The 110,378-nt window shown below is 63.5% G+C and carries 125 protein-coding genes (1 of these 125 running past the window's edge); 48 read left to right on the top strand and 77 right to left on the bottom strand.

The features are described from left to right. The 9 genes from E1B25_RS12170 to E1B25_RS12130 all read right to left on the bottom strand — a co-directional run. Nucleotides 1-621, bottom strand: the 5' portion of a protein-coding gene (locus E1B25_RS12170) for an ornithine cyclodeaminase family protein (RefSeq protein WP_132829617.1). The gene continues 303 nt to the left of window position 1, outside the view; only the first 621 of its 924 coding nucleotides appear in the window; its start codon is at nt 619-621; its stop codon lies beyond the left edge, outside the window. Next, on the bottom strand, nt 618-1,241 hold the full coding sequence (locus E1B25_RS12165; RefSeq protein WP_132829616.1) for an HAD family hydrolase: 624 nt from the start codon (nt 1,239-1,241) through the stop codon (nt 618-620). Before E1B25_RS12165 ends, E1B25_RS12170 begins: the two co-directional genes overlap by 4 nt. Nucleotides 1,242-1,307: 66 nt before the next feature. Beyond that, the gene (locus tag E1B25_RS12160) at nt 1,308-1,766 is read right to left on the bottom strand and encodes a YaiI/YqxD family protein (RefSeq protein WP_132829797.1); all 459 of its coding nucleotides are present in this window, start codon (nt 1,764-1,766) and stop codon (nt 1,308-1,310) included. A gap of 4 nt (nt 1,767-1,770) precedes the next feature. Then, nucleotides 1,771-2,601, bottom strand: a complete 831-nt coding sequence (gene fghA, locus E1B25_RS12155) for an S-formylglutathione hydrolase (protein ID WP_132829614.1) — start codon at nt 2,599-2,601, stop codon at nt 1,771-1,773. A gap of 177 nt (nt 2,602-2,778) precedes the next feature. Next, nucleotides 2,779-3,708, bottom strand: a complete 930-nt coding sequence (locus tag E1B25_RS12150) for an AEC family transporter (RefSeq protein ID WP_132829612.1) — start codon at nt 3,706-3,708, stop codon at nt 2,779-2,781. Nucleotides 3,709-3,751: 43 nt separating this feature from the next. Then, the gene (gene mbfA / locus E1B25_RS12145; RefSeq protein ID WP_132829611.1) at nt 3,752-4,723 is read right to left on the bottom strand and encodes an iron exporter MbfA; all 972 of its coding nucleotides are present in this window, start codon (nt 4,721-4,723) and stop codon (nt 3,752-3,754) included. 97 nt (nt 4,724-4,820) lie between these two features. Next, nucleotides 4,821-5,582 (bottom strand): NYN domain-containing protein, encoded by a 762-nt coding sequence (locus E1B25_RS12140; RefSeq protein WP_132829609.1) that lies wholly within the window; start codon nt 5,580-5,582, stop codon nt 4,821-4,823. A 60-nt stretch (nt 5,583-5,642) separates the two neighbouring features. Next, a complete protein-coding gene (locus tag E1B25_RS12135) occupies nt 5,643-6,134 on the bottom strand; it encodes a GNAT family N-acetyltransferase (protein WP_132829607.1) in 492 nt (163 codons plus the stop codon). Nucleotides 6,135-6,183: 49 nt separating this feature from the next. Next, entirely contained in the window at nt 6,184-7,320 is a 1,137-nt protein-coding gene (locus tag E1B25_RS12130; RefSeq protein WP_132829605.1) for an S-(hydroxymethyl)glutathione dehydrogenase/class III alcohol dehydrogenase, read from the bottom strand. 246 nt (nt 7,321-7,566) lie between these two features. Between E1B25_RS12130 and E1B25_RS12125 the strand changes: the two genes are divergently transcribed. Then, complete coding sequence (locus tag E1B25_RS12125; RefSeq protein ID WP_132829603.1) at nt 7,567-7,911, top strand: DUF2794 domain-containing protein; 345 nt, start codon at nt 7,567-7,569, stop codon at nt 7,909-7,911. A gap of 21 nt (nt 7,912-7,932) precedes the next feature. On the opposite strand, the gene E1B25_RS12120 is transcribed toward E1B25_RS12125, so the two are convergent. From E1B25_RS12120 to E1B25_RS12110, 3 genes are all read right to left on the bottom strand, one after another. Further along, nucleotides 7,933-8,790 (bottom strand): C40 family peptidase, encoded by an 858-nt coding sequence (locus tag E1B25_RS12120; protein ID WP_132829601.1) that lies wholly within the window; start codon nt 8,788-8,790, stop codon nt 7,933-7,935. Next, nucleotides 8,787-10,169, bottom strand: coding sequence for a leucyl aminopeptidase family protein (locus E1B25_RS12115; RefSeq protein WP_132829795.1), 1,383 nt, complete (start codon nt 10,167-10,169; stop codon nt 8,787-8,789). Before E1B25_RS12115 ends, E1B25_RS12120 begins: the two co-directional genes overlap by 4 nt. A gap of 82 nt (nt 10,170-10,251) precedes the next feature. Then, nucleotides 10,252-10,632, bottom strand: a complete 381-nt coding sequence (locus E1B25_RS12110; protein WP_206338545.1) for a hypothetical protein — start codon at nt 10,630-10,632, stop codon at nt 10,252-10,254. Between the two features lie 171 nt (nt 10,633-10,803). On the opposite strand from E1B25_RS12110, the gene E1B25_RS12105 reads away from it, so the two are divergent. Beyond that, nucleotides 10,804-11,454: a carbonic anhydrase gene (locus E1B25_RS12105; RefSeq protein ID WP_132829599.1), complete on the top strand. Its 651-nt coding sequence runs from the start codon at nt 10,804-10,806 to the stop codon at nt 11,452-11,454. Between the two features lie 13 nt (nt 11,455-11,467). On the opposite strand, the gene E1B25_RS12100 is transcribed toward E1B25_RS12105, so the two are convergent. From E1B25_RS12100 to E1B25_RS12090, 3 genes are all read right to left on the bottom strand, one after another. After that, complete coding sequence (locus E1B25_RS12100) at nt 11,468-13,093, bottom strand: DUF4139 domain-containing protein (RefSeq protein WP_132829597.1); 1,626 nt, start codon at nt 13,091-13,093, stop codon at nt 11,468-11,470. A 117-nt stretch (nt 13,094-13,210) separates the two neighbouring features. Next, nucleotides 13,211-14,233: an aspartate-semialdehyde dehydrogenase gene (locus tag E1B25_RS12095; RefSeq protein WP_132829791.1), complete on the bottom strand. Its 1,023-nt coding sequence runs from the start codon at nt 14,231-14,233 to the stop codon at nt 13,211-13,213. Between the two features lie 78 nt (nt 14,234-14,311). Beyond that, nucleotides 14,312-15,481 carry an MFS transporter gene (locus E1B25_RS12090; protein ID WP_132829596.1) on the bottom strand — a complete coding sequence of 390 codons (1,170 nt, stop codon included), beginning with the start codon at nt 15,479-15,481 and terminating at the stop codon, nt 14,312-14,314. A 129-nt stretch (nt 15,482-15,610) separates the two neighbouring features. Here E1B25_RS12090 and E1B25_RS12085 point away from each other — a divergent pair, with 129 nt between their 5' ends. Continuing rightward, a complete protein-coding gene (locus E1B25_RS12085) occupies nt 15,611-16,807 on the top strand; it encodes a DUF3095 domain-containing protein (RefSeq protein WP_245510702.1) in 1,197 nt (398 codons plus the stop codon). Between the two features lie 6 nt (nt 16,808-16,813). Here E1B25_RS12085 and E1B25_RS12080 read toward each other — a convergent pair whose 3' ends face one another. From E1B25_RS12080 to E1B25_RS12025, 12 genes are all read right to left on the bottom strand, one after another. Then, nucleotides 16,814-17,884: a branched-chain amino acid ABC transporter permease gene (locus E1B25_RS12080; protein ID WP_132829594.1), complete on the bottom strand. Its 1,071-nt coding sequence runs from the start codon at nt 17,882-17,884 to the stop codon at nt 16,814-16,816. A gap of 2 nt (nt 17,885-17,886) precedes the next feature. Beyond that, nucleotides 17,887-18,918, bottom strand: coding sequence for a branched-chain amino acid ABC transporter permease (locus tag E1B25_RS12075; protein WP_132829592.1), 1,032 nt, complete (start codon nt 18,916-18,918; stop codon nt 17,887-17,889). 148 nt (nt 18,919-19,066) lie between these two features. Further along, a complete protein-coding gene (locus E1B25_RS12070) occupies nt 19,067-19,789 on the bottom strand; it encodes an ABC transporter ATP-binding protein (protein WP_132829591.1) in 723 nt (240 codons plus the stop codon). Beyond that, entirely contained in the window at nt 19,782-20,546 is a 765-nt protein-coding gene (locus E1B25_RS12065) for an ABC transporter ATP-binding protein (RefSeq protein WP_132829589.1), read from the bottom strand. Before E1B25_RS12065 ends, E1B25_RS12070 begins: the two co-directional genes overlap by 8 nt. Nucleotides 20,547-20,700: 154 nt before the next feature. Next, nucleotides 20,701-21,876, bottom strand: coding sequence for a substrate-binding domain-containing protein (locus E1B25_RS12060; RefSeq protein WP_132829587.1), 1,176 nt, complete (start codon nt 21,874-21,876; stop codon nt 20,701-20,703). 135 nt (nt 21,877-22,011) lie between these two features. Further along, nucleotides 22,012-22,782 carry an aldolase/citrate lyase family protein gene (locus tag E1B25_RS12055; RefSeq protein ID WP_132829585.1) on the bottom strand — a complete coding sequence of 257 codons (771 nt, stop codon included), beginning with the start codon at nt 22,780-22,782 and terminating at the stop codon, nt 22,012-22,014. Between the two features lie 9 nt (nt 22,783-22,791). Next, on the bottom strand, nt 22,792-23,592 hold the full coding sequence (gene hpaH / locus E1B25_RS12050) for a 2-oxo-hept-4-ene-1,7-dioate hydratase (RefSeq protein ID WP_132829584.1): 801 nt from the start codon (nt 23,590-23,592) through the stop codon (nt 22,792-22,794). Next, nucleotides 23,589-24,446 carry a fumarylacetoacetate hydrolase family protein gene (locus E1B25_RS12045; RefSeq protein WP_132829582.1) on the bottom strand — a complete coding sequence of 286 codons (858 nt, stop codon included), beginning with the start codon at nt 24,444-24,446 and terminating at the stop codon, nt 23,589-23,591. Before E1B25_RS12045 ends, hpaH begins: the two co-directional genes overlap by 4 nt. Next, on the bottom strand, nt 24,443-25,858 hold the full coding sequence (locus E1B25_RS12040) for a pyridoxal phosphate-dependent decarboxylase family protein (RefSeq protein ID WP_132829580.1): 1,416 nt from the start codon (nt 25,856-25,858) through the stop codon (nt 24,443-24,445). The genes E1B25_RS12045 and E1B25_RS12040 overlap by 4 nt, the downstream gene beginning before the upstream one ends. Before the next feature lie 109 nt (nt 25,859-25,967). Beyond that, the gene (gene hpaD, locus E1B25_RS12035; protein ID WP_132829578.1) at nt 25,968-26,948 is read right to left on the bottom strand and encodes a 3,4-dihydroxyphenylacetate 2,3-dioxygenase; all 981 of its coding nucleotides are present in this window, start codon (nt 26,946-26,948) and stop codon (nt 25,968-25,970) included. A 51-nt stretch (nt 26,949-26,999) separates the two neighbouring features. After that, entirely contained in the window at nt 27,000-28,511 is a 1,512-nt protein-coding gene (gene hpaE, locus E1B25_RS12030; protein ID WP_132829576.1) for a 5-carboxymethyl-2-hydroxymuconate semialdehyde dehydrogenase, read from the bottom strand. After that, the gene (locus E1B25_RS12025) at nt 28,508-28,903 is read right to left on the bottom strand and encodes a 5-carboxymethyl-2-hydroxymuconate Delta-isomerase (RefSeq protein WP_132829574.1); all 396 of its coding nucleotides are present in this window, start codon (nt 28,901-28,903) and stop codon (nt 28,508-28,510) included. The genes hpaE and E1B25_RS12025 overlap by 4 nt, the downstream gene beginning before the upstream one ends. 109 nt (nt 28,904-29,012) lie before the next feature. Between E1B25_RS12025 and hpaR the strand changes: the two genes are divergently transcribed. Beyond that, a complete protein-coding gene (gene hpaR / locus E1B25_RS12020; RefSeq protein WP_132829572.1) occupies nt 29,013-29,462 on the top strand; it encodes a homoprotocatechuate degradation operon regulator HpaR in 450 nt (149 codons plus the stop codon). Nucleotides 29,463-29,492: 30 nt separating this feature from the next. Here the strand turns inward: hpaR and maiA are convergent, their stop codons facing one another. The 5 genes from maiA to E1B25_RS11995 all read right to left on the bottom strand — a co-directional run bounded on the left by maiA (nt 29,493) and on the right by E1B25_RS11995 (nt 33,813). Next, the gene (gene maiA, locus E1B25_RS12015) at nt 29,493-30,131 is read right to left on the bottom strand and encodes a maleylacetoacetate isomerase (protein ID WP_132829570.1); all 639 of its coding nucleotides are present in this window, start codon (nt 30,129-30,131) and stop codon (nt 29,493-29,495) included. Nucleotides 30,132-30,291: 160 nt separating this feature from the next. Beyond that, complete coding sequence (locus tag E1B25_RS12010; RefSeq protein ID WP_132829568.1) at nt 30,292-30,834, bottom strand: VOC family protein; 543 nt, start codon at nt 30,832-30,834, stop codon at nt 30,292-30,294. 3 nt (nt 30,835-30,837) lie between these two features. Continuing rightward, a complete protein-coding gene (locus E1B25_RS12005) occupies nt 30,838-31,041 on the bottom strand; it encodes a DUF2783 domain-containing protein (RefSeq protein WP_132829566.1) in 204 nt (67 codons plus the stop codon). A 5-nt stretch (nt 31,042-31,046) separates the two neighbouring features. Next, nucleotides 31,047-32,657, bottom strand: coding sequence for an FAD-dependent oxidoreductase (locus E1B25_RS12000; protein ID WP_132829564.1), 1,611 nt, complete (start codon nt 32,655-32,657; stop codon nt 31,047-31,049). A gap of 205 nt (nt 32,658-32,862) precedes the next feature. Further along, nucleotides 32,863-33,813 (bottom strand): MBL fold metallo-hydrolase, encoded by a 951-nt coding sequence (locus E1B25_RS11995; protein ID WP_132829563.1) that lies wholly within the window; start codon nt 33,811-33,813, stop codon nt 32,863-32,865. Nucleotides 33,814-33,870: 57 nt separating this feature from the next. On the opposite strand from E1B25_RS11995, the gene E1B25_RS11990 reads away from it, so the two are divergent. Next, a complete protein-coding gene (locus E1B25_RS11990; protein WP_132829561.1) occupies nt 33,871-34,437 on the top strand; it encodes a DUF2585 family protein in 567 nt (188 codons plus the stop codon). A gap of 29 nt (nt 34,438-34,466) precedes the next feature. Here the strand turns inward: E1B25_RS11990 and fahA are convergent, their stop codons facing one another. Further along, nucleotides 34,467-35,729 (bottom strand): fumarylacetoacetase, encoded by a 1,263-nt coding sequence (fahA, locus tag E1B25_RS11985; protein WP_132829559.1) that lies wholly within the window; start codon nt 35,727-35,729, stop codon nt 34,467-34,469. A gap of 79 nt (nt 35,730-35,808) precedes the next feature. Continuing rightward, the gene (hmgA, locus tag E1B25_RS11980) at nt 35,809-37,164 is read right to left on the bottom strand and encodes a homogentisate 1,2-dioxygenase (protein ID WP_132829557.1); all 1,356 of its coding nucleotides are present in this window, start codon (nt 37,162-37,164) and stop codon (nt 35,809-35,811) included. A 61-nt stretch (nt 37,165-37,225) separates the two neighbouring features. Here hmgA and E1B25_RS11975 point away from each other — a divergent pair, with 61 nt between their 5' ends. Together E1B25_RS11975 and E1B25_RS11970 are read left to right on the top strand one after the other, a co-directional pair. Then, nucleotides 37,226-37,687 carry a MarR family winged helix-turn-helix transcriptional regulator gene (locus tag E1B25_RS11975; RefSeq protein WP_132829555.1) on the top strand — a complete coding sequence of 154 codons (462 nt, stop codon included), beginning with the start codon at nt 37,226-37,228 and terminating at the stop codon, nt 37,685-37,687. A gap of 80 nt (nt 37,688-37,767) precedes the next feature. Further along, complete coding sequence (locus tag E1B25_RS11970) at nt 37,768-39,006, top strand: adenylate/guanylate cyclase domain-containing protein (protein WP_132829553.1); 1,239 nt, start codon at nt 37,768-37,770, stop codon at nt 39,004-39,006. 6 nt (nt 39,007-39,012) lie between these two features. Here E1B25_RS11970 and E1B25_RS11965 read toward each other — a convergent pair whose 3' ends face one another. The 16 genes from E1B25_RS11965 to E1B25_RS11890 all read right to left on the bottom strand — a co-directional run bounded on the left by E1B25_RS11965 (nt 39,013) and on the right by E1B25_RS11890 (nt 50,003). Continuing rightward, nucleotides 39,013-39,822 carry a division plane positioning ATPase MipZ gene (locus E1B25_RS11965; RefSeq protein ID WP_132829551.1) on the bottom strand — a complete coding sequence of 270 codons (810 nt, stop codon included), beginning with the start codon at nt 39,820-39,822 and terminating at the stop codon, nt 39,013-39,015. A 248-nt stretch (nt 39,823-40,070) separates the two neighbouring features. Next, nucleotides 40,071-40,292, bottom strand: a complete 222-nt coding sequence (rpmE, locus tag E1B25_RS11960; RefSeq protein WP_132829550.1) for a 50S ribosomal protein L31 — start codon at nt 40,290-40,292, stop codon at nt 40,071-40,073. A gap of 11 nt (nt 40,293-40,303) precedes the next feature. Further along, nucleotides 40,304-40,690 carry a 50S ribosomal protein L19 gene (rplS, locus tag E1B25_RS11955; RefSeq protein WP_132829548.1) on the bottom strand — a complete coding sequence of 129 codons (387 nt, stop codon included), beginning with the start codon at nt 40,688-40,690 and terminating at the stop codon, nt 40,304-40,306. Nucleotides 40,691-41,053: 363 nt separating this feature from the next. After that, complete coding sequence (locus E1B25_RS11950) at nt 41,054-41,392, bottom strand: YegP family protein (RefSeq protein ID WP_132829546.1); 339 nt, start codon at nt 41,390-41,392, stop codon at nt 41,054-41,056. Between the two features lie 85 nt (nt 41,393-41,477). Beyond that, nucleotides 41,478-42,290: a tRNA (guanosine(37)-N1)-methyltransferase TrmD gene (gene trmD, locus E1B25_RS11945; RefSeq protein ID WP_245510701.1), complete on the bottom strand. Its 813-nt coding sequence runs from the start codon at nt 42,288-42,290 to the stop codon at nt 41,478-41,480. Next, complete coding sequence (locus E1B25_RS11940) at nt 42,283-43,080, bottom strand: hypothetical protein (protein ID WP_132829543.1); 798 nt, start codon at nt 43,078-43,080, stop codon at nt 42,283-42,285. Before E1B25_RS11940 ends, trmD begins: the two co-directional genes overlap by 8 nt. Then, on the bottom strand, nt 43,080-43,859 hold the full coding sequence (locus E1B25_RS11935; protein WP_165937608.1) for a hypothetical protein: 780 nt from the start codon (nt 43,857-43,859) through the stop codon (nt 43,080-43,082). Before E1B25_RS11935 ends, E1B25_RS11940 begins: the two co-directional genes overlap by 1 nt. 52 nt (nt 43,860-43,911) lie before the next feature. Beyond that, nucleotides 43,912-44,430, bottom strand: a complete 519-nt coding sequence (gene rimM / locus E1B25_RS11930; RefSeq protein WP_132829539.1) for a ribosome maturation factor RimM — start codon at nt 44,428-44,430, stop codon at nt 43,912-43,914. A 6-nt stretch (nt 44,431-44,436) separates the two neighbouring features. Beyond that, the gene (gene bluB, locus E1B25_RS11925; RefSeq protein ID WP_425358935.1) at nt 44,437-45,072 is read right to left on the bottom strand and encodes a 5,6-dimethylbenzimidazole synthase; all 636 of its coding nucleotides are present in this window, start codon (nt 45,070-45,072) and stop codon (nt 44,437-44,439) included. A 9-nt stretch (nt 45,073-45,081) separates the two neighbouring features. Then, nucleotides 45,082-45,447, bottom strand: a complete 366-nt coding sequence (gene rpsP, locus E1B25_RS11920) for a 30S ribosomal protein S16 (RefSeq protein ID WP_132829535.1) — start codon at nt 45,445-45,447, stop codon at nt 45,082-45,084. Nucleotides 45,448-45,546: 99 nt separating this feature from the next. After that, entirely contained in the window at nt 45,547-45,843 is a 297-nt protein-coding gene (locus E1B25_RS11915; RefSeq protein WP_132829534.1) for a chorismate mutase, read from the bottom strand. 31 nt (nt 45,844-45,874) lie between these two features. After that, a complete protein-coding gene (locus E1B25_RS11910) occupies nt 45,875-46,486 on the bottom strand; it encodes a GNAT family N-acetyltransferase (RefSeq protein WP_132829532.1) in 612 nt (203 codons plus the stop codon). Continuing rightward, nucleotides 46,483-47,034 (bottom strand): GNAT family N-acetyltransferase, encoded by a 552-nt coding sequence (locus E1B25_RS11905; RefSeq protein ID WP_132829530.1) that lies wholly within the window; start codon nt 47,032-47,034, stop codon nt 46,483-46,485. The genes E1B25_RS11910 and E1B25_RS11905 overlap by 4 nt, the downstream gene beginning before the upstream one ends. Further along, on the bottom strand, nt 47,031-47,579 hold the full coding sequence (locus tag E1B25_RS11900) for a GNAT family N-acetyltransferase (RefSeq protein ID WP_132829528.1): 549 nt from the start codon (nt 47,577-47,579) through the stop codon (nt 47,031-47,033). Before E1B25_RS11900 ends, E1B25_RS11905 begins: the two co-directional genes overlap by 4 nt. Next, the gene (ffh, locus tag E1B25_RS11895) at nt 47,579-49,078 is read right to left on the bottom strand and encodes a signal recognition particle protein (RefSeq protein ID WP_132829526.1); all 1,500 of its coding nucleotides are present in this window, start codon (nt 49,076-49,078) and stop codon (nt 47,579-47,581) included. The genes E1B25_RS11900 and ffh overlap by 1 nt, the downstream gene beginning before the upstream one ends. 334 nt (nt 49,079-49,412) lie before the next feature. After that, nucleotides 49,413-50,003, bottom strand: a complete 591-nt coding sequence (locus tag E1B25_RS11890) for an FMN-dependent NADH-azoreductase (RefSeq protein ID WP_132829525.1) — start codon at nt 50,001-50,003, stop codon at nt 49,413-49,415. A gap of 136 nt (nt 50,004-50,139) precedes the next feature. Here E1B25_RS11890 and E1B25_RS11885 point away from each other — a divergent pair, with 136 nt between their 5' ends. From E1B25_RS11885 to E1B25_RS11875, 3 genes are read left to right on the top strand one after another with little or no spacing between them, the layout of a single operon-like run. Continuing rightward, nucleotides 50,140-51,018, top strand: a complete 879-nt coding sequence (locus E1B25_RS11885; protein WP_132829523.1) for a LysR family transcriptional regulator — start codon at nt 50,140-50,142, stop codon at nt 51,016-51,018. Continuing rightward, on the top strand, nt 51,015-51,932 hold the full coding sequence (locus tag E1B25_RS11880) for a DMT family transporter (protein ID WP_132829521.1): 918 nt from the start codon (nt 51,015-51,017) through the stop codon (nt 51,930-51,932). The genes E1B25_RS11885 and E1B25_RS11880 overlap by 4 nt, the downstream gene beginning before the upstream one ends. Nucleotides 51,933-51,968: 36 nt before the next feature. Then, nucleotides 51,969-52,805: a transglutaminase-like domain-containing protein gene (locus tag E1B25_RS11875; RefSeq protein WP_132829519.1), complete on the top strand. Its 837-nt coding sequence runs from the start codon at nt 51,969-51,971 to the stop codon at nt 52,803-52,805. On the opposite strand, the gene E1B25_RS11870 is transcribed toward E1B25_RS11875, so the two are convergent. Continuing rightward, a complete protein-coding gene (locus tag E1B25_RS11870; RefSeq protein WP_132829517.1) occupies nt 52,750-53,118 on the bottom strand; it encodes an ArsR/SmtB family transcription factor in 369 nt (122 codons plus the stop codon). The genes E1B25_RS11875 and E1B25_RS11870 overlap by 56 nt on opposite strands. 233 nt (nt 53,119-53,351) lie before the next feature. Here E1B25_RS11870 and E1B25_RS11865 point away from each other — a divergent pair, with 233 nt between their 5' ends. The 5 genes from E1B25_RS11865 (at nt 53,352) to E1B25_RS11845 (ending at nt 55,947) form a co-directional block, all read left to right on the top strand. Then, nucleotides 53,352-53,684 (top strand): AtpZ/AtpI family protein, encoded by a 333-nt coding sequence (locus tag E1B25_RS11865; RefSeq protein ID WP_132829516.1) that lies wholly within the window; start codon nt 53,352-53,354, stop codon nt 53,682-53,684. A gap of 2 nt (nt 53,685-53,686) precedes the next feature. Beyond that, nucleotides 53,687-54,457, top strand: a complete 771-nt coding sequence (locus E1B25_RS11860; protein ID WP_206338544.1) for a F0F1 ATP synthase subunit A — start codon at nt 53,687-53,689, stop codon at nt 54,455-54,457. Between the two features lie 52 nt (nt 54,458-54,509). Beyond that, nucleotides 54,510-54,734, top strand: a complete 225-nt coding sequence (locus E1B25_RS11855) for a F0F1 ATP synthase subunit C (RefSeq protein ID WP_084351458.1) — start codon at nt 54,510-54,512, stop codon at nt 54,732-54,734. Between the two features lie 89 nt (nt 54,735-54,823). Next, the gene (locus tag E1B25_RS11850; protein WP_132829514.1) at nt 54,824-55,381 is read left to right on the top strand and encodes a F0F1 ATP synthase subunit B'; all 558 of its coding nucleotides are present in this window, start codon (nt 54,824-54,826) and stop codon (nt 55,379-55,381) included. Nucleotides 55,382-55,386: 5 nt separating this feature from the next. After that, on the top strand, nt 55,387-55,947 hold the full coding sequence (locus tag E1B25_RS11845) for a F0F1 ATP synthase subunit B (RefSeq protein WP_132829512.1): 561 nt from the start codon (nt 55,387-55,389) through the stop codon (nt 55,945-55,947). Nucleotides 55,948-56,085: 138 nt separating this feature from the next. Here E1B25_RS11845 and E1B25_RS11840 read toward each other — a convergent pair whose 3' ends face one another. Beyond that, nucleotides 56,086-56,871: a FadR/GntR family transcriptional regulator gene (locus tag E1B25_RS11840; RefSeq protein ID WP_132829510.1), complete on the bottom strand. Its 786-nt coding sequence runs from the start codon at nt 56,869-56,871 to the stop codon at nt 56,086-56,088. Between the two features lie 101 nt (nt 56,872-56,972). On the opposite strand from E1B25_RS11840, the gene E1B25_RS22545 reads away from it, so the two are divergent. From E1B25_RS22545 to E1B25_RS11825, 3 genes are all read left to right on the top strand, one after another. Next, the gene (locus E1B25_RS22545; protein WP_245510700.1) at nt 56,973-57,425 is read left to right on the top strand and encodes a hypothetical protein; all 453 of its coding nucleotides are present in this window, start codon (nt 56,973-56,975) and stop codon (nt 57,423-57,425) included. Nucleotides 57,426-57,550: 125 nt separating this feature from the next. Beyond that, nucleotides 57,551-61,006 carry a chromosome segregation protein SMC gene (gene smc, locus E1B25_RS11830; protein ID WP_132829508.1) on the top strand — a complete coding sequence of 1,152 codons (3,456 nt, stop codon included), beginning with the start codon at nt 57,551-57,553 and terminating at the stop codon, nt 61,004-61,006. A 54-nt stretch (nt 61,007-61,060) separates the two neighbouring features. Then, complete coding sequence (locus E1B25_RS11825) at nt 61,061-61,417, top strand: hypothetical protein (RefSeq protein WP_132829506.1); 357 nt, start codon at nt 61,061-61,063, stop codon at nt 61,415-61,417. A 61-nt stretch (nt 61,418-61,478) separates the two neighbouring features. Here E1B25_RS11825 and E1B25_RS11820 read toward each other — a convergent pair whose 3' ends face one another. From E1B25_RS11820 to E1B25_RS11810, 3 genes are read right to left on the bottom strand one after another with little or no spacing between them, the layout of a single operon-like run. Continuing rightward, nucleotides 61,479-62,648 (bottom strand): lytic murein transglycosylase, encoded by a 1,170-nt coding sequence (locus E1B25_RS11820; RefSeq protein WP_132829505.1) that lies wholly within the window; start codon nt 62,646-62,648, stop codon nt 61,479-61,481. 28 nt (nt 62,649-62,676) lie between these two features. Next, nucleotides 62,677-63,597, bottom strand: coding sequence for an adenosylcobinamide-phosphate synthase CbiB (cbiB, locus tag E1B25_RS11815; protein ID WP_132829503.1), 921 nt, complete (start codon nt 63,595-63,597; stop codon nt 62,677-62,679). Further along, entirely contained in the window at nt 63,594-64,592 is a 999-nt protein-coding gene (locus E1B25_RS11810; RefSeq protein ID WP_132829501.1) for a threonine-phosphate decarboxylase, read from the bottom strand. Before E1B25_RS11810 ends, cbiB begins: the two co-directional genes overlap by 4 nt. A gap of 173 nt (nt 64,593-64,765) precedes the next feature. Between E1B25_RS11810 and E1B25_RS11805 the strand changes: the two genes are divergently transcribed. Then, entirely contained in the window at nt 64,766-65,128 is a 363-nt protein-coding gene (locus tag E1B25_RS11805; RefSeq protein WP_132829499.1) for a response regulator transcription factor, read from the top strand. A gap of 85 nt (nt 65,129-65,213) precedes the next feature. Continuing rightward, nucleotides 65,214-66,764, top strand: coding sequence for a caspase family protein (locus tag E1B25_RS11800; protein WP_132829498.1), 1,551 nt, complete (start codon nt 65,214-65,216; stop codon nt 66,762-66,764). Here the strand turns inward: E1B25_RS11800 and rnhA are convergent. The 5 genes from rnhA to E1B25_RS11775 form a co-directional block, all read right to left on the bottom strand. Further along, the gene (rnhA, locus tag E1B25_RS11795; protein ID WP_132829496.1) at nt 66,761-67,219 is read right to left on the bottom strand and encodes a ribonuclease HI; all 459 of its coding nucleotides are present in this window, start codon (nt 67,217-67,219) and stop codon (nt 66,761-66,763) included. The genes E1B25_RS11800 and rnhA overlap by 4 nt on opposite strands. Next, the gene (locus tag E1B25_RS11790; RefSeq protein ID WP_132829494.1) at nt 67,212-67,805 is read right to left on the bottom strand and encodes a class I SAM-dependent methyltransferase; all 594 of its coding nucleotides are present in this window, start codon (nt 67,803-67,805) and stop codon (nt 67,212-67,214) included. The genes rnhA and E1B25_RS11790 overlap by 8 nt, the downstream gene beginning before the upstream one ends. Beyond that, entirely contained in the window at nt 67,802-68,254 is a 453-nt protein-coding gene (locus E1B25_RS11785) for a DUF3429 domain-containing protein (RefSeq protein ID WP_132829492.1), read from the bottom strand. Before E1B25_RS11785 ends, E1B25_RS11790 begins: the two co-directional genes overlap by 4 nt. A 12-nt stretch (nt 68,255-68,266) precedes the next feature. Beyond that, entirely contained in the window at nt 68,267-69,217 is a 951-nt protein-coding gene (gene ispH / locus E1B25_RS11780) for a 4-hydroxy-3-methylbut-2-enyl diphosphate reductase (protein WP_132829490.1), read from the bottom strand. Between the two features lie 282 nt (nt 69,218-69,499). After that, a complete protein-coding gene (locus E1B25_RS11775) occupies nt 69,500-70,072 on the bottom strand; it encodes a LabA-like NYN domain-containing protein (protein ID WP_132829489.1) in 573 nt (190 codons plus the stop codon). Nucleotides 70,073-70,207: 135 nt separating this feature from the next. Here E1B25_RS11775 and folK point away from each other — a divergent pair, with 135 nt between their 5' ends. From folK to rnc, 8 genes are all read left to right on the top strand, one after another. Next, nucleotides 70,208-70,777 (top strand): 2-amino-4-hydroxy-6-hydroxymethyldihydropteridine diphosphokinase, encoded by a 570-nt coding sequence (folK, locus tag E1B25_RS11770; RefSeq protein WP_132829487.1) that lies wholly within the window; start codon nt 70,208-70,210, stop codon nt 70,775-70,777. A 103-nt stretch (nt 70,778-70,880) separates the two neighbouring features. After that, entirely contained in the window at nt 70,881-71,234 is a 354-nt protein-coding gene (gene rpoZ, locus E1B25_RS11765) for a DNA-directed RNA polymerase subunit omega (protein ID WP_132829485.1), read from the top strand. Between the two features lie 25 nt (nt 71,235-71,259). After that, on the top strand, nt 71,260-73,392 hold the full coding sequence (locus E1B25_RS11760; protein ID WP_132829483.1) for a RelA/SpoT family protein: 2,133 nt from the start codon (nt 71,260-71,262) through the stop codon (nt 73,390-73,392). A gap of 30 nt (nt 73,393-73,422) precedes the next feature. Then, complete coding sequence (locus E1B25_RS11755) at nt 73,423-74,079, top strand: DUF2062 domain-containing protein (protein ID WP_132829482.1); 657 nt, start codon at nt 73,423-73,425, stop codon at nt 74,077-74,079. Between the two features lie 34 nt (nt 74,080-74,113). Further along, a complete protein-coding gene (locus tag E1B25_RS11750) occupies nt 74,114-74,860 on the top strand; it encodes a pyridoxine 5'-phosphate synthase (protein ID WP_132829480.1) in 747 nt (248 codons plus the stop codon). A 10-nt stretch (nt 74,861-74,870) separates the two neighbouring features. Beyond that, a complete protein-coding gene (gene acpS / locus E1B25_RS11745; RefSeq protein WP_132829478.1) occupies nt 74,871-75,302 on the top strand; it encodes a holo-ACP synthase in 432 nt (143 codons plus the stop codon). A 56-nt stretch (nt 75,303-75,358) separates the two neighbouring features. Continuing rightward, nucleotides 75,359-76,195 (top strand): signal peptidase I, encoded by an 837-nt coding sequence (gene lepB / locus E1B25_RS11740; protein ID WP_132829476.1) that lies wholly within the window; start codon nt 75,359-75,361, stop codon nt 76,193-76,195. Then, the gene (rnc, locus tag E1B25_RS11735) at nt 76,192-76,875 is read left to right on the top strand and encodes a ribonuclease III (RefSeq protein ID WP_132829474.1); all 684 of its coding nucleotides are present in this window, start codon (nt 76,192-76,194) and stop codon (nt 76,873-76,875) included. Before lepB ends, rnc begins: the two co-directional genes overlap by 4 nt. A gap of 32 nt (nt 76,876-76,907) precedes the next feature. Here the strand turns inward: rnc and E1B25_RS11730 are convergent, their stop codons facing one another. From E1B25_RS11730 to def (E1B25_RS11700), 7 genes are all read right to left on the bottom strand, one after another. Next, nucleotides 76,908-77,261, bottom strand: coding sequence for a hypothetical protein (locus E1B25_RS11730; protein WP_132829473.1), 354 nt, complete (start codon nt 77,259-77,261; stop codon nt 76,908-76,910). Between the two features lie 169 nt (nt 77,262-77,430). Beyond that, nucleotides 77,431-77,667: a GlsB/YeaQ/YmgE family stress response membrane protein gene (locus tag E1B25_RS11725; RefSeq protein ID WP_132829785.1), complete on the bottom strand. Its 237-nt coding sequence runs from the start codon at nt 77,665-77,667 to the stop codon at nt 77,431-77,433. A 10-nt stretch (nt 77,668-77,677) separates the two neighbouring features. Continuing rightward, nucleotides 77,678-77,914 carry a hypothetical protein gene (locus E1B25_RS11720; RefSeq protein WP_132829471.1) on the bottom strand — a complete coding sequence of 79 codons (237 nt, stop codon included), beginning with the start codon at nt 77,912-77,914 and terminating at the stop codon, nt 77,678-77,680. A 25-nt stretch (nt 77,915-77,939) separates the two neighbouring features. Next, entirely contained in the window at nt 77,940-78,845 is a 906-nt protein-coding gene (gene fmt / locus E1B25_RS11715) for a methionyl-tRNA formyltransferase (RefSeq protein ID WP_132829469.1), read from the bottom strand. 125 nt (nt 78,846-78,970) lie between these two features. After that, nucleotides 78,971-79,441: a MaoC family dehydratase gene (locus E1B25_RS11710; RefSeq protein ID WP_132829467.1), complete on the bottom strand. Its 471-nt coding sequence runs from the start codon at nt 79,439-79,441 to the stop codon at nt 78,971-78,973. Nucleotides 79,442-79,559: 118 nt separating this feature from the next. Beyond that, on the bottom strand, nt 79,560-80,057 hold the full coding sequence (def, locus tag E1B25_RS11705) for a peptide deformylase (protein WP_132829465.1): 498 nt from the start codon (nt 80,055-80,057) through the stop codon (nt 79,560-79,562). A gap of 1 nt (nt 80,058) precedes the next feature. After that, on the bottom strand, nt 80,059-80,577 hold the full coding sequence (gene def / locus E1B25_RS11700) for a peptide deformylase (protein ID WP_132829463.1): 519 nt from the start codon (nt 80,575-80,577) through the stop codon (nt 80,059-80,061). Nucleotides 80,578-80,674: 97 nt separating this feature from the next. Here def (E1B25_RS11700) and E1B25_RS11695 point away from each other — a divergent pair, with 97 nt between their 5' ends. The 4 genes from E1B25_RS11695 (at nt 80,675) to recO (ending at nt 84,074) form a co-directional block, all read left to right on the top strand. After that, on the top strand, nt 80,675-81,847 hold the full coding sequence (locus tag E1B25_RS11695) for a MalY/PatB family protein (RefSeq protein WP_132829462.1): 1,173 nt from the start codon (nt 80,675-80,677) through the stop codon (nt 81,845-81,847). Nucleotides 81,848-81,977: 130 nt separating this feature from the next. Further along, nucleotides 81,978-82,886 carry a GTPase Era gene (era, locus tag E1B25_RS11690; RefSeq protein WP_132829460.1) on the top strand — a complete coding sequence of 303 codons (909 nt, stop codon included), beginning with the start codon at nt 81,978-81,980 and terminating at the stop codon, nt 82,884-82,886. Further along, nucleotides 82,883-83,215 (top strand): DUF1491 family protein, encoded by a 333-nt coding sequence (locus E1B25_RS11685; protein WP_245510699.1) that lies wholly within the window; start codon nt 82,883-82,885, stop codon nt 83,213-83,215. The genes era and E1B25_RS11685 overlap by 4 nt, the downstream gene beginning before the upstream one ends. A gap of 133 nt (nt 83,216-83,348) precedes the next feature. After that, on the top strand, nt 83,349-84,074 hold the full coding sequence (gene recO / locus E1B25_RS11680) for a DNA repair protein RecO (RefSeq protein ID WP_132829458.1): 726 nt from the start codon (nt 83,349-83,351) through the stop codon (nt 84,072-84,074). Here recO and E1B25_RS11675 read toward each other — a convergent pair. After that, entirely contained in the window at nt 84,058-84,447 is a 390-nt protein-coding gene (locus tag E1B25_RS11675; protein WP_132829456.1) for an META domain-containing protein, read from the bottom strand. The genes recO and E1B25_RS11675 overlap by 17 nt on opposite strands. Nucleotides 84,448-84,535: 88 nt before the next feature. Here E1B25_RS11675 and E1B25_RS11670 point away from each other — a divergent pair, with 88 nt between their 5' ends. Then, a complete protein-coding gene (locus E1B25_RS11670; RefSeq protein ID WP_132829455.1) occupies nt 84,536-85,024 on the top strand; it encodes a TrmO family methyltransferase domain-containing protein in 489 nt (162 codons plus the stop codon). Nucleotides 85,025-85,157: 133 nt separating this feature from the next. Further along, entirely contained in the window at nt 85,158-85,685 is a 528-nt protein-coding gene (locus tag E1B25_RS11665; protein ID WP_245510698.1) for a hypothetical protein, read from the top strand. A 122-nt stretch (nt 85,686-85,807) separates the two neighbouring features. Here E1B25_RS11665 and E1B25_RS11660 read toward each other — a convergent pair whose 3' ends face one another. Continuing rightward, nucleotides 85,808-87,499 (bottom strand): acyl-CoA dehydrogenase family protein, encoded by a 1,692-nt coding sequence (locus tag E1B25_RS11660; RefSeq protein WP_132829453.1) that lies wholly within the window; start codon nt 87,497-87,499, stop codon nt 85,808-85,810. A 146-nt stretch (nt 87,500-87,645) separates the two neighbouring features. On the opposite strand from E1B25_RS11660, the gene E1B25_RS11655 reads away from it, so the two are divergent. Further along, entirely contained in the window at nt 87,646-88,413 is a 768-nt protein-coding gene (locus E1B25_RS11655; protein ID WP_132829782.1) for a sulfite exporter TauE/SafE family protein, read from the top strand. Nucleotides 88,414-88,455: 42 nt separating this feature from the next. Continuing rightward, nucleotides 88,456-89,793 (top strand): dGTP triphosphohydrolase, encoded by a 1,338-nt coding sequence (gene dgt, locus E1B25_RS11650; protein WP_132829780.1) that lies wholly within the window; start codon nt 88,456-88,458, stop codon nt 89,791-89,793. Nucleotides 89,794-89,910: 117 nt separating this feature from the next. Here dgt and E1B25_RS11645 read toward each other — a convergent pair whose 3' ends face one another. Then, entirely contained in the window at nt 89,911-91,509 is a 1,599-nt protein-coding gene (locus E1B25_RS11645; protein ID WP_132829451.1) for a phosphoenolpyruvate carboxykinase, read from the bottom strand. A 340-nt stretch (nt 91,510-91,849) separates the two neighbouring features. Between E1B25_RS11645 and E1B25_RS11640 the strand changes: the two genes are divergently transcribed. The 8 genes from E1B25_RS11640 (at nt 91,850) to E1B25_RS11605 (ending at nt 100,171) form a co-directional block, all read left to right on the top strand. Beyond that, nucleotides 91,850-92,551 carry a response regulator transcription factor gene (locus E1B25_RS11640; protein WP_132829449.1) on the top strand — a complete coding sequence of 234 codons (702 nt, stop codon included), beginning with the start codon at nt 91,850-91,852 and terminating at the stop codon, nt 92,549-92,551. 61 nt (nt 92,552-92,612) lie between these two features. Beyond that, nucleotides 92,613-94,325: a sensor histidine kinase gene (locus tag E1B25_RS11635; protein WP_245510697.1), complete on the top strand. Its 1,713-nt coding sequence runs from the start codon at nt 92,613-92,615 to the stop codon at nt 94,323-94,325. 60 nt (nt 94,326-94,385) lie between these two features. Continuing rightward, on the top strand, nt 94,386-94,778 hold the full coding sequence (locus E1B25_RS11630) for an HPr kinase/phosphorylase (RefSeq protein WP_245510696.1): 393 nt from the start codon (nt 94,386-94,388) through the stop codon (nt 94,776-94,778). Beyond that, nucleotides 94,775-95,659 carry an RNase adapter RapZ gene (gene rapZ / locus E1B25_RS11625; protein WP_132829446.1) on the top strand — a complete coding sequence of 295 codons (885 nt, stop codon included), beginning with the start codon at nt 94,775-94,777 and terminating at the stop codon, nt 95,657-95,659. Before E1B25_RS11630 ends, rapZ begins: the two co-directional genes overlap by 4 nt. 7 nt (nt 95,660-95,666) lie before the next feature. Next, nucleotides 95,667-96,065, top strand: coding sequence for a PTS sugar transporter subunit IIA (locus E1B25_RS11620; RefSeq protein ID WP_132829444.1), 399 nt, complete (start codon nt 95,667-95,669; stop codon nt 96,063-96,065). Nucleotides 96,066-96,074: 9 nt separating this feature from the next. Further along, nucleotides 96,075-96,344 carry an HPr family phosphocarrier protein gene (locus E1B25_RS11615; protein WP_132829442.1) on the top strand — a complete coding sequence of 90 codons (270 nt, stop codon included), beginning with the start codon at nt 96,075-96,077 and terminating at the stop codon, nt 96,342-96,344. 21 nt (nt 96,345-96,365) lie between these two features. Then, on the top strand, nt 96,366-97,283 hold the full coding sequence (locus tag E1B25_RS11610) for a lysophospholipid acyltransferase family protein (RefSeq protein ID WP_132829440.1): 918 nt from the start codon (nt 96,366-96,368) through the stop codon (nt 97,281-97,283). Between the two features lie 407 nt (nt 97,284-97,690). After that, nucleotides 97,691-100,171: an ATP-binding protein gene (locus E1B25_RS11605; protein ID WP_245510695.1), complete on the top strand. Its 2,481-nt coding sequence runs from the start codon at nt 97,691-97,693 to the stop codon at nt 100,169-100,171. 199 nt (nt 100,172-100,370) lie between these two features. On the opposite strand, the gene E1B25_RS11600 is transcribed toward E1B25_RS11605, so the two are convergent. After that, on the bottom strand, nt 100,371-101,246 hold the full coding sequence (locus E1B25_RS11600; RefSeq protein ID WP_132829439.1) for a 3-hydroxybutyryl-CoA dehydrogenase: 876 nt from the start codon (nt 101,244-101,246) through the stop codon (nt 100,371-100,373). Between the two features lie 172 nt (nt 101,247-101,418). Here E1B25_RS11600 and E1B25_RS11595 point away from each other — a divergent pair, with 172 nt between their 5' ends. Then, complete coding sequence (locus E1B25_RS11595; protein ID WP_132829437.1) at nt 101,419-102,246, top strand: DUF6473 family protein; 828 nt, start codon at nt 101,419-101,421, stop codon at nt 102,244-102,246. 97 nt (nt 102,247-102,343) lie between these two features. Here E1B25_RS11595 and E1B25_RS11590 read toward each other — a convergent pair whose 3' ends face one another. The 6 genes from E1B25_RS11590 to E1B25_RS11565 form a co-directional block, all read right to left on the bottom strand. Next, a complete protein-coding gene (locus E1B25_RS11590; protein ID WP_132829435.1) occupies nt 102,344-103,273 on the bottom strand; it encodes an electron transfer flavoprotein subunit alpha/FixB family protein in 930 nt (309 codons plus the stop codon). Further along, nucleotides 103,273-104,031 (bottom strand): electron transfer flavoprotein subunit beta/FixA family protein, encoded by a 759-nt coding sequence (locus E1B25_RS11585; protein ID WP_132829433.1) that lies wholly within the window; start codon nt 104,029-104,031, stop codon nt 103,273-103,275. The genes E1B25_RS11590 and E1B25_RS11585 overlap by 1 nt, the downstream gene beginning before the upstream one ends. 176 nt (nt 104,032-104,207) lie before the next feature. Further along, entirely contained in the window at nt 104,208-104,783 is a 576-nt protein-coding gene (locus E1B25_RS11580) for a cob(I)yrinic acid a,c-diamide adenosyltransferase (protein ID WP_132829431.1), read from the bottom strand. Nucleotides 104,784-104,786: 3 nt separating this feature from the next. Beyond that, complete coding sequence (locus E1B25_RS11575) at nt 104,787-104,990, bottom strand: twin transmembrane helix small protein (protein ID WP_132829429.1); 204 nt, start codon at nt 104,988-104,990, stop codon at nt 104,787-104,789. A gap of 69 nt (nt 104,991-105,059) precedes the next feature. Then, nucleotides 105,060-105,887, bottom strand: a complete 828-nt coding sequence (locus tag E1B25_RS11570; protein WP_132829774.1) for an SDR family NAD(P)-dependent oxidoreductase — start codon at nt 105,885-105,887, stop codon at nt 105,060-105,062. A 147-nt stretch (nt 105,888-106,034) separates the two neighbouring features. After that, the gene (locus E1B25_RS11565; RefSeq protein ID WP_165937609.1) at nt 106,035-106,697 is read right to left on the bottom strand and encodes an SH3 domain-containing protein; all 663 of its coding nucleotides are present in this window, start codon (nt 106,695-106,697) and stop codon (nt 106,035-106,037) included. A 269-nt stretch (nt 106,698-106,966) separates the two neighbouring features. On the opposite strand from E1B25_RS11565, the gene E1B25_RS11560 reads away from it, so the two are divergent. The 3 genes from E1B25_RS11560 to E1B25_RS11550 form a co-directional block, all read left to right on the top strand. Further along, complete coding sequence (locus tag E1B25_RS11560) at nt 106,967-109,315, top strand: DNA topoisomerase IV subunit A (protein WP_132829425.1); 2,349 nt, start codon at nt 106,967-106,969, stop codon at nt 109,313-109,315. A gap of 169 nt (nt 109,316-109,484) precedes the next feature. After that, the gene (locus E1B25_RS11555; RefSeq protein ID WP_245510694.1) at nt 109,485-110,117 is read left to right on the top strand and encodes a hypothetical protein; all 633 of its coding nucleotides are present in this window, start codon (nt 109,485-109,487) and stop codon (nt 110,115-110,117) included. Nucleotides 110,118-110,258: 141 nt separating this feature from the next. After that, nucleotides 110,259-110,378 (top strand): GTP-binding protein (locus tag E1B25_RS11550; RefSeq protein WP_245510664.1); only part of this gene is annotated, 120 nt, incomplete at its 3' end.

Genomic DNA, 110,378 nt, shown 5'->3' with positions numbered 1-110,378 from the left:
GCCCGGGTGCAGCCAGTCGCCCCGGATCACCGGGTCCGAGGACATGGTCGCAGAGACCACGATATCGGCGCCGCGCACCGCTGTTTCCAGATCGGCGGCGACATTGACCGTGCCGATCTCGCGCGCCAGTGCCTCGGCCTTGGCGGTGGTGCGATTCCACAGCGCGATGCGGGCCTTGGGAAAGGCCACGGCAAAGGCTTCACACAGCGACCGACCGACGGTGCCGGCCCCGGCGATGACGATCTGTTCGCTATCGGGGCGGGCCAGACGGCGGGCGGCCAGCAGGCTGTCGCCGGCGGTTTTCCATTTGGTGACAAGGTGGAAATCCACCAGCGCCTCAAGCGCGCCATCAAGATCGGAAAACAGGGTGACGGCCCCGTTGACCATCGGCGCCCCGTGTTCGGGGTTGCGCGGATAGATCGTGGCGGTTTTCACCGCGCTGCCCAGCCCGTCGATCCAGGCCGCACGGTTCAGCAGCGTATCGGGATCGCGATAAAGAAAGGTATCGGCGATTTCGGCCTTGGGCAGCTTGTGGCCATCGGCCAGCGCCTCGGTCAGCTCGATCCAGTCAAGCAGCTTTTCGCCTGCGTCAAACGGGATGATCGGGATTGTGGTGCTCATTGCGCGTCCTCCTCGGTGAGCAATCCGGCCCCGACCAGCCGGTCGGCCCAGCCCTGCGGTCCGGTGAACAGATGGGTCTGCCAGCCGCGCTGGGTGGCCATGTCGATATTGTCCTGCCGGTCGTCGGTAAAGATCAGCGCCTCTGGCGCGATGCCGCAATCGGCCTCGAGCATGGCATAGATCTCGGGCTCGGGCTTGATCGTCTTCATGTGCCCCGAAACATAAGTGCGGTCAAACTCGGACAGGAACGGGTAATGCGGCGCGGCGATGTCGTCAAAGGTCTGCACTCCGAAATTGGTCAGCGCAAAGACCGGGGTGCCCTTGGCCCGCAGCGCCCGCAGCAGCCGGATGGAGTGCGGGATTTCGGGAGCGGCCATTTCGATCCAACGATCATGCCACATGTGTATTTCATCGTGCCAGTCCGGGTATTGTTCGGCAGTGGCAAAGACGACCTCGGTGAAATTGCCGCCGCGATCCACTGCGTCGTTCATCGCATGCAGGTCCACGGCGGCGAACAGGGCGCGGCGGCGCGCCTCGCCGATTTCGCGATCAAAGAACCGTTCCGGTTGCCATTCGATCAGCACGTTGCCGATGTCAAAGATCACGGCCTGTGGTTGCATGCTCTGTTCCTCTTGGCCCGAGAATTTCGGGTTCATTCGTTCATTTTCTTTCAGGAGACCCGGCGCTCACCCTGCACGGGTCGCGGCGCGGATTTCCCGTTCCAGCGCCTCCAGAAAACGGGAGCGGTCGGCCTTTGTAAAGCCGCGTCCGCTGCCGCCGGCGCCCAGCGGGTTGGCGGCGCGCAGATCCGCCATCAGATCGCGCATGGCCAGTTGCTGGCCGATATTGGCCTCGGTAAACGCCTCGCCATTGTGGCGCAGCACCCGGGCGCCAGCGGCGACGCATTTCGCCGCAAGCGGGATATCTGCAGTCACCACCACGTCGCCGGGGCCACAGCGATCAGCGATCCATTTGTCCGCCTCATCGGCCCCTTCGGCGACGATCACGTTCTCGACCAGCGGGTTTTGCGACGGGCGCAGCCCGCCGTTGGAGACCACGAACATCGTGATCTTGTGCCGGGTCGCCACGCGCTCGGCCTCGGCCTTGACCGGGCAGGCGTCGGCGTCGATGTACAGCGCGCCCATCGCCCTAGCGCCAGAGCGCGTCGGCATGGAAGGCGACGTGATCCTCGATGAAGGTCGAGACGAAGAAATAGCTGTGATCATAGCCTTTCTGCATCCGGAAGCTGGCCTCTTGTCGGCGCGCGGCAAGGGCCCCGGCCAGTGCCTCGGGCTTGAGCAGGTCAAGGAACTGGTCATTGCTGCCCTGATCGATCAGCACCGGCCCGTCAAAGCCCACCTCGCGCATCATCACGCTGGCGTCATGGCGCGCCCATGTGGTCTCGTCCGCGCCTAGATAGGCACTCAGCTGTTTGCGGCCCCAACTGCTTGCGCTCGGGTTGGCGATCGGCGCAAAAGCCGAGACCGAGCGAAAGCGGCCCGGCAGGGACATCGCCAGCGTCAGCGCACCGTGCCCGCCCATGGAATGGCCGGTGATTGCCTGCCGCTCCGGATCGATGGCGAACTCCGCGCCGATCACCTGTGGCAGCTCTTCGGCGATATAATCCCACATGCGGAAATGCGGCGCCCAAGGGTCTTGCGTGGCATTGACGTAAAACCCCGCGCCCTGGCCCAGATCATAGGCGTCATCGTCCGCCACACCCGCGCCGCGCGGGCTGGTGTCGGGAAACACCAGTGCGATGCCCTGTTCCGCCGCCCAGGCCTGTGCCCCGGCCTTTGTCATGGCGTTTTCATGGGTGCAGGTCAGCCCCGAGAGATACCACAGCACGGGCACCGGGCCGTCGCGGGCCTCTTCCGGCAGGAACAGCCCAAAGGTCATATCGCAGGCGCAGACCTTTGATTTGTGTCTGTAGACACCTTGCACGCCGCCGAAGGCGATGTTTTCGGACAGGGTTTCCATGATCGTAAACTCCCATATCGGTTTGGCAGAACGGTTTCGCTCTGGCTATCGGGCCGGCGGCTTTGCGTAAAGGGCCGGAGCCTCCGGCGGGGATATTTCTGGTGAAAGGAAGCGCTGGTGACCCGCAAACACTCTGGGTGTGCATTTCGGCCGCGAGGGGGGCGCGTGCAGAGGCTTTTACGCCCCGGTGACCCATGCGATCACCAGCGGCACGGTCACGATGCTGGCCGCGGTCGAGAGCAGGATCGCGGCCGAGGCCCGTTGCGGCGCGACGCCATAGTGCTGCGCCAGCATATAGACATTGCCCGCCACCGGCAGCGAGGCGGCGGCAATCACCACCGTTGCCGAAAAAGCGTCGAGCGGAAACAGCAGCAGCACCCCGACCGCGACGGCGGCGGGATGCAGCACCAGCTTGCAAAACGACAGCCAGCCTGCGATCTGCATACGCTCGGTCGATTTGACCGTCAGCGAGGCGCCGATCGCAAACAGCGCGCCGGGGGTGGCGGCCCCGCCGAGGATGGTCAGGAAATCGTTCATCGGCCCGGGAACCGGAAGCGCCAGCGCCGACCAGCCCAGCCCCAGCACGATCGAGACGATCATCGGATTGCGGACCAGCCCCAGCCCCATGGCGCGCAGCGTGGCGAGTTTCAGCCGCCCGTCGCGGCCGCCATTGATCAGCATCACCACCAGCGACGAGAACACCACCAGATCGGTGGCCAGCACCAGCATCATCGGGCCGACAGCCCGCTCGCCGAACAGAATGACCAGCATTGGCAGCCCGAGAAAGCCGGTGTTGCCGATTACCGCGCATTGTGCCTCGATCGCGGCGGTGGGGATATCGAGCCCGCGCAGCGCCGCCACCCCGGTGGCCAGCAGATAGATCGAGGTGGTGCCCAGAAGGTATCCCGCCACCAGTCGGCCATTGAACACCTCGGCCAGCGACAGGTTGGCGGCAAAACGGAAAAGCATCGCCGACAGCGCGAAAAAGAACACGAACTTGGTGAGGTAGGCGGTCGCCTCGGCGCTGAAGAACCGGCTGCGACCGGCCCAGTATCCAAGGCCGATGATCGCGAAAAAGGGCAGGGTTCTCAGAAAGATCTCGAGCATGGATCAATCGGTAGCGGCTGCGGACTGGGGCCGCAAGGGCCCCCTAGCCGCTGCCGATGAGAATGCCTGCCGCCAGCACCAGAGCGCCACCAAAGACGACCTGAAAGGCGGCGCGCAGGAACGGGGTGTCCATGAATTTCTTTTGAATCCAGGCGATCGCCCAAAGTTCAAAGAACACGATGACCCAGGCGATCGAAGTCGCGGTCCAGAAATCCGGGATCAGATAGGGCAGCGCATGGCCCAGCCCGCCGAGGGTGGTCATCACCCCCGAGGCCAGCCCGCGCTTGAACGGCGAGCCGCGCCCCGAAAGCTGCCCGTCATCCGAGGCCGCCTCGGTAAAGCCCATCGAGATGCCCGCCCCGACCGAGGCCGCCAGCCCGACGAGAAAGGTGGTCATCGTGTCCTGGGTGGCAAAGGCGGTGGCAAAGATCGGCGCCAGAGTCGAAACCGACCCGTCCATCAGCCCGGCCAGCCCGGGCTGCACCCAGGTCAGAACGAACTGGCGGTGGGATGCGAGGTTTTCGTCGTGGCGGCTTTCATCATCTAGATGCTCGTCAGCGAGGTTCCCGGCCAGGGATTCATGCTTGGCCTCGGCGGCGGCCAGATCTCCCAGCAGGGCGCGGGTCGAGGCGTCGGTGCATTTGGCTGCGGCATTTGCATAAAAGCGTTCGGCTTCCCGCTCCATCGCGACGGCCTCTTCGCGGATCCGCTCGATCCCGAGGTTTTCCACCAGCCAGACCGGGCGGCGATTGTAATAGCCGGCCACATGTTCACGCCGGAGCAGCGGGATGGTGTCGCCAAACCGCTCGGAATGGGCGGCGATCAACCGGCGACGGTGTTCATCCTCTTCCGTGGCCATCCCGTCGAACATCTTGGCGGTGGCCGGGTATTCGCCACGCAGCCGTTCAGCATAGCCGCGATAGATGCGCGCGTCGTCCTCTTCTGACGAGATCGCCAGCGCGAGGATTTGCTGTTCGCTCAGGTCGCGGAAACGCTTGCGCGAGAAAAACTGCATGGCCCTACCCCACTTTAGACTCGTTCTAATTACTCAAGTCACAAGGTGTCTGCAAGGCGCCTGATCCCGCACCGCCGTTGCAACCGGACCGGGCGGATCAGTCGATCCGCCGCACCAACAGCTGATTGCCGTCGCCGACCTTGGTTTCAAAGCGTTTGAGCTCTTTGACCAGATCGCTCAGCTTTTTCTTGCCATAGCTGCGGGTGTCGAAATCCGGGTTGGCGGCGGCGATGAACTGCCCGATCTGTCCCAGCGAAAACCACTCGTCCTCCTGGTCGATGGCATCCATCGCGCGCACCACCAGCTTGGTGGGATCTTCCAGTTCGGCCGGGGCTTCGCTGCTGACATGGACCTCGGGAACGGGTCTGGTGTCGGCGGGTCGGGTCGGTTTCGGCTTCACTTTGGCCGGTTCGGCCATCAGGTTTTCAACATAGATGAATCGCTTGCACGCCTTGACGAAGGCCGCCGGCGTCTTGCGCATCCCCATGCCATAGACATCCAGCCCCTGTTCGCGAATGCGGCTGGCCAGCCGGGTGAAATCGCTGTCCGACGAGATCAGCACAAAGCCGTCAAAGCGCCCGGAATGCAGGATATCCATCGCGTCGATGACAAGCGCGATGTCGCTGGCATTCTTGCCGGTGGTATTGGCAAATTGCTGGTGCGGGACGATCGCCATCGACGCCAGCCTGTCCTTGCTCCAGCCCTGCGGTGCGCCGCCGGAGAAATCGCCATAGATGCGTCGGATGCTGGCCTCGCCAAACGAGGCGATCTCTTCGAAAATGGCTTCGGCGTATTTGGCCGAGATGTTGTCGGCGTCGATCAGAACGGCAAGCAGTGGGGTGTGCGGGATATGGGGCATGGGTGGGAACCCTCCATTTTGGGGTCGAAACTGTACGATCTGGCAGGTGGGCGCAAGGACTCAGAGCTGGCGAAACATCACCAGCGCGTCGACATCGCCCTGGGTCGGGTGGCGATAGGCAGCGGGGAGGCGTCCCACCACTTTGAACCCGGCGCGCGTCCAGATGTCGATGGCGCGGGTGTTGGTCGAAATCACGAAATTGTATTGCATGGCACGATAGCCCGCCGCGCGGGCGCGCTCCAGCGAGTCCGCCAGCATGGCGCGGGCGATGCCTTTGCCTTGGGCCGTGGGAGCGGTGACATAGCCGCAGTTGCAGACGTGATCGCCGCCGCCCATGGCGTTGGACCTCAGGTAATAGGTGCCCAGCACGGCGCCTGCGCTTTCGGCCAGCAGAACGGCATTGGCGGGGGCGAACCAATAGGCCAGCGCCGCCTCGCGCGTCATATCGCGCGGCAGGGCATAGGTGTCGCCGTTGCGGATCACCGGCTCCAGCATCGCCCAGACCGTATCATCGTCGGTCCGGGTCGCGGGGCGGATCGTCACGTCATTCATCGTTTGATCTCCTTGCGGGCGCCGATCCGGAGACCGGCGCAGCCGCTTATCAGTATTCGATCACGGCGCGGATCGACTTGCCTTCGTGCATCAGGTCAAACCCGTGGTTGATCTGCTCCAGCGTCAGCTTGTGGGTGATCATCGGGTCAATCTCGATCTTGCCGTTCATGTACCAATCGACGAATTTCGGCACATCCGTGCGTCCCTTGGCGCCGCCAAATGCGGTGCCTTTCCAGACCCGGCCGGTGACCAGCTGGAACGGACGGGTGGAAATCTCGGCCCCCGAGGGCGCCACGCCGATGACGACGGACACGCCCCAGCCGCGGTGCGAACATTCCAGCGCATCGCGCATCACCTGCACGTTGCCAGTGGCGTCAAAGGAGTAATCGACGCCGCCGAACTGGTCTTTCTCGGTTTTGGTCAGCTCGATGATCGCCTGTGTCACCGACTGGCCTTCGGGCAGTTTCGACGGGTTGACGAAATGGGTCATGCCGAATTTCTTCGCCATCACCGCCTTGTCGTCGTTCAGATCGACGCCGATGATCATGTCGGCCCCGGCCATGCGCAGCCCCTGGATCACGTTGAGCCCGATACCGCCAAGACCGAACACGGCGGCGGTCGAGCCGATCTCGACCCCGGCGGTGTTGATCACCGCGCCGATGCCGGTGGTGACGCCGCAGCCGATATAACAGATCTTGTCGAACGGCGCGTCGTCGCGGACCTTGGCCAGTGCAATCTCGGGCATCACCGTGTGATTGGCGAAGGTCGAGCAGCCCATGTAGTGATAGATCGGCGTGCCATCGAGCATCGAGAACCGGGTGGTGCCGTCGGGCATCAGCCCTTGGCCCTGGGTATTGCGGATCGCGGTGCACAGGTTGGTCTTGCCCGACAGGCAGGCATGGCATTCGCGGCATTCCGGCGTGTAAAGCGGGATCACGTGATCGCCGGGTTTGAGCGTGGTCACGCCTTCGCCGATTTCCAGCACGATCCCTGCGCCTTCATGGCCGAGGATGGCGGGAAAGATCCCCTCGGGGTCGGCGCCAGAGCGGGTGAATTCATCGGTGTGACACAGGCCGGTGGCCTTGATTTCCACCAGAACCTCGCCCGCCTTGGGGCCATCAAGGTTCACCTCCATGATCTCAAGCGGTTTACCGGGTTCCAGGGCGACAGCGGCGCGGGTACGCATTGAAAACATCCTTCTGACAGTTTTGCCGGACCCTGCGCTAAAATGGGTCGGTTTTCAACGCGCTTTCGGCGTGATCCTGCCATTGGCGTGCCCGGTCGCCGCGCTGGGATTTGAGTATTTTTGCAAAGAAGAAGGGGCGCGCGCGGCGTCCCGTTTTCTGTCCAAAGGGGGGCGTGGATCGCGTTTGCGGCGGGCAGGAGTCGTCAGAGGCTTGATTTGCAGACGGGAAAGCGCAACTCTTGCCCTATGAACATCCAGACACCCAGCGGCGATGCCTCTCGTCCCGTCTCGGATCAGGTCGCGTTTGACCGCCGGGAATTGTCCGTCATCCTGTCGCTTTACGGCCGTATGGTCGCGGCGGGAGAGTGGCGCGATTACGGCATTTCCAACCTGCGCGATCTGGCGGTGTTTTCGGTGTTCCGGCGCACCGCCGAACATCCGCTGTACCGGATCGAAAAGCGCCCCAAGCTGCGCGACCGGCAGGGGCAATATGCCGTGGTCGCGATGGACGGGCAGATCCTCAAACGCGGGGGTGACCTGAAAGCGGTGTTGCGCGTGTTGGAGCGCAAGCTGATCCGCGCGGTGAAGTGATCTGACCGTCGGGGTGCGCGCCTAAAGCCGTTTGTGCGCCGTCACCGGCCCGTCGCCCTGTGCCGCGATCCGATTGATTGTCGCCGTGATCGGCTCCTGCGCCACCGCCATGTGATGGGCGTTGGCGTGGAGCAGGGTTTCGCCGTCCGCCACCAGCGCCACATGCCCGGGCCAGAACAACAGATCGCCCCGATGCGCCGGGCTACCCTCGGGCAGGGTGTGCCCAAGTTCGGCTTTCTGCTGGTCGCTGTCACCGGGGCAGGTGCGGCCGCAGGCCAGCAGCGCGGCCTGCACCAAACCGGAACAGTCGATGCCGAACGACGAATTGCCGCCCCACAGATAGGGTGTGCCGAGGTAGAGCGTGGCGACTGCCACCGGGTCGGTCTCGGTGCTGTCGATCGGGGCCAGATGCGCAGAGGGCAGCCAGAGCACGCCAGGGCCATTGCGGCCCGGCGTGGCGATGCCGGACCATCGCCCGCGTTCCTCGGTCACCGTGACCCGTGCGCCGTGGGACAGCCAGATCGCCTCGTCCCGCGTTTTCAGTTCGGGCTGCGTCTTGGCATAGCTGTGGCGCGCGCAGACCCGGTGGGTCGGCGCCGGCGCGTCGGGCCAGAGCGCGGCGGCCTCGACCCAGCCGACATGGCCGTCGCGGGCGGCAAAGCCGAAGGCCATCGGTCCGCACCAGTCGAGCACGGTGAACCCTTCGCCCAGCACCAGTTCGCGGTCGCGTGCGCCGCCCTCGACGCTGGCAAAGATCGTCGCGCGCGGGGTGGCGACGGCGCAGGGATCGCCTTGGGTGAAGCGCGCGGCGTCAACCTGCCCGCGCAGGCTGTCATGGGCGACGCGCCCATTGAAGCGCAGGCGGCGCCGGTCGCTCATAGCTTCAGCAGCGCCGGCAGCGCCTCCAGCACCGCGCGCGCGCCTTGAGAAAAGCCGCCCTTGGTCCGCCCCGGCGCGTCGGTCGCGCTCCAGGCGTAGATGTCGAAATGGATATAGCGTGACGCCTCGGCGAAGCGGCGCAGGAACAGCGCGGCGGTGATCGCCCCGGCCATGCCGCCGCTGGGCGCATTGTCCAAATCGGCCACGCCCGGTTCGATATTCAGCTCATAGGGGTCGTGAAACGGCAGCCGCCAGACCGGATCGGCCACCTTGGCCCCGGCGCTGGCGAGCGCTTGCGCCGCGCTTTCGTCATCGGTGAAATAGGGGGCAAGATCGCCGCCAACCGCCACCCGCGCGGCGCCGGTCAGCGTCGCCATGGACAGGATCAGATCCGGCGCGTCTTCCTCGGCCAGCGCCAGCGCGTCGGCCAGCACCAACCGCCCTTCGGCGTCGGTGTTGTTGATCTCGACCGTCAGCCCCTTGCGCGAGGTCAGGATGTCGCCGGGGCGGTATGCATTGCCCGAGACCGCGTTTTCAACCGCCGGGATCAGCACCCGCAGTTGCAGCGGCAGCTTCAGCGCCATGATCATGCGTGCCAGCCCCAGCACCGTGGCCGCCCCGCCCATGTCCTTTCTCATCAAGGCCATGCTGCTGGCCGGTTTGAGATCGAGCCCGCCGGTGTCAAAGCATACGCCCTTGCCCACCAGCGTCAGTTTCGGCCCCGACGTGCCCCAGCGCATGTCGATCAGCCGCGGCACCCGGTCCGAGGCGCGGCCAACCGTGTGGATCATCGGGAAATTCTGCTCCAGCAGCGCGTCGCCCTGCACGGTTTCGATGCGGGCACCATGGGCCTTTGCCAGATCGCGCGCGGCGCTCTCCAATTCGTCCGGGCCCATGTCCGAGGCGGGGGTGTTGATCAGGTCGCGGGTCAGACATTCGGCGGCGGCCATCGCTTCGATCCGGGCGGCATCAATGCCCTCGGGCGCGATCAGTTGGCGCGGCTGGGTGTTTTGCGTCTTGTAGCGCTCGAAGCTGTAGCCGCCGATCAGCCAGCCAAAGGCTTCGTTCTCCAACGCTTGGCCTTCAAGGCCCGAAGCGATGCGATATGTCCCTGCAGGCAGTGCCTTGGCCGCCCCGGCCAGCAGAAAGCGCCGCCGCGCCCGCTGGGCGGCATCGCCATAGCCCGCCAGCGCCATGATCGGCGTGCCCTCCGGGCCGGGCACCACCAGCACTTGCGCCTGTGCGCCGGTAAAGCCGTTCGCCGCGACCCAGCTTTGCACCCGCGCGTCCTGACCCGCGAGCCAGCCTTCAAGCGCGGCTTGTTCGATCACATGCAGGGGAAGGGCGGGGCTGTCTGGTGCGGCAAAGGTCGGGGTCATCGCGGGGACTCGCATGTTGGGGGTAGGATGGGCGCAGAGTAATCGCCCCGCCGGTGGCCGCAAGTCCTGTCGGCACGAGAGGTCAGGCCATGGGCCGCCGCATCTGCCCCGCCGCGCGCAGCGAGCTTTCCCCGACCCGGTGCAGGCGCGACAGGGTGGCGGACAGGGCGACAAGGTCGCGCTGGTCCGCGGCGGCGGTTACGTCATGCGCCACACTGGCGAATTTGGTCATGCCGGCCTGTTCCGCGATCGCGATCATGGAGCGGGCGCATTTGCGCAGGTCGCACATGTCCCCCCGCTGCCACAGATCCTCGCAGCGGTTCAGGCGCAAAGAAAGTTCGTGACTTGCCCGTTCGATCACCGTTTCGGCCCCTTCGATGCCCAGCATCTGGTACAACATCCGCAAGAGGCTGCGATCCAGTTGCACCTGTTCTGCCCGATTGAGGGAGAAAACCGCGCCCATCCGACACTCCGATCCTGTGCATCCGGCGTTTCGCCGGCGCTCCGCGTCCCTTGGTCCCCATTTTTGGGCGGACTGGTTTGCAAAAGGTTTCCGGAGAATGCGCTTAATCTCTCGAATTTGTCGGGAATACGCATTATCTGGGGGACGGACAAACCAAGCGAGGGATGGTGCATGGATTTCGCGAAACCTTTGCCCGGCTATCTGGTGCAGCGGTATCAGGGCTGGAAGGCAACGACCTATGCCGAGAACCAGGGTTGGTATCGTCGGTTGGCGACCGAGGGGCAGCGTCCGCGCGCCATGGTGATTTCCTGCTGTGACAGCCGGGTGCATGTGACCTCGATCTTTGGCGCGGATCAGGGGGAATTCTTTATTCACCGCAACATCGCCAATCTGGTGCCGCCCTATGCGCCGGACGGCGATCATCACGGCACCAGTGCGACCGTCGAATACGCCGTTTCCGTGTTGAAGGTGTCGCATCTTATGGTGCTGGGCCATTCGCAATGCGGCGGTGTGCAGGGCTGCATCGACATGTGCAAGGGCCACGCGCCCGAGCTGGAGGCGAAGGAAAGCTTCGTCGGGCGCTGGATGGATATCCTGCGCCCGAAATACGAACAGGTCGCCGATATCAGCGATGAGGCCGAGCAGGCCAGCGCGCTTGAGCGGCAATCGGTGCTGGCCTCGCTCACCAATCTGATGAGCTTTCCCTTCGTGTCCGAGGCGGTCAAGGATGGCTCGCTCAGCCTGCATGGGCTGTGGACCGATATCGGTGCCGGCGGGCTGGAATATTACGACCCCAAAGCCGGGCGTTTCGTCGAGGTCTGACCCCTGTGCCGGTTCAGCGCAGGATATAGCCCTGCGGCCAGCCCAGCCGGGTTTCCAGCCGCACCGTCTGGTCGCCGCCGGGGGCCAGTGGGAACCGCCATTCCAGCACCCCGCGCTGCCCCTCGACATCGGTGATATCGGGCTTTGGCGTGGCGCTCCAGGTGATCGACAGATCCTCCTGTTCGGAATAGGGCACCCGGTCGCGCAGCCGGACCGGCCAGTCGGTGCCGGTCAGGTTCGCCACTTCGAACGCCCGGGTCTCGGTCAGTTCATTGGATTTGGACAGCACGCCGCGATCCCCCTCGTTGCGCTCCTGCAGGACAGATTTCAGGCGCAGCCCCTCGATCGGGCCAAAGGACAGCTCGGTCTGTTCTCCGGCCGCGATCAAGGGGATGCGGCCGACACCGACGAAACTGCCATCAAGGTACAGTTGCACGCGGTCCGAGGGCAGCAGGATTTCGGGCGAGTCATTGGTAAAGCTGGCGGCGACAAAGGCGGTGTCGTCATAGCGCGGCGTGGCGCGGGCAAAGACGTCGGCCTCCAGCGCGATGTCGCCCAACGGGACGCGCACGGCATCGCTACCCGGCGCAAGCGTGACCGGCTGGTCATAGGTATAGGTTACGCTGATCCCGTCCAGCACGGTGTCCATGGCCGCGCTTTGCGCGACCATGACGGGGGCCTCGGCCATCGGCGCGGGCATCGCTCCTTCCATATCGGCGCTGAGCCTCGCCTTGGCCACCGGGGGCTCCATGATCCGCTTTCGGACCGGCTGGATCGCCGTGGGGTCGGTGGGCGCGTCGGGGTCCACCGTCGAGAGCCGCAGCGTCACGTCGCGCCAGGTTTCGGCGCTGTCCTGCGCCACCCAGGCTACGCGCGAAAGCGTCAGCCGTGCCGGCGCGCCACGAGTCAGCCGCGCCTCGTAGCTGGGGTGCCACATCGCCTCGGGGGTGAGGTAGCTGATCGTCACCTGCCCATCGCTCTGCGTGTCGGCGGTGACTGTCAGGCTCAGAACGGATTGTTCTGCCGTGTCGGGCACCAGGGCCGCCAGCGCTTGACGCGCGCGCTTCAGCGCTTTGCTTAGATCCTCCAGCGGGTCGTCCAGCGCCCGTGCGGCGTGCTGCGCCAGTTGCGCGGCGCTCTTGGCGCTCAGGGTTTCTTCGGCGATCATCGTGGATAGATCGCGCAGCGTGATCACGTCCTGACTGGCGATACCGTCGCTCTCCCCGATCCGGGCGAGAAACTCCTGTTTGGCGGCGGCGGCGGCAACCCCCAACAGGTGCTCGGCGCGGCGATCCTCCAGATCGCGGATTTCGCGTTCGATCCGGCGAACCTCGGCGCGGGCGGCGGCCAGTTCGGCGCTTTCATCGGGGGTGCGCGGTGGCAGATTGGCGCGCCGTGCCGAGAGCGTTTGCAAAACCGCCCCCTCGACCGACAGCCGCAGATCGCTCAGCGGCACGCTGGGATCGGCCCCGCGCAGGATCAGCTCGTGCGTGCCCTGCGGGATGGAAAAGGCGACCCGTCGTTCCACAGTGGCCCCGGTGGGATGCAGGGTGACATGCGTGACCGGGGCATCAAGGGTGAATTGATCGGCCAGAGCGACCGAAGGCAGCATGGCGACAAGCCAGATAAATTTGCGCATGAAAACACCTGTTCAAAATGACAGGGTCAATGGTGCGCACAGGGGAGAAAAAGAACAAGGGCGCCCGATTGGGGCACCCTTGCTTGTTCGTCCGTTTTTCCGGCCTTTCGGCGGAAATCAGCCCTTTTTCAGAACTTCGCGGCCCAGCAGTTCAGCGATCTGGATGGCGTTCAGCGCCGCGCCCTTGCGCAGGTTGTCGCTGACGCACCACAGGTTCAGCCCGTTGTCGATGGTGCTGTCCTGACGAATGCGGCTGATGAAGGTGGCGAAATCGCCAACGCATTCGGCCGGGGTGACGTAACCGCCGTCCTCGCGCTTGTCGATCACCATGACCCCCGGTGCCTCGCGCAGGATGTCGCGTGCCTCGTCCTCGTCAAGATGATCCTCGAACTCGATGTTGATCGCCTCGGCATGGCCGACAAACACCGGCACCCGGACGCAGGTCGCGGTCAGCTTGATCTTTGGGTCGACGATCTTCTTGGTTTCGACGACCATCTTCCATTCTTCCTTGGTCGAGCCGTCTTCCATGAAGACGTCGATATGGGGAATCACGTTAAAGGCAATCTGCTTGGTGAATTTCTTTGGCGCGACTTCAGAGGTGGGATTGTAGATGGATTTGGTCTGATCCCAAAGTTCGTCCATCCCCTCCTTGCCGGCACCAGAGACCGATTGATAGGTCGAGACGACAACGCGCTTGATCCGGGCGCGATCATGCAGCGGTTTCAGCGCCACGACCAGCTGCGCGGTCGAGCAGTTGGGGTTGGCGATGATGTTCTTCTTGGCATAGCCGTGAATGGCCTGCGGATTCACCTCGGGCACGATCAACGGAACCTCGGGATCGTAGCGATAGAGCGAACTGTTGTCGATCACCACGCAGCCAGCCTTGGCCGCCTTGGGCGCGTATTTCTTGGTGGCTTCCGAGCCGACGGCAAACAACGCCATGTCCCAGCCGGTGAAATCGAAAGTGTCGAGATCCTGGGTTTTAAGCGTTTTGTCGCCAAAACTCACCTCGGTGCCCAGCGACCGGCGGCTCGCCACGGCGGCGACTTCATCGACCGGAAACTGGCGCTCGGCCAGAATGTTCAGCATTTCGCGGCCCACGTTACCCGTGGCACCTGCGACGACGACGCGATAGCCCATATCATCCTCTCTTGCGTTGCGGCCGATCATCAGACCGGCTGCGGTGTCATATAGGCATTGCACACAGGAAAAAAGGGGTCAGTCGAGACTGTCTTGGCTGAACAGGTACAACAGGGTGCCAATCAGCAGTGAGATCGCGAGAAATCCGAAGATCGCGCTATAGGGGGCGGTGGCAACGCCGCCGGACAGGGTGCTGTGCACCCGGCCGGTGATGAACTGCATCAATCCGACCCCGCCGATGACGAACAGATTCAACAGCGTCACGCCGCGCCCGACCAGATGCGCCGGGATGAAGGCCCGGCCATGGGCAATGATCACCGGGAAATAGCCGCCCAGAAACCCGATCACCGCCAACAGCGTGACCGCCAGCACCGGGCTGGAATCGATGGCCGCAACCAACCAGAGAAGTGCTGCGACCGACCCCAGCGCACCACCGGCCATCACCCATTTGCGCGTTCGCAGCAGCAGGTCCAACGGGCCATAGCACAGCGTCCCCGCGATCATCGCCGCCCCCATGACCAGCGTCGCCTGTCCGATCTGCACCGTGTTCAGGCCGAACACATCGCTCAGATAGGGGCCGATCCACAGGCCGCGCAGGGTGGCTGCAGGCGCGTAGCTGACCAGCATCATCGGCAGCAGCAGCCACATCACCGGCATCTTCAGAATATCCAGCACCGATCCCCGAACCGTGCTTTCCACCCGGGCCGGGTCCCGCACCGAGGCAAAGAGCCCCACCGCCACCACAGCCGAGAGCACCGCCAGCCCGCCGAGCGTGCCGCGCCAGCCGATCAGCTCGGCCGCAAGCGCGGTGGGATAGGAGGCCACGAGATTCCCCGCCGAGCCGACCCCCAGCATCAGCGCCCCCAGTGTGGCGAACCGGGCGGGCGGATATTCCCGCGCAAAGATATAGTAGGAGGCCATCAACGCGGGCGAACAGCCGATCCCGATCAGGAACATGGCGACGGAAATATGCGCCGGGCTGCTGGCCAGCGCAAACACGGCGGCGCCGCCGCCCCCGCCCAACAGTAACAGAACCGAGGCCGTGCGCCGTGGCCCAAACCGATCAAGCGCCCAGCCCACCGGGATCTGCATGATGGCAAAGGACACGAACCACAGGCCCGATGCTGTGGCCAAGGCCTCCGGGGTGGTGCCCAGATCACGTTGCAACACGTCGCTGAGCACGGCCAGAAATGCGCGGAAAAACTGGCTCAGAACATAGGCCAGGCATAGCCAAATCAATCCAACCATGCCCCATTCCTCCCTGATGCACCTGCTGGTTGTGGTTGGGTCGCATGTCGGGGCGGGACACACAAGGGCGTGTCTCTATGTTACGGTGTCTGGATCGCAGCCCGTGCCTGACCTACCTGTCCGATAGACGTGGCGGGATTGACACGGCGCGGGCGCAACAAGGAGACGGCGATGGGCGAGAACGGGTTCTATGATCGTCTGCGCCCGCGGACGGATTTTGCCGAACTGGTGGCCGAAGATTGCTTTGCCCCGGTGCCCGCCGACTGGCTGGTGGGGGTCGCCGATATCGTCAACTCGACCGGCGAGATCGAGAAAGGCCGCTACAAGACGGTGAACATGGCGGGCGCGGCTGTGATCGCGGCGATGATGAACGCGATGCAGGGGCGGGCCTTTCCCTTTGTCTTTGGCGGTGACGGCGCCTCTTTCGCGGTGCGCCAGCAGGATGCCGGTCTGGCGCGCGATGCTCTTGCCGCGGTCCGGCGCTGGGCGCAGGAGGCCTATGGCCTTGACATGCGCGCGGCCCTTGTGGGGGTGTCCGATATCCGTGCGGCGGGCCATGATCTGCGCGTGGCCCGGTATGCGACCTCGCAAGGTGTTGATTACGCGATGTTCTCCGGCGGTGGGCTGGCCTGGGCAGAGGCAAGGATGAAAGCGGGCAATTTTGACGTGCCGCCCGCCCCGGAGGGGACGCAGCCCGATCTCTCCGGTCTGTCCTGTCGCTGGGCCAATCTGCGGGCGCAAAACGGTCGGATCCTGTCACTGGTGGTGCTGCCCGCACCTGGGGGCGACCTCTCGGCCTTTGCCGCCGTGGCGCATCAGGTGGTGGAGATTGCAGATGCGCTCAATCGCGGCGGCCACCCGGTGCCCGAGACCGGACCGCAGGCGCATTGGCCGCCTTCTGGGTTCGCCCTCGAAGCGCAGGCGCGCCGCGCGGGCGCATCGCTGTTGCGCCGGGAAATCGAGTTGCTGGGCAAGTCGCTGGTGGGCTGGCTGCTGTTCAAGACCGGGCTGCGGGTCGGCGGGTTCGATCCGGGCCGCTATACCGCGCAGGTCAGCGCCAACGCCGATTTTCGAAAGTTCGACGACGGGCTGAAGATGACGCTGGATTGCGATGTCGCCACCTGCGACCGGATCAAGACCGTGCTCAAGGCGGCCGCCGCGACCGGGGCGATCCAATACGGGGCGTTCGAACAGGACGAGGCGCTGATCACCTGTTTCGTGCCCTCGGCCCTGCATCAGGATCATGTGCATTTCATCGACGGCGCGGCGGGCGGATATGCCCGCGCCGCCAGCCAGATCAAATCAGCCCGGAGCAAGGCCGCCTGATCGCGCCTATTTCCCGCCGCGCAGTCGCCCGACGATCCCGGTCGGAAAGAAATAGACGCTGAGGATGAACAGAACCCCGAGCCACAGCAGCCAGCGATCCGGGCTGAGCAGGTCGGGCAGAATCGGAACCCCCTCGAACAGACCCGAGGCCGCGCCCATCAGCGTCTGGAGATAGTTCTGCGCCAGCACGAACAGCGTCGCGCCGATCACCGCGCCATACATGGTGCCCATGCCACCGATCACCACCATCAGCAGGATATCGATCATCAACTCCATCGACAGCGTGGTCTCTGGCCCGACATAGCGCAGCCAGACCGCATAAAGCGATCCGGCCAGCGCCGCCACGGCCGCCGACAGACAGGTGGCCGCGACCCGGTAATAAACCACGCGATAGCCGATCGCCTCGGCACGGAAATCGTTCTCGCGGATCGCCAGCAACACCCGGCCAAAGGGCGAGTTGACCACCCGCAGCAGCAACAGGAACAACACCAGCGCCCCGGCAAAGACAAAGTAATAGGCCAGCAACTTGCCATTCAGCGTCACGCCGAACAGCTTGCCGTCAAACGCCTCTTTGCCGAATTTGAACGCCGGGCCCAGTTCGCGCGGCAGTTTGAAGGTCAGCCCGTCCTCGCCCCCGGTCAGCCCCGACAACTGGCTGACCAGCACCGCCACGGCCGAGGCCACGGCGAGCGTGATCATGGCGAAAAAGATCGCCCGCACCCGCAGGCTGAACAAGCCGATCAACAGCGCCAGCACGGCGGCCACCAGCGCGCCTGCGCCGGCCCCGACAAAGATCGCCCCAAAGCCGCGCCCCATATGGCTCAGGGCCAGCGCCACACCATAGGCGCCGATGCCAAAGAACATGGTATGGGCGAAACTGACGACGCCACCATAGCCCAGCAGCAGATCATAACTTGCCACCAGCAAGATGAAGACGCAGATGCGCGCGGCGGTATCGACGGTGCGCACGCCGGGAAACAGGAACGGGGCCAGCGCCAGACCAACCAGAATGACGGCCAGCAGAAGGGCCAGCACCGTGCTGCGGGGCAGGTCGCCGGACAGGATGGAACGCAGCATGCTCATTTCGCCTTTACCACCGGGATCATGCCCATCGGGCGCCACATCAGGATCGCCACCATCAGGGCGATATTGGAAATCAGCGCCGCCTTGGGCTCCAGAAAGGCGACATAGTTCTGCAACAGCCCGACCAGCAGCGCGCCGATGAAACAGCCCTCGACGCTGCCCAGCCCGCCGATGATCACCACGATGAAGATCAGGATCATCGCCTGATTGCCCATCTGCGCGGTGATCACCTCCTGATAAAGGCCCCACATCACCCCCCCAAGCCCGGCCAGCGCCGAGCCCGCGATAAAGACGCCAACAAAGACGCGGCGCAGCCGGTATCCCAGCGCTTGCACCATCTCGCCGTTCTGCACCCCGGCGCGCACGATCAGCCCGATCTTGGTGCGCCGCAGCACGAAGCGCATGGCGATAAAGACCACCAGCCCCACCGCCACGGCCACCAGCCGGTATTTCTCCAGCGCAGCCCCGGCAAAGGTGATCGCGCCTTTCAGCGCCTCGGGTCGCGCGATATAGATCTCTTCCGGTCCCCACAGCACGATGATCAGCTGTTCGACCACGATCAGCCCGCCCATGGTCACCAGAATCTGTTTCAGGTGATGGCCATAGACCGGCATCACGATCACCTTCTCAAAGGCCCATCCGACCGCCCCGGTGGCAGCCATCGCGCCCAGCACGGCAAGCAACACCGCGATCAGGTTCAGCCCCAGACTGGGCGCCGCGGTCATCTGGCCCAGCAGCAACAGGATCGACACGCCGACAAAGGCCCCGATCGAGACAAAGGCGCCATGGCCGAAATTGATCACATCCATCAACCCGAACACCAGCGTCAGCCCCGAGGCCATGATGAAGATCATCATCCCCATCGCCAGCCCCGACACCGTCAGCGTCAGCCAGCTCGAGGTTTCCGGAATCGCCAGCGCGCCCAGCACCACCAGCAGGGGCACCAGCAGCACGGGCATCCAGGGGCCCAGCCGGTCGGCCAGGCTCAACTCTGCCATCTTCGGCGCGTGTTTGGGGGCTGCTGTCATCGCGCGCCCGTCCGCATCGTCTCGCCGTACATGTTCATCTTCGCGTTCATGTCCTTGGCCCCATTCCTCGCCGCAGGCCGGGACGGCGCGCCGCCCCCCTGCTTCTTCTTGTTCCAAATACTCACATCCGACATCCGCCGCGCCCGCATCAGTGGGTCTCCAGACTCAGCCCCATCAGCTGCTCCTGCAAGGCGGCATTGCTGGCCAGGTCCGCCATGGCGCCAGACCAGATCATCCGCCCGTCATCCATTACGTTGGCAGTATCCCCCAGCGCGCGGGCCACGGCAAAGTTCTGTTCCACCAGCAGGATCGAGGCGCCCTGCGCCTTCAGATCCTTCAGCGCGCGCGCCATGGTCGACACGATGGCGGGCGCCAACCCCTTGGTCGGCTCATCGATCAGATACAGCTTGCGCTCCTCGATCATCGCCCGCGCGATCGACAACATCTGTTTCTGCCCGCCCGACAGGTTCCCCGCCTCGGATTTCCAAAAGGTCTTGAGCGGCGGAAAGGCCGAAAACACCCAGTCGAGCCGGGCACTGTCGATCGGGCCGGAGGCGGCGGCGAGCACCATGTTCTCCTCCACCGTCAGGTCGGCAAAGATGCCCATGTTCTCGGGGACGAACCCGACGCCAGAGCGCGCGATCGCCGGTGTCGGCTTGGCGGTGATGTCCTCGCCATCGAACAGGATGCGGCCCTTGTGGGCGCGCCAATGGCCGATGATCGAACGCAGCGTGGTGGTCTTGCCGACCCCGTTGCGACCCAAAAGCATGGTGACTGCGCCGCGGGGCACTTCCAGATCGACGCCTTGCAGGATGTGATACTGGGCGATGTTGGTATGGACGCCCTCCAGCTTGAGGATGGGATCAGACATCTTCCAGCTCCTTGCCCATATAGGCCTCCTGCACCACGTCCGAGGCCATGACCTCGGCCGGGGGCCCATCGGCGGCGAGCGCGCCGTTGTGCAGCACGATGATCCGGTCGGCGAGCGTGCGGATCACGTCCATCTTGTGTTCGACCAGCAAGATGGTGCGATCGCCCTGCGCCTTGAGTTCGGCGATCAGGTCAAGCACGACAGGCGCTTCGTCCACGCTCATCCCGGCGGTGGGCTCGTCGAACATGTAGACGGCCGGGTCCAGCGCGATCAGCAGCGCAACCTCCAGCTTGCGCTGGTTGCCATGCGACAGCTCCGACACCACCTGCGCCCGCTGCTCCAGCAGCCGCACGCGTTTCAGGATCGCCATCGCCGCCTCGGTCAGCTCGACATGGCCAGACGCCATTGACCACAGGTTGAAGCCCTGGCCCGAGCGCGACTGCACCACCAGCCGCACGTTTTCCAAAACGGTCAGATCGGGAAACAGGTTGGTCAGTTGAAAGGCCCGCCCGATCCCCGCCTTGGTGCGTTGCGACACCGAGCGGCCGGATATGTCTTCGCCGCGCAGGAACACCTTGCCGGCGGTGGCTGCGATCTGGCCCGAGATCAGGTTGAAATAGGTGGTCTTGCCGGCACCATTGGGGCCGACGATGGCGGTCAACTCTCCGGCCTGAAAGGCACAGCTCACGGCATCCACCGCGACATGGCCACCGAAGCGGACCGTCAGATCCTGGGTTCTGAGGATGGGGTCTGTCACTCTGCTTTGTCCTTCTCGTCCCTATGCGCGACCGGGGGCCAGATGTGGCCCAGAGGGTGGCGCGAACGGGCGCGGGCGCGGCGCCGTCGCTGTCTGACGGCGGGCCTTGGGGGCGGATCGGATCGCCGACCCGCCCCCGTCTTGTGGAAAAAGGTTACTTGTTACGAACAGGGATCGGCAGGTCGTCGATACCCAGTTCACGCACCAGTTCCGGGATCGCCCAGTCGACGTCGGGATCGACGCGGATCTTGAAGTGATACATCGACTGCAACGCCTGATGGTCTTCGGGACGGAACACCATCTTGCCCTTGGGGGTCTCCCACTCCATGCCTTCCATGGTGGCGATCAGATCCTCGGTATCGGTCGAGCCAGCCTTTTTGATCGCCTCAACCGCGGCGATGCCCGCTGCCATGCCACCGGCGGTGAAAAAGTCCGGCGGCGTGCCAAAGCGGGCCATATGTTCTTTGACCAGCCAGTCGTTCACCGGGTTCTGCGGGATCTCGTAATAGTAATAGGTCGCCCCTTCCATGCCGGGGAAATCCTTGTAGGCGGCCAGCGCGGCCAGGATGTTGCCACCCGTTGCGATCTCGATCCCGAACCGACCCGGGTCCATCGCGTTGACCTTGCTCATCGGATTGCCGCCACCAGCCCAGATGACGAACAGCTTCTTCTCGCCGTCCAGATCCTTCATCGCGTTGAAGATGCGCTCGGCCGCGGCGGTGAAATCGGTGGTGTCGGTGGGCACGTATTCTTCATGCGTCACATCGGTGCCGGTGCCGTCCAGCGCCTCCTTGAACGCGGCGATGCCGTCGCGGCCAAAGGCATAGTCCTGCGCCAGCGTGGCAATATGCACGTTCGGGCCAGCCAGTGCGATGGCGTTCGACACCGCGTCCTGCGACGAGTTGCGCCCGGTGCGGAAGATATAGCGGTTCCAGTTCTCGCCGGTGATGGAATCGGCCACCGCCGGTTCCACGATCAGGATCTTTTCGTATTCCTCGGCCACCGGCAGCATGGCCAGCGCCACGCCCGAGCTGACCGGCCCGATGGCCAGATCGACCTCGTCGTCGCCATAGGCCTCTTCCAGCAGCGCGCGGCCGTTCTCCGGTTTCAGTTGGGTGTCTTTTTCAATCACGATGATCTTTTCACCGTCGATTTCCATGGTGCCGCCGGTGGCATATTCCAGCCCCATCATCAGCCCGTCATGGGATTGCTTGGCATAGGCCTCATAGGGGCCGGTCTTGCCATAGATATGGGCGATCTTGATATCGGCGGCAGCGGTGGTCGCCAGCGCAAGCGCAGACACCATACCCGCAACAAATGTGCGTTTCACGTTCTCTCTCCCCTCGTGCGCGCCACGAATTCGGCGCAAAATAGTCCCGTGCGGTCACGCTAACGTCAGGACCGTGTTTCGGTCAATTGCGTGTAAATACGCACGGGATTTCAATGTCGTGCCGCCGAGGGGGGCTCAGCCCTGTTTCCAGCGCGCCGAGAGTGCTCGCGCCGTCTGCGCCAAAATCAGCACGTCAATGCCGACGGCAAGGAATTGCGCCCCCATGTCGGCATAGGATTGGGTCGCCTTTTCGGTGATACCAAGAATGCCGGGGGCCTTGCCCGCCGCCTTGATCCGGGCAATGGCGTCGGCGATGGCGGTGCGGACCTCGGGCGCGGCGCTGTCGCCTTTGAACCCCATGTCGGTTGACAAGTCTGCCGGTCCGATAAAGACGCCGTCCACCCCCTCAACCGCCAGAATGTCATCAAGCGCAGCCAGACCGGCGCGGCTTTCCACCTGCACCAGCAGGCAGATTTCCGCATCGGCGGTGGGGATGTAATCGGTGATGGAGCCGAACATCGTGGCCCGCCCCCCCATCGCCCCGACGCCGCGGGTGCCCTCGGGCGGGTAGCGGCAGGCGCGCACCAACTCGCGGGCCTGATCGCCGCTTTCCACCATCGGCACCAGAACGGTTTGCGCCCCGGCATCCAGCACCTGTTTGATCATCCATGTCTCGCCAATCGGCACCCGCACCACCGGGTGGCTGGGGCTGGCGGCAAGCGCGCTCAACTGGTCCCGGATCGAGCGGATATCATTGGGCGCATGTTCGCCGTCGATCACCAGCCAATCAAACCCGGCGGTGCCCATGATCTCGGCCGCTTGGCCGTCGGCAAAGCTCATCCAGCAACCTATCTGTTTTTCACCGGCGGCGAGCGCCTGTTTGAAGTTGTTCTTGGGGACGGGCATGGGAACCTCTTAGTCAAAAGTGATATGGACCGAGCCGAACGGCCCGAAATCGGCGGCGATATGCGCGCCCGGGGGCGCCTCGATCGGGCGGATGAATGAGCCTGACAGCACGATATCCCCCGCCTCGATCTGCTGACCATAGGCCGCCATGCGACGCGAAAGCCAGAGTACGGATGTGACCGGATCGTTCAGCACGCCCGCCCCCAGCCCGGTTTCCTCGACCACACCGTCGCGGCTGACTATGGCCCCGGTCCAGCGCAGATCCACTGCGTCGGGCGCGTGACGCTCTGCCCCCAGTACAACACCGGCATTGGCGGCGTTGTCGCTGATGGTGTCGGTGATCACGCGGGCCTTGCCGGTCTCGGGATCGGCGCGCAGGACGCGGGTGTCCAGAATCTCCAGCGATGGCGCGACGTATTCGGTCGCCGCCAGCACATCCGCCCGCGTGCACTCGGCCCCGGCCAGCGGGGCTTTCATCACAAAGGCGATCTCGGCCTCCACCCGTGTCTGGATAAAGCGACCGGCGGGCACCGTGGCCCCGTTCGCAAAGGCCATATCGTCCAGCAGCACGCCGCTGTCCGGGGTGTCGATCTTCAACGCGTCCTGCATCGCCCGGCTGGTCAGCCCGATCTTCCAGCCGATCTTGCGCCGCCCTGTGGCCAGCTTGCGCGCGATCAGCCGTGATTGCACCGCATAGGCATCCGTGAGCGTCATACCGGGATAGCGCAGCGACAGCAGCCCGCATTGCTGGCCGCTTCGTTCCGCCTGAAACAGGGTCTCGGCGGCGGCGTCATGCTCGGCCGGGGTCATTCGTCTTGAACCGTGTTGATCAGCTTGCCGATGCCCTCGGCCTCGACCTCGATCACGTCGCCGGGGTGCAGGAACCGCGGCGGGTCGAACCGTGCGCCCGCGCCGGTTGGGGTGCCGGTCACTATGATGTCACCCGGCACCAGCGTCGTGAAGGTCGAGATATATTCGATCTGCCGCCGGATCGGGAACAGCATCCGCCCGGTGCGGTCGTCTTGGCGCAACTCGCCGTTCACCTTGGTGGTCAGGCGCACATCATCAAGCTGCGCGGGCGAGGTAAAGGGCACCAGCCACGGCCCCATCGCGCCGGAGTTGTCCCAGTTCTTGCCCTGGGTGACGTTGAACTTGGCATGGCGCACCCAGTCGCGCAGCGTGCCCTCGTTGCACAGGGTGATCGCGGCGATGTGGTCATAAGCATCCGTCTGCGAAATCCGCCGCCCGCCCTTGCCGATCACCACCGCGATCTCGCCCTCGTAATCCAGCTGCGGCGTTTCCGGCGGGCGGATCAGCGGGCGTTCGTGGCCGGTGAAGCTGCGCGCAAAGCGGATGAACAGCGACATGTTGGGCGGTGCCTCCTGCCCATCCTTGTACTCGGCATTGCGGTCTGGAAAGTTGACGCCGACGCAGATGATCTTTTCCGGGTTGGCGATCGGGATGTCATAGCGGAAGCTGCCGGTCGGGTGCGTCACCGGCTTGTCCTTTGCGGCCACAGCCAGATCATAAAGCGTCCCGGCCTCGATCACCGCGCGCAGGTCGGGCCATTCCTTGAAGGTGGGCGAAAGGGCGATCATCCCCCCTTCGGTCACCGCCCCGTAAAAGGTTCCCCCATCGGCGGTATAGGTCGCGAACTTGCTCATCTCTCCAGCCCTTCGGCGATTTCTATGATCACGTCATAGGCCATCATCACGTCCTTTTCGGTGGTCTCGAACTGGCCCGCTTGGAACCGGATGACCAGATCGCCATCAACGCGGGTCTGGGTCAGATAGATGCGCCCGTCATCGTTGATCGCGTTGACCAGCCGAATGTTGAGATCATCCAGATCGGCGACGCCACCGGGCGCATAGCGGAAGGTAAACAGCGACCACATCGGCGCGGTGACGATCTTGATGTCGGGGTGCGCGGCCAGCTTGTCGTGCAGTTGCCCCGACCATTTCACATGGTTCCTGATCCGCTCCCGCAGCCCCTCGAGCCCATAGGCGCGGATCAGGAACCACAGTTTCAGCGCGCGAAAGCGGCGGCCCAGCGGTACCGACCATTCGGAATAGTTGACGACGCCCTCGGCCCCGTGGGTTTTCAGGTATTCCGGGCTGATCGCGAGGGTGCGTACAAGATCCTCGGGATTTCGTACGAAATGCGCCGAGCAATCAAACTGCGCCCCCAGCCATTTGTGCGGGTTGAAGACGATGCTGTCGGCCCCTTCGACCCCGGTCCAGTAGTGGCGGAACTCGGGACAGATCATGGCGCTGCCGGCCCAAGCTGCATCGACATGGGTGTAAAGCCCGTATTTCTGCGCCACCGCCAGACATTCGGCAATCGGGTCGGTCGCCCCGGTGCCGGTGCCGCCGACACAGAGGATCACGCCCGCCGGTTTCAACCCGGCCTCCAGATCCGCCTTGATCGCCACCTCCAGCGCCGCCGGGTCCATCCCACGCCAGTCGCCCTTAATCGGCACGCGCACAAGGTTGTCCTGCCCGATGCCGGAAATCCAGATCGCCCGGTCGATCGAGGTATGCACCTCGGAGCTGGCATAGACCCGCAGCGGCACCTGCCCCGGCAGGCCCTGTTGGTTGCCGGTCCAGTTCAGCGCCTTTTCCCGCATGGTCAGAACTGCGGCAAGCGTCGCGGTCGAGGCGCTGTCCTGAATGACACCGGCGAACCCCTGCGGCAGGGCGAGCGACTGGCGCAGCCAATCCATCATGCGGGTTTCCATCTCGGTCGCCGCCGGAGAGGTCTGCCATAACATGCATTGCGGCGCGATCGCCGAGACGAGGAACTCCGCCAGCACCGAGGGGGCGGCGGCGTTGGAATTGAAATAGGCAAAGAAACGCGGGTGTTGCCAATGGGTGATGCCGGGCATCACGATCTCTTCGAAATCGCGGAACACCTGTTCCATGTCTTCCGGGGTTTCCGGTGGCGCGACGGGCAGGGCGTTCAGCACCTCGCCCGGTTTGGTCTGCGCCCGTACCGGCCGGTCGCCGACGTTCAGGTGATAGTCCTGCGCCCAGTCCGCCACGCGGCGGCCCCACCCGGCAAATTCAGTCCATTTCATCGTTCATCCTTTCGCCGGTCAACGGGCGCAGCTGTTGTCCCCGCTCGCCGAGGTCTTCGCAAGAGATCGCGTTGCGTTTCGCACCGAAACGTCGCAGCGCAATGCTGTCTCATGGTGCAATGATCGGTTGCGCTTTCAATTGTGCCGGCACCGGCTCTTGCCCCTCGAACAGGCTGCCCTCTTCGAACCACGATTTCGGCGCAGGGGCACCCCAAAGCGTCTGGCGCTGGGGGTCTTTCAGATCCCATTTGATCGGTTCCAGATCCGGATCGACGGTCTGGTAGTCCGAGCAATAGATCTCGATCCGGTGGCCGTCGGGATCGCGGATATACAGAAAGAAGGCGTTGGAAATCCCGTGCCGCCCCGGCCCGCGTTCGATGTTGTCGACCCAGCCGGTAGTGGACATCAGGTCAAGCAGGTCGATGATATTGAGCGGCGTCGGCACCCAGAACGCGGTGTGATGCAGTCGAGGCCCGGTGCCGTTGGTAAAGGCCATGTCATGCACGCCGCCCTTGCGGTGGGTCCATGCCGCCCAAAGATGGCCGCTCTCCTCGTCCTCGGTGTATTCCGTCACCCGAAAGCCGATCTCGTTATAAAAGGCGACGCTTTCATCCACATTGGGGGAAAAGCAGTTGAAATGGTCGATCCGCAGCGGTTTGACCCCGCGATACAGCGCGTATTGCTGGTGGATAGGTGGCAGCCGGTCCATCTTGACGTAGAACTCCAGCGGCGTGCCATGCGGGTCGCGGGTGCGAAAGCTGCGCGACTGGAACGGGCGATCCACCCAGTCGACCGGCAGCCCCTTGGCGCGAAAGAACGCCTCGGCCTTGTCGAGATCGTCGTCGTCGAACAGCTTGAACCCCAGATCGCGCGCCCGTGGCTCCGTGCCCTTGCGCAGCACGATGCAGTGATGGCCGCGTTCCTCCATCGCGCGCAGATAGATCGCCTCGCTGTCTTCATCGGTGACCTGAAGGCCCAGCATGTCGACATAAAAGGCGCGCGATTTCGCCAGATCGGTGACGATCAGTTCCACATGGCTGAGCCGCACGATGTTGAAAGGCGGGTACAGGTTCGGGGCGGGAATGGGCATCTTTGGATCCTTTCGTGAACTGTCGACGCGAGAGCGTGGCCGAGGCGGGACCTAGGCCCCCAGACGCGGAATCTTGTGCTGCCCGAGGGCAAAGCCGATGTGCTTTTGCTCCATATAGAACTCGAACGACCAGTCGCCGCCATCGCGCCCGAGGCCCGAGGCCTTGACCCCGCCAAAGGGGGTGGGCAGGTGGCGCACGTTCTCGGAATTCACCCAGATCATGCCCGCCTCCAGCTTGTCGGTAAAGCGCAGCGCGCGGGTCAGATCGTTGGTCCAGACATATCCGGTCAACCCGTATTGGGTGCCGTTGGCGATGGAGAGCGCCTCGTCCTCGGTCGAAAAGCGGATCGAGGTCAGCACCGGGCCAAAGATCTCTTCCTGCGCGATCCTCATGTCGTTGGTGGCATTGGTGAACAGGGTGGGGCGCACGAACCAGCCCTGCTCGCCCACCCGCTCGCCGCCCGCGGCAATGGTGGCGCCGTCGGTTCTGGCGGTGTCGAAATAAGAGGTGACCTTGTCGAAATGCACCTTGTGGATCAGCGGGCCGACCTCGGTTTCCGGGTCCAGCGGATGGCCGACGCGAATGGCGTTGACCCGTGCGGTCAGCTTTGCCTCGAAGTCCTCCGCGACGGTGTCCTGCACCAGCAACCGCGAGGAGGAGGTGCAGCGTTCGCCGTTGAGCGAATAGATCATGAAGATGGCGGCATCCAAGGCGCGGTCCAGATCGGCGTCGTCGAACACCACCACCGGGTTCTTTCCGCCCAATTCGAAATGCACCCGCTTCAGCGTGTCGGCGCCCTGTTTCATGATCATCGAGCCGGTTTTGGATTCCCCGACAAAGGCGATGGCCTTGATCTTTGGATGTTCCGTCAGCGCGCGCCCGGCATCCTCGCCAAAGCCGTTGACCAGATTCCAGACCCCGGCGGGCAAACCGGCCTCATGTGCGATCTCGGCGAGGATGCGGGCGGTCAACGGGCTGAATTCGGCCGGTTTATGTACCACGGTGCAGCCAGCGGCCAGCGCCGGGGCGATCTTCCAGGTCGAGAGCATAAAGGGCGTATTCCACGGGGTGATCACCCCCACCGGGCCAAGCGGCACCCGGGTGGTCACGTTCATCAGCGTCGGCGAGCGCAGGTTTTGCCCGTCGCGGGCGCTGGCCACCTTGTCGGCGAAAAAGCGAAAGTTGGCCGCCCCGCGCAGCGCCGCCTTGGACATGAAGCGCAGCGCCTGACCAGTGTCCCAGCATTCGCACAGCGCGATTTCCTCGGCGCGGGCCTCGATTCCCTCGGCGATGCGGATCAGGATTTTCTTGCGCTCGGCGACAGGCAGGTCACGCCACGCGGGAAAGGCATCGGTGGCGGCCTTGGCTGCGGCGTCGATATCCTCGGGCCCGCCGCGGGCGACCGGGCAGATCAGGCTTTCATCGACCGGCGAGGTGGTGTCGAAGATCGCGCCAGAGGCCGCCGGGCGGCTTTCGCCTGCGATCAGGTTCTGGACGCCGCCATCGCGGAAGCGGGCGAGGTAGCCGTTCAGTTTCTCGATATTCTCGGTGAGCGCGGTCATGGTGTGTCACCCTTTTGCAAATGGTCGCGGATGGTGCCGGTCTTTGGGGCCAGTTCGGGGTCGATGTCGCGCATCTCCAGCGACAGGGCGAGCGATTGGGCCGCCATCACCGGCGCGAGGAAGGTCTCGGCGGCGGCAAAGATCTGCGCTGTGGCGGCCTTGCGGGTGGGCAGATCGCGACCGCCGCGCAGGCGGACTGATATGTCGATATAGCCGTGATCGGTGCTACCGTCCGCGATCGAGACATGATCGGCCCGCAGCGCGCGGACCCGCACCCCTGGCATCGGCAGCACGCCGGTTTCGATGGCGGCGCGGCGCAGCGTGTCACAAAAGGCGGCCATATCGACCCAGCCGTCCACGTTCGCCGAATAATCCACGATCAGATGCGCCATGATCTCCTCCCTGAAGTCATATATTTAACATGTTTAATAAATTACAACCTGTCAACCCGGGTCAGATTCGCGCATTGCGCCGGGGAGGGTGCTTCTGCAAAAGTGGCCCATGACCAAAGCTTTGCCGAGCACCTCCCGCTCTCTTCCGATCTCGCTGTTGCGGGCGCGCGAAGAGGTGATGGGCCCGATCCGCGCCATGCTGGCCGATGTGGGAATTACCGAACAGCAGTGGCGCGTGTTGCGGGTGCTGGAAGAACGCGGCGCGATGGAGCCCACCCGGATCGCCGAGCAGGCCTGTCTGTTGTTGCCGAGCCTGACGCGGATCCTGCAAAAGCTGGAGCAGCGCGCGCTGATCCAACGCCGGCAGGACGAGAGCGACAAGCGCAAGCAGATCGTGCAGATCAGCGCGGCGGGGTCCGAGGTGATCGCGCAAAACCTGGACACCAGCATCGCCCTGACCGAGCAGGTGCGCGACCGGCTGGGGGTCGAGCGGTACGAGATGTTGCTGGATCTGCTCAAGGAATTGAGCGAGGGCGGTGCGGCCCCGTCCGAGGACTGACCGCGCCGCCCTTTTGTGTCTAATACGGCCCTAACCGGGCTTGTGCAAGTCAGGATAGGCGGCAGCAAAGGCCGGGTTTTCGGCACAGGCCGCCTCGATGGCGCAGATGCGTTTGAGGTCGGACACATCCACCGCCCAGCGATGCGCGTTGTAGAGTTGCGGCATCAGGCAGATATCGACAAGCCCGGGCGTCGGACCACAGGCATAGGGGGCCTGTTCGAACGCGCCGAGCATCTCTTCGACCGCTTCAAGGCCGGGGCGGATGAACCGCTGCATCCAGTCTTCGCGCACCTTCTCCCGGTTGCCGGTGATCTCGGCGGCATAGTTGATGACTTGCAGGTTGCAGACCGGGTGGATGTCCAGCGCAATGGCATGGGCCACCGCCATCTGCTGCGCGCGCGCGCCGGGTTCCTTGGGCAACAGGCCCATGGCGCGGGTGATGTCGAGATAGTCGAGCATCGCCAGCGACTGGGTCAGGCGCAGCCCGTCGATCTCGAGCACCGGAACCAGCCCCTGCGGGTTGCGGGCCATATGCTCGGGGGTCTTGTGCTGTTTGGTGGTCAGATCGACCGGCACCGAGGTATAGGCGATCCCGGCCATGTTCAGGGCGATCCGCATCCGATAGGCGGCAGAGGACCGCCAGAAATCATAGAGCACAACCTCGCTCATATTCGTTCTCCTGTTGTGGCTATCCGTGGCGCGGACAAGGGGTTGAAGTGCGGTGAACAGATCAGGGACCAGAGCGCGACATTCGCCTCTGGTCCCGGATCGTACCCCGCCAAAATGGCGCGCAATCGGCGTTGGATTTTGGTTTCGCGGGCCGTTGGCCTTAGACCTCGTTCAGCTCTTTTGCGTGCATCCAATCGGCATGTTTGGGGGCCTGCTTGGTTTTCGACCACTCCTCCAGCATCTCCCATTTCACCGCATCCAGCTTGGCCAGCATGGCGTCTTCTTCCGGGTCCGGGCAGGCCAGTTCGACCCGATGGCCCGAAGGGTCGAAGAAATAGATCGAATGGAAGATCGAATGGTCGGTCACGCCCAAGACTTCGACGCCGTTGGCCTCCAGATGGTCCTTGAATGCGATCAGCTCATCGCGATCCTTGACCTTGAAAGCGATGTGCTGCACCCAAGCGGGGGTATTCGGGTCGCGGCCCATTTCGGGCTTGGTCGGCAGTTCGAAAAACGCCAGCACATTGCCAGCGCCGGCATCGAGAAAGATGTGCATGTAGGGATCAGGTTCGTGCGTCGAGGGCACGTGATCCTCGGCAATCGCCAGCACAAAATCCATGTTCAGCATCTTGCCATACCATTCCACGGTCTCTTTCGCGTCCTTGCAGCGGTAGGCGACGTGGTGAATTTTTTCGATTTTCATGGTTTAGTCCTCCTCGGTGGTAAGCTTGGCGGCGCGCAGGGCTTGGCTCAGCACGCTCCGGTCGCCGATATGGTTGGCCAGGATCAGCACCAGACGCGCGTTCAGCGCGTTGCTGTCCGCGGTTTCCAGCCCCTCATGGGTGGTCAGAAGCTCGGCATAGAAATCGTCAGCGCCCTCGATATTCGAGGTCAGGATCAAATCGGACATCGGGATCACTCCTTGCCGGTGGCGCGGCGGATGGCGGCGCGGAACAGGGTTTCGTCAAAGCTGGCGCGGCGCGCGGCCACGTGTTGATCGGGGCGGATCAGATAGACCGCCGATGTGGCATCGCCCAGATACCGCTCTTTCAGGGCCAGCGTCGGGTCGTCCTTGACCGAGAGCGCCAGCCGCGTGACCTCGATCCCGTCCTCTTCGATCAGGTCCGGGGCTTCGGCGTCGATGGTCAGCAAGGTGAACTTGTCGCCCAGCTTGGGCAACAGGAACCCGTCCTTGAGGGGCGCGTCCGGGCAGGGCGAGCCGGGGCGGGTCCGCTCTGGCCCATTCAGCGCATCCGCCGAATTCAGCGGTGAGCCGTCATAGGTGCATGGCAGGCTGAGGCGACCGGAATTCACCAGCGGGCGGGCAAATTCATAATGCTCGCTCAGGTCCAGCACCGCGTCGCGCAACATCCGCGACATTTCTGATTTCGGCGTGATGAAATCGGTCGAGCGGGTCGAGTTCAGGATGTTTTCCTCGGCCCCGTGGATGCGTTCGTCGTTGTAACTGTCGAGAAGGCTTTCGGGCGCCTTGCCGTCCATCACCAGCTTGAGCTTCCAGATCAGGTTGTCGGTGTCCTGCAGCCCCGAATTCGCCCCGCGCGCGCCAAACGGGCTGACCTGATGCGCGGCGTCGCCGGCAAAGATCACCCGGTCGTGGCGGAACTGCTCCATCCGACGGCACTGGAAGGTATAGATGCTGACCCATTCCAACTCAAATTCGACATCCTCGCCCAGCATCGCCTTGAGCCGTGGGATCACGTTCTCGGGGCGTTTCTCGCGCTCCTTGTCGATATCCCAGCCCAGTTGCAGATCTATGCGCCAGACCCCGTCAGGCTGCTTGTGCAACAGCGCCGATTGTCCCCGGTTGAAGGGCGGGTCGAACCAGAACCAGCGTTCGGTCGGGAAATCGGCGTCCATCACCACATCGGCGATCAGGAAATTGTCCTCGAACACGCGGCCAACGAAATCCTTGCCCAGCATCGCGCGCATCGGCGATCCGGCGCCATCACAGGCAATCACCCAGTCGGCCTCGATATTATAGCTGCCCTCGGGCGTGTCGATCTCCAGCGTCACATGATCGGGGTGGGTGCCGACCGCAGAAACCTTGTTGCGGCCGCGAATCTCGATCGGCGCCCCCTCGGCCTGCAATTCGTGGACCCGCCGGATCAGGAATTCTTCGAAATAGTATTGCTGCAGGTTGATGAAGGCGGGCCGCTGGTGCCCCTCTTCGGGCAACAGGTTGAAATCATAGACCTTGCGGTCGTCGAAAAAAACCTTGCCCATGTTCCAGATCACACCCTTGTCGACCATCGGCTGGCCGCATCCGAGCCGATCAAGGATTTCCAGCGGCCGCTTGGCAAAGCAGATCGCGCGCGAGCCAAAGCTGACCTTGTCGTTGTCATCCAGAACAACCACCTCGATGCCCTGCTGGGCGAGGTCGATGGCCGCAGCGAGCCCGACGGGCCCCGCGCCGACCACGATCGCCTGATGCCGTACAGGGGTGGTCGCGTCCGCATCGGGATGTCGGGCATAGGGGTAGAGTGGTGTTTCAAAGATCTTGTTCATGGGCTTCCTCCCGGTTTGCGCGTTGGGCGCACCTCCTCCGTTTTCCGGCGCGGGGTGCGCCGAAAACCTGTTTGTATCGTCTCGTGGATCCGGCCGGGGCGACAGGATCTGGATCAAGACCGCCCCGGTGTTTTAGCCGAGCCCCTGCCGGGGCCCTGTCCGTTTGCGGCTCAATCGCTCCGCCGGAGCGATTGCCGGTCGGGACTTAGCCTTGCAGCTGCTCCCACATCTCCAGATCACGCTGGGCGGTCCAGATCCGGGGGGTCTCGATGCCGCGGGCCTCGTCAAAGGCGCGGGCGACGTTGAACGGCAGGCAGTGTTCGTAGATCGCGTAGTCGGCGAATTTGGGATCGCATTCGGCACGCACCGCGTCCCATGCCTCTTTCAGCGAGCCACCGCGGGCGGCAACCTTGGCCGCCGGGCGATAGGTGCTTTCGACGAAATCACGGGTGTTTTCGATCGCCGCGTTGACCATGTCCTGACCCACCAGCGCATTGCCGCGGCCCGGTGCGATGGCGTCGACCTCGAACCATTTGATCGCGTCCAGCGTATCGCCCCAATCGGCGAAATGGCCGTCGCCGCAATAGCAGGCCGAGTTGTATTCGACGATATCGCCGGTGAACATCACGTTCTGATCCGGCACATGGATCACCGCATCACCGGCGGTATGGGCGCGGCCCAGATGCATGATGTCGACCCGGCGCTTGCCCAGATAAACGGACATCGATTCGCTGAATGTTGTGGTCGGGTAGGTCAGGCCGGGAATGCTCTCATGACCCTCGAACAGGCGCGGGAAGCGTTGGAATTCGCTGTCCCAGTCTTCTTGCCCGCGTTCGACCACCATGGCACGCGCGGCGTCGGACATGATGATCTGTTGCGCGCCAAAGGCGCTGGCACCCAGCACCCGCACGGCGTGATAGTGGGTCAGCGCCACATGGGTGATCGGCTTGTCGGTCACCGAGCGGACGCATTCGATCACCTTGTTGGCCAGACGCGGGGTTGCCTGTGCCTCGATGATCATAACGGAGTCGTCACCGATGATGACGCCCGAGTTGGGGTCGCCCTCAGCCGTGAAGGCATAGAGCCCTTCGCCGACCTCGGTGAAGCTGATTTTCTTTTCGCTCATGTCCCCTTGGGACGCGAATGCTTTTGCCATGATCTTTCCCTTTTAATTCCAATGGACAACGCCGGGGCGTCGTGATTGCTTTGCGCCATGACTGATGTCCGGCGCCTGCTTCCTTACGGTCTTGTCGTGGCCCTTTTGCTGGCCACGGGCCTGACCCTTTGGGCGATGGGGCGGGGGCTGATTTGTCCCTGCGGCACGATCGAGCTGTGGCACGGCCCCTCTGATCCCGGCCCGAGCAGCCAGTCGCTGTTGGATTGGTACACCCCCAGCCACCTGATGCACGGTATATTGTTCTTCGCCGCGCTCTGGTGGATGGCCCGCGCGATGCCTTTGCGCTGGCGGTTGGTGATCGCCATGGCGGTCGAATGCCTCTGGGAGATTGCCGAAAACACCCCGTGGGTGATCGAACGCTACCGCAGTGCGACCGTCTCGGTCGATTACAACGGCGATGCGGTGATCAACTCCACCGTCGACATTCTGGCCATGCTGCTGGGCTTTGCGCTGGCCCGGCGTCTGCCGGTCTGGGCCAGCGTGGCCCTTGTCGTGGGGTTCGAGGCGCTGACCACCACTCTGATCCGTGACGGGCTGGCGCTGAATATCCTGATGCTGCTCTGGCCGCTGCAATCCGTGCTGGACTGGCAGGCGGGCGGTTGAGCCGGGGATAATCAGCGCAGCCGTCATCATCAGCCCCGTGCGAAAGGATCGGCCAGCGCTGGCAGCACCGTGCCGACGCTATCCCCGAAGCCGATGGTATAGCCGTCGCCTTTGGCCGCACCCTTGAGGGTCAGCGTGTCGTTGTCCTCGATAAAGGTGCGGGTTTCACCGCTGTCCAAGGTGATCGGCTCCTTGCCGCCCCAGCTCAGTTCCAACAGCGATCCGCGTTCGGATTTTTCGGTGCCTGAAATGGTGCCCGACCCCAGCAGATCGCCGGCATTCATCGGGCAGCCCGAGGTGGTGTGGTGGGCGAGTTGCTGCGCGGCGGAATAGTACATTTCCTTGTAGTTGGTGCGCGCAAGCGTGGTGGCGGGCTTGCCTTCGGGGGCGAGCGTCACTTCAAGGTCGATGTCATACAGCATCGGGCCGCAATCCTTGAGGTGGTCCAGCAATTCGACCTCGCGCGCGGGCGTGTCGGTGCGGAACGGTTCAAGCGCGGCCTTGGTCACGATCCACGGGCTGATCGTGGTCGCCGTCGCCTTGGCCTGAAACGGCCCCAGCGGCTGGTATTCCCAAGCCTGAATGTCGCGCGCCGACCAGTCGTTCAGCAGCACATAGCCAAAGATATGATCATCGGCCTCTTGCACGGTGATCGGCCCGTCCGAGGGGGTGCCAACGATGGCGCCCATCTCAAGCTCGATGTCGAAGCGGGCACAGGGGGCCCAGCGCGGCGCGGCATCGTTCGGACCTTTGAGCTGGCCCCAAGGGCGGCGCACCTCGGTGCCGGAAACCACGACCGAAGAGGCCCGACCGTTATAGCCGATCGGAATATGCAGCCAGTTCGGCGGCAGCGCGTTTTCCGCCCCCCGGAACATGGTGCCGACGTTGACGGCGTGATTCTTGCCGGCATAGAAATCGGTGTATTCCGAGACCGCGAAGGGCATGTGCAGCTCAGCCTCGGCCATCGGCACCAGCAGCGGCTCGACCGTGGCGCGTTCGTCCGAGTCTTCGGACAGCAGCGCGGTCAGCCGCGCGCGCAGGGCGGCCCAGACGGCGGGGCCTTCTTCCATCACCTCGTTCCAGAACGGCACGTCGAACAGGGGGATGTCGCTCAGGGTGATCAGGCCCTCGGCCTCGGCGGCGGTCACATCAAGGATGCGATCCCCGATGGCGACGCCGCAATGGGGCTCGTCGTCGTCGCCGGTCGAGAACACGCCATAGGGCAGGTTGTTCAGAGGAAAGGGGCAGTCGGGCGCATTGGCGCTTTCAACCCAGCTTTTCATCAGGGGCATTTTTGATTCCTTGTCGGTCGAGGTGTTGGATTGGCCCCACCCTACGCCGCGGCGTGGGGAGGGGGAAACCCGTCAGGCCTCACTTGGTTCCGGGGGTGCCGTCGAATTTCTTTTCGATATCGCTCCAACAGTCGATGTAATCGTCCTGCATCGGGGCGTCTTTTGCGGCAAATCGGGTCAGATGTTGCGGGAACCGGGTCTCGAACATGAACGACATGGTGTTGTCCAGTTTCTCGGCCTTCAGATCGGCGTTCGAGGCCCCTTCAAAGGCGGTCTTGTCCGGCCCGTGCGGCAGCATCATGTTGTGCAGGCTCATGCCACCGGGAACAAAGCCCTTCGGCTTGGCGTCATACTGGCCATAAATGTTGCCCATCAGTTCCGACATGATGTTCTTGTGATACCACGGCGGGCGGAAGGTGTTTTCGGCCACCATCCAGCGTTCGCGAAACAGCACGAAATCGATATTCGCGGTGCCCGGTACGCCCGAGGGCGCGGTCAGCACGGTAAAGATCGACGGGTCGGGGTGGTCGAACAGGATCGCGCCGACCGGGCAATAGGTGCGCAGGTCGTATTTGTAGGGCGCATAGTTGCCATGCCAAGCCACCACATCCAGCGGCGACTGGCCGATCTGGGTGCTGTGGAACTGGCCGCACCATTTGATGGTCAGGGTCGAGGGCGCCTCGCGGTCCTCGAATGCCGCCACGGGTGCTTTGAAATCGCGCGGGTTGGCCATGGCGTTGGCACCGATCGGGCCGCGCCCCGGAAGCTCGTATTTCTGGCCGTAATTCTCGCAGACAAAGCCGCGGCAGGGCCCTTCGAGCACCTCGACGCGATAGACCAGACCGCGCGGGATGATCGCGATTTCCTTGGGTTCCAGATCAATGATCCCCAGCTCGGTCGCAAAGCGCAGGTGACCCTCCTGCGGCACCACCAACAGCTCGGAATCAGCCGAATAGAAATAGGAATCTACCATCGATTCGGTGACCAGATAGATGTGGCTGGCCATGCCGACCTGGGTGTTGACGTCGCCGGCGGTGGTCATGGTGCGCATGCCGGTAAGCCATGTCAGCTTTTCATCGGTATAGGCGACAGGATCCCAGCGATACTGGCCAAGGCTGACCACATCAGGGTCTACATTGGGGGCTGATTTCCAAAACGGAAGGTCGATCTTGGTGTAGCGGTGCGAATGCTTGACCGAGGGGCGAATGCGATAGGTCCAGGTCCGCTCTGGCGGGTTGGCGGTAAAGGCGGTGCCGGACAGCTGTTCGCCATAAAGACCATAGTTGCATTTCTGCGGGCTGTTCATGCCTTGGGGCAGGGCCCCGGGCAGCGCCTCGGTTTCGAAGTCGTTGCCAAAGCCGGGCATATAGCCCTCGGTGGTGCCGGTGGGCGTTGCCGCCTGCACCATCTGATGCGGATCAGTCGGACGATTCATCGCGCGTTCCTCCTCTTACTGCTTGCTGCGTAGTAGTTGATTTTGTAACTAACAATACGTGATGACAGAAAATTTGACAAAACCCGATGCCGCCGAGGACGATTTCGAGCTGGCCAATTTCCTTCCCTTCCTGCTCAATCAGGCGGCCGAGGAAAGTTCTCTGGCGTTCCAGAACGTGTACAAGAACCGCTACGGGATGCTGCGGACCGAATGGCGGGTGCTGTTCCATATGGGCATGTACGGCCAGATGACGGCAAAGGAGATCGGACAGCGCGCCAAGATGCACAAGACCAAGGTCAGCCGTGCCGTCCAGCGGTTGGCCGAGCGCCGCTTTCTGATCCGGACCCGTGACGCGCAGGATCGCCGCGTGGAACATCTGGATCTGACCCCGGCGGGCGAGGCCGCCTATCGCGATCTGCGCAGCGTCGCGCGGGACTATGACGTCAAGCTGGCGCGCCATTTCACCAGCGGCGAGGTGGCCCTGCTGCGCGCCATGCTGCGGCAACTGGCCGGGATCCGCTAAGTCAACGCTAGCCCGTCGCAGATCCTGTCATATCTGCTATATGCTATTGATCTCTTGCCACTCTCTGCTCGGAACGCCTCATGCCCCTGTCTTGCTCTTCTCATCCCGGAGCCGCCGAACTGTCGGATTGGTTGCTGGCCCGTGGTCTCGATGGCACCGCCCGCGAAGAGCTTTTGATCGGCTATTGCGACAAGCTGGTGGAGATTGGCCTGCCGCTCTATCGGTTGCACGTCACCCAGCGTGCGCTGCACCCTCGGTTCGGGGGCATCGGGTTCGACTGGCTGCGCGGGGACAGCGGCGTGTCACAGCAACGCTATGCCCATTCGGACATATCGCGTCAGGACTGGCTGCAAAGCCCGCTTTTCCAGATCGCATCTTCTCACAAGACGGAGGTGCGCGAGCGGTTGAACGCCCCCGGTCATGTCAGCGCGTTTCCATTTCTCAACGATCTGCGCACGCGCGGCGCGACCGACTATTTCGCCACCGGGCTTCTGTACGAAAAGCCGCCGGAAACCACCAACCTTGATCCGGCGACTTCGCCCGAGGGGATGCTTGCGTCCTGGACCAGCGATCACCCCGACGGGTTTTCCGAGGCCTGCATTGATCTGATTCGCGCCACCTTGCCGCAACTGGGGCTGGCGATGAAATCGACGTCGAACCGACGTATCGCCTATGATCTGCTGGGCACCTATCTGGGGCGGGACGCGGGCAAAAGGGTGCTGTCGGGCGAGATCCAGCGCGGCTCGTTTCAGCGTATCGATGCGGTGATCTGCTATTTCGACCTCAGTGGCTTTACCAGCCTCGCCGAGCGCATTCCCGGCCCCGATCTGATCGCCATGCTCAACGCCTATTTCGGGGTGGTGGTTGACGCCATCCATGCGCGGGGAGGCCATGTCCTGAAGTTCATGGGGGATGGGGTGCTGGCGATGTTCGATCTGCCCGAGGATGGGGTCGCGACCCGCGCCGCGCTGGACACGGTGGCCGATCTCATCAAGCAGATCGAGACGCTCAACCGGGATCGCGTGGCGCAGGACCTGCCCGTCACCGGCTTCACCATCGCGCTACATGCGGGTGAGATTTTCTATGGCAATATCGGGGCTGAAACCCGGCTGGATTTCACCGTGATCGGCCCGGCGGTGAACCTGACCGCGCGGCTGGCCGACATGCATCGCACGCTGGGTCAGAACGTGATCCTGTCCGAACCGATCCGCAATGCGGCGTTGGGCGGGCCGCATGATCTTGTCTCGCTGGGGCGCTATATGCTGCGCGGGGTGTCGCAGCCGCAAGAGCTGTTTACGCTCTATACCGGGGGAACGTGAGGCGGCTCAGAACTTGACCGTGACGCCCGGCAGATTCAGCGATTTCATCATGTCGCGCAATTCCTGCCGTGCGGCGATATTCGAGATGTTCAACTGGCGCACGCCAACATCCTTGAGATCCAGCAGCGTCAGCCCGCGCGGAAACAACTCGCGAAAGATCACCCGTTCGGAAAAACCGGGTGCGACCCGGAATCCGATGCGGTTTGACAGCATCTTGACCGCGCGCTCCATCTTTTCCTTGTTGACCATGCGCTGGGTGCCGACCCGGTTGCGGATCACCACCCAGTCGATCGGTTTCAGCCCGGCTTGTGCGCGCAATTGACGCGCGTTCCAGACCATTTCGGAATAAACCGAGGGGCCGAGGATCTTTTCACCATTGGGATCGGTGCGCGCCAGCAGATCGAAATCAATGAAGCTGTCATTCAGCGGCGTGATCAGCGTATCGGCTAGCGAATGCGCCACCTGGCTCAGGCGTGTGTGCGAACCGGGGCAGTCGATCAGGATAAAGTCGTTATCCCCCTCAAGCCCGGAGATCGCAGCCGAGAGACGATGATCATAGACGTTTTCGCCGGGGTTCAGTGTGGCCGGGTCAATCTCGGGCAGCGCATGCAGGCGGATCTGCGGCAGATCCACCCCGCTTTCCTTGATATAGGCCGCGCGGTTTTCCACGTAACGGCCCATGGACCGCTGGCGCAGGTCCAGATCCAGCGCCGCCACCTTGTGGCCCAGCCGGGCCAGCGCGCTGGCAACATGCATCGAGACGGTGGATTTCCCCGCGCCGCCCTTTTCATTTCCTACAACGATAATATGCGCCATCGTTCCGTCCCCGGCCCTTGTTAGGCTCTAAATTCCCTTGTCAGATACTATATATTGGGGCGGCTGCAAGCAAAACCCCAAAGCGGCGCGGGGAGACATGGCGCTGTGCCTTCTGCGCCGCGTTGTTTTTTATGCGGGTAAAGACGGTGAAGCCCGCCGCCAAAAGCGCCGCTGGCGGGGCGCAGATGCAAAAGCGCCGCCGCTGGGGCCCAGCGACGGCGCTTGCAATGACGTGAAAGGCGGTTGGATCAGAAACCCAGGCCTTCGTATTTTTTCTTGAACTTCGACACGCGGCCGCCGGTGTCCATCAGACGCGAGGAGCCGCCGGTCCAGGCCGGGTGCACCGTCGGGTCAATGTCCAGCGCCAGCTGGTCGCCTTCGGCGCCCCAGGTCGACTTCATCTGCACCACGGTGCCATCGGTCATTTTGACGTTGATCATGTGGTAATCGGGGTGAATATCTTTTCTCATCGCTCCGCTCCTTACGCTTCGGCGCCGGCCGATTTCGGCTTGTAGTTCGACACTTCTGCGATACGGGCCGATTTACCACGACGGGCGCGCAGATAGTACAGTTTGGCGCGGCGAACACGGCCGCGGCGGACAACTTCGATGCTGTCGATGTTGGTCGAATGCAGCGGGAACACACGCTCCACGCCTTCACCGAAGGAAATCTTGCGCACGGTGAACGAACCGGCGATGCCAGTGCCGTTCTTGCGGCTGATGCAGACGCCTTCATAGTTCTGCACACGGGTACGCGACCCTTCGGTCACTTTAAAGCCAACACGGATCGTGTCACCGGCTTTGAAATCGGGAATATCTTTTCCCAAGGCGGCAACTTGTTCCGCCTCCAGCTGTGCGATCAGGTCCATCGCATATACTCCTGAACTGCTCGTGGTTGGTCCACGAAGGTTTGCGCGTCCTCAGAGCTCTCGGTCTTCACCGGGTCCGCTTGTCCCGATAATTCGGGGCGCCCGCCAGAGATCAGGTCGTCTTTACGTATGGTTTCCCGCAGTCCCGGTTCTGGCGGCGGCGGAGAAGAACCCGCCCATGCCCCGGAAAAACAGCAAAAACACCTGAGTCGGATCGCTCCGGTCAGGCTGTCGCTGTCTAGGGGGATTGGCGGGACATTGCAAGACATATGCAAGGCGCCCCGCCGCAGCTTTCCAGCGGCCCGAGATCGGCCCAAGCCCGGCTCGGGCCCAACCCTTATGTGGCCCCTGAAGCGGCTGTGATTACTCGGCGCTCAGATCGGCGAACTTGGCCTCGGGGGCGTTGCGCTTGACCGATTCGATGCCGTTGTCGCGGCTTGATGCGGCCTCATAATTTTCGCTGGTGCCGATCACCTGACCATTGGTGGCCTTGAGGTTGAACCGGTGTTTGCCGGATTTGGTTTCCTTGCGCTCATAGCGCGCATCGGTGGGGGCGTTCTTGCGCACCGAGGCGATACCGTTCTCGGCACTGGCCCGACGTTTATAGCCTTCGCTGGCCAGAATGATCTCGCCGTTGCCCGCTTTCAGGCGAAACCGGAATTCGCCTGCCTTGTCTTTAAAAAGTTCAAACTTGCCTGCCATTGCCCGGCCTCCCGTAATGGATACTACTACATTAACGACTATTCCTCAGGAAAGCCGCGGCTGCAACGGTTGCGTGATCGGGGCCTCATTTCCGGGGTTTATCCCGTTGATAGTCCTGCCACAGGTCCGGCCGCCGGGCTTGCGTGATGCGTTCCGACATCTCGCGCCGCCATTCGGCGATTTTTCCATGGTGGCCGGACATCAACACCTCGGGGATTGCGCGGCCCTTCCATTCGGCGGGGCGGGTATATTGTGGATGTTCCAGCAGCCCGGCGGAAAAGCTTTCCTCTTCGGTCGAGGCCTGATTGCCAAGCACACCGGGCAGCAGCCGCACGGTGGCATCAATCAGCGCCTGCGCCGCGATCTCACCGCCGGTCATCACGAAATCGCCCAGCGAAACCTCCTGCACGCCGTATTCCTCCAGCACCCGCTCATCGACCCCTTCAAAGCGACCGCAGATCAGGGTCACGCCATCGGCGCGGGCCAGATCGCGCATCAGCGACTGGTCCATCGGCCGCCCGCGTGGCGAGAGATAGATCAGCGGCCAGTTCGGCGCGGTGTCCGCCATCGCCTGTTCGATCGCCGGACCCAGCACATCGGTCCGCAGCACCATACCGGCACCGCCGCCCGCCGGCGTGTCGTCGACATTGCGATGTTTGCCGATGCCGAACCGGCGCAGGTCCAGCGTTTCCAACTGCCACAGCCCCTCTTGCAGCGCCTTGCCGGTCAGGCTTTCGCCCAGCACACCGGGAAAGGCAGTCGGGAACAGCGTGATCACCTTGGCTTTCCACACCCCAAAAAGATCAGGTGCGGGGGTGATCAGCTCGCGCGGGGTCAGCGAGGGGCGGATGGTCTTGCGGCCCAGCGATCGGGCGGGGCGGTCGGGGGTGTCAGTCACGGGATGTCTCCTGCGCGGCCTTGAGGATTGCCTGTTTTGCGGCTGCGCGCGCGTCGCGGTCGGTGTAATCGCGGTTCGCCGCCAGAAGTGCAAGCAGAACTGCGTCATCGGCGCGGGTGTTGGCGGGCGGCACCGGCACAAGCTTGCGCTGTACCTCTGCCGGAATGCCGCACAGATCCAGCAGCGGCCCGGCCGGGCCCAGCGGCAGTTCGGCGCAGGCCTCCAGCCAGACAGGGTGAACGGGGCTCGACAGCGCCGCCGCCATGGCATCGGCCGCCGCCGCCAGATCGGCGCCGGGGCCGGTGGAGGCGGCGAAATCGTTCCATTCCTTGGTCATGGACGAGGCTTTGACATGTTCCCAATAGGCGCTGCGCAGCCAGCTTTCGGGGCGGCGCAGGGTCACGCAGACAGAAAGCGGGGTCTCTGGATAGATCTCGGCAGCGATGCGCTCCATTTCCGTGGCCAGCACCGGGGCTGCGGAATAGTCCAGTATCCCCTCGCGCCCCGGCATATGGCCCGCAAGCTCTTCGCTGGACAGGCACAGCACCCGTTTGGGCATCGGCCCGAGCTGCTCCAGCAGGGCGCGGAACCGGCGCGCGAACTTGTCCAGCGTGAACGGATCGCGCCAAGTGGAAAAGCCCCGTGCCGCATGCACCAGATCGCGCATTTCGCCGCGCAACACGATCCGCACCTGCCCTTTCAGCGCCGAGCGGTTGCGTCGCAGCACCTGTTGCAGGCTCGAGGTGCCGGTTTTGTGAAAGCCGGGGTGGATGATGATTGCGCGCGGCATCAGCCCGCCCCGGCCAAAAGCGCGCGTTTCGCGGCCGCAAGCGCCTCCGCGTCCATGTTGCTGCGGTTGAGCCGCAGCAATTCGGCGGTGCAATCGGGCGGCGGTGCGGTATTGGCCGGCGGCTGCGGCTCCAGCGTTGCGCGCAGGTTCTCCGGCAGCTCCAGCAGGTCGAGCAGCGGGGCGAGCGGCCCCAAAGGACGGGCGGCGCTTTGCTCCAATGCCGCGCGGTGGACCGGGCAGGGGGCTACGGAGCGGGCGATCTCATCGACCACGGCGTCCAGATCGGCGGCGCTGCGAAATTTCTGGGCAAAGTCCTCTGCGCTCAAGGTCATACGCATGGCGCGCAGATGCTGGGCATGAACGCTGGCCAGCCAAGCCTGTGGTGCGCGGGTGGAGAAAAAGAACTCCGGCTGCGCCTTGGGGTGCAGCTCGGCCAGCGTCTCGACAATCGCTGCCATCAGCGGCGCGGCTGCGGCATAGGTTTCGACCCCGTGCCGGCCCGGCATGTTGCCGCACAAATCCTCGGCCGAGGTCACCAGAGGGCGCGGGTCGGTGCTGTCCCAACCGGCCATCACCTCGGCCAGCTCATAGTGAAACAGCGCCATGTCGAGCGGATCGCGGCTGGCGGACCACGCCCGCGCACTGCGCCCGGCGGGCATCATCCGATCACGGGGGACAAGCCGCAGATGCGCGGCGAGGGCGCGGCGATTGTGGTGCAGCGCGCGTTGCAGTGTCGTGGTCCCGGTCTTGTGGAACCCGGCATGCAGGATCACCCGCACCGCCCGGCCCCCCAAGCTGGCGCAAAGCCTGCGCGACCGGGGCGGGCGATCATCAGAACAGCCCGTCGGGCGGGTCAGCGATGATGCGTCCGGCCTCCAAATCGACGGTGGGGACTGCCTCGCGGGTAAAGGGCAGCAGCACGGTGGAGTTCGTCCCCGGGGCGGCGATCTCCAACAGGTCGCTGGCGCCATGGTTCTGCACCGATTTGACATGGCCCAGCACCGTGCCGCCGGTGTCCAACACCTCCACGCCGATCAGGTCGGCGTGATAATATTCGTCGTCTGGCAGGGCGGGCAGCCGCTCGCGCGGCGCAAACAGGCGCATCCCGCGCAGCGCGTCGGCCGCTTCCTTGCTGTCCACCCCGCCAAGGCGCGCGGTCAGCCCGTTCGTGGTGCGCCCGGTCAGTCGCACGGTAAAGCTGCGCGTGCCGTCCTCGGTGCTGAGCGGGGCATAACCCTCGATGTCCTCGGGCACCGCGCAAAAGCTTTTGAGCCGCAGCTCGCCGCGCACGCCAAAGGCACCGCCGATGGCGCCGACACAGACCAGGGTATCAACAGGTGAATTCGTCATGGGGCCTCAGCGGATTTCAATGGGCAGGGCGGCGCGTCGGCGCTCCCATCCCTTTTGTTCCAGTTCAGGGGTTTCTGATACAGCTTCCGGGTGTCCTAGGCAAAAATATCCGATCAGATGCCAGCCTTGTGGCACCTCGAGGTCACGGTTCAGCCGCGCCGGGTCAAGAACCGACACCCAGCCCAGACCCAGCCCCTCGGCGCGAAGGCGCAACCAGAACAGGGTGATGGCGCAGGCCACCGAATAGCGGCGCATCTCGGGCATGGAGTGCGCCCCCAACCCGTGGCCCTGGGTGGTATCATCGTCGCAATAAATCGCCAGTTGCACCGGTGCCTCTTGCATGCCGGAAAGTTTCAGCTGGCTATAGAGCTTGGCCCGCGCGCCGGAATAGCCGGCCAGCGCGTCGGTGTTGCTGTCTTGGAAATTCTTCAGGGCAGCATCGCGGGCGGCATCGGTTTCGATGCGCAGGATGCGCCAGGGTTGGCTCAGCCCCACCGAGGGGGCCAGAGCAAAGGTGGCGAGGCAGCGCGCCAGCGCCGCCTCGTCCACCGGATCGCTGCGGAACCGGCGCACATCGCGCCGGAGCCGCATCAGCAGATCGAGCTGGCTGCGAAACTCAGTGGAAAACGCTGTGTCCCGCAGGGGCACGACTTAGTCCTCGGCCGGAGCCTCGGCAGCTTCGGCGGCCTTGGCGGCTTTCTGCTCGGCGCGTTCCTTGGCTTTGGTTCCCGGCTCGCCCTTGTTGGGGTTGCTGCGGGTTTTCTTCTCGATGATGCCGGCAGCTTCCAGCATGCGGGCAACGCGGTCGGTGGGCTGGGCGCCCTTGTCGAGCCATGCTTTGACGGCGTCGACGTCCATTTTCACGCGCTCTTCGCTGTCTTTGGGCAGCAGCGGGTTATAGGTGCCCAGCTTTTCGATGAAACGGCCATCGCGCGGCATGCGGCTGTCGGAGGCCACGATGCGGTAAAAGGGACGTTTTTTCGAGCCGCCGCGGGCCAGTCTGATTTTCATTGCCATGGTGGATTCTCCTTTGATGGCGTTGACCGGGAAAGTCCCGGTTATTTCGGGTGTTTCTCGACCTCTGGGGTCAGTCTTGGTGTTGGCTGATTCAGAGGGTCATTCTTGGTGTTTCTTGTGGTGGCGGATGACTTCATCAATGATGAAGTTCAGGAATGCCTTGGCAAATTCAGGGTCCAGATGGGCCTGTTTCGCAAGGTCTTCAAGCCGTTCGATCTGGGTTGCTTCGCGGGCAGGATCGGACGGGGGAAGGTCGTGTTCGGCTTTCAGTTTCCCGACAGCCTGTGTGTGCTTGAACCGCTCGCCCAGAGTATAGACGAGGATCGCGTCAAGACGGTCGATGCTTTCGCGATGTTCCATCAGGAGTGCTGCGGCGCGGGCGGCGTCATCGGTCATGGGCCGGGGTCCTTCTGCGGGGCGATGGGGATCAGTCAATGGCCCACCCTTCCGGTTTGAACTTCGGGTCGGCATAGTGGCCGATCTCCATCTCGATCCCATGCGCCAACTGGCTGCCGTCAAGTTTCGCCGGCGCGGGGTGGCGATAGACGGCGTCACTGCCATCAACGGACTGCGCGTCACTGTCCTTGACCGCGCCAAGCCGCTCGGCGAGCCGGATCGAGTCGAGATTCATGGGGTCGATATAGCTGACGGCGGTGGTCCAGCCCTTTTGCTGGTACAGGAACCGGCGCACCGCATGGGTCGCCTCCAGCGCAAAGCCCTTGCCAGCCCTGTCGGGCCAGATCACCCAGGCGATTTCAGCCTCGGGCCACATCGCCGGTTTCCAGCCGCCGGCCATGCCATAGGTCTCGTCGCTCGCCTTGTCGTGGATCATCCACATGCCATAGCCGCGAATCTGCCAATGGCCGATCTCGGCGGCATAGAGCATCCAGGACTCATAGGGGTTCAGCGGGCCGCCCATGAACCGCGCGCGATAGCTGGTGAAGGTGCTCTTGAAATCCGGGTAATCCTCGGCCTCGGGGCCGCGCAGGATCAGGCGTTTGGTTTCGATCACCGGGATGGAAGGGGCAAGATCGGTCATGCCGCGCCCTCCGCCTTGGCCAGCGCCTCGGGGCCGGGGTGGCGATAGGCCATCTCGGTCTCATCGGTGACGTTGGTGTAGTCGCGTTCGTATCGGGCACCCAGCCGTTCGGCCAGCGCGACAGAGCGCGCGTTGCCCGGAAAGATGTTGCTGGTTAGCGTGGTAAAGCCCATGGACCCATAGGCATGCGCGCGCGCGGCCTGCGCCGCCTCATAGGCATAGCCTTTGCCCTCACTGCCCTCGAACATCACCCAGCCCAGTTCCGGCTCGGGCCAGCCTTCGGGGTTCCACAGGCCGACGATCCCGATGATCTGGCCGCCCTCGCGGGTTTCAACCGTCCAGAAGCCATAGCCGTGCAGCGCCCAGTGACCGATATTGCCAGCGAACCAGCGCCAAGCCTCGTTGCGGGTTTTCGGCCCGCCAAAGCCCCAGCTGCGGCCCTCGTCGGCAAAGAACGCGGCGAGCGCGTCGAAGTCGCGCGCCTCGGGGCCGCGCAGGATCAACCGCCCGGTCTCCACGGTGGGGATATGAAGGGTGAGCGCGCTCATGCGTAGGCTTCCATCCCGCCATCGGAAAGGTCGCCGGGGGCCGGGTGGCGCCAGATCTGCATAAACCCGTGGCGTTCATGGGTGAAATCACCGTCATGGTGCGCACCCAACCGGGCGGCCACGCGGGCCGAGCCGGTATTGGCCGGTTTCACCAGGCTGATCGCGGTTTGCCAGCCCAGCACGTCATAGGCATAGGCGCGCGCGGCACCGCCAGCCTCGGTGGCATAGCCTTTGCCCTCGTGCCCGTTGAACAGATCCCAACCGATTTCCGGTTCGGGCCAGCCTTCCGGTTCGAACAGCCCGACCATGCCGATGGCCGCGTCGCTGTCCTTTGCGGTCACGGTCCAGCGGCCAAAGCCCTTGAGCGTCCAATGCCCGATTTCCATCGCCAGCATGCGCCAGCTGCCCTCGGCGTTCAGCGGGCCGCCGACGAAATCGGCGCGCGGGCTGGCATAGAAAGCGGCGAAGGGGCCGAAATCCTGCGGACCCGGGGCGCGCAGGATCAGCCGTTCGGTCTCAAGCGTGGGGATGGCAAGCGCTGTCATCACTTCTTCTTCCCGAACCCGCTCAGCCCGGAGGGCAGACCCATGCCGCCGCCGAGGCCGGGAAGCCCGCCGCCGCCGCCCATCTGGCGCGCCGCCTGTTCCAAGGCCTTGGGGTCCATGCCGGCGGCCATGTCTTCGGGCAGGCCACCCTTGCCGAACATGCCCTTCATGGCCTGTTTCAGCATCTTGCCTTTGCCCATCTTGCCCATCTTCTTCATCATGTCGCCCATCTGGCGGTGCATCTTGAGAAGCTTGTTCAGATCGCTCACATCAAGCCCGGCGCCCTTGGCGATCCGTTTCTTGCGGCTGGCCTGCAACAGCTTGGGGTTGGCGCGTTCCTTTTTGGTCATCGATTGCACCAGAGCGATCTGGCGGCGGATGATCTTGTCGTCGAAACCGGCCTCTTCGACCTGTTTCGCCATTTTGCCCATGCCGGGCATCATCGACATCATGCCTTCCATGCCGCCCATCTTGAGCATCTGTTCCAGCTGCATCTTCAGGTCGTTCATGTTGAACTGACCCTTGACCATGCGGCGCATCATCTTTTCGGCCTGTTCGGCCTCGATGGTTTCCTGCGCCTTCTCGACCAGCGCGACGATGTCGCCCATGCCAAGGATACGACCGGCGATCCGGTCGGGCTCAAAGGTTTCCAGCGCATCGGTCTTTTCGCCCAAACCGACAAAGCGGATCGGCTTGCCGGTCACGGCGCGCATCGACAGCGCGGCGCCACCGCGTCCGTCGCCGTCCATCCGGGTCAGAACAACGCCGGTGACGCCGATCTTGTCGTCGAATTCAGCGGCGACATTGACCGCGTCCTGACCGGTCAGGCCATCGACCACCAGCAGGGTCTCGCGCGGCTGGGCCACGTCGCGGACCTGTGCCGCCTGCTGGATCAGTTCTTCGTCGATATGCAGCCGGCCGGCGGTGTCCAGAATGTAGACATCATAGCCACCCAGCAACGCCTGGGTCTTGGCGCGTTTCGCGATGGCGACCGGATCCTCGCCCTTGACGATCGGCAGGGTGTCGACGCCGATCTGGCTGCCCAGAATCGCAAGCTGTTCCATTGCGGCGGGGCGGTTGGTGTCGAGCGAGGCCATCAGAACCCGCTTGCCCTCCCGCTCCTTGAGCCGTTTGGCCAGCTTGGCGGTGGTCGTTGTCTTGCCCGAGCCCTGAAGCCCGACCATCAGGATGGGCGCTGGCGGGTTGTCGATCTTGAGCGCCCCGGGGTCGCCCTCGCCGCGCAGCACATCGACCAGCGTGTCATGGACGATCTTGACGACCTGTTGACCCGGGGTGACCGATTTGGTCACCGCCTGGCCGGTGGCCTGTTCCTGCACCTTTTTCACAAAGTCGCGGGCAACGGGCAGCGATACGTCCGCCTCAAGCAGGGCGACGCGCACCTCGCGCAGGGCAGTCTTGACGTCCTCTTCCGAGAGCGCGCCTTGTTTGGTCAGCCGGTCGAAGACACCGGAGAGGCGTTCGGATAGATTTTCAAACATGGGCCAGCAGGCTCCTTCTCCGGTTTTCATATGTCGCCCCAAAGATAGGAGCGGGCGGTTCAATTCTCAAACCCCCTCGACGGGCGAGGGGAAATCCCCAAACAGTTTTGCCCCCACGGGCGAAACTCGCTGGTGGGGGGCGATCCCTGATAGGCGGGACCGGAAGACTTTGCGCTCCCGGATGGTTGGAACGGCGGTTAAGGGGTTTGCGGGCCAGAGTCAAGTTTGCCAGTGTCAAGCTTGGTGAGGGCAAACGAAAACGGCGCGCCCAGAGGCGGGCACGCCGGTGTCGGACAGCGTAACGCTGGCGGGAGAGGGGCGCGACGGATCAGGCTCAGGCGGCCAGTGCGTCGACCTGGGCCTCGGCCGCCTTCAGCGTAGCTTCGGCATCAAAGACCATCTGGTCGGCATGGACGAATTGCACGTCGGTGATGCCGAAGAAGCCCAGCATCTGCCTGACCCAGCCTGAGGCAAAGTCGATCTCGGAACCGAACTTGGTCCCGTCCGAGGTGAAGACGACGATGGCGCGCTTGCCCTTCAGCAAGCCTTCGGGGCCGGCTTCGGTGTATTGGAAGGTCTCGCCCTTGCGAGCCAGATGGTCGAACCAGGACTTGAGTTGGCCCGGCACGCCGAAGTTATAGACCGGCAGACCGATCAGCAGGACGTCGGCGGCGCGGACCTCGGCCAGCAGCGCATCGGAATAGGCGGCGATTTCGGCCTGCGCGACGTTGCGGCTTTCAGCTGGGGTGAAGACTGCGCCGATCCAGTTGCCGTCGATTGCGGGCACACCGGCAGAGAGGTCGCGCGTTACCACCTCGGCATCGGGGTGGGCGGCGGTCAGTTTTGCCTGAGCGCGATCCAGCAGCTTGTGCGAAACCGAAGCTTCGCCCTTGATCGAACTGTTGATCCTAAGAACATGGGTCATCTTTGAAACTCCGCTGGGGGGTGTGTTGCTTTGGGTCAGAGAGATACGCCTTGCGTCAGTGTACGCAATTGCTCAAAAAGCAGGGGGGCCTGTGATCTGATGCACATAGATCTGATGCACATAGTCGGAGAAGCGTATGGACAACTGGGACGAGATCCGCACCGCGTTCCAGGTGGCGCGGATGGGCACCGTCAGCGGCGCGGCCGAGGTGCTGGGCGTGCACCATGCCACCGTCATCCGCCATATCGACGCGATCGAGAAACGGCTGGGGGTCAAGCTGTTCCAGCGCCACGCGCGCGGCTATACGCCGACCGAGGCCGGAACCGACCTGTTGCGGGTGGCACAGGCGACCGAGGATCAATTCAACCAACTCTCCGGCCGGCTCAAAGGGCAGGGCGACGGGGTGACGGGCGAATTGGTGGTGACCTCGCTGGCCTCGCTGTCGCCGCTGCTGGTGCCTGTGATGAGCGCGTTTCAGGCGGAACATCCGGGCCTGATCCTGCGGTTCCTGACCGGGGAAAGGCTGTTCCGTCTGGAATATGGCGAGGCGCATGTGGCGATCCGCGCGGGTTCGATCCCGGATCAACCCGACAATGTGGTGCAGCGGTTCGCGCATCTGCCCGTGGCGTTATATGCCAGCGAATCCTATGTCGCGCGCCACAGCGTACCAGACTCGGTCGAGTCGTTCGGCGATCACCACTTTATCAGCGCCGATGACCCCGACACCCCCGCGCCTTATTACAAATGGCTGCACAGCCATGTGCCGGATACGGCGATCACCTTTCGCGGCAATAGCCGCGAAGCCTTGTCCGAGGCGATTCTGGCCGGGGCTGGCATCGGGTTCATGTCAACATGGGCGGCGGCGCGCGAATCCGGCCTGGTGCAGGTGATCCCCCCGCGAGAGGAATGGTCCGCGACGCTGTGGCTGGTCACCCATGTGGATCTGCATCGCACCAACAAGGTGCAAAGCTTTCTGACCTTCCTCAAGGATCACGCGCAGGGGTGGTGCACATGAGCGCCGGTGCCGATGCGGACAAACGATCCCGGCTAAGCCCGCATCTGCAGGGTCATCTGGCGATGCTGACGTTTTCGGCGCTGGTCGCGGGGTCGTTTTCGCTGGGGGCGCAGGTCGCGAACGAGATCGCGCCGGCGGCGCTCACGGCGGCGCGGTTCGCCATTGCGGCAGTGGTGATCGGGACGCTGGCCGCCGCCACCGGCAAGATGACGCGGTCGGCCTTTACCGCACCTTGGCGCTATCTGCTGCTGGGCGGGATTTTTGCCGCCTATTTCGTGCTGATGTTCGAAGGGCTGAAGACCGCCGCGCCAATCAGCGCCGCGGCGGTCTTTACCCTGACCCCGATCCTGTCCGGCCTGTTTGGCTGGTGGATCCTGCGACAGGTCACCACCGCACGCATGGCGGGTGCGCTGGCCGTGGGGGCGGCGGGGGCGGTCTGGGTGATCTTTGATGGCGACTGGCAGACGGCAAAGGCCTTCCATATCGGCAAGGGCGAGGCGATCTATTTCATCGGTTGCATCGCGCATGCGGCCTATACCCCGATGGTGCGGCGGCTGAATCGCGGGGAACCGGCGGTGATGTTCACCTTTGGCATGCTGGTGGCGGGGTTTCTGGTGCTGCTGGTCTATGGCTGGTCCGACATCCGCGCCACCAACTGGATGGCGTTGCCGCCCATTGTCTGGATCGGGCTGTTCTATCTGGCGATCTTTACCAGCGCGATGACATTCGTTCTGCTGCAATTCGCCACGCTGCGGCTGCCCTCGGCCAAGGTGATGGCCTATACTTATCTGACGCCGTCCTGGGTGATCTTGTGGGAAATCGCGATGGGCCACGGCGCGCCACCCGCGCTGGTGCTGGTGGGGATCGCGATGACGGCGGTGGCCTTGATTCTGTTGCTGGAGCAGGACGGCTGACATGAAACGGTCATCGGCACCGGATAAGAGGGTGACATGACCGAAGAAGATATTTGCCTCACCGTTTCGTTTCCGGCCCGCAAGGGTGGGGTGCTTTTGGCCCCTGTCGGGCTTGCCACGCCACATGCGGCGCCGCTTTCCGTCACGGTCCAGGGCGCCGGGGTGCGCCTGATCGCGGACCCGCTGGCGGCGCAACATGCGATGGAGCTGACGCCCACCGCCGAGCAGGTCGAAATCGCGTGGCGCTTCATACGCAGCGGCGCGCCCTATCCCGAGGCCCTGTTCACCCCGCGCGACAGCCGCTTTACCCGCAGCGCGGCGGCGTTGAGCACAGAGATGCGCGAGATTGCCGATGGCCGCGATCCGGCGGGGATCAAGGCGCTGGCCGATCATGTCGCGGGGCTGTTTACCTATGGCCACCCGGGCACCCGTTTCTATGACGGTCAGGACGAGATCCCGCAAATCTGTTCGCTGACGGTTGGGTCTTGTGTCGATATCAACGCCTATTTCATCGCCGCCTGCCGTGCGGCGGGCTATGAGGCGGGATATGTCACCGGCTATTTCATCCCCGATCAGAAACGCACCCATTGCGAGGATATGCATTGCTGGGTGGTGACCCGCACCGAGGGGCTGGTGCAGGAATGGGACATCGCCCATCACCTCAAGCTTGGCACCCGCGAGATCCGGCCGGGGCTGAATCCCAAGCCGGGGGTGCGGGTGCCGATGGCGCATTCGATGGGGCTCAGCTTTGCCGCCGCCGGGCTGCACGATATAAAGCTGCTGGGCGAGCCGTGGTGGATCGAGGCGGACGGAACCTTCAGCCGGCCGGATCTGGAGATCCGGTTTCAGGGCTATCGCGCTCTGGCGTATTGAGCTCGGTTTCGAGAAACCGCTCGAACGCATCCAGGTTCACCGGCTCGAACTGACCGAACCCCTGCATCCAGACACTGGCGGGGCGCAGGGCGTCGGGCTCCAGCTTGCACCATTTGACCCGGCCGCGCCGCTCTTGGCTGATCAGCCCGGCGCGGCTCAGGATGGAAAGATGCTTGGAGATGGCGGCCAGCGACATCTCGAACGGCTCGGCCACATCCGTCACCGCCATGTCGTCTTCCAGCAGCATCGACAGGATCGCGCGCCGCGTAGGGTCGGCGAGGGCGGCGAAAACCATGTCGAGCGGATTGATCATGACCCAGCCCCTAGCGCCGGGCGGCGGCAATCGTCAACCATTTGGTTGAATATGCTCTTTTGCCGGTTTCGCGCCCACGTGCCGGCCCCTGGCGTGGCCCCCGCCCCTTCTTCTTGCTGAAAATGCTCACTAAAACAGCGTGTTACGGGTTTTCTTGGGGTGTCATTCTAGTGATTGACTCTATGCCCTCGCCCGCTTAGCACCATGCTTGAAAAAGCGAGGGGTAATCGCCGGTGAGTGATGAGGACCAAAAGCAGCGCATGGCGCAGCTGGAGGCACGGATCGCAGCGGCGAAAAAGGCGCAGGCGCCAACACCCCGTGCGGATGAACATTATTCTCAGGCGCAACATGCCTGGCGGATGGTGGTCGAACTTGTTGCCGGTCTTGGGATCGGCTTTGGCATCGGATACGGGCTGGACAGCCTGTTCGGGACGATCCCGATCTTTCTGGTGCTGTTTACAATGCTGGGCCTTGCCGCCGGAGTGAAGACGATGCTTCGCACGGCGCAAGAACTCCAGGAGCAGAAATTGGCCGAAGAGGCCGGACGAGACGACGAGAGGGACTGAACGTGGCAACCGAAGCGCATGGTGCAGAACACGCCGCCGAGAGTGGCGGCCTGGTATTCCACCCGATGGATCAGTTCATCGTGAAACCGCTGTTCGGAGGCGACACGCTGGCTTGGTACACGCCGACCAACGCGGCTCTGTGGATGGGGCTTTCGATCGTGGCAATCGTCGTGCTGCTGGTCATGGGCACGTCGCGCCGCGCTGTTGTTCCGTCGCGGATGCAGTCGATCGCCGAGATGGCCTATGGCTTTGTTCACAAGATGGTCGTGGATATCTGCGGCAAGGAAGGGGTGAAGTTCTTCCCCTATGTGATGACGCTGTTCATGTTCATCGTGTCCGCCAACTTCCTCGGGTTGCTGCCGCTGTCCTTCTCCACCACCTCGCATTTCGCCGTCACCGTGGTGCTTGCGATGCTGGTGTTCCTGAGCGTGACAATCCTTGGCTTCGTCAAGAATGGCGCCGCCTTCCTTGGTCTGTTCTGGGTATCGAGCGCGCCCCTGCCGCTGCGCCCGATCCTCGCGATCATCGAATTGATTTCTTACTTCGTTCGCCCCGTCAGCCACTCCATTCGTTTGGCCGGCAACCTGATGGCGGGCCACGCGGTGATCAAGGTGTTCGCAGGCTTTGCCGCGCTCACCATCGTCAGCCCGGTGTCGGTTCTGGCGATCACCGCCATGTACGGTCTGGAGGTCCTCGTGGCCTTCATCCAGGCCTATGTCTTTACCATTCTGACCTGTGTGTATCTGAAGGATGCGCTGCATCCCTCGCACTAAGGTTCGACCCGTATCCTAACAACGCAACTTTCCATCCTAAGGAGTACTCAATATGGAAGGCGATCTCGCACACATCGGCGCAGGCCTCGCAGCAATCGGTTCCGGCGCAGCCGCAATCGGGGTTGGTAACGTTGCCGGCAACTTCCTGTCGGGGGCCCTGCGCAACCCGTCGGCCGCAGCCGGTCAGACCGCGACCCTGTTCATCGGTATCGCATTTGCAGAAGCACTGGGCATCTTCTCGTTCCTGGTTGCTTTGCTGCTGATGTTCGCCGTTTAAGCGCCTTCGGAACATCTGATCCTTACGGTCGGGCAGCCCGGGATTAACCCGCGCTGCCCGAAGTAGGCTAAGTTCCCAAGGAGGACGACATGGCAACTGAGACGCACGACGCAGGTCAAGCCGCTGTCGACATGGCACATGGCGCCGCCGAAAGCGGTCCGGGCATGCCGCAGCTGGATTTTGCGACCTTTCCGAACCAGATTTTCTGGCTGGTTGTCACGCTTGTGGTGATCTACCTGATTCTGTCGCGGGTGGCGCTGCCGCGCATTGGCGGCATTCTGGCCGAACGTGCCGGGACCATCACCAACGATCTGGCCGCAGCCGAAGACCTCAAGGCGAGAGCCGCCGAGGCCGAAGAGGCGTACAACAAGGCACTGGCCGAAGCCCGGTCCGAGGCACAGCGGATCTCTGCTGAGGCGCGGGCCGAAATTCAGGCCGATCTCGATCTGGCCATCGAAAAGGCCGATGCGGACATCGCGGCAAAAACCGCCGAGTCCGAGAAGGCAATCGCTGCCATTCGTGCCAGCGCGCTGGAAAGCATCGAAGCAGTGGCCAAAGACACCGCGGCGGAAATCGTCACGGCGCTGGGCTTCAAGGCCAACGCGGCTGCCGTTACCGGCGCCATCACCGAGCGGATGAAAGGGTAAGACAGATGCGTAATTTGACCGCCCTTCTCCTGAGCCTCGGCTTTGCCAGCCCCGCGCTGGCCGCCAGCGGCCCGTTCTTCTCGCTGCACAACACCAACTTCGTGGTGTTGATCGCCTTTCTCGTCTTCGTCGGGGTCCTGTTCTATTTCAAGGTTCCCGGCATGATCGGCGGGGCGTTGGACAATCGCGCCGTTGGCATCAAGGCCGAGCTGGACGAAGCCCGTGCTCTGCGCGAAGAGGCACAGACACTGCTGGCCTCGTATGAGCGCAAGCAGAAGGACGTGCAGGCACAGGCCGAACGGATCGTGGCACATGCCCGGACCGATGCCGTTGCGGCTGCCGAACAGGCCAAGGCCGATCTGGAGAAATCCATCGTCCGCCGTCTGGCTGCGGCCGAAGACAAGATTGTTTCGGCCCAGACCGCTGCGATCAAGGCGGTTCGTGATCAGGCCGTGACCATCGCGATTGCGGCTGCCAACGATGTGATCGCCAAACAGATGAGCGCTGCCGAAGGCAACAAGCTGATCGACGGGGCCATCGCAGAGGTGGACGCCAAGCTGCACTGAGCTTCAGGCGCAGATCTGAAACGACAGAAAACCCGGCCAGTGGCCGGGTTTTTCTTTTGCGTGATGGCTTGTTTGGCGGTGGGCATGCGCGGGGGCTTGAGCGAAACGCGGGTCTTGCCCCGGCTCTGACCGCAGCATTTATCCTCTGCGGCTGTCGCGTCCGGTTTCGTGTTGCAGACGCTGTTGCGCGATCGCCTCGTTCTTTTCGGCTCGTTTGTGATCCTCCAGCGCGGATTGGACATAGTCCAGATGCGCCTCGACAGCTGCGCGGGCTCCGGCGGGATTGCGGGCCTGAAGCGCGGTGTTGATCGCCCGGTGCTGGTCCAGCAGGGCGGCGCGCGAGGTGCGCTGTTTGAACATCACCTGACGGTTATAAAACACACCCTGACGCAGCAGATCATACATCGACCGCATCATGTGCAGCATCACCACGTTGTGGCTGGCATCGATGATGGCTGAATGAAACTGCGCGTCCAACTGGGCCTCTTCCTCGGCATTGTTGGACCGGCCTTGCGCCGCTTCCATCTTGCCAAAGATCGCCTGTATCACCTTCAAATCACTCTCCGAGCCAAGCCGCGCAGCGCGTTCAGCGGCCAGCCCCTCCATGTCGCGGCGAAACGAAAGATAGTCGAACACCGCTTCGTCATGGCTGCCGAACAGCCGGATCAGCGCCGGAGAAAACGCCGACCCGAGGACATCGGCGACATAGATCCCCGACCCCGCCTTGGTGGCCAGAAGCGCCTGCGCCTGAAGCTCGGCCACCGCCTCGCGCAGCGAGGGGCGCGACACACCAAGCCGGTCAGCAAGATCGCGTTCGGACGGCAACCGTTCACCCGGACGCAGGATACCGCGCAAGATCAGCTTTTCGATCTGACGGACAACCGAGGTGGACAGTTTTTCGGGCTGGACCTTTTGAAAGGGCATTGCGATTTCCAGATGAGTATAGGGCGTTATAAGGCCGCACCGGGCATGCCTCAACCGCAATCAGGGGGCGCAGCCACGACCGCCGAGAACAGGACGCCGGCGTGCAAGATCTGGTTAAGGGGATCTGTGCCACACTGGGTGACATGCGATGCCTTTGTTTGATCTTCTGCCTTGTTCTGATCGGCTGCAACACGCCCTCGCCGCATTTCCGGGGGCAGGCGGCAACCCGGATCGCGGTCAATGACAGCGTGTTTGATGTGCGCCTGCGGTGGCATCTGGCCGAAGCGATCCGCGTGAACCCGCAATACGCGCCCCGGTTCGGTCCGATCCGGGACCGGGCGGGGCTGGCAATGGCATTGGTCAGTGGCTGTTCGGTGACAAAGGTGCTGGGCGATCAGGCGCTGGCGACCGGGCGGATCGCCTGCCCGGACCGGAAGGCTCCGATCGAGCGGCTGAACACGGGCTGCCAGCTTTTGCCGGGGGCGGCGGCAAAAGCGGGGTATCCGGTTTTTCGCTGCCGTATCGCGTCTTCGGCGGTTCGTCGCGCAGAATAGCGTGAAAACGTCAATATATTGGGGATAACTGCGGCTTCCACGCCAGATACAGCGGTAAACCCGTTGACTCACGGCGGGGCAAGCGACCACATTTCAGGTTCAACTGGAATCAAGATGGCCTGCCCGTGCGCTTTACCAAGCTCAGACTGACCGGCTTCAAAAGCTTTGTTGACCCGACCGACCTGTTGATCGCCCAAGGGCTGACCGGGGTTGTCGGGCCGAATGGCTGCGGTAAGTCGAACCTGTTGGAAGCGCTGCGCTGGGTGATGGGCGAAACCCGCGCCAAGGCGATGCGCGGCTCGGGCATGGAAGATGTGATCTTTGCCGGCTCCGGGTCACGGCCAGCGCGCAACTTTGCCGAGGTTTCGCTGTTGATCGACAATTCCGAGCGGCTGGCGCCGGCGGGGTTCAACGACAGCGATACGCTTGAGATCCTGCGCCGGATTACCCGCGATGTCGGCAGCGCCTACAAGGCCAGTGGCAAGGATGTGCGCGCCCGCGATGTGCAGATGTTGTTCGCCGATGCCTCGACCGGGGCGCATTCGCCGTCCTTGGTGCGGCAGGGCCAGATCTCGGAACTGATCAACGCCAAACCCACCGCGCGCCGCCGCATTCTGGAAGAGGCGGCGGGGATTTCCGGCCTGTACCAGCGTCGCCACGAGGCCGAGCTGAAGTTGCGTGGAACCGAGACCAACCTGACCCGCATAGATGACGTGTTGGAGCAGCTTGCGACGCATTTGGGGCAGTTGGCGCGCCAAGCCCGACAGGCGGCGCGCTATCGCGAGATCGGAGAAAGCCTGCGTCTGGCCGAGGGGATGTTGCTGTATCGGCGCTGGCGCGAGGCGGACGAGGCGCGCGCAAGCGCCGAGGCTGTGTTGCGCGAGCGTACCACTGGGGCGGCGCAGGCCGAAAGTGCCGCGCAGCAGGCCATTCGCGCCCGCGCTAGCGCTGACGAGGCGATGCCGCCGCTGCGTGAGGAAGAGGCGATCGCCGCCGCCGTGCTGCAACGCTTGCAGGTCGAACGCAACACGCTAAGCGACGAAGAACTTCGCGCGCGCAAGACGATCGAGACACTGACCGCACGGATCGACCAGCTTGCCCGCGATATCGAACGCGAGGCTGGGCTGAACCGCGACGCGGGCGAGACCATTGAGCGGCTGGAATGGGAAGCGCGCGAACTGGCCAAGGCGGGCGACGGACAGGACGACAAGCTGAGCGAGGCGGCAGAGCAATCGCACGAGGCCGCCGCCGTGTTGCAGGAACGCGAGGAAATGCTCAGCCAGGTGACCGAGGATGTGGCGCGTCTGGCCGCCCGGCACCAGTCGGCGCAGCGGCTTTTGGACGACAGCCGCAAGATGCTGACGCGATCGGAAGACGAAGAGGAAAAGGCCCGCCGGGCCGTGGCCGAGGCCGAACAGGCGTTGCAGGGGGCTGATGAGGCCTTCGAGACGGCGCAGGAGGCTGCGGAAGAGGCGCAGGAAGCCGCCGAATCCGCCGAAGAGACTCTGGCCGCCGTGGACGAGATGCGCAACGACACTCAGGCGCGCGAATCCGAGGCCCGCGCGCAGCGCTCTGAGGCCGAGGGCGAGGCGGGTGCTTTGCGCGCCGAGACCACGGCGCTGGCCAAGCTGGTGGCGCGTGACACCGCCGAGGGCGGGCAGTTGCTTGACCTGCTGCGGGTGACGCCGGGCTATGAAAAGGCTCTTGGCGCGGCGCTGGCCGACGATCTGCGCGCCCCCGTGGTCGATGAAGACGGCCCCTCGGGCTGGGCCACGCTGCCCGGCTATGGCGCCGCGCAACTGTTGCCGGACGGGATCACGGGGCTGGCCAATTATGTCACCGTGCCCGAGGTGCTGGGCCGCCGTATCAGTCAGATCGGGGTGGTCGAGGCCGAGGACGGGGCGCGGCTGCAACCGCTGTTGCAACCGGGGCAACGGTTGGTCACGCTGGAGGGCGATCTGTGGCGCTGGGACGGGTTCCGTGCCTGGGCCGAGGACGCCCCCTCCGCCGCCGCGTTGCGGCTGGAACAGTTGAACCGGCTGGAAGCCCTGAAACAGGAGCTGGAGCAGGTCACCGCCCGGGCTGAGGGCACCCGCGCCGCCCATGAAAGCCTGAGTCGCAAGCTCATCGAGGTGACCGAGGCCGACAAGGCCGCCCGCGACGCCCGACGCGCTGCCGATCAGCGTGTCGCTGACGCCGCCCGCGCCATGAGCCGGGCCGAGTCCGAGCGCAATCTGGCCGGAGGCCGGTTGGAAAACCTCGGGCTGGCGGTGACGCGCCACAAGGAAGACGCGATGGCCGCGCGCGCGCAGCTGCGCGAGGCCGAGGCGGGGCTGACCGAGCTTGGCGATCTGGACAGCGCCCGGGCGCAGGTCGAGGCGATCAAACAGACGGTCGAGGCGGCGCGCATCACCATGTTGACCCGTCGTTCAGCCCATGACGAACTGCGCCGCGATGGCGAGGCGCGAATCAAGCGCCAGCAAGAGGTGACCAAGGAAATCAGCGGCTGGAAGCACCGGCTTGAGACCGCCGAACGCCGCATCGCGGAACTGGTCGAACGCAAGGAAGCCTCGGAGGAAGAGCTCGATATCGCTCGCGCGGTGCCCGAGCAGATCGCCGAAAAGCGTGAGGAGCTGACAGAGGCGTCCGAGCAGGCCGAGGCCCGCCGCGCGACCGCCGCCGATGCGCTGGCCACCGGAGAGATCACCCAGCGCGCCGCGATTCAGGCCGAGCGCGATGCCGAGCGTCACGCCTCGGACGCGCGCGAGGGGCGCGCCGCCGCCGAGGCGCGGACAGAGGCCGCCCGCGAGATGGTGCAAAGCGCCGCTGAACGTATCGCGGAAGACATGCAGCTGACCCCGAACCAGCTGTTGAACCAGCTTGACGCTGCGCCCGAGGACATGCCCGCCGCCGATGAACTGGAGGCCGACGTGAACCGCTACAAACGGCAGCGTGACGCCTTGGGGGCAGTCAATCTGCGCGCCGAAGAGGACGCCCGCGAAGTGCAGGAAGAATTCGATACCCTGTCTCGTGAAAAGACCGATCTGGAAGAGGCGATCAAGACCCTGCGCAGCGGGATCGCGGGCTTGAACCGCGAGGGGCGCGAGCGGCTGTTGACCGCATTCGAGCAGGTGAACAGCAATTTCACCATGCTGTTTCGTCACCTGTTCGGCGGTGGCGAGGCGAATCTGGTCATGGTCGAAAGCGACGATCCGTTGGAGGCCGGGCTGGAAATCATGTGCCAGCCGCCGGGTAAGAAATTGTCCACCCTGTCGCTGCTGTCGGGCGGGGAACAGACCCTGACGGCGCTGGCGCTGATTTTTGCGGTGTTCCTGGCCAACCCGGCGCCGATCTGTGTGCTCGACGAGGTCGACGCGCCGCTGGATGATGCCAATGTGACCCGGTTTTGCGATCTGCTGGACGAGATGTGCCGCCAGACCGACACGCGGTTCCTGATCATCACCCACCATGCGGTGACCATGGGCCGGATGGATCGCCTGTACGGTGTCACCATGCAGGAACAGGGCGTCAGCCAGCTTGTCTCGGTCGACCTCAAAAAGGCCGAATCACTGGTGGCGTGACGTGGCGCGAACGCAGGATTGCACCCACACAATCCCGGTGCGATAGGATCGGGCATGACCCATATTCCGCTTTGGCTGAGTCTTCTGTTATGTCCCGTCGCGTTGTCGGCGCAGGGCTGGGATTGGCCGTCTGAGGATTTCGACGGGTTCTATCTGGACGCGCCGACCCGGTTCTTTAATCCTGACACGCCGCAGTTTGCCCCGGACGGGTCCGTGCGCCGCCCCTCGGATCCCGGCGCGCCGACGCAATTCGGGGCCTTCACCCTGCTTTCTGACGGGCGCTTGTGTATTTCCACAGGGGATGGGGATGGAGGCTGCGACGTGTATCTGCGCGATGGCCAGATGCACATGCTGGTCACCGAGGGCAGCGAGCGGTTTCCGTTCAAGTTTGAACTGGGCATAGGGAACTGATCCTGTCCCTCCCCCCGATGAGAGGGAAGGGGAATAGGTGCAAAGCGGCGGTTTCGCCCGCCTAAAGCCGGTTCAGCAGCGCCGTGGTGGGCCAAGCGTCGGCGGGCAGGCCCAACCGCTTTTGTTCGGCCTGCGCTGCGGTGCGGGTCCCGGCGCCGAGGATGCCGTCGATCTTGCCGACATCATACCCCTTTGCCTTCAATCGACGCTGCAGCTCCTTCATCTGCGCCCCGGTCAGCCCCGGCTCTGGATTGCGCGCGTCATAGACCCGCGCCCCCTCCAGTCGGTTGGCGAAATAGGCGGCGGTCAGCACGTAGGTAAAGCTTTGGTTCCACTCGAAATAGACCTGAAAATTCGGATAGGCGATAAAGGCTGGCCCGTTGCGCCCCTGCGGCAGGATGATCGAGGCGGACAGCGTGTCTTTGGCCAGTTTGCCCTCACGCGGGCGCACGCCCATCTGCGCCCACTGCGCCACGCTCAGGGTCTGGCCGGGGCCGGTCAGTGACCAGTCGAGCGTGTCGGGCACCCGCACTTCCTGCAGCCACGGCTCGCCCGCGCGCCAGCCCAGACTGGATAGCATCTTGGCCCCAGACATCAGCGCATCTGGGGCCGAGGTTTTCAGCCGCACATGCCCGTCCCCATCCCCGTCGATACCGTTTTCGAGAATATCGCGCGGCAGCATCTGCACCATGCCGATCTCTCCGGCCCAGGCGCCGGTGGTGCGCGCCGGGTCGAAATCGCCATGTTTGTAAAGCTCCAGCGCGGCAAAGATCTGGGGCCGGAAGATCTGCGGGCGGCGGCAGTCATGCGCCAGCGTGGTCAGCGCGTTCAAGGTGTTGAAATCCCCCTGAAACCCGCCGTAATCGGTTTCAAACGCCCAGAACGCCAGCAGCACCCCGCGCGAGACGCCATAGTCGCGTTCGATCCGATCAAAGGTGGTGGCGTATTTGCGCGCCATGGCGCGGCCCTTGTCGATCCGGTTCTGCGAGATCAGGTGGCGGGAAAAGTCGATGAAGGGCTTTTGGAACACGCCCTGCGCCCGGTCGGCGCGCAGCACCTTGGGGTCTTGCCGCACCGGGCGGAAAAAGGCGTCGATCGTCGCGGCGTCAAAGCCCTTGGCCGCCGCTTCGGATTTCAGCCCGTCGACAAAGGCGGGAAACGGGCCGCCGCATTGCGCATGGGCGATGGGCGCGGCAAGGCACAGGGCAATCAAAGGGGCAAAAAGGCGCATGAAATCAATATCCTTGTCAAATTACCCGTCACCATAGCGGCAGCAGCAGCGCGCAGGCAACAACCAGCAACAGGAAAACCAGCCACACCCGCCAAAGCAGACGCGCGGCGGCCTCGATCTGGGGCGCGCCGATGTGCTGGCGTCCGGTCCGGTTGACCCAAGGCAGATCGCGCATCTGCCCATCATAGCTGCGCGGTCCGGCTAGTGCGACATCCAGCGCGCGCGCCATCGCCGCCTCGGGCCAGCCAGCATTGGGCGAACGGTGCCGCCGCGCATCCGCCGTGATATCGGACCAATACCGCATCTGGCCGGTGAACAGCGCGATCAACAGGCCGGTCAGCCGCGCCGGGATCAGGTTCAGCAAATCGTCGGCGCGGGCGGCGGCCTTGCCGAACTGCTCATAGCGCGGATTGCGATAGCCGATCATGCTGTCGGCGGTGTTGATCGCCTTGTACAGAATCAGCCCCGGACACCCCAGAATCAGGAACCAGAAGGCCGGCGCGATTACCCCGTCCGAGAGGTTTTCCGCAGCGCTTTCGATGGCAGCGCGGGCGACCCGGCTCTCGTCCATGTCGTGGGTGTCGCGGCTGACAATCCGGGCCACCATATCGCGCCCGGCCTGCAGGGACTGGCGCAGCCCGGTGGCCACCGCGCGCACATGCTCGACCAGCGCGCGCTGTGCCAGCAGGATCGCGGCAACAAGGATCTCGGCCACCGGCCCCAGCCCGGCAATGAGCTGGCCCAGCGTCAGCGCCCCAAGCGCGAGCAGCGCGACCGCCAATGCGCCTTTGATCACCCGCGCCTCACCCCGGTTCAGCCAGCGATCCAGCGCGGCCACCACACGCCCCATCAGCACCGCCGGATGCGGCAGCCGCGACCATAGCCACTCTGGCTCGCCCAACAGCCCATCGAGGAGGAGCGCGGCGGTAAGAAGCGCGGCGGTGCTCACAGCGCCGCTTCCAGCCGGTCCCAGCCCGTCGCCGGGGGCAGGCCCAGCCGCAGCAAATGCGGCGAATAGGGAAAGACGCGCGTCCAGATATGGTGCCGGGCCAGCCGCTCCTGCCAGAGAGAGGCATCGTCCAGATGGTACAGGCGGAACAGGTCGGTGCCGCCCGCAGGCGTGGCGCCGCGCCCGGTCATCAACGCTTCCAGCCGGGCGGCATCGCGCGCCAGCCGCGCTCGCGTTGCCTCGGTCCAACTGGTATCGCGCAGCGCTGCCGCCCCGATCCGCAAGGCGGGGCCAGAGACCGGCCATGGCCCCAGCATCTCGGCCAGTCGCGCAAGGGTGTCGGGGGTGGCTATGGCAAAGCCCAACCGCAGCCCGGCCAGCCCCCAGAACTTTCCAAAGCTTTTCAGCACCACGACACCGGGACGGGTGGCCAGCGCAACAAGGCTCTGTTCCGGGCAGATATCGCAAAAGCTTTCGTCGATGACGGTGAGCGGCGCGTCAGCCTCGCCCGCGTGGCGGAGCCGGCCGTCGGGGTTGTTGGGATGCACCAAGACCCGGGCCTCGACCGGGCCATCTTCCGCCCGCGCCCAGCCCATGGCGGCAAAGGCGGCGGCGTGTTCGTTATAGGTGGGCGCGTCGATCCGCACCCGCCCCGGCGCGGCCAACGCGGGCAGCCGTGCGATCAGCGCCGAGGCCCCGGGTGCGGCTAGCACCCCGGCCCCTGCAGGCACCCGCCAAAAGGCGCGCGCGGCCTGCGTCAGCGCGTCTTGCGCGGCGTGGTCGGGCAGGGCGGCCCAGGCCGCCGCGGGGATCCGTGGCAGCGGATAGGGCTCCGGGTTGATGCCGGTCGACAGATCCAGCCAGTCGCCGCGCGTGCCCCCGAAACGGGTGATGGCACCATCAAGCCCACCGCCGTGATCGCGACCGGGTTGTGCCGTGGGTTGGGTCCCGGGGTGAGCCGTAGGAGAAGTATCGGGCGGGGCAAGGTGCGGCATTGGACAAACCCGGTCTGAAAGGGGGGATTGGGCCGCTTCAACCGGATTTTTCGCCTCGGCACAAGCCAGCCGTCAGGTCTGTGTTTGGAGAACGCGACAAAACAGGTTAACATCAAAGGTTAACGCGGCAAGGTAACGCCATGAGGAGGCGCAAATTCGCGCAGGACGAGGCCATGGATATTCTCATCGTCGAAAGCGATCCGGATCTTGGCGACCTCTGGGCGCGGCATCTGCGGCGAGAGGGCGGGACGGTGAGTCTGGTCCAAACCCAAAGTGCGGCAATCCTTGCGTTGCAGTCGGGGCGGTTCGACATCATCGTGCTGGACCTGATGCTGACTGAGGGCAGCGCGCTGGCGGTGGCCGATTTCGCTAGCTATAGCAGCCCGGAAACGCGGGTGGTGTTTGTCACCGATACCAGCTTTTTCTCTGATGGGTCGATCTTTGCCCTCAGCGCCAACGCCTGCGCCTATGTCCGCAGCAGCACAACGCCCGAGGATCTGGCGGCGATCGTGGAACATCACGGCAAACCGCGGTGACGTGTTGGGGCCCGGGTCCACGCGCGTATGTGACCCGCGCAGGGTTTCGTGGTGACGGGTCCAGTTTCACAGCAAGGGGCTGGGTATGCACCGTCTGTTCCTGATTTTCATTCTGCTGATCCTGTCCTCGGGCGTCCGGGCCGAGCGGGTGGCGCTGGTGATCGGCAATTCCGCTTATTCCACGGTCGCCCCGCTGGACAATCCCCGCAATGATTCCACCGCCGTGGCGGCGGCGCTGACACGGCAGGGATTCACGGTGATGCGCGGCGATAATCTGGGCCGGGTCGGCATGCGCGATACGCTGCGTCAGTTCCGCGACATGGCGGATCGTGCCGATATCGCGCTGGTCTATTACGCCGGCCACGGGATCGAGATCGGCGGGGTCAATTACCTTGTCCCGGTCGATGCCCGGCTGGAGGATGAACGCGACGCGCCGCTGGAGATGGTCGATCTGGATCTTGTGCTGCGTCAGATCTCGGGGGCGCATGTGATGAAGATGGTGGTGCTGGACGCCTGCCGGAACAATCCGTTCGTCATCCGGATGCAACAATCGGGATCAAGCCGCGCCATCGGGCAGGGGCTGGCCGATTTGCGCACCAATCAGAGCGATACGCTGGTGGCCTATGCCGCCGCCGCGGGCGCGATCACCCCGGACGGGGCCGAGGGCGGCAATTCCCCCTTCACGGCGGCGTTTCTTGCCGCGCTGGACGGGCCACCGGCGGATGTGCGCCGGGTGTTGGGCCGGGTCCGCGACGGGATGCGCAAGTCCGTGCCGGGGGCCGCGCCGTTTGTCTATTCCTCGCTGGGGGGCGGGGCCTATGTGATCAACCCGCAAAGCGCGGGCGTCCAGCCCCAATCGCCTGCGCCCGACACATCCGCCGCGCAGACCGCGGCGGGGGTATCCTTGGCCGAGGATTTCGTGCGTATCGACCGCGACGGAACGCTGGCCGGCTGGGACGGCTTCTTGATCCGCCATCAGGGGCAGAGCGACCATCCGCTGTACGGCTTTGCATTGGAGCGGCGCGAGGCGCTGCGCAAGGACACTCGCCCCGAACCACAGGGCACACTACCGGGCAACGTACAGGGAACGGTGCAGGACACGGTGCAGACCGAACCGCCGGGCGAGACGCGGGGAGAGCCGATGCCCGCCCCCGCCCCGGTCTTGCCAACGACGGCAGAGGTCGCCCGTGACATCCAGCGCGCGCTGCACGCCAGCGGCTGCTACCGGGGTGGTATTGATGGCATTTTGGGTCGCAATTCGCGGCGCGGGCTTGCCGCCTTTGGCGATGCGGCCGGGATAGAGGTGCCGAGCGCCATGCCGGGCGATGTCGTTGGACTGATCGTGCTCCGCAGCCTGCTGGCGCGCCATGCCGGAACGGAATGCAAACAGGCCCCGGTGGCGGCCCGTCCGCGACCGCAAACCGCCAAGGCCCCAGCGCCCAAAGCCGCGCAAAAAACTCTGCAAAAAACCCCTGCGAAGCCCCCTTCGGTGCGCGGGTCAGCGGCCGCGTCCTCACCGCAGGGCACCGGCACCAATCTCATCGGTGCCCGAACGCGCAAAGACACCACTAAGCTGGCGCCGGTCATTTCTTCGGATTGCATCGGGCCGCGACGCAAGCTGTTCGACTGCGATTAGCCCCGGGTCTTGTAGGGTTTCATCCCCTCGCGCGCCAGTTCGTCGGCGCGTTCGTTCTCCGGGTGGCCGGCATGGCCCTTGACCCATTCCCAGGTCACCTTGTGCTGGTGCTGCGCCGCGTCCAGCCGCTGCCAAAGTTCGACGTTCTTCACCGGCTTTTTCGCCGCGTTCTTCCAGCCGTTCTTTTTCCAGCCAAAGATCCAGCCGGTGATGCCGTTCTTCACATAGTTGCTGTCGGTGATGACGGTGAGTTCGGTGGGGCGCGTCAGGCTTTCCAGCGCGTTGATCGCGGCCAAAAGCTCCATCCGGTTGTTGGTGGTGGCCGCTTCGCCGCCCTTGAGCTCGCGTTGCTTGACGATCTTGCCGTCCTCGATCGCGCGCAGCAGCACGCCCCAGCCGCCCGGACCGGGGTTTCCGGAACAGGCCCCGTCGGTATAGGCGATCAACTTAGCCATGGGCGATCACCGAAATCCACGGCGCGGTGGAGCCGTCCAGCCCTTCGCCGCTGCCATGTCTGATATCGCCGGGCGTGAAGCCCGCCTTGCGCAGGTGGTCCATCAATTCGTCCTCGGTGTAATAGGTGTAGAGCCGCCCGATGCGGTCGCGGGCTTCTCCCTTACCCAGCTTCAGCCCGATCAGAAAGACCCCGCCGGGTTTGATCGCGTGGTGCAGCGCCGCCAGATGGCGGGGGAAATCGGCGCGGGGGGCGTGCAGCAGGCTGAAATTGGCCCAGATGCCGTCATAGGTGGCAGTGCCCGTGATCTCGTCGAACGTGGCCTGCCGGGCGCTGACGCCGGGATGTTTGGCCGCCATTTCCACCATCGCGGCCGAGGCATCGACCGCCTCGACCTTCAACCCGGCCTCGGCCATCTTCGCCGCCGCCGCGCCCGGCCCGCAGCCAAGATCCAGCACCCGACCCGCCGCCGGGCAGGCGGCGATGAATGCGGTCAGGCGCGGGTCCGTCGTGTTATAGGCATCCGTCATCCCGGCGTAATCCGCCGCGCGTTCGTCGTAGATGCGGATCGTCTCGGGATCGCTCACAGCCAGACCCCCACGGCGAGGCAGGCAATCACCACCCCGGTGAACCGCAGCCGCAGCCGCAACCACCAGGACGGCGCGAGGCCCCAATGGGCAAAGGCGGCATCAAGCAGCAGCAGACCGGCAAAGCCGAAGATCAGGTTCAGGCCCGCCGTCACCGGCCCGCCGCCGGTCATGAAAAAGGCCCAAAGCGCAGGCAGCACCGCCAGCACATAGCCGGTTGTGCCCTGACCGCCGCGGGCGCGGGCGGCAAAGCCCCAAAGAACGCCGGACATGAAGCTGAGAACCACCGAGCCATAGAACAGTTGGACATAGGGGCCGACGAACCGCGGCCCCAGTCGGGTCGCGCCCCAAGCCCCGAGATCGGCGCTCAGATAGGTCGCGGCGCCCCAGAGGAACGGGATCAGCCCGGCAACGCCAAGCAGCAGCGGAAAGGTGGGAACGCGGCTCAAACTCGGCCCCGGTCAGGCTGGCGCGCGCAACACGCGCGGCACCTTGAATTCTACATTTTCGACGGCGGTCTGTACGGTTTCCACCGTCACCTCATAGCGGGCGCGAAAGGCGTCGATGACCTCGTTTACCAGCACCTCGGGGGCCGAGGCCCCGGCGGTGATGCCAATACTGGTGATCCCCTCCAGCGCGCGCCAGTCGATGTTGTCGGCCCGCTGCACCAGTTGCGAATATCGGCATCCGGCCTTGGCGCCGACCTCGACCAGACGGCGCGAATTCGACGAGTTCGGCGCGCCCACCACCAGCATGGCGTCGCAGTTTTGCGCCATCGCCTTGACCGCCTCTTGCCGGTTGGTGGTGGCGTAGCAGATGTCTTCCTTGTGCGGCCCGACGATGGCCGGGAACCGGGCCTGCAGGGCGGCGACGATATCGGCGGTGTCATCAATGCTGAGCGTGGTCTGGGTGACATAGGCGAGCTTGTCGGGATTGCGCACCTCAATCTTCGCCACATCCTCGGGGGTTTCAACCAGCACCACCTCGCCCTCGGGAAGCTGGCCCATGGTGCCGATGGTTTCGGGGTGGCCGGCATGGCCGATCATGACCATCTGCAGCCCGTTTTCAGAATGGCGCTGCGCCTCGATATGCACCTTTGACACCAGCGGGCAGGTGGCATCGACATAGACCATCTGCCGTTGCGCCGCCTCGGCCGGGACCGATTTCGGTACGCCATGGGCCGAGAAGATCACCGGCCGATCCTCGGGACAATCCTTCAGATCCTCGACAAAGACCGCCCCCTTGTCGCGAAGCCCATCGACGACGAATTTGTTGTGCACGATTTCGTGGCGCACATAGACCGGCGCGCCCCATTTCTGCAGCGCCATTTCGACGATCTTGATGGCGCGGTCGACGCCGGCGCAGAACCCGCGCGGCGCGGCAAGATACAGGGTGAGGGGCGGTTTGCTCATGTCGCGGTCTCCTTGACCCGACAGGTAAGGCCTCTGGCCGCGATGGTCCAGCCCGCGGGCCGTTCACTCAGCCCGGATAGGGCCATCCGGCGTGAGAGGCTGGCAGGTGGGAGACAAGGCATCGAAAGGAGGGGGGGATTTGCCCGCGCAACCGCAGGTCGGGGCAAAGACAGCTAAAGCCAAACGATGTGGTCACATAACAGGATGCGATGAACACCCAAGCGGGGGGGCTGAAAGCCGTGCCGGACCCCAATCCGGCACGGCCCTCAGCCCGAAGACCGCTCAGTCGGCCGCGTAGGCAACGCTACGTGGCTGCACCTGGGTTTCGCGCGGCGGACGCCCGATCACGTCTTTCAACTCCTCCAACTCGATGAAGTTATCGGCCTGGCGGCGCAGATCGTCCGAGATCATCGGCGGCTGGCTGCGAATGGTCGAGACCACAGACACCCGAACCCCTTGGCGTTGCAGGCTGGCCACCAGCGGACGAAAATCGCCATCGCCAGAGAACAGCACGATATGGTCAACGCGCGGCGCCAGTTCCATGGCATCGACTGCAAGTTCGATATCCATGTTGCCCTTGACCTTACGCCGCCCCATGCTGTCGGTGTATTCCTTGGCCGGTTTGGTGACCATGGTGAAGCCGTTATAATGCAGCCAGTCCACCAAGGGGCGAATCGGAGAATACTCGTCATTTTCAAGGAGGGCGGTATAGTAAAATGCGCGCAGCAATTTGCCGCGCCGCATAAATTCCTGCCGGAGCAGTTTGTAGTCGATGTCGAACCCCAGGGCCTTGGCCGCAGCGTATAAATTCGAACCATCGATGAACAGCGCAAGCCGTTCGTCTTTGTAAAACATCAAATGTCCTTCCAATATGCTCAATTCGCCGTGGCGTTCCGTATGTGAGTGATTAAATTTGGCGAAAAGATATGCTTAAAATAAGAGAATCTCAGTGTGCCGCAAGGTTCGAGTCTGCATGAATGAGTACCCAAATTGACCGGATTCCGGTCAAATGCCCTGATCGCGCTTGGGGCAAACCTGCCATCGCGGGTTGGCGCCCCTGCGCAGACCCTGATTGCGGCGGTGGCCGCGATGCCCGCGCAGGGGCTTTCGGTGCGCGCTGTCAGTCGGTTTTTTGCCACCCCCTGTTTTCCGCCCGGATCCGGCCCCGACTATGTCAATGCGGTGGTTCGGGTGGAGACAGATCACGATCCGGCCGCCTGTCTGGCCGCGCTGCATGCGATCGAGGCCGGGTTTGGCCGCGAACGGCAACAACGGTGGGGGATGCGGACGCTGGATCTGGATCTGCTGGCTCTCGATGGGACCATTGCGCCGGATCCTGCCACCCAGACCCACTGGCGCGACCTGTCGCCCGAGGAACAGCGCCGCATCGCGCCAGACCAGTTGATTCTACCGCATCCACGTCTGCAGGATCGGGGATTCGTGCTGGTGCCGCTGGCGGATATTGCGCCGGACTGGGCGCATCCGATTCTGGGCCAGACGGTCCGGGACATGCTGGCGGCGCTGTCAGCGGCAGATTTGGCCGAGATCCGCCCGGTATGACCCTTTGTTTTCTACAGATCGGCCGCGTTCCTGCCTTGTCAAGGTAAAGATTCGCGGTTACAAACCGCCGTTCCGGACCCAGAACTGTATTGGAGATCTCCTCATGGCCCGCGTGACGGTTGAAGACTGCGTTGATAAGGTACCAAACCGGTTTGAGCTGGTGATGTTGGCTGCGCATCGTGCGCGTGAGATTGCTGCGGGTACGCCAATCACGGTAGAGCGCGACAACGACAAGAACCCGGTTGTCGCCCTGCGTGAGATCGCCGACGAGACCCAAAGCGCCGATGAGCTGCGCGAACGGTTGATCGAGTCGAACCAGACTCAGATCGAAGTGGACGAGCCGGAAGAAGATCAGATGGCCCTGCTCATGGGGGCCGAAGCCGACAAACCGGCCGAGGACGACATGAACGAGGAAATGCTGCTGCGCAAACTGATGGAGGCCCAAGGCCAGGGCTGAGCGCGGATATGAGGACGCGGACCGAATGATTTCAGCCGAAGATCTGATTGCGCTGGTCCGCAATTATAATCCGAAAACCAATGCTGATCGTATCACTGCCGCCTATGACTATGGGCGGCAGATGCACGAGGGGCAGTTCCGCCATTCCGGTGAGCCGTATTTTTCGCACCCGGTCGCTGTCGCCGCGATCCTGACCGAACAGCGGCTGGATGATTCGACGATCATCACCGCGCTGCTGCACGACACCATCGAGGATACCAAGGCCAGCTATACCGAGGTGACCGAGCAATTCGGTCGCGAGGTTGCCGAACTGGTCGATGGTGTGACCAAGCTGACCAATCTTCAGCTGTCCAGCCGCGAGACCAAGCAGGCCGAGAATTTCCGCAAGCTGTTCATGGCGATGTCCAAGGACATGCGGGTGATTCTGGTCAAGCTTGCCGACCGGCTGCACAATATGCGCACCATCAAGGCGATGCGGCCGGAAAAGCAGGAGCAAAAGGCCCGCGAGACGATGGATATCTTCGCGCCGCTGGCAGGCCGTATGGGCATGCAGTGGATGCGCGAGGAACTCGAAGACCTGGCCTTTCGCGTGCTCAACCCCGAGGGCCGGCAATCGATCATCCGCCGCTTTATCACGTTGCAGCGCGAAACCGGTGACGTGATTCACCGCATCACCGGCGACATGCGGCTGGAGTTGGAAAAGGCAGAGATCGAGGCCGAGGTGTTCGGGCGGGCCAAGAAACCCTATTCGATCTGGCGCAAGATGCAGGAAAAGGATCAGGGGTTTTCCCGGCTGTCCGACATCTATGGCTTTCGCGTCATCACCGGCAGCGAAGAGGATTGCTATCGCGCGCTGGGCATCATTCACCAGCGCTGGCGCGCGGTGCCGGGCCGGTTCAAGGATTATATCAGCCAGCCGAAATCGAACGGCTACCGCTCGATCCATACCACGGTGTCGGGGCGCGACGGCAAACGGGTCGAGGTTCAGATCCGCACCCGCCAGATGCATGACGTGGCCGAAACCGGCGTGGCGGCGCATTGGTCCTATCGCGATGGGGTGCGATCGCAAAACCCGTTTGCGGTTGATCCGGCCAAATGGATCGCCTCGCTGACCGAACAGTTCGATTCAGAAGAAGATCACGACGAATTTCTCGAAGCGGTCAAGCTCGAGATGTATTCCGATCAGGTGTTCTGCTTTACCCCCAAGGGGGACGTGGTCAAGTTGCCCCGAGGGGCGACGCCGATCGACTATGGCTATGCCATCCACACCCGCATCGGCCATGCCTGCGTCGGGGCCAAGGTGGACGGTATCCGGGTTCCGCTCTGGACCCGTCTGAAGAACGGCCAGTCGGTCGAGATCATCACCGCCGAGGGGCAGATGCCGCAGGTCAGCTGGCTGGAGATCGCCACCACCGGCAAGGCCCGCTCGGCGATCCGCCGCGCCCTGCGCGAGCTGGACCGGGGACGCTTTATCAAGCTGGGGCAAGAGCTGGCGCGCTCGGCCTTTGAACATGTGGGGCGCAAGGCCACCGACAAGGCGCTGGACGCCGCGGCGCGCAATCTGCGGCTGAAACATCGCGACGAGCTGCTGGCGCGGCTGGGCAGCGCGGAAATCACCGCTCATGACGTGGTGCAGGCGGTTTATCCCGAACTGGTCCGCGACGAGGGCGAGCAGATTTCCCCGCGCCGGGCGGTGATCGGCCTGCAACCGGGGCAAAGCTTTGAACGCGCGCCCTGCTGTCAGCCGCTGCCGGGCGAGCGCATTGTCGGGATCACCTCGCGCGGCAAGGGCGTGGTGGTGCATACGATCGACTGCGACCGGCTGAGCGAATTCGAGGATCAGCCAGCCCGTTGGGTCGACCTGCATTGGCATTCGGGCAACCACCCGGCAGTTTACAGCGTGACGCTGGAGCTGACCATCGGCAACGATGCGGGGGTGCTGGGACGTATTTGCACATTGATCGGAGAGAAAAAGGCCAATATCAACAATCTGGTATTTGTGGATCGTAAACCGGACTTCTATCGCCTTATGTTGGATCTGGAGTTACGGGATGTGGAGCAGCTCCACTCACTGATGCTGATGCTCGAGGCCGAAAGCGATGTCGCCTCGGTGGAACGTTACCGCGAAAAGTCACCGGCCCACGTCGTGTTGGGCTAAGAACCGCGGCAGGACGAAAGGACGACGACGTTGGTATTCAAACGCCGGGATCGCCGCTCGCTCCTGAAGATCATTGTCGAGTTCTTTTACCCCCGCGGTGGCTGGTACCGTGCCTTTCTCTATGTGAAACACCGTATCCGCCGCCTGCCGGATACGCCCGAGCGGATCGCGCGGGGAATCTGGGCCGGGGTGTTCACCACCTTTACCCCGTTCTACGGCATGCATTTTGTCGTCGCCTTCCTGATCGCGCGGTTGATGCGGGGCAATATCCTGGCCGCGCTCAGCGCCACGTTCTTCGGCAATCCGCTGACCTATGTGCCGATCGGGGTGATCTCGCTCAAGACCGGGCATTTTCTGCTGGGCACCACTTTTGACGAAAAACGCCATACCGGGTTTCTGCGCAAGTTCGCCTATGCGGGGAGCGATCTGAAGGACAATCTTATCGCGCTGTTCACCAATCGGGATGCCGATTGGCACGGGCTGATGGGGTTCTATCACGACATCTTCTACCCCTATATGATCGGCGGTTTGATCCCCGGCGCGGTGGCCGGAACCATCGCCTATTTTCTCAGTGTGCCGCTGATCCGTGCCTATCAGCATCGCCGCCGCGGCCGGATCAAGGCCAAGTTCGACGCGATCAAGAAAAAAGCCCGCGCAGAGGCTGACCTTGGCCGCAAGGCGGATTAGTGTTTGCGCGCAATCTCTGGCAAGGAGTCTCTCGATGACCGATCCCCGTCTGCGGCTGGGCGTGAATATCGACCATGTGGCCACCGTTCGTAACGCGCGCGGTGGCGCCTATCCCGATCCGCTGCGCGCCGCGAAACTGGCCGAGGCGGCGGGCGCCGATGGCATTACCGCGCATCTGCGCGAAGATCGCCGCCACATCTCGGATACCGATATCGAGGGGCTGGTGGCCGGGTTGAGCGTGCCGCTGAATTTCGAGATGGCCGCCACGGATGAAATGCAGGCCATCGCGCTGCGCCATAAACCACATGCGGTCTGTCTGGTGCCGGAAAAGCGCGAGGAGCGCACCACCGAAGGCGGGCTTGAGGTTGCGCATGACGAAGCCAAGCTGGCCCGGTTCATCGCGCCACTGCGGGCGGCGGGCTGTCGGGTGTCGCTGTTCATCGGGGCGGACAGGCCGCAGATTGAGGCCGCCGCACGGATCGGCGCCGAGGTGATCGAACTGCACACCGGGGCCTATTGCGATTTTCACGCCGAGGGGCGTCTTGAAGCCCGCGACGCCGAGTTGCAGCGTCTGCGCGAGATGGCCGCTCTGGCCGGGTCTCTGGGGTTGGAGGTCCATGCGGGCCACGGGCTGACCTATGACACGGTGCAGCCGATTGCCGCTTTCCCCGAGGTGCGCGAGCTGAACATCGGGCATTTCTTGATCGGAGAGGCGATCTTTCGCGGGCTGGAGCCTGCGATCCGTGAAATGCGCCGCTTGATGGACGCGGCACGGGGCTGAGGCTGGCGATATGATCCTCGGGATAGGCACAGATCTGGCCAATATCGACCGGGTGGCCCGCGCGCTGGATCGCTTTGGCGACCGGTTTCGCAACCGCGTCTTCACCGAGGTCGAACAGCGCAAGGCCGAGCGGCGGCGCGACGTGGCGGGCACCTATGCCAAGCGCTGGGCCGCGAAAGAGGCTTGTTCCAAGGCGCTGGGCACCGGGCTGCGCATGGGCATCGCCTGGAAGGACATGGCCGTCAGCAACCTGCACAGCGGCCAGCCGGTCATGCAGGTTACCGGCTGGGCCGCCGAGCGGCTGGCACAGATGACCCCGCCGGGGCACGAGGCCATCATCCACGTGACCCTGACCGACGATCACCCTTGGGCGCAGGCCTTTGTCGTGATCGAGGCGCGGCCAATTGTCGGGGCCGGGGCACCGCCACTTCCGCCTGCTTGACTTACCCCGGTCTGCCCCGCAAGAAGCGGTCGACCCCAACCTGAACGGAGAGCCGCATGGCCAGCACTGAAAAACCCGGACACGCCATCTGGGAGACGATCAAGACCATCGTCTATGCCCTGCTGATCGCCGGAGTGTTTCGGACCCTGTTCTTTCAGCCGTTCTGGATCCCGTCGGGCTCGATGAAGGAAACCCTGCTGATCGGGGATTTCCTGTTCGTCAACAAGATGGCCTATGGCTATTCCTATGCCTCCTGTCCCAGCGTCAAGCTGCCGGGGATCGGCATCAATATCGACGCCGAGGATCTTTGTGGTTTTCTCAAGGGCGACAACACCCGTGTCTGGGGCGGCGAGCCCGAGCGCGGCGATGTGGTGGTGTTCCGTCACCCGGTCAGCGGCGCTGATTTCATCAAGCGTCTGATCGGCCTGCCGGGCGACCAGATCCAGGTGATCGACGGCGTGCTGCAGATCAATGGCGCGGCGGTCAAACTGGAAAAGGCCGGTGTGTTCGAGGAACTCTCAGCACCGCAGGGGCCGCAGGGCTATCGCCCGCGGTGTGAAAACGGCCCGGTGGGCGAGGGAGGCATCTGCGAGAAATCCCGTCAGATCGAAACGCTGCCGAATGGTGTGCGCCACAGCATCATCAATATCGGCGACCAAAGATCGGACCACACCGGCGTCTATACCGTGCCCGAGGGTTATTACTTTTTCATGGGCGACAATCGCGACAATTCCAGCGACAGCCGTTTGCCGCAGGCCGCCGGTGGGGTCGGTTTCGTGCCCTATGAAAACATTGTCGGTCGGGCCGATCGCATCATGTTCTCGTCTGGCGGGCGCTCGATGCTGTATTTCTGGACCTGGCGCGGTGACCGGTTCTTCAAGGGGATCGAGTGAGACTGTCAGCTGACATAAAGGCGTTTGAGACGCGCATCGGCCACACCTTCAAACGGCCGGAACTGCTGGTGCGCGCGCTGACCCATGGGTCGGTCTCGTCGACGACGCGTGCGGACAACCAGCGGCTGGAGTTTCTGGGTGACCGGGTGCTGGGGCTGGTGATGGCCGAGGCGCTGTTGCTGGACGACACCTCCGCATCCGAAGGCCAGCTTGCGCCGCGATTCAATGCGCTGGTCCGCAAGGAAGCCTGCGCCGAGGTCGCGCGCGAGATTGATCTGGGCGCGGTGCTCAAGCTGGGGCGCTCGGAAATGCTGTCGGGCGGGCGGCGCAAGCTGGCGCTGTTGGGCGACGCGATGGAGGCGGTGATTGCCGCCGTCTATCGCGATGCCGGGTTCGAGCCGGCGCGCGACATGATCCTGCGGCTTTGGGGGCCGCGCATCCAAAGCGTCGAAGAGGATGCGCGCGACGCCAAGACCGCGTTGCAGGAATGGGCGCAGGCGCGGCGTCAGTCCCCGCCGCAATATGTCGAGGTGGACCGCAGCGGCCCCGATCACGCCCCGGTCTTTACCATCGCGGCCCGGCTGGAAAGCGGCGAAGAGGCAAAAGCCTCTGCCGGGTCCAAACGTCAGGCCGAACAGACGGCCGCCAAGACGCTGTTGGAGCGGCTCGACAACGCCTGAGTCGCGTTTCCTGTGGACCTGTCGCGCCGCCCTTAGTCGGGGCGCGGCAACAGCGCCGTCGGGGCGTCGGGGTCGCGGCTATAGTCTAGCGGCACCCGGTCGGTGGCTCGCGTGTGGCGCTTGAACTCATAGCGCATCTCGCCGCCCTCCTGTTCCGCCGCGACGATCAGGCACTGATACAGGTGCTGGCTGCCGTCATAAAGATCGACCAGCCCGCGCAGATGTGCTGCCTCTGCCGCCTCGACGGAAAACCCGTCCCGCCATTGCCGCAGCACCGGGTGAAAGGCATCGTCGGCCAGCACCCGCAACCGGCTGGTCTTTTTCAGCCCGGCCAGACGCGCCGCATCCAGTCCGGCGCGCAAGTCTTTTGATATGTAAGTCGTCATGTTGCGATCCTCCCAGAGGCAAGATCGACTCTGCGGTGCGCTCGGCAAAAGGCAAGTGCGCAAAACCGGTGGATGGGTCTTGCCGCGATTTTCCGCGCGCGCTGTTGCGTCCGTGGATCACCCGGCCTGTGAGGCGGGGGTGCATCGGCCGTTCAACGCACGGGCGGGGTTAGCGGCGAAAATAGGTCTGCCAGAGCCAGATCACCAGCATCGCGCCCAGCACCGCCCCGACGAAACCCGACAGCGCCCCCATCATGGTCAGCAAGGCGCGCAGGATCAGCCCGCCCAGCAGCGCGCCAATGATGCCGATCAGCATCGTGGTGGGGATGTCGGCCTCGACCTTCATCATGCGGGTCGCCAGAAACCCGGCTGCCGCACCGATGATGACCAGCGCGATGATACCCATGCCCATAGCCTTACCTCCGCCAGTGGAACGGCACGATGATCAGCGCCCCGACCGAGGAGACGATGGCGTTCATCCCCGGTGAGTGGAAGCCGATCCCGAACATGATCCGGACAAAATAGAACAGAAAGGCCCCGCCGATGCAGATGATGATGGATTGCAGGATGCCGTTCTGGGTGAACCCGGTCTTTTCGGCACCATAGCCGATAATCCCGGCGATCACGACCGTGCCCATCAACGTCAAGAACATACTGGCGGTCTCCCTTCCGCGCGGGTCAGAGCCGCGTTCCCTTGGCCACCGCACGGCCGCGCAGGAACACATCACCATCCTGCGCCCCTTTGCCAGCCCGTTGCAAGCGGGTCAGTTGCACCGCGCCGCTGCCACAGGCGACGGTGAGCGTATCGTCCAGCACCTCCCCCGGTGCGCCGCTGCCGGGGGCAAGGCGCGAGGCCAGCAGTTTGACCCGTGCGCCGTCGATTTCGCACCATGCGCCGGGAAAGGGGGAAAGCCCGCGGATCTTGCGGTCGACCTGTTCGGCGGGCTGGCTCCAGTCCACTCGTGCCTCGGATTTGTCGATCTTGTCGGCATAGGTCACGCCGGTCTCGGGCTGCGGCTGTGGCACCAGCGCGTCGATCTGCTCCAGCGCGCGCAGGATCAGCGCGGCGCCCATGCCGGACAGCCGGTCATGCAGCTCTGCCGTGGTTTCCTCGGCCCCGATCGGCGTCTCCTCGCGCAGCAGCACCGGGCCGGTATCCAGCCCGGCCTCCATCTGCATGATGCAGATCCCGGTTTCGGCGTCGCCAGCCATGATCGCACGGTGAATCGGGGCCGCGCCACGCCAGCGCGGCAGCAGGCTGGCATGGATGTTGAGACAGCCTTTCGCCGGGGCATCGAGCACCGCGCGCGGCAGGATCAGCCCATAGGCCACCACCACGGCGATATCGGCATTGAGCGCGGCGAACTCGGCCTGCACCTCGTCGCATTTCAGACTGACCGGGTGGCGAACCGGTAGGTCCAGCGCCTCGGCCCGCGCCTGTACCGGGCTGGGGCGGTCTTTCTTGCCACGCCCCGCCGGGCGCGGCGGCTGGCAATAGACACAGGCGATCTCGTGCCCGGCCCCCACCAGCGCGTCGAGCACCGGGACCGAGAAATCGGGGGTTCCCATGAAGATGATGCGCATCGTCAAACCTTTGTCTTGCCACCGGGGTGTCGCCGCGGCGCACCTTAGTCATGCGTCGCCCGGTGTCCAGCATAGGCCGCGCTAGGGGCTTAGCACGCAGGGGCGTCCGAGGTCTGCCGGGGAGGTTAGTCGGCGCCCTTTCCCCGGGGAAAGATACCGTTGCTGGTGAATTCCATCACCGGCACGCCGTCCTGATTGAGAACCGTTACCGTGTTCTTGACGATGCCGATCTCGGGGCGGCTTTTGGACGGGTGCAGAGAAATCACCTCCATCCGCACCGACAGCACATCGCCGGGATAGACCGGTTTGAGCCAGCGCAGCGAATCGAGGCCGGGCGAGCCCAGCGAGCGACCAGTCTTGTCCATGTTCTCGACCATCATCGCCATGGTCATGGCGCAGGTATGCCAGCCGCTGGCGCAGAGCCCGCCGAACAGCGAGTGTTTCGCCGCCTCTTCGTCGAGGTGAAAGAACTGCGCGTCATATTTGCTGGCAAACTCGATGACCTCTTCCTTGGTCACCTCATAGGCGCCAAAGGTCTGCACCTGCCCGATCTCGAAACTTTCGAACGGGATGAATTTCAGTGTGTCCTTGGCCATATGCGCCCTCCCTGACTGCATTCTCAGACCTAAAAAGGGGAGAGGCTCCGACCGGATGCAATGCTCAAAGCGTCAGGCGAGGGGGGAACGCCGCGTCACTTGGCGGCGATCCAAACGGCTATCCGGCGAGTTTGCGGGCCTTGCGCAACAACATGTCGCGCTTCACCTTGCTCAGCCGGTCGAAATACATCCGCCCCGCAAGATGGTCGATCTGGTGCTGTACCGACGTGGCCCAAAGGCCGACGAAATCGCGATCCTCGACCGCGCCCTGATCGTTGAGAAAGCGCACGGTCACCGCGCGCGGGCGCTCGACCTTAGCCGACACGCCGGGCAGGTTCGGGCTGGCCTCTTCATGCGGGCGCAATTGTACCGAGGCATGCAGAACCACCGGGTTGGCCATGCGCACCGCCTGTCCGCGCGTCTCGGAGGCATCAACGACCGCCAGCCGCAGCATCACGCCGATCTGTGGCGCGGCAAGGCCGACGCCGGGCATCGCCTCCATGGTGTCGATCATGTCACCCCAGATCGCGCGGATCTCGTCGGTGATCACCTCAACCGGGGCGGCGGCGGTGCGCAGCCGCTTGTCGGGCCAAGGCAGGCAGGGGCGTGCGGTCATCTTAGCCCCGCGCCATGTCGCGTTTGAGCTTTTGCATCTTGCGGGTGATCATCTGCCGCTTCATCGGGCCGAGATAATCGATAAAAAGCTTGCCGTTCAGGTGGTCGATCTCATGCTGTACGCAGGTCGCCCAGAGCCCTTGAAAGGTTTCCTTGCAGGCTTTGCCGTTACGGTCGATCCAGGCCACGTCCACCTCGGCCGGGCGGGTCACGTCGGCATATTGTTCGGGAATCGACAGGCAGCCTTCTTCATAGCTGTTGGTCTCGTCCGACGAGGCCAGAACCTCGGGGTTGAACATGATCAACGGGCGCGGTGCCTCGCCGCTTTCCTTGACGCAATCCAGCACGATCAGCCGCTCAAGCACGCCGACCTGCGGCGCGGCCAAGCCGATGCCGGGCGCCTCGTACATGGTTTCCAGCATGTCGTCGGCCAGCGTGCGCCGGTCGTCGGACAGGTCGGCCACCGGGGCGCACAGTTTTTTCAGGCGTGGGTCGGGGTGTATAATGATCGAGCGTTTCATGGCCCTGATTTAGGCGATGAACCCGCCCGCCGCAACGCCCCCCTTGCGCCCGGCGGCATTCTGGTTAGCCTCCGGTGCGATCAAACGGAGATGCCCGATGAATTTTGACGAGATTATCGACCGCCGCGGCACCCATTGCGCGAAATGGGACATGATGGAGCCGATCTATGGCGTGTCGCCCGATGACGGCTTGGCGATGTGGGTGGCCGATACCGATTTCCGCGCCCCCCCGGTGGTGCTGGACCGGATGCGTGCGATGGTTGATCACGGGGTCTTTGGCTATACCAACAACAGCGCCGAGTATACCGGCGCGATCTGCTGGTGGATGGAAAACCGCCACGGCTGGACGGTCGAGCCCGACTGGATCTTTACCACCACCGGGTTGGTCAACGGCGTCGGCATGTGCCTTGACACCTTTACCGCTCCGGGCGACGGCATCGTCCTGTTCACCCCGATCTATCACGCCTTTGCCAAGGTGATCGGCAATGCCGGGCGTAAGGTGGTCGAATGCGCGATGCCGACCGAGAACGGTGTCTACCAGATGGATTTCGACGCCTGGGATGCGCAGATGACCGGGGCTGAAAAAATGGTGATCCTGTGCTCGCCGCATAATCCCGGTGGCCGGGTCTGGACCCGGGAGGAGTTGCAAGGCGTGGCCGATTTCTGCAAACGCCATGATCTGTTGCTGATCTCGGACGAAATCCACCACGATCTGGTCTTTCCCGGCCAGACCCATATTCCGATGGCGCTGGTGGATCCGTCGATCACGGATCGGTTGATAATGCTGACGGCGCCCTCCAAGACCTTCAACGTGGCCGGGTTGCATACCGGCAACGTCATCATCCCCGATGACGGCTTGCGGGCCAAGTTCGCCGCGCGGATGGCGGCGTTGAACCTAGCGGGCAATTCGGTCGGCGAGGCGGTGGCGGCGGCGGCTTATTCGCCCGAGGGCGCGGCCTGGGTCGATGAGCTGATGGCCTATCTCGACGGCAACCGAAAGATCTTTGATGCCGCGATCAACGCGATACCGGGGCTGAAATCCATGCCGCTCGAGGCCACCTTCCTCGCTTGGGTCGATTTCTCCGGCACCGGCATGGCGGGTGAGGAGTTTACGGCGCGGGTCGAACAACAGGCCGGGATTGCCGCCAATCACGGCCCTACCTTCGGGCTGGGTGGCGACAGCTTCATGCGGTTCAACCTTGGCACCCAGCGGGCGCGGATCGAAGACGCCTGCGCGCGGCTGACATCGGCGTTCTCGGACCTGCAATAGGGCGCGCGGGCCCCGATCACAGCCCCCTCAGCGGGCCGCGTCCGGGCGTCGGGCGCGGCCTGTTTGCCCTTTTACTGGTCAACCCCTGCGAAATCCTCTATCGCAACGCCATTGCAACCAGGGGAATCCCATGACCACACGCGCCGGTTTCGTCGCCCTGATCGGAGAGCCCAACGCGGGCAAGTCCACGCTGACCAACGCCATGGTCGGTGCCAAGGTGTCGATCGTCACCCACAAGGTGCAGACCACGCGCGCCCGCATCCGCGGCGTTGCGATGGAAGGCGAGGCGCAGATCGTCTTCGTCGATACGCCGGGCCTGTTCCGCCCGCGCCGCCGGCTTGACCGCGCCATGGTCGCGGCCGCATGGGGCGGGGCGGCAGATGCCGATGTCGTCGTGCTGATGGTCGAGGCGCATCGCGGCGTCACCGAGGGGGTCGAACGCATCCTTGAGGGGCTGCAGGATATCGGCAAGGGCCGCACCGTCGCGCTTGCCATCAACAAGATCGACCGGGTCAAGGCCGAGACGCTGTTGGCGCTGACCAAGGATATGAACGACCGCTATCCCTTTGCCGAGACCTTCATGATCTCGGCCGAAAAGGGGCACGGGGTGCCCGCCTTGCGTCAATGGCTGGCGGGAAAGCTGCCTGAAGGGCCTTGGCTGTATCCCGAGGATCAGATCGCCGATCTGCCGATGCGGATGATCGCCGCCGAGATGACGCGCGAGAAGCTGACGCTGCGGCTGCACCAGGAACTGCCCTATCAGATGACGGTCGAGACCGAGGCCTGGGAAGAACGCAAGGACGGCTCGGCCCGGATCGATCAGATCATCTATGTCATGCGCGATGGTCACAAGGGCATCGTGCTGGGCCACAAGGGCGAGACGATCAAGGCCGTCTCCAAGGCCGCGCGGGAAGAGCTGGAAGAGTTTCTGGGGCGCAAGGTGCACCTGTTCCTGCAGGTCAAGGTGCGCCCGAACTGGCTGGAAGAGGCCGAGCGCTATTCCGAGATGGGGCTGAATTTCAAGGACGGCAATACGTGAGTGGCGGGCTGGTCAGCTCCTTCTGGGTGCAGGCCTATCTGACCCGCCTGCGCCTGCGCGAGATCCCGGCCTTTGTCACCGCACATGGCGATGACACCGCCGGTGCGGTGCTGATCAAGCTTAATACATTGGATGGTCAGGCCCGGCTGTTTCAGCGCGGGTTCGACCTGACGTCCGGCGCCCGCCGCTGGGTGGAACTGTCGCAGGGGGTCGAGGCAGAGGTCGACGCCGCCATCGCCCGCCAGCGCGGGTTTGATCCTGACATCTGGGTGATCGAGGTCGAGGATCGCCAGGGCCGTCACCTGTTGGACGAAGACGGGCTGAGCTGAGGGCGCAGCTTGTGATGGGCCGCGCAATGGGGGCTGCCCGCCCCCACCGCCCTTGCGGGCGGCCCCCCGGGGAGTATTTTCAACAAGAAGAATGGGGGCCTCGGCCTCCGGTAGCGACGGGCGGGCGTAGGGCATGGAATGGCGCGATCAGGGCATCTTGCTGAGCATGCGACGCCATGGCGAATCAGCTGCGATCATCGACGTCTTTACGGAATTTCACGGACGTCATGCCGGTGTGGTCCATGGCGGCGCCAGCCGCAAGCAGGCGCCGATCCTGCAACCGGGGGCGCAGCTTGACCTGACCTGGCGGGCGCGTCTTGAGGACCATTTGGGCACCTATCGGGTCGAACCGCTGCGCAGCCGGGCCGCGGCGGCGCTGTCGGGGCGGCTGGCGTTGGCCGGGCTGAACGCGGTTACGGCCTTACTGTCCTTTGCTCTGGCCGAGCGCGAGGTGCACGGCCCGCTGTACCGTCGCAGCGAACAGCTGCTGGATTTGATGGGGCAGGACGAGATCTGGCCGCTGGCCTATCTGCAATGGGAACTGGCGCTGCTGGAAGATCTGGGTTTTGGCCTTGATCTGTCTCGCTGCGCCGCCACCGGGGTCAACGACGAGTTGATCTATGTCTCGCCCAAATCCGGCCGCGCGGTGTCGCGCCATGGGGCCGGCGATTGGGTCGACCGGATGTTGCCGCTGCCGCCCTGCCTGCGCGGCGAGGGGCTGGCGCCCGATGCCGAGGTCGCCGAGGGGCTGCGCACCACCGGCTATTTCCTGCAGCACCGGCTTGCCCCGGCCTTGGGCAATATCCCGCTGCCGGAGGCGCGGGCGCGCTTTCTTGAGACTTTCAGTCGGCGGCTTTGAACACCATCTCGCGCCCAGCCGCGTTGCGCAGGATCAGAGTGTTGCCCGCCACCTCGGCCTCGCTCATCGCGCTGAGGGCTTTGAAAAAACCAGCCTCGGCCGCTTGTGCGGGACAGGCGCGGCGGGTCGAGATCACTTGGCCGACGTCGAACCACGGGTAGGGCGTGGTCATCACCCCGGAATAGCGGTTGCAGGGGGCCTCGCCCGCGATCTGGCCAGGCGCGGGAAAGCTGAGCGTTGCTGTCGTCGTAACGGGGGCGCCATCAAGCTCCGTCAGATGCCAAATTTGCGCCGCACCACCATAGCCGGCGACGGTTTCGTCTTTTGTACACATGTCGAGCCCCAGCAGGGCGATTAGAAACAGCAATCGCATGGGGGACAGGATGCCACGCCACTGCCGCTTGCACAAACCCGCAAGTGCGGGTGTAATACATGCGAATTTCAGCAGATGAAGGTGCGTGATGACAGACGACAGGGCGATCCGCGAGGGCGAGGAAAAACTGCATTTCGATCCCGATGACCGGGTGCAGGCCGGGGTGACCTTTGTCGGACATATCCGGTCCGATTGGGCCCCGGGGAGCGCGCCGCGCAATCTGACGCAAGCGCGTGCCGAGGGCGGCGGCAATGCCCGGATCGAGCTTGACCCGGTCTATGCGCGGGGGCTTGCCGGGCTGGAACTGGGGCAGGCGATCTGGGTGCTGTACTGGATGGACCGGGGCCGACGCGATCTGATCGTGCAAGCCCCGCATCACCGGCCCGACCCCTGCGGAGTGTTTTCCCTGCGCTCGCCGGTGCGGCCCAATCCGATCGCCATGGCGGCGGTGCGCATCACCGCGCTGGATGCGGTGACCGGGGTGATCGGCATCGACGCCCTTGATGCCTTTGACATGACGCCCGTGGTCGATATCAAGCCCTGGCACGCGGGTATCGACATCCCGCCGGAAATCTAGGGGCGGCGGCCAGAGGCCATGATGATTACAGCGCCCTCTCTGGGAAGAGATCAGGCGTGATCAGATGTCATTTGCGCCTGTCGGCCGTGGTTCGTACTGACTGCGATCTCGTCCTCATCTCAGAAAGAACGTGATGTCAGTCTTGGAACCGCGCGCCCGAAACCGGGGTCTTCTCTCGATCCTTCTTGCCGGCCTGATCGGAGAGGTCGCTTTTGAATTCTACGCCTGGGTGATTTCGCCGCTGCTGTTTGGTGTTGCCTTGCAGCCCTCGAACCTCGTAATCGCGATGACCGCAAAACTGACCGGCGTGCAGATCTCACATGCCGTCGCGTTTCCGGCGCACTTTATGATCGGGTCATTGGGGTTCGGGGCCTTCGTCTATCTGGTGCGTTTGGTCATGCCTGCGCGCGTCTGGCGCACCGGCTTTGTCGCGGGTCTTGTCCTGTGGTTTGTGGCCCAAGGTCTGCTTGCCCCCTTCATCGGGCGCAGTTTCATGATGGGGTTCGGGAGCTATACCCAATCGTCGTTCATTGGGCATGTCGGCATGACGCTGTTGATGGCGCATCTTCTGGCGGCATTTTTGAAGGGAACGTCAGGCGCGAAGGGCGCTTTGGTGGGGGCGTCTGCTACATCAGCGGAGGATGGAAGCGCCCGAACCTGATCCCTCAGAATGCAAAGAGGGCGCTGCCGTTTGGCCGCGCCCTCTGCTCTAACCGCAAATATTCCGGGGCTCTGCCCGTTCGGCGCTGAAAATGGTCCACTGGGCCAATGTCCGGGCGCGCCTTACTCCAGCAGACGTCGTGCGATCACCTGCGCTTGAATTTCGGCCGCTCCCTCGAAGATGTTCAGGATCCGCGCATCGCACAGAACGCGGCTGATCTTGTACTCCAGCGCAAAGCCGTTGCCGCCGTGGATCTGCAACCCGTTGTCCGCCGCAGCCCAGGCCACCCGCGCGCCCAGCAGCTTGGCCATCCCGGCCTCGAGGTCGCAGCGCTTGCCGTGGTCTTTCTGCCACGCACTGAAATAGGTCAGCTGGCGCGCAACCATGATTTCGACCGCCATCATCGCCAGCTTGTCGGCAACGCGGGGGAAGGCGATCAGCGATTTGCCGAACTGCTTGCGATCCTGCGCGTATTGCATTGCGATATCGAGCGCCGATTGCGCCACGCCGATGGCGCGGGCTGCGGTCTGGATGCGGGCCGATTCGAAGGTCTCCATCAGCTGTTTGAAGCCTTTGCCCTCTTCCTGCCCCAGCAGGTTCTCGCCCTTGACCTTGAAGCCGTCAAAGCCCAGTTCGTATTCCTTCATGCCGCGATAGCCCAGCACCTCGATCTCGCCGCCGGTCATGCCCTCGGTCGGGAACGGGGTGTCTTCGGTGCCCGGCGTCTTTTCGGCTAGGAACATCGACAGCCCCTTGTAGTTGCTGGTGTCGGGATCGGTGCGCGCCAGCAGGGTCATCACGTTGGCCCGTGCCGCATGGGTGATCCATGTCTTGTTGCCGGTCACCACATAGTCGCCGTTCTCGTCCTTGATCGCGCGGGTGCGCAGCGACCCCAGATCCGACCCGGTATTGGGTTCGGTGAAGACGGCGGTCGGCAGGATCTCACCGCTGGCGATCTTGGGCAGCCACTGTTCCTTTTGCGCGTCGGTGCCGCCGGCGAGGATCAGCTCGGCCGCGATCTCGGAGCGGGTGCCAAGGCTGCCGACGCCGATATAGCCGCGCGACAGCTCTTCCGAAACCACGACCATCGAGGCCTTGGACAGGCCCAGCCCGCCGAGGTTTTCCGGAATGGTCAGGCCGAACACGCCCATCTCGGCCAGATCGTCGATGATTTCCATCGGGATCAGCTCATCCTTGAGGTGCCAGTCATGGGCAAAGGGTTCGACCTTTTCGACCGCAAAGCGGCGGAACTGATCGCGGATCATCTCCAGCTCTTCGTCCAGCCCGGTGGCGCCGACGGTGGTTTCGGCGGCGCGCTCTTGCATCAGCTCGACCAGACGACGACGGGCGGCGGGGCTGTTGCCTCCGGTGGCAAGGGTGGTGATGGCGTCACTGTCCAGCCCGGCGCAGTCTGCGGCGCTGAGCCCAAGGTCGTTCAGACGCACGATTTCGCCTTGGCTCATCGGGATGCCGCCCCGGATCTGGGCCAGATATTCACCAAAGGCGATCTGGTGGATCAGCGTCTCGACCTCGCCGAACCGGCCCTGTTCTTGCAGCCGTGTGGCCCAAGCCTGCATCTGGCGCAGGGCTTCGACATATGTGGCCAGCCACGACAGCCCATGCGCGGCGGTCTGGTTGGCCTCCAGCGCCGCGCCAGAGACGCGATCGCCTTCGCTGACCAGGTCGCGCAGCTTTGCCTTGGCGGTTTCCAGCACGGCCTCGACAGGTGCGATCGCACCGGAGGTCAGGGTCAGCAGGTCGGGCAGAAGGGCGGTCTGGGTCATTGTCGTCGGGTCCTGTCCATCATGGGCCATGAATCATATCCTCCGTAGCGTCGCTTGTCCCTAATCATTTCGCAGGTGCAGCGCAACAAAAATACGCCCAACGCCCTTTTGTGGTTCAATAGTTGCGCGATAAATTTTGCAGTGCAGCGCATCTGCGCAGCGCCTATGAGGGGCGCATGAACACGCTGTTTTCCTTGATGGACCCGCTGTATTTCGGTCTTGCCTGCGCCATCGCGCTGATGGGCGGGCTGGTCAAAGGTATGGTGGGCTTCGCCCTGCCGCTGATCCTGATCTCGGGCATGGGCACCTTCCTGACGCCTGAACTGGCGCTCGCCGGGTTGATCCTGCCGACGGTGGTGACCAATGGCATTCAGGCCTTGCGGCAGGGACCGGCGGCGGCGCTCGCCTCGATTCGCCACTTCCGGGTGTTCCTGATCGTGGGCGGGATGTTCCTGCTGTTCAGCGCGCAGATGGTCTCGGTGCTGCCCTTGCAGGTGATGTTGCTGATCCTCGGCTGCATGATCTCGGCCTTTTGCCTGATGCAGCTTGTGGGGTTGCATTTCCACATGGCCAAGCCCTCGGCGTGGATCGAGGCAGCGGTGGCGGCCTTTGCTGGCTTGATCGGGGGCGTCTCGGGGGTTTGGGGGCCGCCGACTGTGGCCTATCTGACCGCGCTGGGCACGCCCAAGGCGGACCAGATCCGGGTGCAGGGGGTGATCTACGGTCTGGGCGCCTTGGCGCTGATGGTCGGGCATGTGGGCTCGGGTGTGCTCAACCCGGTGACGGTGTGGTTCTCGCTGGCGCTGCTGGTGCCGGTGCTCTTCGGCATGTGGCTGGGTGGGCGTATTCATGACAGTATCGACCAAAAGATGTTCCGCAAGCTGACGCTGGCCATCCTGCTGATCGCCGGGCTGAACCTGATCCGCCGGGCCTTGATGGGGTGATCCCGGCGGGGGCCGAGACAGAGAAAGGGCGCAGACATGACGATGACATGGGACCGCTTGTTGAACCCGGGGCTATTGCAAAGCCCCAAGACCCCGGAGGCGCCGGGGCGACCGTCCTATTTGCAGGACTATGATCGCATCCTGTTCTCGCAGCCGTTTCGCCGGTTGGCGCAAAAGACGCAGGTGCATCCGCTGTATCAACACGACCACCTGCACCACCGGATGATCCACAGCATGGAGACCTCCAGCGTCGGCCGTTCGCTGGGTATTCAGACCGGCCAGCGGTTGGTGGACGCCGGGCTGTTGCCCGAGGGGCAGCAGCATCGCTTGTCTGGCGTGGTGCAGGCGGCCTGCCTGATGCACGATATCGGCAACCCGCCGTTCGGGCATTCCGGCGAGGCCAGCATCGGGGAATGGTTCGCAAACCTGTTCGCCTCTGACCCGGCGCTGGCGGCCGAGATCGACACGCGGCATCGCGAGTTCACCGAATTCGAAGGTAACGCCCAAGGCTTTCGCATCGCCGCGCGGTTGGAGATGGGGCGGCGCGCGGGGGCGATGCGGCTGTCTTACGCCACGCTGGGGGCCTTCATGAAATACCCCTGCACCGCGCAGGTGGGCGGGGTGCAAGGCGCCTATGTCGGGCGAAAGAAATTCGGCGTTTTCGCCGCCGAGGAAGATCTTTTTGCCGAGACCGCCGCAGCGTTGGGCCTGCCGCAAGAGGGGCAGGGCGCGGATCGCTGGTGGCGTCGCCATCCGCTGGCCTTTCTGGTCGAGGCTGCCGATGACATCTGTTACCGCGTGCTGGATCTGGAGGATGCCGCTACCATCGCGGACCTGCCCCCGGATCAGGTGATCGCGCTGTTGGAACAGATCGGCGGCGCACCCAGCCGTCCGGATGATCCGGTCATGACCATCCATGAAATCGTCGCGGCGCGCCGCGCGGTGGCGATCGGGCAGGCGATCGGCGCGGCGGTCGATGCTTTCATGGATCACTATGATGCCATCATGACCGGTCGTTTCAGCGACGGGTTGATGGAGGTCTCAAACAAAGCCGCCGCCTTTGCCGCGCTCAAGGACATCTCCAACGCCCGCATCTTTACCGCGCGGCGCAAGACCGAGCTGGAGATCGCGGGGCGCCAAGTGCTGCATGACCTGCTGGACCAGTTTCACGCGCTGTTCACGGCGCTGAAGGCCGTGGGCTGGAATCCGGAGGCGCTCAAGGGCGTCTATTGGGAGAAACTGCTGCGCGCCACCGATCTGGATCTGCGCGGGGTGCATGATGACTACGCCGCGCTGCACGCGCTGGCTGATTTTGTCTCGGGCATGACGGATCGCTATGCGGTGCGGATGCGCGACATGATCGCGGGCCGGGTGGGCTGAACCGCCTTAGGTGACCTGACGCGCCGCGCCAAAAACAAAAAAACGCAAACAAAAGTCCCAAAAGAAAAGCCCCGGCGTCTCCGCCGGGGCTTCGCGTTTCGTTCTGAAGGATCAGGCTTAGCCGATCGCGACGGCTTTCACGTCGTCGTCGATATAGGGCACATATTGTTCGAAATTGGCGGCGAACATCTTCACCAGCTTGGCGGCCTGCGCGTCATATGCAGCGGTGTCGGCCCAGGTCTGGCGCGGGTCGAGCAACTGGGTGTCGACACCCGGCACAGCAACGGGAACCTCAAAGCCGAAATTGTCGTCCTTTCGGAACTCGGCCTCGTTCAACGACCCTTCCAACGCCGCGGTCAGCAGCGCGCGGGTGGCCTTGATCGGCATACGCGACCCGATGCCAAAGGCACCGCCGGTCCAGCCGGTGTTGACCAGCCAGCAGGTTGCGCCATGCTCGGCGATCTTCGCTTGCAGCAGCTTGCCATAGCTTTCCGGGCGACGCGGCATGAAGGGTGCACCAAAGCAGGTCGAAAAGGTGGGTTCGGGTTCGACCACACCACGCTCTGTGCCCGGTGTCTTCGAGGTGAAGCCGGACAGGAAGTGATACATCGCCTGCGCCGGGGTCAGCCGCGAGATTGGCGGCAGCACGCCATAGGCGTCACAGGTCAGCAGGATGATGTTCTTGGGGTGGCCGCCCAGCGAATTTTCCGACGCGTTGGAAATATAGCCCAGCGGATAGGCGCAGCGCATGTTCTCGGTCAGGCTGCTGTCCTTGAAATCCAGATCAAAGGTTTCTGCGTCGAACACCATGTTCTCGATCACGGTGCCGAACTTGGTCGTGGTGGCATAGATTTCCGGCTCGGCCTCGGCCGACAGGTTGATCGTCTTGGCATAGCAGCCGCCTTCAAAGTTGAAGGTGCCGTTGTCCGACCAGCCATGTTCGTCGTCACCGATCAGGATCCGTGCGGGATCGGCCGACAGGGTGGTCTTGCCGGTGCCCGACAGGCCAAAGAAGATGGCGGTGTCGACCGGGTTGCCGACCGCGTGGTTGGCCGAGCAGTGCATCGGCATCACGCCTTTTTCCGGCAGCAGGTAGTTCAGCAGGGTAAAGACGGATTTCTTGTTCTCGCCGGCGTATTCGGTGTTGCCGATCAGGATCAGTTTCTTGTCGAAGTTCAGCGCGATCACCGTGTCGCTACGGCAGTCGTGGCGCTCGGGGTCGGCCTTGAAGCTGGGGCAGTTGATGATGGTGAAATCAGCAAGGAAGCTTTCCAGCTCGGCGCGCTCGGGGCGGCGCAGCAGATGGCGGATGAACAACCCGTGCCACGCCAGTTCGGTCACCATGCGCACATTGATCGCATAGGCCGGGTCAGCGCCGCCCACCAGATCCTGAACGTAGAAGTCGCGCCCCTTCATGTGCTCCAGCATGTCGGCTTCAAGCCGGTCGAACCCTTCGGGCGACATGGCGGCGTTGTTTTCCCACCAGATGCTATCGACAACGCTGTCGGTCTTGACGACGTGCTTGTCCTTGGGGGACCGGCCGGTGAATTTACCGGTGGTGACCAGCAATGCGCCACCGTTGCCCAGGGTGCCTTCGCCGTTTTTCAGCGCGGCCTCGACCAGAGCAGGTTCCATGAGGTTGTAATGCACGTTGCCCAGACCATTGATACCTTGGTCTTCGAGGCGGAATTTCGGGTTGACCCGTCCGGTTGTCATGCGTTCGTTCTCCTGTGGCGGCGGCTGGCGTCGCGTGTCGTTCTATCGCTGTGCTGCGGGGCGATCCCGGGCCAAATTGCCCGATGAAGCGGGTTCTAGCATGACGTTTCCTGACGTGAACAGGACGCTTTCGCACAGTTAGCGCAACCAAAGCGAGGTTTAGCGCAACCAGTCGATTGCCGCAGGGCAACCTGAGGCAATTCAACCATGCTTAAGGAAATTCTGCTCTCATCCGGGCGCTTTGTTCTCCTGATTCGCAGTTAAGGATTGATTCGGAACGTGAAAAAAGGGCAGAATAAGGGAAAAAATATGGCAGCCACGAGCAGATAGGTGCACCCCAATGTCAAAGATTGCGCTGGTTGACGACGACAGGAATATCCTGACGTCCGTTTCAATGACCCTTGAGGCCGAGGGATTCGAAGTCGAAACCTACCACGACGGGCAGCAGGCGCTGGACGCCTTCAACAAGAAACTGCCCGATATGGCCGTGCTCGACATAAAGATGCCGCGCATGGACGGCATGGATCTGTTGCAGCGGTTGCGGCAGAAAACCCAGATGCCGGTGATCTTTCTCACCTCCAAGGATGATGAGATCGACGAGGTTCTTGGCCTGCGCATGGGCGCGGACGATTACGTCAAGAAACCGTTTTCCCAACGCCTTCTGGTCGAACGCATCCGCGCGCTGCTGCGCCGGCAAGAGGCGGTCGAAGGCGATGTAGCGGGCACCAGCCCCGAGGCCAAGGTGATGGAGCGGGGCCATCTGAGCATGGATCCGCTGCGCCATTCGGTTGTCTGGAAGGGCCGGGATGTCTCGCTGACGGTAACAGAGTTTCTGTTGCTTCAGGCCCTGGCGCAACGTCCCGGTTTCGTGAAAAGCCGCGATCAGCTCATGGATGTCGCCTATGACGATCAGGTCTATGTGGATGACCGGACCATCGACAGCCACATCAAGCGCCTGCGTAAGAAGATGCGCAGCGCGGATTCCGATTTCTCGGCGATCGAGACGCTGTACGGGATCGGCTACAGATACAATGAAGACTAATAATGAAGACCAATAATGAAGGCCAATAAGGTCCGTTTCGGATATTTGAGGAAGGGCTGACGTGCGCGACACTAGCGTCTCTCACCTGCATCACGGCGGCGATGTCGTGCTGGGCGATGATTGGGTCGCCCCGCGCGAAACCATGGCCGAAGAGATGCGCGCAAATCGCGACAGGCGCGGTTTCTTTTCACTGCGCGGCTCGCCGTTGACGCGCAAGATCATTGTCTTCAACCTGATCGCGCTGATCATTCTGGTTGCGGGTCTGCTCTATCTCAACACCTCGCGCGACGATCTGGTGGCCCAGCGCGCCAGTGCGCTGGCAGGCGAGGCGCGGCTGGTCGCCAATGTGTTCGAAGCCCAGATCCCCACGCTCGGGCCGGTCAATCTGGCCACCGGCGATGGCGTCGACGTTGCCGAAACGCTTGCGGCGCTGACCCTGCGCGCCGGGATCGAGGTGGTGGTGTTCGACCCGGCCCAACAGATCGTGGGCAAGACCCTTGGCACCGGCGCGGGCCTGCCGATTCCCGGTGCCGCGACAGAGCCGGGCCGCACCCTGATCAGCGACGGTCTCTCGACGGTGTGGAATGCGGCCGCATCGCTGTTCGCGTCGCAAAAGGCGGCCCCCGCTCCCCCCGCGCAAGACGATCGTCTGGTTCCCTTGCTGGCCTCCGCGCTGGACGGGGGGGCCACGCGTATCACCGCCCTGCGCGACGGTGCCAACTCGACCGAACTGGTTGCCGTGACGCCCATCCTGCAGGCCGGGCAGGTGATCGGTGCCGTGGCCGTGCTCAGCCCCGCGGGCGAGATCGACGCGCTGGTGCGTGGCGACCGCGAGCGGGTGCTGCAAATGTTCATCATCGCGCTTCTGGTGTCGGTGGGTCTGTCGCTTGTGCTGGCTTCGACCATTGCCAACCCGCTGGCCGATCTGGCCGAGGCCGCCGAACTGGGCCGCGACCGCAACGCCCGCAAGATGAGCCCGGGCCGGGTGCGCATTCCCGACCTGACCGCGCGCCCTGACGAGATCGGGCGGCTGTCGCGCGCCCTGCGTGGCATGGTCGGTGCACTGTACCACCGGATCGACGGCAACGAACAATTCGCCGCCGATGTGGCGCATGAAATCAAGAACCCGCTGGCAAGCCTGCAATCCGCCGTGGGCACCCTGCGCATGATCAAGCGCGAGGACCAGCGCGACAAGCTTCTGGACGTGATCGAACATGACGTGCGCCGGCTTGATCGGCTGGTCAGCGACATCTCGAACGCCTCGCGGCTGGACGCCGAACTGGTCAAGGAAGAGCAGGAGCGCTTTGACCTGCTGGCCATGCTGGGCAACCTCAATCAATATCTGGGCGAGGACGCGCGCGCCAAGGGGATCGACTATATCACCGATCTGCCGGCCGAGCCGATCCGGATCGACGGGCTCGAGGCGCGTCTGGCGCAGGTCTTCGTCAACCTGATCACCAACGCGGTCTCCTTCTGCGAAGAGGGCGACGCGATCCGTGTCTGGGCCCGCAAGCGGCAAAATCGTGTGCTGGTGGTGGTCGAGGATACCGGTCCCGGTATCCCGGAAGAGGCGCTGAGCAAGATTTTCAAACGCTTCTACTCGGAACGGCCCGAGGAGCATTTCGGCAATAACTCCGGTCTTGGGCTGGCGATCTCGAAACAGATCGTCGAGGCCCATGGCGGCGTGATCTGGGCCGAGAATATCCGCCCGACCGAAGCTGATATCACCTCTGACCCGCTGGGCGCGCGCTTTGTCGTGGGTCTGCCGGTCTGATACGTGGCCGACCCGAGAGCCCCCGCTTCCCCGCCTGACGTGATCCTGCACGCCTCTTGCGTGGCGATCGCTGGGCGCGGGTTGCTGATCGCCGGGGCCTCGGGGCGAGGCAAATCCGCACTGGCGCTGCAGATGATGGCGCTGGGGGCGGAACTGGTCAGCGATGACCGGGTCATGCTGCACCGCGCCGGGGACGCGATTCTCGCCTCTGCTCCGCCCGCGATCACCGGCCTGATCGAGGCACGCGGCCTTGGCCTGTTGCAGACGCAGCCCGCCGGCCCGACGCCGGTCTTTGCCCTGCTCGATCTTGACCGGGACGAACCAGACCGTCTGCCGCAACCACGCCAAAGTGATTTGCTAGGGCGGTCCGTGACCTTGCTTTACCGGGTCGATGCCCCACATTTCCCGGCAGCACTTGTGCACTATCTCAGGACCGGGCAGAGAACCATATGAGCGCAGCGATACACTCCGGGCCCGTGCGGCTTGTTCTGGTCACCGGCCCCTCGGGTGCCGGTCGGACCACGGCGATCCATGCGCTGGAGGATCTGGGGTTCGAGGCGATCGACAACTTGCCGCTGCGGCTGGTGCCGCTGCTGTTGGACGGGCCGGAACCACCGCGTCCGCTGGCGTTGGGCATCGACCCGCGCAATCGCGATTTCTCTACCGACGGGCTGATTGATCTGATCGACACGTTGTCAAAGCGCCGCGATATCGCAGCCACCACGCTTTATCTTGATTGCCGCGATGGCGTTCTGATCCGCCGATTTTCGGAAACCCGCCGGCGTCACCCGCTGGCCCCGGCCGAAAGCCCCGAGATCGGCATTCGCCGCGAACTCGACCTGCTGGCCCCGGTGCGCGACCGCGCCGAGGTGTTGATCGACACCTCCAACCTGAACCCGCACCAGCTGCGCGCCGAGGTCGAACGCGGCTTTGCCCGCGACGGCGAGGGGCGTTTGGCCGTGACGGTCCAGTCCTTTTCCTACAAGCGCGGATTGCCGCGCGGCATCGACATGGCGTTCGACTGCCGGTTTCTGACCAACCCCTATTGGGTGCCCGAGCTGCGCAGTTTTGACGGGCGCGATCCGCGTGTCGCCGCCCATGTCGCGGCCGATCCACGGTTCCAACCCTTCTTCGATCGGGTGCTTGACCTGACCCGGCTGCTGCTGCCCGCCTATAGGGAAGAGGGCAAATCGCATTTCTCGATTGCCTTCGGCTGTACCGGGGGCCAACACCGTTCGGTCGCACTTGCTGAATCCTTGGGCAAGGCCCTTGCGGAAGACGGGCGGCAGGTGTCAATTAGGCACCGCGAGCTGGATAGCCAGCATAACGGGTAGGGGCCGAATGATCGGAATCGTGATCGTTGCACATGGTGGACTCGCCAGGGAATATCTGGCTGCCGTGGAGCATGTGATCGGCCCGCAGCCGGGGCTGGTCGCGGTGTCGATCGAACCCGACCATGACCGCGACGCCAAACAGAACGAGATCGTCGCTGCCGCCGACTCGGTCGACACCGGCGACGGTGTCATTCTGGTCACCGACCTGTTCGGTGGCTCGCCCTCCAACCTCAGCCTGCGCGCCTGCGCGCCGAACGACCGCCGCATTCTGTACGGCGCCAATCTGCCGATGCTGATCAAACTGGCGAAAAGCCGCCACCTTCCAGTGGGCGAGGCGGTGCGCTGCGCCATGGAGGCGGGGCGGAAATATATCAACAGCCGCAACATCGGCCCAAGCCAAGCCTGACGGATGCAAATGACCCAACGCACACTGAAAATCGTCAACGAAAAGGGCCTGCACGCCCGGGCCTCGGCCAAATTGGTCGAGGTGGTCGAGGGCTTCGATGCCCGGGCTGAGGTCACGCGCGACGGATTGACCGCCTCGGGGGACAGCATAATGGGGCTTTTGATGTTGGCAGCGTCCAAGGGAACGACTATTGACGTCGAAACGTCGGGTCCGGATGCCGAAGCTTTGGCAGACGCGCTTGAGTCGCTGATCGCCGATAAGTTCGGTGAGGATTACTGAGCGTCGCCGGCACGCGCTGCGATGAACGGGAAGCATAAATTGGTCGATACCGCGCACAATAGCAATTCGGGACTTTCGGGGGAGGCTGACCCGACCCCGCAGGGCGAGGTCTATGATCGCCGCACCTTGACCTATGCAAATTCCTTCGACGATCCTTGGACCTCGTTTGCGATCAAGGTCATCGAATGGCTCACGGGCAAGCCCAGCATCCTGCGCATGGTCAAGAAGTTCGAAAAGCTGAACGCTGACTTTCGCGGCCAGAAATTCTGGCGCGGCGCGCTCGACGTGATGGGGGTGGAACTGCAAACCCCGATCGAACAGCTGTCCAACATTCCGACGGATGGCCCGGTAGTGGTGGTGGCGAACCACCCGCACGGCATGGTCGACGGGATGATCATGGCCGACCTGATTGGCCGGGTGCGCAGCGATTATCGTATTCTCACCCGCTCGGTTCTGACCGGTCTGGACGAGGCGGCGACCTCTTTCATGATCCCGGTGCCGTTTCCCCATGACCCCGACGCGCAGCGCAAGATGGTCGAGATGCGTGCAAACGCCATGAAACAGCTGGCCTCGGGCGGTGTGGTGGCCTTGTTCCCTTCGGGCGTGGTGATGTCCGCCGACAGCTGGGCTGGCCCCCCGGTCGAGCGGGAATGGCACGTGTTCACCGCCAAGATGATCCGGAAATCCGGCGCCCGGGTGGTGCCGATCTATTTTCCGGGCCGCAACTCCCGCGCCTATCAGATTGCCTGTCAGATTTCACCGATCCTGCGTCAGGGGCTGTTGCTGCATGAAATCGTGCGCGCCTGCCACAAGCCGCAACGACCGGTGGTGGGCAAGCCGCTGACCGATGAACAGATGGCGCGGCTGGAAACCGACCCGCGCGGCTTCATGGCGTGGCTGCGCGAGCATACGCTGGCGCTCGACTCCTCCTCTTCCTGAGCTCGATCCCGCAGAGCCCGCCGGGTCTTTTTCTGGCTGGAACTATCCTGCGATGAGGCCGCAGTTCTAAGGACTGCATCTTGTTGGATGCCTTGGGCGACGGGACGCGGACCTTAAAACAGGCCGACAACTCACCGCATAAAAACGCTATAAAAACGCAGTCCCGAAGACCCGGCTCTTCTGGCCCGGATGGCGCGCGTTTTCACCGGGATACGCCCCAAGGCGACGTTGGCAGCCCCTGCTGCGAACATCTTGGGCCAAGCACACGCCCGACTGACCCTGTCGCGGGTCAACTCAGAGCCAAGCCTCACCAAGATCCTATTGTTGCCATATTCTGAACTATTTTATGAACGCTAATCAACCACGACCACGGTGGAGCGATATCAAATCGCCAAAGCTGCTCCGCGATGCTAAAACGCAAAGAAATCAGCAGGTTAGAGATGCCGTCACATCATAGCGCAAGACTGTTCCAGACAGTCATCTTGATATTATTTCTTGGCCTTTCCTACCTGTCATTTGTGCTGGTTCACACGATCGCACAAAGCAGGTCGGAAGAAAGTTTCCAAGTTTTGGCAGATCAAATCCTGACCTCGGTTGATCGACGGCTCGAGGGATATGGTCGCATACTTGATGGCGTTTCCGGCCTGGTGATGGCCTCTGACGTCGTGACGGCCGCTGACATGGAGGTCTATGCGAAATCTCTGGATATTCCCGGTGATTTGTTTGTGCTTGATGCGATCGGCCTGACATCGGCGGGCAGCGCCGATACCGGCACCGGGGACGGTGGGTTCACACATATTGGTGGGATGAGCCAACTCAGCACTGCCTCCCCCGGTTTGGCAGAAGATGATTTCATCGTGCAGTATGTTGAGCCACTGGCCGCTCATGAGAAGTTGGTGGGATTGAATTTCACCAGCAATTCCGAGCTTATGTCCGTTGCGAAACGATCTCGTGAGGCGGGGGAAACTCTCGCGACCATGCATTTTCCCGGCCGATCTCTTCAAAACAGCCACTCTCAGATCTTTTTGCTCAAGCCAATTTACCAATCTTCGCAAGACGCAAAGGTATTTTTGGGTTTTGCCTTTGCTGTGTTGAATATTGAAAATGCCTTCAAAAACCTGACACCTTCACAAGACAAGTTTCTGAAACTGCACGTGGAGTCTGGAGCGGATTCATTTCGCGACCCTCTCGAAATCATGCCTGCCAGCACTACCACGGCGCCAGGGTATGTCCATCGTCAGTCGATTGAAAAGTTCGGGCAAACTTTTTCTTTGTCGATGAGCAGCACACCACAGTTCGAGGCAATCCAGCCGTTCCGTGCACGATGGATTGTTCTGGCATTGGGGCTTTTCATTACCGCTCTGGTGAGCGCAACCATGCACGTCTTGATCAAGAAGAATATTGCGATCTCTGCCGCCGTGACTCAAAAGTCGCGAGACCTGGAAACGCAAATCCAAGAGAACCGTTGCATTCTTGAGAACGCGATGCTCCCCATTGTTTCAGTGAGCAAGACGGGTCAGATCATCCACTGCAACGAGGCCGCGCTCAAGCTTCTGGCGCATCTGAATGGTCCGGCCAATATGGATGGCAAGATGATCAATGACCTGTTGCCGAATTTCGACATGCAAGGTGCCGATGGATGGTCAAAAGTGGTTATTTCTCCGCGGACAGGACCTTCCGAATCTTCGACAATCGAAATTGAAAAAAAGACCTGGTTCACGGCGGATGGCGAGGAGCGGGTCGCCCTTTTGATGCGTGACATCACGGTGAGTGAACGTCTCACGCAGGAAATCGCAGAGGCCGAGCAACGGTGGAACCTTGCTCTGATGAGCGCAGAAATCGGTGTATTTGACATCTGTCTGGAGACCCGGACTTCGGTTGTTTCCGATATCTGGCTCAAGACCCTGAAAATACCGCCGCTGCCGGGATGCAACAATCCTTATCAACAGCAGATGGCTAAAATTCATCCAGATGATCTGGCTATTTTGAAAAATGCCGAAGATCATTGTATCAAGGGCCACACCGAACGCGCCACCGCGCGTTTCCGCGTAAATGTGGAAAAGGACGAGTGGCGCTGGATTGAAACGGATGCCGTCGTGGTCAAGCGTGCCCCGGACGGGACCGCCCTTAGAATGCTCGGAATACAGAAGGATGTGACCGAACGTTTCAAGCTCGAGCAGATGAAACGTGATTTTGTGGCAACCGTCAGCCATGAACTCAGAACGCCACTGACGTCGATCAAGGGCGCCATCGGGCTTTTGCAAGCCCAGTTGAAGGGGGTCGAGATTTCCGGAGTCGATCGTCTGGTCTATATCGCGTCGTCAAATTCCGACCGACTTCTCAGCCTTGTGAACGACATTCTGGATCTGGAAAAACTGAACGCCGGCAGAATGAAGCAGGATTTGAAAGCGGTTAATCTGAACGAGATCATGACCCTCGCCTCGAAGCAGGTCGAACCTTACGCCTCCCAGTGGAATGTCGAGGTCGAAGTTGTGGAGCATGAGGTGGACAGGCATATCTGGGCCGACAAGAAACGTGTCATTCAGATCATCTCCAACCTGTTGTCAAACGCATGCAAGTTTTCGGATACCGGCACGGCAGTTCGGTTGACCGCAGAAGTCATGAACGCGCACACGAAAATTTCAGTGAGCAATTTTGGCCCCGGCATTCCGGAAAAGTTTCGCAGCACGATATTCCAACCCTTTTCGCAAGCGGACAATTCCGACACCCGTCAACGGGGCGGCACCGGATTGGGGCTGAGCATTTCGCGCCGCTTGATCGAAGATATGGGTGGCACCGTCGGATTTGAGAGCGAACCGGGCAAGGAAACCGTTTTCTGGTTCACCTGCCCTTTGGCTGACGATCTGGAAATCGTTCGCGTCGCGTAACGAAACCTGACGGGATTGATCCCGGTTTTCAAACCGCCCGCTGGTGCAAGGCCCCCCTGTCAGCCAGACGCCTCTTGGCGAACGCGACGTTGGGTTTTGCACGGCTATGGTGTGCTTTGGCTGGCATAAAGGGGGGGATGACACCCCCCCCATCCCCTATCCCAGCCTCAACGCCTCAACGCCTCAACGCCTCAACGCCTCAGCGCGTGGGAACCGGCGTGTCGCCGCGATAGTCGTAGAACCCGCGCTCGGTCTTGCGGCCCAGCCAGCCGGCCTCGACATATTTCGTCAACAGCGGGCAGGGCCGGTACTTGGTATCCGCCAGCCCGTCATGCAGCACGTTCATGATCGCCAGACAGGTGTCCAGACCGATGAAATCCGCCAGTTCCAGCGGCCCCATCGGGTGGTTCGCGCCCAGTTTCATCGACTGGTCGATCGACTCGACGTTGCCGACCCCTTCATACAGCGTATAGACCGCCTCGTTGATCATCGGCATCAGGATGCGATTGACGATAAAGCCGGGGAAATCCTCGGCGCTGGCGGCGGTTTTCCCCAGCCGCTGCACCACCGCAAGGCAGGCCTGATAGGTGGGCTGGTCAGTGGCGATGCCGCGGATCAACTCGACCAATTGCATCACCGGCACCGGGTTCATGAAATGGAACCCCATGAATTTCTCCGGCCGGTCGGTGCGGCTGGCCAACCGGGTGATCGAGATCGACGAGGTGTTCGAGGTCAGGATCGTGTCTGGTTTCAGATGCGGCTGCAGATCCTCGAAAATCGCCTGTTTGACGGTCTCGCGCTCGGTCGCGGCTTCGATCACCAGATCGGTGCCACCGATATCGGGCAGCGACAGCGTGGTGGTGATCCGCTTCATCGTCGCCCGCACCGTTTCGTCGGTGATCTTGCCGCGCGAGGCTTGCCGCGACAGGTTGCCTTCGATGATCTCCATCGCACGGGTCAGCGCGTCCTGGCTGACATCGGACAGAACGACTTCGAATTCGGCCAGCGCCATCACATGGGCAATGCCGTTGCCCATCTGTCCTGCTCCGATCACACCAATTGTTTGAATGCTCATCGTTGTGCCTTTCATCGCGTTTCGCGCCGACCATACCTAGGCTCTCCTCAAAGGTACAAGAGCCGGCGAACGCTTCAATTTTCATCAAATACAGGCATTAGCCGAATCGCAACGCAATTGCACCCAGTCTGATCCGGATCCGGTCCTATGGGCCAGCAGACAGAGGGCGAGGATGAGCATGCATGTAACCAGCGTCGGTGCGCTGCGCGATCCGATCTGCCGCTATCCCGGCTCGACGCTGCCGGTGCGTGGCCCCTGCGCCGAGCTGACGCCCCCCTATGTCGCCTTTCTGGGCGGCAGCGAGACCTTTGGTCGCTTTATCGAGGCTCCCTTTGTCGCTCGCGTGGCGCACCAACTGGGGCAAAGCTGCGTCAATCTGGGCAGCATCAACGCCGGGCTCGACGCGATGCTGAACGATGCCGGGGTGATGCGCATAGCCGCAGGCGCCGGGTTGAGCGTGGTGCAACTGCCGCCGGTGCAGGATCTCTCGAACCTCTATTACCGGGTGCACCCGCGCCGCAATGACCGCTTTCTGGCCCCGACCGCGCGACTTACGGCGCTTTATCCCAAGGTTGATTTTACCGAATTTCACTTCACCCGTCATCTTGTCACCACGTTGCACCAGACCGGGCCCGGGCACTTTGCACTGTTGCGCGATGAATTGCGCGCGGTTTGGCTCGCCCGGATGACGCAGCTGTTGCAGGCCTTGGGCGAACGCGCGTTCTTGCTTTGGTTGCAATATGACGCCCTTCCCCCGCAGGCGGGCGATCTACCGGGCCCCGATCCGTTGGCTGTTACCGACGCCATGGTTGAGCGGCTGAAACCGCTGGCGCGCGGCGTGGTCGAGGTGCCGGTGACGCTGGCAGGCCATGTACCGGGAGAGACAGGCAAGATGGTCTTTGGCCCGCTCCAGGCCCCCGCAGCGGGCCATATGCCCGGCCCTGCCATGCACCAGCGCATCGCCACCCGTCTAAGCGCGGCGATCACCGCTCTGCACTAAGGCCCCGCTGCGAGAGACCCGCTGCTGGTCCCCGCTGCGGCACAACGAAAAAGGCCCGCCAATTGGCGGGCCTTTTCTGTCATTGATCGCTTTGATCTCAGCCAAGCTTTTCGGTCAGTTCCGGCACGGCCGTGAACAGGTCGGCGACCAGACCGTAATCGGCAACCTGAAAGATCGGTGCCTCTTCGTCCTTGTTGATCGCGACGATGATCTTGGAGTCCTTCATCCCGGCCAAATGCTGGATCGCGCCAGAGATGCCCACCGCGATGTACAGCTCGGGTGCGACGACCTTGCCGGTCTGCCCCACCTGCCAGTCGTTCGGCGCATAGCCCGAATCGACCGCGGCCCGCGATGCGCCAACGGCGGCGCCCAGCTTGTCGGCCAGGGCTTCGATGATCTTGAAGTCCTCTTCCGAGCCGACACCACGACCGCCCGACACGACGATTCCGGCGCTGGTCAGTTCCGGCCGGTCCGAGGCCGCGACCTTGTCTTCGACCCATTCGCTCAGGCCCGACACGGCAGCGCCGCCCACGGTCTCGATCGGGGCTGCCGCTTGTTCACCGGCGGCTTCAAAGGTCGAGGTGCGGAAGGTGATGACCTTTTTCGCATCCGAGGATTTCACCGTCTGGACCGCGTTGCCGGCATAGATCGGCCGTTCAAACGTATCGGCATCAATCACGCCCGAGGCGTCCGAGATCACCATCACGTCCAGCAGCGCGGCCACGCGCGGCATCACGTTCTTGGCGTCGGTGGTGGCGGGGGCCACGATGTGATCGTAATCGCCAGCCAGCGACACGATCAGCGCAGCGGTCGATTCCGCCAGCCGGTGACCCAGCGCGGCATCCTCGGCGACCAGCACCTTGGAAACACCGTCGATCTTGGCGGCGGCCTCGCCTGCGGCCGCGGCAGACGCACCGGCACACAGCACGGTCACATCGCCCAACGCCTTGGCGGCACTCACGGTCTTGGCGGTGGCATCCAGTGCCAGCGCGCCATCATTCACTTCTCCGAGCAGCAGAACAGCCATTACACCACCCCCTTCTCTTTCAATTTCGCCACCAGCGTATCCACGTCCGGCACCATTTCACCGGCCTGACGCGCTTCCGGCTCGGTGGTTTTCACCACCTGCAGACGCGGCGTGACATCGACGCCGTAATCGGCGGCCGTCTTCTCATCCAGCGGCTTTTTCTTCGCCTTCATGATGTTGGGCAGCGAGGCATAACGCGGCTCGTTCAGGCGCAGATCGACGGTGACGATGGTCGGCATCTTGACCTTGATCGTCTGCAAGCCGCCGTCCACCTCACGGGTGACAACGGCGCTGTCGCCCTCGATCTTCAGATCCGAGGCAAAGGTCGCCTGCGACCAGCCCAGCAGCGCCGAGAGCATCTGGCCGGTGGCGTTCATGTCGTTGTCGATCGCCTGCTTGCCGGCGAGCACCAGACCGGGCTGCTCTTCCTCGACGATCTTGGCTAGGATCTTGGCCACGGCCAGCGGCTCGATGTCCTGATGCACGTCATCCGCGGCAATTACCAGAATCGCCCGGTCCGCGCCCATCGCCAGCGCCGTGCGCAGGGTTTCCTGCGCTTGTTTCACGCCGATCGAGACGGCAATGACTTCCGAGGCAACGCCGGCCTCTTTCAGGCGGATCGCTTCTTCGACCGCGATCTCGTCGAAGGGGTTCATCGACATTTTGACATTCGCCAGATCGACACCGCTCCCGTCCGCCTTCACACGAACCTTCACGTTGTAGTCGATCACGCGCTTTACAGGCACCAGTACCTTCATAAGCGTGGGTCTCCTTGGTTTGTTAGCCCGGGATTTGGGGCGACAATATAGCTCTGCCATGTGTTAGCGGCTGCGCAGGGCGGAAAACAGAGGAAAATCGACCTGTTTGCGCTCTCCGACGCCGCGTCCGGCCGCAGAGTGGGAAATATTTTTGACCAAACAGGGCGTGGTCTCCCTCAGCGATTGGCGCCGGGCACCCAAAGCACATCGTCCAGCCCTTCGTTGTTGGCCACCCGCCCGGCGACAAAGAACCAGTCGCTCAGCCGGTTGAGATAGCGCATGGCATGCGGGTTTACCGTCTCTTGCGCGGCCAGTTCCACCGCCGCCCGTTCGGCCCGGCGCGCCACCGTGCGACAGACATGCATCTGCGCCGCCAGCGGTGTGCCGCCCGGCAGGATAAAGCTGCGCAGCGGCTCCAGCCCGGAATTCATCGCGTCGATCTCGATTTCCAGCCGGTCCACCTGCGCCGCGACCATGCGCAGCGGCGGGTACTCGGCCTCGCCGTCCTTTTGCATGTCGGGGCGGCACATATCCGCGCCCAGATCGAACAGATCGTTCTGGATTCGCGCCAGCGCCTCGTCCATGTCGTCGTCTTCGACCTCCAGCCGGGCGACGCCGACAAAGGCGTTCAGCTCGTCCGTGGTGCCATAGGCATCGACGCGGTCGGCATATTTCGGCACCCGCGCCCCGTTGCCCAGCGCGGTGTCACCGGCATCGCCGGTACGGGTATAGATCTTGTTCAGTACGACCATGGATCAGCCACCCTGACGCTTGAGATAGATATAAAGCAGGATCAGCGCCACCGCGACTGCCTGCGCCGCGATCCGCAGCCGCATCAGCTTGTTGCTGTATTTCGCGCTAAAGGCGCCGCCCTTGGCAAATCCGCCGATTCCCAGCGCCAAAACCACCGCCACGGCCAGCACGGCCAGCACCACGATCACGAATAACGGATCACCCATATTGCCCTCGCTTGGCTTGTGTTACCCGCCGACACCTAGCGGCAATCGGCACAAAAGCGAACCGGATTTTCAGATCCGGGTCACGATCCAGTCGATCGCGCGGGTCGGCAGCACCCGGCGCAGATAGCCGGTCAGATAGGTCGGCACCGTCACGTAATAGCGCGCCCGTGGGCTCCGTGCCTCCAGCGCGCGAATCAGTTTCGCGGTCACCGCCTCGGGTGCCAGCTCGAACTTGTCCTTGCCGGTCTCGCGATAGATCCGCGGGATCAGCTGCGTCTCGTACTCCGCCCGCTTGGCCGAGTTTTGCCAATCGATATAGCGCTCGAAATAGACAATGCCTTTCTTGCGCAGCGGCGTGGTGATCGGCCCCGGCTCGATCAGCACCACCTTGATGCCGCTGCCCCGCAACTCGATCCTTAGGGTGTCGCTCAACCCTTCCAGCGCGTGCTTGGTCGCGGCATAGGCGCCGCGCCACGGGATCGACACCAGCCCCAGCGACGAGGAACATTGCACGATCCGCCCATGGCCCTGCACCCGCATCACCGGGATCACCTGACGGGTCAGATCATGCCAGCCAAAGAAATTCGATTCGAAAATTTCGCGCAGCCCGTCGCGCGGCAGATCCTCGACCGCGCCTGACAACTGGTGCCCGCCATTGTTGAACAGCGCGTCCAGCCGCCCGCCGGTGGCCTCCAGAACCTGCGCCAGCCCGGTCTCGATGCTGGCCGGGTCGGTATAGTCGATGCGCGGGCTGTCAAAGCCCTCCGTGCGCATCCGGTCGCAGTCCTTTTGCTGGCGGCAGGCGGCAAAGACGTGCCAGCCGTGGTCGCGCAGGCCCCGCGCCGCATCCAGCCCGATGCCCGAGGAACAGCCGGTGATAAGGATGGTTTTCTGCATCGTTTTTGTCACGTCGTTCGCCCCATGCCGGTCTGTGCCCTCGCTATGGGGCGAAACCCGGCAGGGTGCAATGCGCACCGGCCCGCTTCTTCTTTATGGAAATACGCATCTGTCTCGGTTGCTGGCCCGGTCGCGAAGGTGCCCCCCTCATTCCGTCTTCTTACTGACGAGCGAGGCGGCGACCCAGCCGATCTGGCGTTCCGGCAGCGTGCGCAGCCGCAGCCAGCCGGTGCCCGAGGCGCTCAGCACCTCGACCTGATGCCCCATCACCAGCCGCGCGACCACCGGATAGATCGTGCCCGGCCCGTCGCGCATGTTGACCCGGGTGCCGGTCACCGCGCGCAGGTCCGGCGCCGGGGCAGGGGTCATCACCGGCGCCGCCACCGCCTCCTCCACCGTCTCCGGCGTGGTCTCCTCAAACCCGGCCAACCCCTGTTCCAGCGCGGTCAACGCGATGCTGCCTTGTGCTTCCCCAAACCCCACCTTGCCGGGGGCGATCGCAATGCCCTGATTCAGACTGTTGCGCACCTGTGCCAGCCGGTCAGCGCGGGCGGCCTGCCGCGCCTTCAGCGCCGCGCGCTGGGTCTCGGCTGTGAATCTGCCGAAATCGGCGTCGGTATTGCTATCGGGATCGGTGTCGCGGGGCTGGCGCGGCGCCAGCCGGGGTGCGGGCATCTCCGACCCGGCCATCTCCGACCCGGGGCGTGGCTGGGCGACAGAGGCCTGCGGCGCGGGCTTGGGCGGGCGCACCCCGCGCGGCACGAAATCAACCCCACCCGACAGTTCATAGAACGCCCAGGCCAGGATCAAAAAAGATGCAACTACCAATCGCGGCACATCGTCTCCATCGCGCAACAGGAATTTAGCTCTTTGTCTGGTGGCGAATCCCCCGGACAGATCAAGACCATAGTCGATCCATCGATTCGGTGCAGCGGGAAGCAATGCCGGCTTTTCCCCGCCGCGCAGGCAAGGCGGCACAGGCAGGGCGCGCGCACCGCCCGCCATTCCTTGTGGACAACAGCGCGTCGCAGCCTCGCCACGGCTTTACGCCCGCACCGGTGCAGCGTATCACCGCATCTATGAGCGACCTGATCGAAGACCCCAACATGCAGCCGCCGGACGTGCCCGGTGAAATCGCCGAACCGCTGCGCCGCGCGATCGGCGAGCGCTATCTCACCTATGCGCTGTCCACCATCATGCACCGGGCGCTGCCCGACGCGCGCGATGGGCTGAAGCCGGTGCACCGGCGCATCCTTTATGCGATGCGCCAACTGCGGCTGGCCTCCAATGGCGGATTCCGCAAGTCGGCCAAGATCTCCGGCGATGTCATGGGCAACTATCACCCGCATGGCGACGCCGCGATCTATGACGCGATGGCGCGTCTCGCGCAGGATTTCAACGTCCGTTACCCGCTGGTCGACGGTCAGGGCAACTTCGGCAATATCGACGGCGACAACCCCGCCGCAGCGCGTTACACCGAGGCCCGGATGACCATCGTCGCCGAGGCCCTGCTTGAGGGGCTGGACGAGGACGCGGTTGATTTCCGCGACAATTACGACGGCACCCTGACCGAACCGGTGGTGATGCCGGCGACCTTCCCGAACCTGCTTGCCAATGGCTCCAGTGGCATCGCGGTGGGCATGGCCACCAATATCCCGCCGCATAACATCGTCGAACTCTGCGATGCCTGTCTGCACCTGATCAAGACGCCCGATGCGCGCGAAGACACCCTGCTGAACTATGTGCCCGGCCCCGATTTCCCCACCGGCGGCATCATCGTCGAGCCGCCCGAGAATATCGCCCGCGCCTATCGCACCGGGCGTGGCTCTTTCCGCCTGCGCGCCAAGTGGGAACTGGAGGATCTGGGGCGCGGCCAGTGGCAGATCGTCGTCACCGAGATCCCCTATCAGGTCCAGAAATCCAAGCTGATCGAAAAGATCGCCGAGCTGATCCAGACCAAGAAGATCCCGATCCTTGCCGATATCCGCGACGAATCAGCCGACGATATCCGCATGGTGCTGGAACCACGCTCCAAGAACGTCGATCCCGAGGTTCTGATGGGCATGATGTTCCGCAACTCCGACCTCGAGGTCCGCTTCAGTCTCAACATGAACGTGCTGATCGACGGCGTCACGCCCAAGGTCTGTTCGATGAAAGAGGTGCTGCGCGCCTTTCTCGACCACCGGCAAGAGGTGCTTGTGCGCCGCTCCCGGTTCCGTCTGGGTAAGATCGACCACCGTCTCGAGGTGCTCGAAGGCTTCATCATCGCCTTCCTCAACCTCGACCGGGTGATCGACATCATCCGCTATGACGAAGATCCCAAACCGGCCCTGATGCGCGAGGACTGGTCCAAATCCCATGTCCGCGCCATCTCGGAAAAGGATTACGTCAGCCCGGCTCCGGGCGAGGGCGAGCTGAGCGAGGTTCAGGCCGAAGCGATCCTCAACATGCGCCTGCGTTCGTTGCGGCGGCTGGAAGAGCTGGAGCTGTTGCGCGAACAATCCGCACTGATGGCGGAACGTGCCGGGCTGGAGGATCTGCTGGACGACGAAAGCCTGCAATGGGCCAGCATCTCCGAACAGTTGAAAGCAACCCGCAAGACCTTTGGCAAGGCCTATCCCGGCGGCGCCCGCCGCACAGTCTTTGCCGAGGCGGGCGAGGTCGAAGAGGTGCCGCTCGAGGCGATGATCGACCGCGAACCGATCACCGTGGTCTGCTCGCAGATGGGCTGGATCCGCGCCATGACCGGCCATATCGACCTGACGCGCGAACTGAAATTCCGCGACGGCGACGGCCCCCGCTTCGTGTTCCACGCCGAAACCACCGACCGGCTGCTGGTGTTCGGCTCGAACGGTCGTTTCTATACCCTGTCGGCGGCCACCCTGCCCGGCGGGCGCGGCTTGGGCGAACCGCTGCGGCTGATCGTCGATCTGCCCAACGAGGTCGAGATCGTCGATCTGTTCCCGCATCGCGCCGGTCGCAAGCTGCTGGTCGCCTCCAATGCCGGCAATGGTTTCATCGTGCCCGAGGACGAGGTGATGGCCCAGACCCGCAGCGGCAAACAGGTGCTCAACGTCAAGGGCGATGAACGCGCGCTGCTGTGCAACCCGGTCGCGGGCGATCATGTCGCGGTGATCAGCCTGAACAGCCGGTTTCTGGTCTTCCCGATCTCCGAGCTGCCCGAGATGACCCGGGGCAAGGGCGTGCGGATCCAGAAGTACAATCAGGCACGCGGCAAACAGGGCGCGCTTGAGCTGGACGGCGGCCTCAGTGACGCCACCACCTTTGACTGGGCCGAGGGGCTGCGCTGGCAGATGGGCGGCGGCAAGACCCGGCATGAACAGGATCTGACCGAATGGCTGGGCAAACGCGCTGGCGTCGGCAAACGCCCGCCGCATGGATTCCCGCGCGACAACAAATTCTCCTGACGCCTCCGCCGGCCCCGGTGGATCAAACGAAAGCGCCGGAGGCGGGCCTCTGCAGGGGCAGGTCCGCTTCTCTCTCCCATTATCCCCGGTCCGCGCCCGGGCGCGAAGCGTTTGCGCGCGCTCGCCTTGTGGTCTACTGCTCTGGCACCTGTCCTGATCCGGAGTGCCCATGATCCGTCTTCTCGCCCTGCTCGCCGGCCTTTCCCTGCTGACCGCCTGCACCGCGCCCACGCCCGAAGATCCGCTGGTGGATCTCGGGGCCTTCCATCTTGGTCACAACATCGTGGTCGCCCCGAAAATGCAAAAGGGTCCGGTGTCGCGCGACGCGACCAAGGACGAATGGATCGCCGCGCTCACCGATGCGGTGGGCGACCGCTTTGGGCGCTATGACGGGGATCAGCTGTATCATTTTGGCATCTCGGTCGAGGGCTTCATGCTGGCGCCGCCGGGCATCCCGGTGATCTATACCCCGAAATCGGTGGTGATTCTCAATATCACCGTCTGGGACGATGCCGCCGGCAAAAAGCTGAACGACAAGCCCAAGCAGATCACCGCGTTCGAAACCACGTCGGGCAACTCGGCGCTTGTGGGCTCTGGCCATGAGCGCACCAAGCAAGAGCAGATGCAGGGCCTTTCGCGCAACGCCGTGGCCGCGATCGAGAAGTGGCTGGTGGAGATGAACACGGAAAACGGCTGGTTTGCACCGCGCCCCGACTCCATACCGCCCGCCGCGTCCAAACCGACGGACAGCAAAACCATCCCCGAAGCCAACCTCGCCGCGCCCCTGCCCGAGGCCGGCTGAGCCCTCCCTGCATCGCCTCGGCCTTCCTCTGGCATGGCGGCGCAGGACACGCTTGATTTTCCTCTCTGAACCCAATATGTGCCGCGCGCAGACGGAAAACGGGTCATTGGGACCCCACCAGTTCAAAAGGGCGCCTAGGACATGGCAAAGGAAAAGTTTGATCGCACGAAACCGCACGTCAACATCGGCACCATTGGCCACGTTGACCACGGCAAGACGACGCTGACGGCGGCGATCACCAAGTATTTCGGCGATTTCAAA

Source organism: Antarcticimicrobium sediminis, assembly GCF_004348975.1.
Taxonomy (GTDB): domain Bacteria; phylum Pseudomonadota; class Alphaproteobacteria; order Rhodobacterales; family Rhodobacteraceae; genus Antarcticimicrobium; species Antarcticimicrobium sediminis.
The sequence above is the reverse complement of the archived record's forward strand: the minus strand, read 5'-3'. Positions and strand labels throughout refer to the sequence as shown.

Coding starts and splice junctions, on each gene's coding strand:
- E1B25_RS12165 (WP_132829616.1), bottom strand. CDS start 1,241: ATGCAACCACAGGCCGTGATCTTTGACATCGGCAACGTGCTGATCGAA.
- E1B25_RS12160 (WP_132829797.1), bottom strand. CDS start 1,766: ATGGGCGCGCTGTACATCGACGCCGACGCCTGCCCGGTCAAGGCCGAG.
- fghA (WP_132829614.1), bottom strand. CDS start 2,601: ATGGAAACCCTGTCCGAAAACATCGCCTTCGGCGGCGTGCAAGGTGTC.
- E1B25_RS12150 (WP_132829612.1), bottom strand. CDS start 3,708: ATGCTCGAGATCTTTCTGAGAACCCTGCCCTTTTTCGCGATCATCGGC.
- mbfA (WP_132829611.1), bottom strand. CDS start 4,723: ATGCAGTTTTTCTCGCGCAAGCGTTTCCGCGACCTGAGCGAACAGCAA.
- E1B25_RS12140 (WP_132829609.1), bottom strand. CDS start 5,582: ATGCCCCATATCCCGCACACCCCACTGCTTGCCGTTCTGATCGACGCC.
- E1B25_RS12135 (WP_132829607.1), bottom strand. CDS start 6,134: ATGAATGACGTGACGATCCGCCCCGCGACCCGGACCGACGATGATACG.
- E1B25_RS12130 (WP_132829605.1), bottom strand. CDS start 7,320: ATGCGTACCCGCGCCGCTGTCGCCCTGGAACCCGGTAAACCGCTTGAG.
- E1B25_RS12125 (WP_132829603.1), top strand. CDS start 7,567: ATGAACATCCAGACACCCAGCGGCGATGCCTCTCGTCCCGTCTCGGAT.
- E1B25_RS12120 (WP_132829601.1), bottom strand. CDS start 8,790: ATGAGCGACCGGCGCCGCCTGCGCTTCAATGGGCGCGTCGCCCATGAC.
- E1B25_RS12115 (WP_132829795.1), bottom strand. CDS start 10,169: ATGACCCCGACCTTTGCCGCACCAGACAGCCCCGCCCTTCCCCTGCAT.
- E1B25_RS12110 (WP_206338545.1), bottom strand. CDS start 10,632: ATGGGCGCGGTTTTCTCCCTCAATCGGGCAGAACAGGTGCAACTGGAT.
- E1B25_RS12105 (WP_132829599.1), top strand. CDS start 10,804: ATGGATTTCGCGAAACCTTTGCCCGGCTATCTGGTGCAGCGGTATCAG.
- E1B25_RS12100 (WP_132829597.1), bottom strand. CDS start 13,093: ATGCGCAAATTTATCTGGCTTGTCGCCATGCTGCCTTCGGTCGCTCTG.
- E1B25_RS12095 (WP_132829791.1), bottom strand. CDS start 14,233: ATGGGCTATCGCGTCGTCGTCGCAGGTGCCACGGGTAACGTGGGCCGC.
- E1B25_RS12090 (WP_132829596.1), bottom strand. CDS start 15,481: ATGGTTGGATTGATTTGGCTATGCCTGGCCTATGTTCTGAGCCAGTTT.
- E1B25_RS12080 (WP_132829594.1), bottom strand. CDS start 17,884: ATGCTGCGTTCCATCCTGTCCGGCGACCTGCCCCGCAGCACGGTGCTG.
- E1B25_RS12075 (WP_132829592.1), bottom strand. CDS start 18,918: ATGACAGCAGCCCCCAAACACGCGCCGAAGATGGCAGAGTTGAGCCTG.
- E1B25_RS12070 (WP_132829591.1), bottom strand. CDS start 19,789: ATGTCTGATCCCATCCTCAAGCTGGAGGGCGTCCATACCAACATCGCC.
- E1B25_RS12055 (WP_132829585.1), bottom strand. CDS start 22,782: ATGCCCGTCCCCAAGAACAACTTCAAACAGGCGCTCGCCGCCGGTGAA.
- hpaH (WP_132829584.1), bottom strand. CDS start 23,592: ATGACCCCGGCCGAGCATGACGCCGCCGCCGAGACCCTGTTTCAGGCG.
- E1B25_RS12045 (WP_132829582.1), bottom strand. CDS start 24,446: ATGAGCAAGTTCGCGACCTATACCGCCGATGGGGGAACCTTTTACGGG.
- E1B25_RS12040 (WP_132829580.1), bottom strand. CDS start 25,858: ATGAAATGGACTGAATTTGCCGGGTGGGGCCGCCGCGTGGCGGACTGG.
- hpaD (WP_132829578.1), bottom strand. CDS start 26,948: ATGCCCATTCCCGCCCCGAACCTGTACCCGCCTTTCAACATCGTGCGG.
- hpaE (WP_132829576.1), bottom strand. CDS start 28,511: ATGACCGCGCTCACCGAGAATATCGAGAAACTGAACGGCTACCTCGCC.
- E1B25_RS12025 (WP_132829574.1), bottom strand. CDS start 28,903: ATGGCGCATCTGATCGTGGATTATTCGGCGAACGTGGACGGCTGGGTC.
- hpaR (WP_132829572.1), top strand. CDS start 29,013: ATGACCAAAGCTTTGCCGAGCACCTCCCGCTCTCTTCCGATCTCGCTG.
- maiA (WP_132829570.1), bottom strand. CDS start 30,131: ATGAGCGAGGTTGTGCTCTATGATTTCTGGCGGTCCTCTGCCGCCTAT.
- E1B25_RS12010 (WP_132829568.1), bottom strand. CDS start 30,834: ATGAAAATCGAAAAAATTCACCACGTCGCCTACCGCTGCAAGGACGCG.
- E1B25_RS12005 (WP_132829566.1), bottom strand. CDS start 31,041: ATGTCCGATTTGATCCTGACCTCGAATATCGAGGGCGCTGACGATTTC.
- E1B25_RS12000 (WP_132829564.1), bottom strand. CDS start 32,657: ATGAACAAGATCTTTGAAACACCACTCTACCCCTATGCCCGACATCCC.
- E1B25_RS11995 (WP_132829563.1), bottom strand. CDS start 33,813: ATGGCAAAAGCATTCGCGTCCCAAGGGGACATGAGCGAAAAGAAAATC.
- E1B25_RS11990 (WP_132829561.1), top strand. CDS start 33,871: ATGACTGATGTCCGGCGCCTGCTTCCTTACGGTCTTGTCGTGGCCCTT.
- fahA (WP_132829559.1), bottom strand. CDS start 35,729: ATGCCCCTGATGAAAAGCTGGGTTGAAAGCGCCAATGCGCCCGACTGC.
- hmgA (WP_132829557.1), bottom strand. CDS start 37,164: ATGAATCGTCCGACTGATCCGCATCAGATGGTGCAGGCGGCAACGCCC.
- E1B25_RS11975 (WP_132829555.1), top strand. CDS start 37,226: ATGACAGAAAATTTGACAAAACCCGATGCCGCCGAGGACGATTTCGAG.
- E1B25_RS11970 (WP_132829553.1), top strand. CDS start 37,768: ATGCCCCTGTCTTGCTCTTCTCATCCCGGAGCCGCCGAACTGTCGGAT.
- E1B25_RS11965 (WP_132829551.1), bottom strand. CDS start 39,822: ATGGCGCATATTATCGTTGTAGGAAATGAAAAGGGCGGCGCGGGGAAA.
- rpmE (WP_132829550.1), bottom strand. CDS start 40,292: ATGAGAAAAGATATTCACCCCGATTACCACATGATCAACGTCAAAATG.
- rplS (WP_132829548.1), bottom strand. CDS start 40,690: ATGGACCTGATCGCACAGCTGGAGGCGGAACAAGTTGCCGCCTTGGGA.
- E1B25_RS11950 (WP_132829546.1), bottom strand. CDS start 41,392: ATGGCAGGCAAGTTTGAACTTTTTAAAGACAAGGCAGGCGAATTCCGG.
- E1B25_RS11940 (WP_132829543.1), bottom strand. CDS start 43,080: ATGCCGCGCGCAATCATCATCCACCCCGGCTTTCACAAAACCGGCACC.
- rimM (WP_132829539.1), bottom strand. CDS start 44,430: ATGACGAATTCACCTGTTGATACCCTGGTCTGTGTCGGCGCCATCGGC.
- rpsP (WP_132829535.1), bottom strand. CDS start 45,447: ATGGCAATGAAAATCAGACTGGCCCGCGGCGGCTCGAAAAAACGTCCC.
- E1B25_RS11915 (WP_132829534.1), bottom strand. CDS start 45,843: ATGACCGATGACGCCGCCCGCGCCGCAGCACTCCTGATGGAACATCGC.
- E1B25_RS11910 (WP_132829532.1), bottom strand. CDS start 46,486: ATGACCGATCTTGCCCCTTCCATCCCGGTGATCGAAACCAAACGCCTG.
- E1B25_RS11905 (WP_132829530.1), bottom strand. CDS start 47,034: ATGAGCGCGCTCACCCTTCATATCCCCACCGTGGAGACCGGGCGGTTG.
- E1B25_RS11900 (WP_132829528.1), bottom strand. CDS start 47,579: ATGACAGCGCTTGCCATCCCCACGCTTGAGACCGAACGGCTGATCCTG.
- ffh (WP_132829526.1), bottom strand. CDS start 49,078: ATGTTTGAAAATCTATCCGAACGCCTCTCCGGTGTCTTCGACCGGCTG.
- E1B25_RS11890 (WP_132829525.1), bottom strand. CDS start 50,003: ATGACCCATGTTCTTAGGATCAACAGTTCGATCAAGGGCGAAGCTTCG.
- E1B25_RS11885 (WP_132829523.1), top strand. CDS start 50,140: ATGGACAACTGGGACGAGATCCGCACCGCGTTCCAGGTGGCGCGGATG.
- E1B25_RS11880 (WP_132829521.1), top strand. CDS start 51,015: ATGAGCGCCGGTGCCGATGCGGACAAACGATCCCGGCTAAGCCCGCAT.
- E1B25_RS11875 (WP_132829519.1), top strand. CDS start 51,969: ATGACCGAAGAAGATATTTGCCTCACCGTTTCGTTTCCGGCCCGCAAG.
- E1B25_RS11870 (WP_132829517.1), bottom strand. CDS start 53,118: ATGATCAATCCGCTCGACATGGTTTTCGCCGCCCTCGCCGACCCTACG.
- E1B25_RS11855 (WP_084351458.1), top strand. CDS start 54,510: ATGGAAGGCGATCTCGCACACATCGGCGCAGGCCTCGCAGCAATCGGT.
- E1B25_RS11850 (WP_132829514.1), top strand. CDS start 54,824: ATGGCAACTGAGACGCACGACGCAGGTCAAGCCGCTGTCGACATGGCA.
- E1B25_RS11845 (WP_132829512.1), top strand. CDS start 55,387: ATGCGTAATTTGACCGCCCTTCTCCTGAGCCTCGGCTTTGCCAGCCCC.
- E1B25_RS11840 (WP_132829510.1), bottom strand. CDS start 56,871: ATGCCCTTTCAAAAGGTCCAGCCCGAAAAACTGTCCACCTCGGTTGTC.
- E1B25_RS11825 (WP_132829506.1), top strand. CDS start 61,061: ATGACCCATATTCCGCTTTGGCTGAGTCTTCTGTTATGTCCCGTCGCG.
- E1B25_RS11820 (WP_132829505.1), bottom strand. CDS start 62,648: ATGCGCCTTTTTGCCCCTTTGATTGCCCTGTGCCTTGCCGCGCCCATC.
- E1B25_RS11810 (WP_132829501.1), bottom strand. CDS start 64,592: ATGCCGCACCTTGCCCCGCCCGATACTTCTCCTACGGCTCACCCCGGG.
- E1B25_RS11805 (WP_132829499.1), top strand. CDS start 64,766: ATGGATATTCTCATCGTCGAAAGCGATCCGGATCTTGGCGACCTCTGG.
- E1B25_RS11800 (WP_132829498.1), top strand. CDS start 65,214: ATGCACCGTCTGTTCCTGATTTTCATTCTGCTGATCCTGTCCTCGGGC.
- rnhA (WP_132829496.1), bottom strand. CDS start 67,219: ATGGCTAAGTTGATCGCCTATACCGACGGGGCCTGTTCCGGAAACCCC.
- ispH (WP_132829490.1), bottom strand. CDS start 69,217: ATGAGCAAACCGCCCCTCACCCTGTATCTTGCCGCGCCGCGCGGGTTC.
- E1B25_RS11775 (WP_132829489.1), bottom strand. CDS start 70,072: ATGTTTTACAAAGACGAACGGCTTGCGCTGTTCATCGATGGTTCGAAT.
- rpoZ (WP_132829485.1), top strand. CDS start 70,881: ATGGCCCGCGTGACGGTTGAAGACTGCGTTGATAAGGTACCAAACCGG.
- E1B25_RS11760 (WP_132829483.1), top strand. CDS start 71,260: ATGATTTCAGCCGAAGATCTGATTGCGCTGGTCCGCAATTATAATCCG.
- E1B25_RS11750 (WP_132829480.1), top strand. CDS start 74,114: ATGACCGATCCCCGTCTGCGGCTGGGCGTGAATATCGACCATGTGGCC.
- acpS (WP_132829478.1), top strand. CDS start 74,871: ATGATCCTCGGGATAGGCACAGATCTGGCCAATATCGACCGGGTGGCC.
- lepB (WP_132829476.1), top strand. CDS start 75,359: ATGGCCAGCACTGAAAAACCCGGACACGCCATCTGGGAGACGATCAAG.
- E1B25_RS11730 (WP_132829473.1), bottom strand. CDS start 77,261: ATGACGACTTACATATCAAAAGACTTGCGCGCCGGACTGGATGCGGCG.
- E1B25_RS11725 (WP_132829785.1), bottom strand. CDS start 77,667: ATGGGTATCATCGCGCTGGTCATCATCGGTGCGGCAGCCGGGTTTCTG.
- E1B25_RS11720 (WP_132829471.1), bottom strand. CDS start 77,914: ATGTTCTTGACGTTGATGGGCACGGTCGTGATCGCCGGGATTATCGGC.
- fmt (WP_132829469.1), bottom strand. CDS start 78,845: ATGCGCATCATCTTCATGGGAACCCCCGATTTCTCGGTCCCGGTGCTC.
- E1B25_RS11710 (WP_132829467.1), bottom strand. CDS start 79,441: ATGGCCAAGGACACACTGAAATTCATCCCGTTCGAAAGTTTCGAGATC.
- def (WP_132829465.1), bottom strand. CDS start 80,057: ATGACCGCACGCCCCTGCCTGCCTTGGCCCGACAAGCGGCTGCGCACC.
- def (WP_132829463.1), bottom strand. CDS start 80,577: ATGAAACGCTCGATCATTATACACCCCGACCCACGCCTGAAAAAACTG.
- E1B25_RS11695 (WP_132829462.1), top strand. CDS start 80,675: ATGAATTTTGACGAGATTATCGACCGCCGCGGCACCCATTGCGCGAAA.
- era (WP_132829460.1), top strand. CDS start 81,978: ATGACCACACGCGCCGGTTTCGTCGCCCTGATCGGAGAGCCCAACGCG.
- recO (WP_132829458.1), top strand. CDS start 83,349: ATGGAATGGCGCGATCAGGGCATCTTGCTGAGCATGCGACGCCATGGC.
- E1B25_RS11675 (WP_132829456.1), bottom strand. CDS start 84,447: ATGCGATTGCTGTTTCTAATCGCCCTGCTGGGGCTCGACATGTGTACA.
- E1B25_RS11670 (WP_132829455.1), top strand. CDS start 84,536: ATGACAGACGACAGGGCGATCCGCGAGGGCGAGGAAAAACTGCATTTC.
- E1B25_RS11665 (WP_245510698.1), top strand. CDS start 85,158: ATGTCAGTCTTGGAACCGCGCGCCCGAAACCGGGGTCTTCTCTCGATC.
- E1B25_RS11660 (WP_132829453.1), bottom strand. CDS start 87,499: ATGGCCCATGATGGACAGGACCCGACGACAATGACCCAGACCGCCCTT.
- E1B25_RS11655 (WP_132829782.1), top strand. CDS start 87,646: ATGAACACGCTGTTTTCCTTGATGGACCCGCTGTATTTCGGTCTTGCC.
- dgt (WP_132829780.1), top strand. CDS start 88,456: ATGACATGGGACCGCTTGTTGAACCCGGGGCTATTGCAAAGCCCCAAG.
- E1B25_RS11645 (WP_132829451.1), bottom strand. CDS start 91,509: ATGACAACCGGACGGGTCAACCCGAAATTCCGCCTCGAAGACCAAGGT.
- E1B25_RS11640 (WP_132829449.1), top strand. CDS start 91,850: ATGTCAAAGATTGCGCTGGTTGACGACGACAGGAATATCCTGACGTCC.
- rapZ (WP_132829446.1), top strand. CDS start 94,775: ATGAGCGCAGCGATACACTCCGGGCCCGTGCGGCTTGTTCTGGTCACC.
- E1B25_RS11620 (WP_132829444.1), top strand. CDS start 95,667: ATGATCGGAATCGTGATCGTTGCACATGGTGGACTCGCCAGGGAATAT.
- E1B25_RS11615 (WP_132829442.1), top strand. CDS start 96,075: ATGACCCAACGCACACTGAAAATCGTCAACGAAAAGGGCCTGCACGCC.
- E1B25_RS11610 (WP_132829440.1), top strand. CDS start 96,366: ATGAACGGGAAGCATAAATTGGTCGATACCGCGCACAATAGCAATTCG.
- E1B25_RS11605 (WP_245510695.1), top strand. CDS start 97,691: ATGCTAAAACGCAAAGAAATCAGCAGGTTAGAGATGCCGTCACATCAT.
- E1B25_RS11600 (WP_132829439.1), bottom strand. CDS start 101,246: ATGAGCATTCAAACAATTGGTGTGATCGGAGCAGGACAGATGGGCAAC.
- E1B25_RS11595 (WP_132829437.1), top strand. CDS start 101,419: ATGAGCATGCATGTAACCAGCGTCGGTGCGCTGCGCGATCCGATCTGC.
- E1B25_RS11590 (WP_132829435.1), bottom strand. CDS start 103,273: ATGGCTGTTCTGCTGCTCGGAGAAGTGAATGATGGCGCGCTGGCACTG.
- E1B25_RS11585 (WP_132829433.1), bottom strand. CDS start 104,031: ATGAAGGTACTGGTGCCTGTAAAGCGCGTGATCGACTACAACGTGAAG.
- E1B25_RS11580 (WP_132829431.1), bottom strand. CDS start 104,783: ATGGTCGTACTGAACAAGATCTATACCCGTACCGGCGATGCCGGTGAC.
- E1B25_RS11575 (WP_132829429.1), bottom strand. CDS start 104,990: ATGGGTGATCCGTTATTCGTGATCGTGGTGCTGGCCGTGCTGGCCGTG.
- E1B25_RS11570 (WP_132829774.1), bottom strand. CDS start 105,887: ATGCAGAAAACCATCCTTATCACCGGCTGTTCCTCGGGCATCGGGCTG.
- E1B25_RS11560 (WP_132829425.1), top strand. CDS start 106,967: ATGAGCGACCTGATCGAAGACCCCAACATGCAGCCGCCGGACGTGCCC.
- E1B25_RS11555 (WP_245510694.1), top strand. CDS start 109,485: ATGATCCGTCTTCTCGCCCTGCTCGCCGGCCTTTCCCTGCTGACCGCC.